This is a genomic window from Bartonella sp. WD12.1 (assembly GCF_002022415.1).
GTDB lineage: Bacteria > Pseudomonadota > Alphaproteobacteria > Rhizobiales > Rhizobiaceae > Bartonella.
Genome location: NZ_MUBG01000001.1, coordinates 1322501 through 1437843 on the forward strand (window position 1 = coordinate 1322501; position 115343 = coordinate 1437843).

108 protein-coding genes, 2 tRNA genes, 1 other RNA gene and 7 pseudogenes (2 of these 118 running past the window's edge) are annotated in these 115343 nt (G+C 41.7%); 45 read left to right on the forward strand and 73 right to left on the reverse strand.

The window, feature by feature from the left end:
- Positions 1–1491, forward strand: partial view of a M23 family metallopeptidase gene (locus tag BWD121_RS05950; RefSeq protein WP_078663753.1) — the 3' portion only. It extends 528 nt beyond the left edge of the window; only the last 1491 of its 2019 coding nucleotides appear in the window; its start codon lies off the left edge, out of view; its stop codon occupies positions 1489–1491.
- 281 nt (positions 1492–1772) lie between these two features.
- Here the strand turns inward: BWD121_RS05950 and BWD121_RS05955 are convergent, their stop codons facing one another.
- From BWD121_RS05955 to BWD121_RS05970, 3 genes are all read right to left on the reverse strand, one after another.
- Positions 1773–3203, reverse strand: coding sequence for a sensor histidine kinase (locus tag BWD121_RS05955; RefSeq protein WP_078664083.1), 1431 nt, complete (start codon positions 3201–3203; stop codon positions 1773–1775).
- Positions 3204–3429: 226 nt separating this feature from the next.
- Positions 3430–3984, reverse strand: a complete 555-nt coding sequence (locus BWD121_RS05965) for an RNA polymerase sigma factor (protein WP_078663755.1) — start codon at positions 3982–3984, stop codon at positions 3430–3432.
- Positions 3985–3990: 6 nt separating this feature from the next.
- Entirely contained in the window at positions 3991–4194 is a 204-nt protein-coding gene (locus BWD121_RS05970) for a NepR family anti-sigma factor (RefSeq protein ID WP_078663756.1), read from the reverse strand.
- A 163-nt stretch (positions 4195–4357) separates the two neighbouring features.
- Here BWD121_RS05970 and BWD121_RS05975 point away from each other — a divergent pair, with 163 nt between their 5' ends.
- The 3 genes from BWD121_RS05975 (at position 4358) to BWD121_RS05990 (ending at position 7375) form a co-directional block, all read left to right on the forward strand.
- On the forward strand, positions 4358–5152 hold the full coding sequence (locus tag BWD121_RS05975) for a response regulator (RefSeq protein ID WP_010704274.1): 795 nt from the start codon (positions 4358–4360) through the stop codon (positions 5150–5152).
- Between the two features lie 20 nt (positions 5153–5172).
- Positions 5173–6192, forward strand: a complete 1020-nt coding sequence (locus BWD121_RS05980) for a sensor histidine kinase (RefSeq protein WP_078664084.1) — start codon at positions 5173–5175, stop codon at positions 6190–6192.
- Between the two features lie 730 nt (positions 6193–6922).
- Positions 6923–7375, forward strand: coding sequence for a hypothetical protein (locus tag BWD121_RS05990; protein ID WP_078663758.1), 453 nt, complete (start codon positions 6923–6925; stop codon positions 7373–7375).
- An 11-nt stretch (positions 7376–7386) separates the two neighbouring features.
- Here BWD121_RS05990 and BWD121_RS05995 read toward each other — a convergent pair whose 3' ends face one another.
- From BWD121_RS05995 to BWD121_RS08255, 3 genes are all read right to left on the reverse strand, one after another.
- A complete protein-coding gene (locus tag BWD121_RS05995; RefSeq protein WP_078663759.1) occupies positions 7387–8091 on the reverse strand; it encodes a DUF4167 domain-containing protein in 705 nt (234 codons plus the stop codon).
- A gap of 858 nt (positions 8092–8949) precedes the next feature.
- On the reverse strand, positions 8950–9276 hold the full coding sequence (locus BWD121_RS06000; RefSeq protein ID WP_078663760.1) for a hypothetical protein: 327 nt from the start codon (positions 9274–9276) through the stop codon (positions 8950–8952).
- Positions 9277–9705: 429 nt separating this feature from the next.
- Entirely contained in the window at positions 9706–9939 is a 234-nt protein-coding gene (locus tag BWD121_RS08255; RefSeq protein ID WP_143245259.1) for a hypothetical protein, read from the reverse strand.
- 385 nt (positions 9940–10324) lie between these two features.
- Between BWD121_RS08255 and fdhE the strand changes: the two genes are divergently transcribed.
- Entirely contained in the window at positions 10325–11230 is a 906-nt protein-coding gene (gene fdhE / locus BWD121_RS06010) for a formate dehydrogenase accessory protein FdhE (protein WP_078663762.1), read from the forward strand.
- A gap of 488 nt (positions 11231–11718) precedes the next feature.
- On the opposite strand, the gene BWD121_RS06020 is transcribed toward fdhE, so the two are convergent.
- The 24 genes from BWD121_RS06020 to BWD121_RS06130 form a co-directional block, all read right to left on the reverse strand.
- Positions 11719–12165, reverse strand: a complete 447-nt coding sequence (locus tag BWD121_RS06020) for a hypothetical protein (protein ID WP_078663764.1) — start codon at positions 12163–12165, stop codon at positions 11719–11721.
- Positions 12166–12644: 479 nt separating this feature from the next.
- The gene (locus BWD121_RS06025; protein ID WP_078664085.1) at positions 12645–13307 is read right to left on the reverse strand and encodes a lysozyme; all 663 of its coding nucleotides are present in this window, start codon (positions 13305–13307) and stop codon (positions 12645–12647) included.
- Positions 13308–13379: 72 nt separating this feature from the next.
- A complete protein-coding gene (locus tag BWD121_RS06030) occupies positions 13380–13634 on the reverse strand; it encodes a hypothetical protein (RefSeq protein ID WP_078663765.1) in 255 nt (84 codons plus the stop codon).
- A gap of 325 nt (positions 13635–13959) precedes the next feature.
- Positions 13960–14943, reverse strand: coding sequence for a phage tail protein (locus BWD121_RS06035; protein WP_078663766.1), 984 nt, complete (start codon positions 14941–14943; stop codon positions 13960–13962).
- Positions 14940–16064, reverse strand: a complete 1125-nt coding sequence (locus tag BWD121_RS06040; protein WP_078663767.1) for a tail fiber domain-containing protein — start codon at positions 16062–16064, stop codon at positions 14940–14942. Before BWD121_RS06040 ends, BWD121_RS06035 begins: the two co-directional genes overlap by 4 nt.
- Positions 16061–16519, reverse strand: a complete 459-nt coding sequence (locus BWD121_RS06045; RefSeq protein ID WP_078664086.1) for a hypothetical protein — start codon at positions 16517–16519, stop codon at positions 16061–16063. Before BWD121_RS06045 ends, BWD121_RS06040 begins: the two co-directional genes overlap by 4 nt.
- A 267-nt stretch (positions 16520–16786) precedes the next feature.
- A complete protein-coding gene (locus BWD121_RS06050; RefSeq protein ID WP_078663768.1) occupies positions 16787–18250 on the reverse strand; it encodes a hypothetical protein in 1464 nt (487 codons plus the stop codon).
- A gap of 102 nt (positions 18251–18352) precedes the next feature.
- Positions 18353–19066: a hypothetical protein gene (locus BWD121_RS06055; protein ID WP_078664087.1), complete on the reverse strand. Its 714-nt coding sequence runs from the start codon at positions 19064–19066 to the stop codon at positions 18353–18355.
- Positions 19067–19308: 242 nt separating this feature from the next.
- Positions 19309–20427: a N4-gp56 family major capsid protein gene (locus tag BWD121_RS06060; RefSeq protein WP_078663769.1), complete on the reverse strand. Its 1119-nt coding sequence runs from the start codon at positions 20425–20427 to the stop codon at positions 19309–19311.
- Positions 20428–20577: 150 nt separating this feature from the next.
- Positions 20578–21441, reverse strand: coding sequence for a hypothetical protein (locus BWD121_RS06065; RefSeq protein ID WP_078663770.1), 864 nt, complete (start codon positions 21439–21441; stop codon positions 20578–20580).
- A gap of 503 nt (positions 21442–21944) precedes the next feature.
- Complete coding sequence (locus BWD121_RS06070) at positions 21945–23783, reverse strand: portal protein (RefSeq protein ID WP_078664088.1); 1839 nt, start codon at positions 23781–23783, stop codon at positions 21945–21947.
- 92 nt (positions 23784–23875) lie between these two features.
- The gene (locus tag BWD121_RS08620; RefSeq protein WP_276290775.1) at positions 23876–24001 is read right to left on the reverse strand and encodes a hypothetical protein; all 126 of its coding nucleotides are present in this window, start codon (positions 23999–24001) and stop codon (positions 23876–23878) included.
- A 443-nt stretch (positions 24002–24444) separates the two neighbouring features.
- On the reverse strand, positions 24445–25770 hold the full coding sequence (locus BWD121_RS06080) for a phage terminase large subunit (protein WP_078663772.1): 1326 nt from the start codon (positions 25768–25770) through the stop codon (positions 24445–24447).
- Between the two features lie 308 nt (positions 25771–26078).
- Positions 26079–26303: a hypothetical protein gene (locus BWD121_RS06085; RefSeq protein WP_078663773.1), complete on the reverse strand. Its 225-nt coding sequence runs from the start codon at positions 26301–26303 to the stop codon at positions 26079–26081.
- Positions 26304–26413: 110 nt separating this feature from the next.
- Entirely contained in the window at positions 26414–26743 is a 330-nt protein-coding gene (locus tag BWD121_RS06090; protein ID WP_078663774.1) for a hypothetical protein, read from the reverse strand.
- Between the two features lie 843 nt (positions 26744–27586).
- Entirely contained in the window at positions 27587–27724 is a 138-nt protein-coding gene (locus BWD121_RS08290) for a hypothetical protein (RefSeq protein ID WP_158078249.1), read from the reverse strand.
- A gap of 195 nt (positions 27725–27919) precedes the next feature.
- Positions 27920–30517: an ATP-dependent chaperone ClpB gene (clpB, locus tag BWD121_RS06100; RefSeq protein ID WP_078663776.1), complete on the reverse strand. Its 2598-nt coding sequence runs from the start codon at positions 30515–30517 to the stop codon at positions 27920–27922.
- A gap of 533 nt (positions 30518–31050) precedes the next feature.
- Complete coding sequence (gene yacG, locus BWD121_RS06105; protein ID WP_078663777.1) at positions 31051–31230, reverse strand: DNA gyrase inhibitor YacG; 180 nt, start codon at positions 31228–31230, stop codon at positions 31051–31053.
- Between the two features lie 199 nt (positions 31231–31429).
- Positions 31430–31582 carry a hypothetical protein gene (locus tag BWD121_RS08295; protein ID WP_158078250.1) on the reverse strand — a complete coding sequence of 51 codons (153 nt, stop codon included), beginning with the start codon at positions 31580–31582 and terminating at the stop codon, positions 31430–31432.
- A gap of 160 nt (positions 31583–31742) precedes the next feature.
- Entirely contained in the window at positions 31743–31865 is a 123-nt protein-coding gene (locus tag BWD121_RS08625) for a hypothetical protein (RefSeq protein ID WP_276290779.1), read from the reverse strand.
- A 727-nt stretch (positions 31866–32592) separates the two neighbouring features.
- Entirely contained in the window at positions 32593–33222 is a 630-nt protein-coding gene (locus tag BWD121_RS06115; protein ID WP_078663779.1) for a Maf family protein, read from the reverse strand.
- 305 nt (positions 33223–33527) lie between these two features.
- Positions 33528–33746 (reverse strand): translation initiation factor IF-1, encoded by a 219-nt coding sequence (infA, locus tag BWD121_RS06120; RefSeq protein WP_004857577.1) that lies wholly within the window; start codon positions 33744–33746, stop codon positions 33528–33530.
- Positions 33747–34088: 342 nt separating this feature from the next.
- Complete coding sequence (locus tag BWD121_RS08300) at positions 34089–34247, reverse strand: hypothetical protein (RefSeq protein ID WP_158078251.1); 159 nt, start codon at positions 34245–34247, stop codon at positions 34089–34091.
- Positions 34248–34607: 360 nt separating this feature from the next.
- Positions 34608–34964, reverse strand: coding sequence for a hypothetical protein (locus BWD121_RS06130; protein WP_078663781.1), 357 nt, complete (start codon positions 34962–34964; stop codon positions 34608–34610).
- Between the two features lie 419 nt (positions 34965–35383).
- On the opposite strand from BWD121_RS06130, the gene purE reads away from it, so the two are divergent.
- Both purE and BWD121_RS06140 read left to right on the forward strand, forming a co-directional pair.
- Positions 35384–35899, forward strand: a complete 516-nt coding sequence (purE, locus tag BWD121_RS06135; RefSeq protein WP_078663782.1) for a 5-(carboxyamino)imidazole ribonucleotide mutase — start codon at positions 35384–35386, stop codon at positions 35897–35899.
- Positions 35883–36995 (forward strand): 5-(carboxyamino)imidazole ribonucleotide synthase, encoded by a 1113-nt coding sequence (locus BWD121_RS06140; protein WP_078663783.1) that lies wholly within the window; start codon positions 35883–35885, stop codon positions 36993–36995. The genes purE and BWD121_RS06140 overlap by 17 nt, the downstream gene beginning before the upstream one ends.
- 93 nt (positions 36996–37088) lie before the next feature.
- Here the strand turns inward: BWD121_RS06140 and BWD121_RS06145 are convergent, their stop codons facing one another.
- The 4 genes from BWD121_RS06145 to BWD121_RS08310 form a co-directional block, all read right to left on the reverse strand.
- A complete protein-coding gene (locus BWD121_RS06145) occupies positions 37089–37379 on the reverse strand; it encodes a hypothetical protein (protein ID WP_158078252.1) in 291 nt (96 codons plus the stop codon).
- Positions 37354–37479 (reverse strand): hypothetical protein, encoded by a 126-nt coding sequence (locus tag BWD121_RS08630; protein ID WP_276290784.1) that lies wholly within the window; start codon positions 37477–37479, stop codon positions 37354–37356. The genes BWD121_RS06145 and BWD121_RS08630 overlap by 26 nt, the downstream gene beginning before the upstream one ends.
- A gap of 7 nt (positions 37480–37486) precedes the next feature.
- Positions 37487–37729 carry a hypothetical protein gene (locus BWD121_RS06150; protein WP_078663785.1) on the reverse strand — a complete coding sequence of 81 codons (243 nt, stop codon included), beginning with the start codon at positions 37727–37729 and terminating at the stop codon, positions 37487–37489.
- A 70-nt stretch (positions 37730–37799) separates the two neighbouring features.
- Positions 37800–37967 (reverse strand): hypothetical protein, encoded by a 168-nt coding sequence (locus BWD121_RS08310; RefSeq protein WP_158078254.1) that lies wholly within the window; start codon positions 37965–37967, stop codon positions 37800–37802.
- Positions 37968–38381: 414 nt separating this feature from the next.
- Here BWD121_RS08310 and ykgO point away from each other — a divergent pair, with 414 nt between their 5' ends.
- The gene (ykgO, locus tag BWD121_RS06155; RefSeq protein WP_034990194.1) at positions 38382–38507 is read left to right on the forward strand and encodes a type B 50S ribosomal protein L36; all 126 of its coding nucleotides are present in this window, start codon (positions 38382–38384) and stop codon (positions 38505–38507) included.
- Positions 38508–38568: 61 nt separating this feature from the next.
- Here ykgO and BWD121_RS08525 read toward each other — a convergent pair whose 3' ends face one another.
- The gene (locus tag BWD121_RS08525; RefSeq protein ID WP_240536715.1) at positions 38569–39000 is read right to left on the reverse strand and encodes a hypothetical protein; all 432 of its coding nucleotides are present in this window, start codon (positions 38998–39000) and stop codon (positions 38569–38571) included.
- Here BWD121_RS08525 and BWD121_RS06165 point away from each other — a divergent pair.
- The 4 genes and pseudogenes from BWD121_RS06165 to BWD121_RS06180 all read left to right on the forward strand — a co-directional run.
- Positions 38936–39589, forward strand: a pseudogene (locus tag BWD121_RS06165) (tetratricopeptide repeat protein); the annotation flags it as partial. The gene BWD121_RS08525 and the pseudogene BWD121_RS06165 sit on opposite strands and share 65 nt — an antisense overlap.
- A gap of 77 nt (positions 39590–39666) precedes the next feature.
- Positions 39667–39827, forward strand: a non-coding RNA gene (gene ssrS, locus BWD121_RS06170) — 6S RNA.
- 543 nt (positions 39828–40370) lie between these two features.
- Positions 40371–40979, forward strand: coding sequence for a 5-formyltetrahydrofolate cyclo-ligase (locus BWD121_RS06175; protein WP_078663787.1), 609 nt, complete (start codon positions 40371–40373; stop codon positions 40977–40979).
- A 3-nt stretch (positions 40980–40982) separates the two neighbouring features.
- Positions 40983–41846 (forward strand): TIGR00282 family metallophosphoesterase, encoded by an 864-nt coding sequence (locus BWD121_RS06180; protein WP_078663788.1) that lies wholly within the window; start codon positions 40983–40985, stop codon positions 41844–41846.
- On the opposite strand, the gene BWD121_RS08315 is transcribed toward BWD121_RS06180, so the two are convergent.
- The 4 genes from BWD121_RS08315 to BWD121_RS06190 all read right to left on the reverse strand — a co-directional run bounded on the left by BWD121_RS08315 (position 41837) and on the right by BWD121_RS06190 (position 44156).
- Positions 41837–42043 (reverse strand): hypothetical protein, encoded by a 207-nt coding sequence (locus BWD121_RS08315; RefSeq protein ID WP_158078255.1) that lies wholly within the window; start codon positions 42041–42043, stop codon positions 41837–41839. The two genes, BWD121_RS06180 and BWD121_RS08315, sit on opposite strands and share 10 nt — an antisense overlap.
- Complete coding sequence (locus tag BWD121_RS08320) at positions 42024–42188, reverse strand: hypothetical protein (RefSeq protein WP_158078256.1); 165 nt, start codon at positions 42186–42188, stop codon at positions 42024–42026. The genes BWD121_RS08315 and BWD121_RS08320 overlap by 20 nt, the downstream gene beginning before the upstream one ends.
- Positions 42189–42466: 278 nt before the next feature.
- Entirely contained in the window at positions 42467–43762 is a 1296-nt protein-coding gene (gene murA, locus BWD121_RS06185) for a UDP-N-acetylglucosamine 1-carboxyvinyltransferase (RefSeq protein ID WP_078663789.1), read from the reverse strand.
- Between the two features lie 196 nt (positions 43763–43958).
- Positions 43959–44156, reverse strand: coding sequence for a hypothetical protein (locus BWD121_RS06190; protein ID WP_078663790.1), 198 nt, complete (start codon positions 44154–44156; stop codon positions 43959–43961).
- A 223-nt stretch (positions 44157–44379) separates the two neighbouring features.
- Between BWD121_RS06190 and BWD121_RS06195 the strand changes: the two genes are divergently transcribed.
- Positions 44380–44454, forward strand: a tRNA-Thr gene (locus BWD121_RS06195).
- 980 nt (positions 44455–45434) lie between these two features.
- On the opposite strand, the gene BWD121_RS06200 is transcribed toward BWD121_RS06195, so the two are convergent.
- The 4 genes from BWD121_RS06200 to BWD121_RS06215 all read right to left on the reverse strand — a co-directional run bounded on the left by BWD121_RS06200 (position 45435) and on the right by BWD121_RS06215 (position 48569).
- The gene (locus tag BWD121_RS06200; RefSeq protein WP_078663791.1) at positions 45435–46097 is read right to left on the reverse strand and encodes a lambda exonuclease family protein; all 663 of its coding nucleotides are present in this window, start codon (positions 46095–46097) and stop codon (positions 45435–45437) included.
- 1217 nt (positions 46098–47314) lie between these two features.
- A complete protein-coding gene (locus BWD121_RS06205; protein WP_078664089.1) occupies positions 47315–47503 on the reverse strand; it encodes a hypothetical protein in 189 nt (62 codons plus the stop codon).
- Between the two features lie 6 nt (positions 47504–47509).
- Positions 47510–47899, reverse strand: coding sequence for a hypothetical protein (locus tag BWD121_RS06210; protein ID WP_078663792.1), 390 nt, complete (start codon positions 47897–47899; stop codon positions 47510–47512).
- A gap of 352 nt (positions 47900–48251) precedes the next feature.
- Positions 48252–48569 (reverse strand): transcriptional regulator, encoded by a 318-nt coding sequence (locus BWD121_RS06215; RefSeq protein ID WP_078663793.1) that lies wholly within the window; start codon positions 48567–48569, stop codon positions 48252–48254.
- 514 nt (positions 48570–49083) lie between these two features.
- On the opposite strand from BWD121_RS06215, the gene BWD121_RS06220 reads away from it, so the two are divergent.
- The 3 genes from BWD121_RS06220 (at position 49084) to BWD121_RS06230 (ending at position 53486) form a co-directional block, all read left to right on the forward strand.
- A complete protein-coding gene (locus BWD121_RS06220) occupies positions 49084–50286 on the forward strand; it encodes a DUF1376 domain-containing protein (protein WP_078663794.1) in 1203 nt (400 codons plus the stop codon).
- Positions 50287–50451: 165 nt separating this feature from the next.
- The gene (locus BWD121_RS06225; protein WP_078663795.1) at positions 50452–52299 is read left to right on the forward strand and encodes a toprim domain-containing protein; all 1848 of its coding nucleotides are present in this window, start codon (positions 50452–50454) and stop codon (positions 52297–52299) included.
- Between the two features lie 611 nt (positions 52300–52910).
- Positions 52911–53486, forward strand: coding sequence for a hypothetical protein (locus BWD121_RS06230; RefSeq protein WP_078663796.1), 576 nt, complete (start codon positions 52911–52913; stop codon positions 53484–53486).
- Between the two features lie 190 nt (positions 53487–53676).
- Here BWD121_RS06230 and BWD121_RS06235 read toward each other — a convergent pair.
- Positions 53677–53761, reverse strand: a tRNA-Leu gene (locus BWD121_RS06235).
- Positions 53762–53992: 231 nt separating this feature from the next.
- On the opposite strand from BWD121_RS06235, the gene BWD121_RS06240 reads away from it, so the two are divergent.
- The 4 genes from BWD121_RS06240 (at position 53993) to dut (ending at position 57971) form a co-directional block, all read left to right on the forward strand.
- A complete protein-coding gene (locus tag BWD121_RS06240; protein WP_078663797.1) occupies positions 53993–54595 on the forward strand; it encodes a YqaA family protein in 603 nt (200 codons plus the stop codon).
- 34 nt (positions 54596–54629) lie between these two features.
- Complete coding sequence (locus BWD121_RS06245) at positions 54630–55229, forward strand: disulfide bond formation protein B (RefSeq protein ID WP_078663798.1); 600 nt, start codon at positions 54630–54632, stop codon at positions 55227–55229.
- A gap of 417 nt (positions 55230–55646) precedes the next feature.
- A complete protein-coding gene (locus BWD121_RS06250; RefSeq protein ID WP_276290793.1) occupies positions 55647–56396 on the forward strand; it encodes a hypothetical protein in 750 nt (249 codons plus the stop codon).
- 984 nt (positions 56397–57380) lie between these two features.
- Complete coding sequence (gene dut, locus BWD121_RS06255) at positions 57381–57971, forward strand: dUTP diphosphatase (protein ID WP_078663800.1); 591 nt, start codon at positions 57381–57383, stop codon at positions 57969–57971.
- Between the two features lie 318 nt (positions 57972–58289).
- On the opposite strand, the gene BWD121_RS06260 is transcribed toward dut, so the two are convergent.
- Positions 58290–58904, reverse strand: a complete 615-nt coding sequence (locus BWD121_RS06260; protein ID WP_078663801.1) for a biopolymer transporter ExbD — start codon at positions 58902–58904, stop codon at positions 58290–58292.
- Positions 58901–59713, reverse strand: coding sequence for a tonB-system energizer ExbB (gene exbB / locus BWD121_RS06265; protein WP_078663802.1), 813 nt, complete (start codon positions 59711–59713; stop codon positions 58901–58903). Before exbB ends, BWD121_RS06260 begins: the two co-directional genes overlap by 4 nt.
- A gap of 742 nt (positions 59714–60455) precedes the next feature.
- On the opposite strand from exbB, the gene BWD121_RS06270 reads away from it, so the two are divergent.
- Both BWD121_RS06270 and BWD121_RS06275 read left to right on the forward strand, forming a co-directional pair.
- On the forward strand, positions 60456–60782 hold the full coding sequence (locus BWD121_RS06270; RefSeq protein WP_078663803.1) for a DUF883 family protein: 327 nt from the start codon (positions 60456–60458) through the stop codon (positions 60780–60782).
- A gap of 3 nt (positions 60783–60785) precedes the next feature.
- Positions 60786–61223: a phage holin family protein gene (locus BWD121_RS06275; RefSeq protein WP_078663804.1), complete on the forward strand. Its 438-nt coding sequence runs from the start codon at positions 60786–60788 to the stop codon at positions 61221–61223.
- Between the two features lie 614 nt (positions 61224–61837).
- On the opposite strand, the gene glmM is transcribed toward BWD121_RS06275, so the two are convergent.
- On the reverse strand, positions 61838–63187 hold the full coding sequence (gene glmM, locus BWD121_RS06285; protein WP_078663806.1) for a phosphoglucosamine mutase: 1350 nt from the start codon (positions 63185–63187) through the stop codon (positions 61838–61840).
- A gap of 424 nt (positions 63188–63611) precedes the next feature.
- On the opposite strand from glmM, the gene BWD121_RS08260 reads away from it, so the two are divergent.
- Positions 63612–64160: a hypothetical protein gene (locus BWD121_RS08260; protein WP_143245262.1), complete on the forward strand. Its 549-nt coding sequence runs from the start codon at positions 63612–63614 to the stop codon at positions 64158–64160.
- Positions 64161–64543: 383 nt separating this feature from the next.
- Here BWD121_RS08260 and ftsH read toward each other — a convergent pair whose 3' ends face one another.
- The 6 genes and pseudogenes from ftsH to BWD121_RS06320 all read right to left on the reverse strand — a co-directional run bounded on the left by ftsH (position 64544) and on the right by BWD121_RS06320 (position 72092).
- On the reverse strand, positions 64544–66598 hold the full coding sequence (gene ftsH, locus BWD121_RS06290; protein ID WP_078663807.1) for an ATP-dependent zinc metalloprotease FtsH: 2055 nt from the start codon (positions 66596–66598) through the stop codon (positions 64544–64546).
- A 137-nt stretch (positions 66599–66735) separates the two neighbouring features.
- Positions 66736–67704 (reverse strand): annotated as a pseudogene (locus tag BWD121_RS06295) (ATP-binding protein); the annotation flags it as partial.
- Positions 67705–68174: 470 nt separating this feature from the next.
- Positions 68175–68603, reverse strand: a pseudogene (tilS, locus tag BWD121_RS08530) (tRNA lysidine(34) synthetase TilS); the annotation flags it as partial.
- Positions 68588–69424, reverse strand: coding sequence for a hypothetical protein (locus tag BWD121_RS06305; RefSeq protein ID WP_143245263.1), 837 nt, complete (start codon positions 69422–69424; stop codon positions 68588–68590). The gene BWD121_RS06305 and the pseudogene tilS, both read right to left, overlap by 16 nt.
- A gap of 759 nt (positions 69425–70183) precedes the next feature.
- Positions 70184–70744, reverse strand: coding sequence for a peptidoglycan-associated lipoprotein Pal (pal, locus tag BWD121_RS06315; protein WP_078663812.1), 561 nt, complete (start codon positions 70742–70744; stop codon positions 70184–70186).
- A gap of 628 nt (positions 70745–71372) precedes the next feature.
- Entirely contained in the window at positions 71373–72092 is a 720-nt protein-coding gene (locus tag BWD121_RS06320) for a cell cycle transcriptional regulator TrcR (protein WP_078663813.1), read from the reverse strand.
- A gap of 421 nt (positions 72093–72513) precedes the next feature.
- On the opposite strand from BWD121_RS06320, the gene BWD121_RS06325 reads away from it, so the two are divergent.
- Complete coding sequence (locus tag BWD121_RS06325; RefSeq protein WP_078663814.1) at positions 72514–73260, forward strand: YebC/PmpR family DNA-binding transcriptional regulator; 747 nt, start codon at positions 72514–72516, stop codon at positions 73258–73260.
- Positions 73261–73711: 451 nt separating this feature from the next.
- Here the strand turns inward: BWD121_RS06325 and rpmE are convergent, their stop codons facing one another.
- On the reverse strand, positions 73712–73933 hold the full coding sequence (gene rpmE / locus BWD121_RS06330; protein WP_078664090.1) for a 50S ribosomal protein L31: 222 nt from the start codon (positions 73931–73933) through the stop codon (positions 73712–73714).
- A 205-nt stretch (positions 73934–74138) separates the two neighbouring features.
- Between rpmE and BWD121_RS06335 the strand changes: the two genes are divergently transcribed.
- Positions 74139–75956 carry an ABC transporter transmembrane domain-containing protein gene (locus tag BWD121_RS06335; RefSeq protein ID WP_078663815.1) on the forward strand — a complete coding sequence of 606 codons (1818 nt, stop codon included), beginning with the start codon at positions 74139–74141 and terminating at the stop codon, positions 75954–75956.
- A 378-nt stretch (positions 75957–76334) separates the two neighbouring features.
- Here BWD121_RS06335 and BWD121_RS06340 read toward each other — a convergent pair whose 3' ends face one another.
- From BWD121_RS06340 to BWD121_RS06355, 4 genes are all read right to left on the reverse strand, one after another.
- Complete coding sequence (locus tag BWD121_RS06340) at positions 76335–77126, reverse strand: inositol monophosphatase family protein (RefSeq protein ID WP_078663816.1); 792 nt, start codon at positions 77124–77126, stop codon at positions 76335–76337.
- A gap of 3 nt (positions 77127–77129) precedes the next feature.
- Positions 77130–77702, reverse strand: coding sequence for an elongation factor P (gene efp, locus BWD121_RS06345; protein WP_078663817.1), 573 nt, complete (start codon positions 77700–77702; stop codon positions 77130–77132).
- A gap of 374 nt (positions 77703–78076) precedes the next feature.
- Positions 78077–79162, reverse strand: a complete 1086-nt coding sequence (locus BWD121_RS06350) for an SEL1-like repeat protein (protein WP_078663818.1) — start codon at positions 79160–79162, stop codon at positions 78077–78079.
- A gap of 43 nt (positions 79163–79205) precedes the next feature.
- Positions 79206–79868 carry a thiamine phosphate synthase gene (locus BWD121_RS06355; RefSeq protein ID WP_078663819.1) on the reverse strand — a complete coding sequence of 221 codons (663 nt, stop codon included), beginning with the start codon at positions 79866–79868 and terminating at the stop codon, positions 79206–79208.
- A gap of 98 nt (positions 79869–79966) precedes the next feature.
- On the opposite strand from BWD121_RS06355, the gene opgC reads away from it, so the two are divergent.
- From opgC to ruvB, 5 genes are all read left to right on the forward strand, one after another.
- Complete coding sequence (gene opgC, locus BWD121_RS06360; RefSeq protein ID WP_240536701.1) at positions 79967–81139, forward strand: OpgC domain-containing protein; 1173 nt, start codon at positions 79967–79969, stop codon at positions 81137–81139.
- 160 nt (positions 81140–81299) lie between these two features.
- Positions 81300–81818, forward strand: a complete 519-nt coding sequence (locus tag BWD121_RS06365) for a DUF1465 family protein (RefSeq protein WP_078663820.1) — start codon at positions 81300–81302, stop codon at positions 81816–81818.
- Positions 81819–82601: 783 nt separating this feature from the next.
- Positions 82602–83105 (forward strand): crossover junction endodeoxyribonuclease RuvC, encoded by a 504-nt coding sequence (gene ruvC, locus BWD121_RS06370; RefSeq protein WP_010704334.1) that lies wholly within the window; start codon positions 82602–82604, stop codon positions 83103–83105.
- Positions 83106–83108: 3 nt separating this feature from the next.
- Positions 83109–83744, forward strand: coding sequence for a Holliday junction branch migration protein RuvA (gene ruvA / locus BWD121_RS06375; RefSeq protein ID WP_078663821.1), 636 nt, complete (start codon positions 83109–83111; stop codon positions 83742–83744).
- Positions 83745–83817: 73 nt separating this feature from the next.
- Complete coding sequence (ruvB, locus tag BWD121_RS06380) at positions 83818–84906, forward strand: Holliday junction branch migration DNA helicase RuvB (protein WP_078663822.1); 1089 nt, start codon at positions 83818–83820, stop codon at positions 84904–84906.
- On the opposite strand, the gene BWD121_RS08535 is transcribed toward ruvB, so the two are convergent.
- Positions 84839–85252, reverse strand: coding sequence for a hypothetical protein (locus BWD121_RS08535; protein WP_240536716.1), 414 nt, complete (start codon positions 85250–85252; stop codon positions 84839–84841). The genes ruvB and BWD121_RS08535 overlap by 68 nt on opposite strands.
- An 87-nt stretch (positions 85253–85339) precedes the next feature.
- Between BWD121_RS08535 and BWD121_RS08540 the strand changes: the two are divergent.
- From BWD121_RS08540 to tolB, 6 genes and pseudogenes are all read left to right on the forward strand, one after another.
- Positions 85340–85743: pseudogene (locus BWD121_RS08540) on the forward strand (YbgC/FadM family acyl-CoA thioesterase); the annotation flags it as partial.
- Between the two features lie 175 nt (positions 85744–85918).
- A complete protein-coding gene (gene tolQ / locus BWD121_RS06390; RefSeq protein ID WP_078663823.1) occupies positions 85919–86632 on the forward strand; it encodes a protein TolQ in 714 nt (237 codons plus the stop codon).
- 11 nt (positions 86633–86643) lie between these two features.
- Positions 86644–87096, forward strand: a complete 453-nt coding sequence (gene tolR, locus BWD121_RS06395) for a protein TolR (RefSeq protein WP_078663824.1) — start codon at positions 86644–86646, stop codon at positions 87094–87096.
- 106 nt (positions 87097–87202) lie between these two features.
- Positions 87203–87874 (forward strand): hypothetical protein, encoded by a 672-nt coding sequence (locus BWD121_RS08690; RefSeq protein ID WP_346418143.1) that lies wholly within the window; start codon positions 87203–87205, stop codon positions 87872–87874.
- A 14-nt stretch (positions 87875–87888) separates the two neighbouring features.
- Positions 87889–88314 (forward strand): hypothetical protein, encoded by a 426-nt coding sequence (locus BWD121_RS08695; protein ID WP_346418144.1) that lies wholly within the window; start codon positions 87889–87891, stop codon positions 88312–88314.
- Positions 88315–88377: 63 nt separating this feature from the next.
- Positions 88378–89712 (forward strand): Tol-Pal system beta propeller repeat protein TolB, encoded by a 1335-nt coding sequence (gene tolB, locus BWD121_RS06405; RefSeq protein WP_078663825.1) that lies wholly within the window; start codon positions 88378–88380, stop codon positions 89710–89712.
- A gap of 866 nt (positions 89713–90578) precedes the next feature.
- Here tolB and BWD121_RS06410 read toward each other — a convergent pair.
- The 4 genes and pseudogenes from BWD121_RS06410 to tkt form a co-directional block, all read right to left on the reverse strand.
- The gene (locus tag BWD121_RS06410; RefSeq protein WP_078663826.1) at positions 90579–91610 is read right to left on the reverse strand and encodes a class I fructose-bisphosphate aldolase; all 1032 of its coding nucleotides are present in this window, start codon (positions 91608–91610) and stop codon (positions 90579–90581) included.
- A gap of 104 nt (positions 91611–91714) precedes the next feature.
- Entirely contained in the window at positions 91715–92908 is a 1194-nt protein-coding gene (locus BWD121_RS06415) for a phosphoglycerate kinase (RefSeq protein WP_078663827.1), read from the reverse strand.
- 276 nt (positions 92909–93184) lie between these two features.
- Positions 93185–94192: a type I glyceraldehyde-3-phosphate dehydrogenase gene (gene gap, locus BWD121_RS06420; protein WP_078663828.1), complete on the reverse strand. Its 1008-nt coding sequence runs from the start codon at positions 94190–94192 to the stop codon at positions 93185–93187.
- Positions 94189–96194, reverse strand: a pseudogene (gene tkt, locus BWD121_RS06425) (transketolase). The gene gap and the pseudogene tkt overlap by 4 nt, the downstream one beginning before the upstream one ends.
- 350 nt (positions 96195–96544) lie before the next feature.
- Here tkt and BWD121_RS06430 point away from each other — a divergent pair.
- Both BWD121_RS06430 and BWD121_RS06435 read left to right on the forward strand, forming a co-directional pair.
- On the forward strand, positions 96545–96820 hold the full coding sequence (locus BWD121_RS06430) for a DUF4164 domain-containing protein (protein ID WP_078663829.1): 276 nt from the start codon (positions 96545–96547) through the stop codon (positions 96818–96820).
- Positions 96821–96831: 11 nt separating this feature from the next.
- Positions 96832–97197 (forward strand): cell division protein ZapA, encoded by a 366-nt coding sequence (locus BWD121_RS06435; RefSeq protein WP_078663830.1) that lies wholly within the window; start codon positions 96832–96834, stop codon positions 97195–97197.
- 244 nt (positions 97198–97441) lie between these two features.
- Here the strand turns inward: BWD121_RS06435 and pyk are convergent, their stop codons facing one another.
- Positions 97442–98878 (reverse strand): pyruvate kinase, encoded by a 1437-nt coding sequence (pyk, locus tag BWD121_RS06440; RefSeq protein WP_078663831.1) that lies wholly within the window; start codon positions 98876–98878, stop codon positions 97442–97444.
- The gene (locus tag BWD121_RS06445; protein ID WP_078663832.1) at positions 98875–99435 is read right to left on the reverse strand and encodes a DUF1036 domain-containing protein; all 561 of its coding nucleotides are present in this window, start codon (positions 99433–99435) and stop codon (positions 98875–98877) included. The genes pyk and BWD121_RS06445 overlap by 4 nt, the downstream gene beginning before the upstream one ends.
- 272 nt (positions 99436–99707) lie before the next feature.
- Between BWD121_RS06445 and BWD121_RS06450 the strand changes: the two genes are divergently transcribed.
- Complete coding sequence (locus tag BWD121_RS06450; protein WP_078663833.1) at positions 99708–99965, forward strand: DUF2312 domain-containing protein; 258 nt, start codon at positions 99708–99710, stop codon at positions 99963–99965.
- A 13-nt stretch (positions 99966–99978) separates the two neighbouring features.
- On the opposite strand, the pseudogene BWD121_RS06455 reads toward BWD121_RS06450, so the two are convergent.
- From BWD121_RS06455 to BWD121_RS06465, 4 genes and pseudogenes are all read right to left on the reverse strand, one after another.
- Positions 99979–101821 (reverse strand): annotated as a pseudogene (locus BWD121_RS06455) (ABC-F family ATP-binding cassette domain-containing protein).
- Entirely contained in the window at positions 101821–102216 is a 396-nt protein-coding gene (locus BWD121_RS06460) for a glycine zipper domain-containing protein (RefSeq protein ID WP_078663834.1), read from the reverse strand. Before BWD121_RS06460 ends, BWD121_RS06455 begins: the two are co-directional and overlap by 1 nt.
- Before the next feature lie 1022 nt (positions 102217–103238).
- On the reverse strand, positions 103239–103400 hold the full coding sequence (locus BWD121_RS08325; RefSeq protein WP_158078257.1) for a hypothetical protein: 162 nt from the start codon (positions 103398–103400) through the stop codon (positions 103239–103241).
- An 83-nt stretch (positions 103401–103483) separates the two neighbouring features.
- Positions 103484–104140, reverse strand: a complete 657-nt coding sequence (locus tag BWD121_RS06465; protein ID WP_078663835.1) for a thiamine diphosphokinase — start codon at positions 104138–104140, stop codon at positions 103484–103486.
- A gap of 148 nt (positions 104141–104288) precedes the next feature.
- Here BWD121_RS06465 and BWD121_RS06470 point away from each other — a divergent pair.
- Positions 104289–105826, forward strand: a pseudogene (locus BWD121_RS06470) (M48 family metalloprotease).
- Positions 105827–105967: 141 nt separating this feature from the next.
- Here the strand turns inward: BWD121_RS06470 and BWD121_RS06475 are convergent.
- Positions 105968–106879 carry an RNA polymerase factor sigma-32 gene (locus BWD121_RS06475; RefSeq protein WP_078663836.1) on the reverse strand — a complete coding sequence of 304 codons (912 nt, stop codon included), beginning with the start codon at positions 106877–106879 and terminating at the stop codon, positions 105968–105970.
- Between the two features lie 517 nt (positions 106880–107396).
- Between BWD121_RS06475 and BWD121_RS06480 the strand changes: the two genes are divergently transcribed.
- The 4 genes from BWD121_RS06480 to BWD121_RS06490 all read left to right on the forward strand — a co-directional run bounded on the left by BWD121_RS06480 (position 107397) and on the right by BWD121_RS06490 (position 110264).
- A complete protein-coding gene (locus BWD121_RS06480; RefSeq protein WP_346418147.1) occupies positions 107397–108602 on the forward strand; it encodes a hypothetical protein in 1206 nt (401 codons plus the stop codon).
- Complete coding sequence (locus BWD121_RS08700; RefSeq protein ID WP_346418148.1) at positions 108521–109012, forward strand: hypothetical protein; 492 nt, start codon at positions 108521–108523, stop codon at positions 109010–109012. The genes BWD121_RS06480 and BWD121_RS08700 overlap by 82 nt, the downstream gene beginning before the upstream one ends.
- A 21-nt stretch (positions 109013–109033) precedes the next feature.
- Positions 109034–109372, forward strand: coding sequence for a ferredoxin FdxA (fdxA, locus tag BWD121_RS06485; protein WP_078663837.1), 339 nt, complete (start codon positions 109034–109036; stop codon positions 109370–109372).
- Between the two features lie 307 nt (positions 109373–109679).
- Complete coding sequence (locus BWD121_RS06490) at positions 109680–110264, forward strand: CarD family transcriptional regulator (protein ID WP_078663838.1); 585 nt, start codon at positions 109680–109682, stop codon at positions 110262–110264.
- Positions 110265–110653: 389 nt separating this feature from the next.
- On the opposite strand, the gene rpmF is transcribed toward BWD121_RS06490, so the two are convergent.
- Positions 110654–110833, reverse strand: a complete 180-nt coding sequence (rpmF, locus tag BWD121_RS06495; RefSeq protein ID WP_004857790.1) for a 50S ribosomal protein L32 — start codon at positions 110831–110833, stop codon at positions 110654–110656.
- Between the two features lie 680 nt (positions 110834–111513).
- Between rpmF and BWD121_RS06500 the strand changes: the two genes are divergently transcribed.
- Positions 111514–112416: a polyprenyl synthetase family protein gene (locus tag BWD121_RS06500; protein ID WP_078663839.1), complete on the forward strand. Its 903-nt coding sequence runs from the start codon at positions 111514–111516 to the stop codon at positions 112414–112416.
- A 128-nt stretch (positions 112417–112544) separates the two neighbouring features.
- Here BWD121_RS06500 and ispG read toward each other — a convergent pair whose 3' ends face one another.
- Both ispG and BWD121_RS06515 read right to left on the reverse strand, forming a co-directional pair.
- Positions 112545–113786: a flavodoxin-dependent (E)-4-hydroxy-3-methylbut-2-enyl-diphosphate synthase gene (gene ispG / locus BWD121_RS06505; RefSeq protein ID WP_078663840.1), complete on the reverse strand. Its 1242-nt coding sequence runs from the start codon at positions 113784–113786 to the stop codon at positions 112545–112547.
- Between the two features lie 752 nt (positions 113787–114538).
- A protein-coding gene (locus BWD121_RS06515; protein ID WP_078663842.1) for an HlyD family secretion protein crosses the window boundary here: on the reverse strand, positions 114539–115343 show its 3' portion. It continues 176 nt past the right edge of the window; only the last 805 of its 981 coding nucleotides appear in the window; the start codon falls outside the window, past its right edge; its stop codon occupies positions 114539–114541.

Below are 115343 nucleotides of genomic sequence, written 5' to 3' on the forward strand. Positions count from 1 at the left end.
CGTAATTTCATTGTTAATGAGATTAATTTTGATGGTACAGATACGTTTACTGATGATAAAGCGCAACAAGAAATACAAAACGCTGGATTAGTAGTGGACACAAAAAATGAATTTCTTTCAATTCTCACATTGGGGGAGCTTTTAAAGACAGATAACTTATTATCTACCCTTAAATTATCAGATAATCCTGAAGTGCGTATTACTCAAGAAAATCTTACTATTTCGCCTCAAAAAAACCGAATCGACCTTACAAAAAATTATGTTGAAGACATCATCCCCGTTCATAAAAAACAAACAATATTGAAAATACTTCAAGAATTTGAATCTGATTATAACACAGAACAAATTGAACAAGTTGCGCAAGCTTTAGCCACATTAAACCATTCAGATTTCCTTAAAGAAGAAAGTCTCTTACGCCTTGGAATTGTCACGCAACATGGTGAAGAAGATCATATTGTGCGGGCAAGTATTTATCGCAAAAAGTATCATGTTCTTACAGTTGCTTTAAATGATGATAATCAATTTGTTGAAAGCATAGAACCAGAAATGTCTCCTATTCTTCAAACTGCGTTTCAAAATGGTCTGTCTCATTCTGCAATTAACGTTGGGCGATTGCCGACAGTTTATGATGCCATCTATCGTGCTATTCTTAGCCATAATATGTCACCTTCTGTTTCACAGCGCCTTATTCGTCTGCTCGCAACCAATATTGACATGAAAAGCCGCATCACACCAACCGATCAGCTTGAAATATTTTATGCTGTGCCCAAAGAAAACAGCAATGAAAAAGACAAAAAAAGCACACAAAATGCGCAACAGAGCCAAAACACTCAAGCCCCCCCCATTAATCAAGAAGTTCCCATTAATAATGTAGATCCCGAAATTCGCTATATCAGTGCCACTTTCGGTAATGTAACCTATAAATATTATCGTTATCAATCTAAAGACGGCAGCGTTGATTATTATGATTCAGAAGGAAAAAGTTCAAAGCCTTTTCTGCTCCGCAAACCTACTCCAAATGGCACTTTCGGCTCACCTTTTGGGCCACGCAAACACCCTATTTTAGGCTATGTGCGCATGCATACTGGGGTTGATTGGATCGCACCAAAAGGATCACCCATCATTGCCGTTGGTGATGGTGTTGTAACCAAAGTGGGTGTAACCAGTGGTTATGGAAATCATGTAGTTATTCAACATGCCAATGGTTATGCGAGTAGTTATTCCCATCAAAATAATCACGCACCAGGCCTTAAGCAAGGAATGAAAGTACGGCAAGGGCAAGTGATTGGGTACGTTGGATCAACTGGGCTTGCAACAGGGCCTCATTGCCATTTTGAAATTATTGTTAATGGCACAAAAGTTGACCCCATGCGTATCCGCATACCCAACAGTAAAGAATTACTCAATCAAGATCTGCAAATATTCTTGCGAGAAAAACGTAATATTGATTCTTTAATCAACAGCCCCACAAAATCAATCAATGATTCTTAAATCAGACTTCAGATTTTAATAATCAGAAAAATGCTTAAACACATTTTTTCAATTTTTAAAAATAACAAACAGAATAAAAGGCTTATATAAATAGAATGCTTAAAAGGAGCACTTTAAAAGCATATGGAGAAAACCAGCTTATATAAAAAAGCGCTTAAACCGCATAAAGGGAAATACTTTAAAACCCACAAAAAGCAACGCTTGGCTTTCCCTTACACAAGAAACAACCAAATAAAATAAAGTAACATAAAGGAGAGAAGAGAACTCTTTTAATAGCACCTTTAAGAGATAGATGATGAATCATTTGCGCTACGCGTTTTCAGTTTTGGCAAAGGAATGATTACCTTTGTTCCACCTAAATCAGATGTTTCAAACAATGGTTTTTCACCAAACTGCATACAAAGTTGTTCGATAACCAAATGGCCAAGGCCTGCTTTTTCCTCTAAATTTTGGCTATTGATGCCCACCCCATCATCTTCAACGATCAGGATCATTTGATCATTATCCTGAGGGATAAAAGAAACATAAATATTCCCACACCGTTGATCGGGGAAAGCATGTTTTAAAGCATTTGTCAGCAATTCACCAAGAATAATCCCAAGTGTTGTAGCATCTCTTGATGATAATTGACACTCTTTGAAATCTGTATAAATGGTGATATTTTCGCGCAATTCAAGGGGCACTGCCAATTCAACATCATGAACAACTGAACTTAGAAACTCGGCCACTAAAGTTGTTTCCATATCATCGCACAAACGCAAACGTCGGTGTGCAGTGGAGATTGTTTGAATACGATCACGTGCAGCACCAAGAACAGAACGTACTTCTGCATTTTTGCTTCGATTTAATTGCAAAGCAAGCAAAGAAGACACTGTACTGAGCGAATTTCCGATGCGGTGACTTGCATCTTGCAGAAGCATTTCAACACGCTGGCGTTCTTTTTCAGCATGGTTGCGTGCTTTTTCCAATTCTTGTGTTCGCTCTTTCACACGTGCTTCAAGAGCAGCATTTTCGCTATGAAGTAACAATTGATATGTTTTTAAATAACGAACATCACGACGAAACCGATTGATCACAAAGTAAGCTGAAACAAAAGTGCTAACAACAGCAACAATCGCTGCCAATGTTAAGGCAGCACGCATCATAGCTATGTCTTTGCGTTGTTTTTGCCGCGTTGCATTATCCCCATTGATAAAATTTGTCATTAACTGAGCTAAACGTGCAACTTGAAGTTTTGAAATTTCAGGAGAAGATGGTGGTTTAACCAATGGATCACTAAAAGAATCAAGAGAAACCATATGCGCAATCATAATGGCTTTGCGCGCTTCAACTTCTTTTTTAAAAGCGCTAAACCATTCATACCATTGCGGCTTGGAATAGACAATAAGACCAGTATAATCAAGAATATCATCAAGATTACGCGCTGCATTTGTAAAGTGGGTTTTATCTTCTTCCTTGTGGCTACTTTCATAGCGACGGTCCGCTGCCGCCATATCAATCAAATTAATCAATACCAAATCAGCTTGTTCTCGCAATTGTGAACTTGTATTCAACCGTGCAACCTCCCGATCTACTGCATTGGATAACAGCATAATAAAAATTGCTGCTAAAAAAGCCATCAAAAGAGAGATGATAATTGCCACCCAACGCCAACGTGTAATTGTTGAACCAGAAGAAGATATTTGAGGAAGAAAATCCGTCTGTGTTGTCATAGAATTTCCATCAATAAACCTGACAATCGTCATTCTTCAGTGTATAGGAGAAAGGTTTTCTTGATCATTGATATAAAAACCCTGGCAGATACCTGATGCAGGCCTTTTTTATTTTTCCTAAAAATGCAGGCTAAATCGTTTAGAAGATCTTGCAAACGGTGATTTCCTGTAAAAGTTGTAATGGAAAGACAAAAAACAAAGCTTTTAACCATCATGGTGACGCTCTTTAGCTATTAAATGAGCACAATGTACTTCCAGCCGAATAAGCATCGGGGCCATAATCGGATTCACCATCTACCTTGAGAAGTTCTTGCAAACGATTGCGCGCTCTGCTGACACGGCTTTTAATTGTCCCCACAGCACAGTCACAAATAACTGCAGCATCTTCATATGAAAAACCAGACGCACCAATTAAAATAATCGCTTCTTTCTGATCAGCAGAAAGCATGTCTAAGGCCTTTTTAAAATCTTGCAAATCCAACGATCCATATTGAGCAGGGTGAACAGCTACATTTTTAGACAAAAGGCCATCACTGTCTTGAACCTCTCTACCTCTTTTGCGCATCTGACTGTAAAATTCATTACGCAAAATGGTAAAAAGCCAAGCTTTGATATTCGTACCCATTTCAAAACTGTCTTGCTTAGCCCATGCTTTCACAATAGTGTCTTGGACGAGATCTTCTGCCTTATCGTGCTTGCCACTTAAAGAAATAGCAAAAGCGCGCAATGCCGGCAGGATCAAAAGCAATTCTTGTTTAAAATTTTTCGCACCCGTCATCATAAAGGATCAAACCTCTTCTGCGCTGTTTAAAGAGGCGCGTTCTGCTTGATCCAATTTTTCCAAAAGTTCTAGAAAACGAACAGGAATAGCTTCTTCCTGAATCCCCATATAAAATTGGCGCAGTTTCAGAACAATCTCGCTGTTAACGCCAAAAAGATTATCGCCAAGTGCAGAAGGATCGGTGAGATTTTTTTCACCACAGTCGTTCATTTTTCAGTCCCTTAACCCATATATTAACTCAAAGAAGATTTTTCTCTTCATGGTTGTAAATATAGTTGCGCTTAAAAAGTTCCATATGAGGGAAGGAACTTTTTCGTATGTTGGGAATTTTAATTTTCAAAAGCGCTTTTAAAGACAGAAGGAGTTATCAATCATGTCATTATCAATGCGTATTGCCCCACATCTTCCTTATCTTCGACGTTTTGCAAGATCTGTTACAGGCAGCCAATCGTCTGGTGATGCTTATGTAGCAGCGATGTTGGAAGCGCTTATTACCGATATCTCCATTTTTCCAAAAGCATCAAGCGATCGCATTGGAACCTATCGGCTTTTTTGCCACCTTTTTGATCAAACCACACCCAATATCGCTGAGCCATTGCCGCAATTTGGTCTTGAACAAAAAGCAAACGCAAAATTATCATATCTTACACCGCGTGCACGCCAAGCATTTTTGCTAATTGCTGTAGAAGGCTTTAATGAGCGTGAAGCAAGCGAGATTATGAATATTGATGCACAACAATTCCATCAATTTCTCAATCAAGCATCTATCGATATTTCAGCACAAATAGCTACACAAATTATGATTATTGAAGACGAACCTCTCATTGCGATGGACATTGAACAAATGGTGGCAAATCTTGGTCATCAAGTTGTAGGGATTGCACGCACCCGTGATGAAGCTGTTGTCATGTATCACCAAAAGAAACCTCGGATGGTTTTAGCTGATATTCAATTGGCAGATAATAGTTCGGGTATTGATGCGGTTAATGACATCTTGAAAAATGACCACATACCTGTGATCTTTATCACTGCTTTTCCAGAAAGATTACTGACAGGAGAACGCCCTGAACCAACTTTTTTGGTTACTAAACCCTTTAATCCTGATATGGTAAAAGCACTTATTTCGCAGGCTTTATTTTTTCAAGAAAATGCTTCCAAAGCCGCATAATGGAAAGCAATATTTCAATTATGAGCATCAACCCTGTTTCTACTCTGCCTATGGACAGATCTCATCTCAGTGCCCTTATGCAGGCTATCCGCAGCGCTGATATTTGTGTTTTCTATCAGACAACAAATCTGATTCATTTATGGGCTGAAAACTTGCCTCAGCATTTGCACAATAAATGGCGAGTGGGTTGTCGCGATAATGATTTTTTTTCACCTGATCTTGCCGATAATATGGAAACGATCAAATTGCAGGTCTTAGCCACTGGCAAAATGCAAACTATTGAAGTGCAATTTGAAGATATGGCAAAACAAGAAATTTGGTATAAATTCTCGATTGATTGTGACCGCAATGATCGTGGAGAAATTATCGGCGTGATCACAACAGGTGTTGAAATTTCAGGCCTGCGCCGACGCGAACAAGTGCTGAAAATTTTGCTCCGAGAAGTCAGTCATCGCTCTAAAAACCTTTTGGCTATCATTCAAAGCATTGCTAGCCAAACTGCACGCTATACAGAATCGCTTCAAGTTTTTTTACGTAAATTCCAAGGACGTCTGCATTCTCTTTCCCATTCTCAAGACCTTATTACCGATTCCAACTGGCGTGGAGCACAATTTCGTGAATTGGTACAATCACAAGCCTTGGGTTATCTTGTGAAAGAGATAGAGCGATTTTCTATTGAAGGTGCTGATCCTTACCTCTTTCCAAACGCGGCTTTACATATTGGTTTGGCTTTTCATGAATTAATTGTCAATTCACTCTCTTTTGGTGCCCTGTCACAAGAAAGGGGAAGCGTATCTGTGCACTGTGAAATCCACGTAAATACCAATAAACCAGCAAATCTCTTAATCACCTGGCATGAAAATTTTGAACCTGGAACCACTCTTTCTGAGCACAATAAAGCCTGTTTTGGCAGTACAGTTTTAGAAAAAATTGTTCCCATTTGCGTAAATGGATCAGCCTCTTTAAAAGTAACAGAAGAAGGAGTGGTTTATTGTTTATCTGTGCCTGATACTTATTTTGATCTTGATACGTTTTCTTAAAGAACACTTCAAATATAAAGAAATACACAAAGCCCCCTCATCATTCCCGATATAATGAATGACTTGGATGCCCATCAATATCCATTATATCTTTTTTGAAGCAAAAATTTGAAGTTTGCACTACCAGTTTCTTTAAATCAAATCGATATAACCAATCTCTTGGCAATAAATTTATGCCATCAAATTTACGCCATCACTCTTTTCAGAATAAATCTGGCTTCACGCACCTTTTGGAACAAACTAAATACTATAAACGTTTAAACTGCAAATTTCCTTTGTCAAAAGATCACTCAAAGAAGCTATCAACATTTTCTCTGGAAGGTATTTTATGAATCCTATCGTTGCTGTTCTTCTCCTAGTTTCATGTAATGATGATTTGAACAGCTGTTATTCCAATGACTCCATAGTGCAATTCTACCCAACAACACAAACATGTGAACAAGATATCGTACCATCAATCAAAAAACTTACGTTCGGGCAGCAAATTTTTGCCCAATGTACAAACATACCAATAAACTCAGCACAACAAAAAATCTCTCTTGTTTGGTCTGTCACAAGCCAAGGCAATTTCCTGCTTCAAAGTCTCCATAACAACGATAACGAGAAAACAGATCTTAAAACAAACACCTTGTGACTTCTTTCTTGTTTTTTAAAAACACTTATCCATTGTAAAAAAATCATTTAAAGCATAAATCCTTTAAGCTTAAAAAGAACAATGGAAAAATGCACTATGACCTATAATACGCATGCTTTTCAAGAAAACCATAAAAAACCACACACCCTACCCCAAGATAAACCTTTAGATCCTGCAGTAGAACGGGTGAGAAAAAAACTCATGCGTTTAATGATCATATCCATTTCAATTACAATCATTCTTATTCTTTTTGTGTTGGCGGGCGTAATCTATAAAATTATAACACCTGAAACAGCTTCCAAACAAACAAAGCCTCTTGCCTTTCAAAGCGAAAACCTGCCCTTTGCTCATCATACACTCTTACTGCCACCAAAAGCGCAGATTATATCGCAAAGTCTCTCAGACCATCACATCGCACTAAGAGTTTTAATGCCAAACGGGCAAACACATTTTATGATTTATAATTATCGCACAGGTGCTCTCATTTCAAATCTTTCCGTGACAATGACACAAGAAACAACTCTTACAAAGCCTTTTCAAGTGCAATAATCAACACAAACTTAGCCTTTTTCCCCTACTGAACGCGTTGATGTTGTTTTGCGTCGACGTGGCTTTTTTGATGCCTCTTCACCAGATAAAGGAAGGGAAGCAACTTTTTTTGCAGATTCATTCCTTTTTTCAGAAAGTGCTGCCACTTGAGATAATTCATCAGAAGAGGACTCTTGAGTCTGAGTATGCCGACGTGGCAAACGACGCGATTTTTTGGCAACTTCACCCCCCTCTTCAGCAGTTCGTTTTTTTTGCTCAACAGTTTCAGTTAATTCAGAACTCTTGGCTTCTGGAGTATCAGATGAGCGTATATTTCTTTTACTACCTTTTCGTCTTTCATTGTGTTTTTGTTGTTGCGTGTGCGTCACAGGCCTTTCATCATTGCTATCATCTATTTTAATATTTTCAGCACCTGTTTCTTCGCAGCTCTTCTCACCATTTTCATCACACTGAACGAGTTGAGAGCTATGCCCAACTGCTGCAAGGATAATACGCAAATAATGTTCAGCATGTTGCAGATAATTCTCCGACATAACGCGGTCACCAGCACCTTGTGCATCACGTGCAAGACTTATGTATTTATCAGCAATTTGCTGGGCATTACCACGAATTTTAACATCCGGTCCATTACTTTCATAATTACGGGACAATGGATTAGGGCCACGACGATTATTATTATTACGATTGCGTACCCGTCTATTTTGCTGCGACCTCATATGTATCCCTTTTATATGTATTCCTTTTGGATTATATTTGTTAATTGATTTTTCTCATCGCATTATTTCTTTAATAATGCTGATCATGTTTAAAATACGGTTATGAGACTATCCCCGTTTTATTTAACTTAAATGATATTGAATTGATATCATATCAAAAGCACATATTTTTTGAAAATCACCCAACACAGCAGGGAATATCTCAGCATAATTCCCAATTTATCTGCTAATAAGCAGAAACGTAACGATGTTCTTATAAAATTCCAAGTCTTTTTTTTAAAAAAAACCATATTTCTTTAAAAAAGTGATCAATCTTGTGGAAAAAGAGTAAAAACAAGCATAGTTTTTTCTGATATTTTTCTAATTTTTCTATTATCAACACTTCCCTTAAGGGCAAGCAAATGCTGTACTCCTACTCCTTGCAATCTAGCAAATAAGAACAAAAGATGAGAAAACAAAGCCAAAAAACAAGTGGATCGCCCTTAACCACAATGTATCAAGAACCCTTCTGTAACGAATGATATACAGGTTGCGCTTTAAGCATATTAAGACTTGTATCAATTTTCACACATCATATCATGGGTTGTAACACCCTTACAATTACAAGCATAATCAAGAATATCAAAAATTAATCAAATAAAGAAAAAGAACATTTCTCACTTTCTATTTTCACTGCTCATTGGCGTTTTTTAAATTGTTTTTTTGATTTTGATACAAAGTTAAGCAGTGTCTTTCTTCATTCTTCAGTACACGCCGCCCGCTATGAATTCCCTATCTCCACCTAACTGAATAAAAAATGGGAAACCTTCCGCCACTCAAACTCTTTAGAGCACTCTCTCAAATTATAACTTTGTTATATTATTGTAAACTAATGGCTAATACCTGTTGTCCTTTTTCTCCATTATCCCTAAAAACGACTATTATTCGTCTTTCCTGAATGAGTGCTGTCGTAGCAAAATCCAGCATGTTTTTTCCACCTGGTGTATCACACCGCCAATCCCCTGATTGTTGTGTATATGGAGATAATGAGGATGTGAATAATAACCCACAGAACCCTTCATCAGTAGTAGTAACTAATTTTATAAAGCCCGTTTCTGCATATTCTCTATACGATCCAGCGAAAGCTGTTCCTACCATTAAAACAAACATACTCAAAAACAGAAGTATTTTCTGTTTAATTTTCATAATAATTTTCTTTCTATACAATAAAATAAATTTGTTTTTATTATTTATGCAAGAACTATATTGATAATATTTATCTTTAATCAAGAATAGAAACTACTACTCCAAGTATAGAACATTGAACTTTCCACAATAATTCTTCTCAAAATTCTTGCACTGATTTAATAAGAAAACAAAACAACCTCAATATGCAACTAGCAAATTCAATCCATGGGCATTCTTCCAAAACTCAGTGCTCATCAGAAAAACCAGCTCATTGTGGTTGTACACTTGATGATGAAAAACTTGCACATAATCACTCATTGTATCTAGATTGGAAACAAATAAATCAATATTCCCGTTTCTTACTCTTCCCCATCCAATAATTTGATTCCAATGAATATAACACCAATGCAATTACCTCTCGCTCCTTTAGATATGGGAAATATCCCTCTAATGATGCATTAACATCAATAAAATGAGGGGTAGTTTTATAGGATTAATATAACCATTATAATTAAGGTTACCATTAATCCAACTTATCGCGAATTTTTGAGAAGTTGTTGTTGCAACATAACTAAAGCCTGAAAAGCCAGTAGGCATTTTTATGCACATCAGTCCTATAGGTTCACGTACACGGATCCCATAAGTTGATATGTGGTGGCGGTTGATTAGACCATAATCCACCAATACTCTTAAGATAGAAACCACCAGCTTTTTTACATTTTTAGGGTGATCAATAGCTGCTAATTTACTTGTGCGTTAAATCTTCAATAACTTGTTATGTATGAATCAGATAACTAATAACGTTACTTAAGTAATACTTCCCTTACAAATTAAAATTTTTAATGAGACTCTTTAATTGTGTTATAAATGTGATCACTATATAATGCAGTTTCGCCAGTGATTCATAATAAGACCTAGTACCCAATAAAATCATGACGCACACTGAAAATCAGTAGTGGTTTCTTAATATAAATTCTAGAGTATTAAAAAACGCACTTATAAAAACACACTTAAATGATGAAAAAAGAAAAGTATAAGGATTAAATAAACAAGGGGAATAATTATCATGCTACAACGCAATACTCTTTTAGAAAAGAAGAACGAGAGTAATGCTGTTCACCCCTCCCCTTGGGTCAAACTACCTGACAGGGAGACTTTGTTCGAAAAGCGCGCACATCGTTTCATGCATTTAGCCACAACCAGCCCCAATAAAGAAGATCTCTTATTTTGGGCTCATTTTTGCAATGCACAGCAACAATTAACAAACACATTGAAAGATTTTTCCACAGCACTTAGCCGTTTTACGATGGTGTCTACCCCTCCTTTTGATCGATCAAAAATATTGAGCTTAGGATTTTATGATAGCGTTGTGCATAATTTTTTAAATTATATTTCAACCAGCGCACTACCTGTGAAATATCAAGAAGCTTTCAATAAAGCACAACAGCAGCAAGACCAATGGCGTTTGTGGGGGCATAATCTGTTAAATCATCCGCTTTCCCACCAACATTTAGCAGAGCATATTTTCATCACCGGTGCTTTGCAAATTATTTATTGCCTCACCTCTTCACAGCTTGATCCTCAAACATTGACACCACAAAAAAATAATCTTTGCCCAGCCTGTGCAGGTACATACCTAGCCAACATCGTGGGTGATTGGAAAGAGGAAGAAAAACAACGGCTTTGTTCTTGCTTTTATTGTAGCACATTATGGCGCTCTGCACATTTTCAATGCACTGTTTGTAACGCAGCACACAGCACATTTCACCACAATTTTGAAAAAGATTTAAAAAACATTCTACTAGACAACATCCTCATTGAAACATGTGAAGTGTGTAAACATGAACATGACTACAGTCAGTTCAATCAACACGACAATTCATCTCTCAATGTTTGTGCTCATGATAATGAGCAAACTCATCCCAGATTTTTTCTTGAAAATTCACCCTCATTTGAAGCAGAAGAACTCTAACCCTTTCAAAACTAAAGCACAAACGGTTAAGTGTTCCCCTTTTCTCAACCACCTCATTTGCATCAATAGAAAGTGTTCACCTTGAATCACTTCATAGTCGCTGCACTATTACAGCCATCAAAAATTAAAGAAATCAAAATATCTGGCATCTTTTAAAAAGATTTTTGTCCAAAAACAAACGCACTACCTTATAAAGAAATGGTCCACGTACCACTGCACTTCCTAAAACAAAAAGCCCAATAATTATTTTTAAAAAACAAGCAAAAGACAAGCCTATAATTTTATGCTTCAAACCAGCCTTTTTACTGAACCAATATTCTTTTAAATAAGCATTCACTTACAGCATTATTAAAAAACTAACCACTCTCACTCACTATGTTTACCGCTTAAAATTAAGCAGCTTAAAATTAAATTGAACAATATTCCTGTTGGCTTACATATCTGCCTTTCATCGTATTTTATTTGTTCTCAATTCTTCATTAAATAATCTAAAAATGATTGCGCATTTTATTACTATTTTCATCTTGTTCATTGATTAAACAATCCCGTAAGAGAAAATAATTTCCATCCCCCGGTCTGATCATTCTGATACATTTTTCCTTTGAGCTATCAGAAACCTCTTCCCACATTTCGCGAACTGTAAAATAGGCTTCACTCTCTGAGCGCAAGCAGCGTGAATAAACCTCACCCCTCATATCAGGCAGAACCGAAGCAGCAATTTCTTTACAATAAATGTACAAATCAAATTCTGGAATAACGAGCCTAACAGGCACATGTTGTGGAATCTGTTTTGTGAAAAAAAAGTGATCCGCAATTTTTTGAACTACAAAATAAAAAATCAACACACACAAAAAAAACGTAAAGAGAACAACAGTAATCTTACGATATGCTTTTCTACGATAATATCTTAACCTTGTGTGGATTTTTTTGTCCATAAACTGTTTGCCTTTAACCAATTATGGCAATTTTAATCGATCATGGCAATTTTTGAACAGCAAATAGTGCGACGAGCATAACGATCCATACCATGAACAATTAATAGCATTATGAATTGTCTTGCACAAAAAAGCAATCACTCGTTCTATAAAGTCACCACCCTTTTCGTCATCAAGAAGTCATAATCAAAAGAAGATAAAGCTTTAAATTATTCTGTAGCTCTTTTAAGTATTCTCAACCTTGTTTATTCAATCTTTAATAAAACAAGCGTGCACTCCCCATCTTCTTGTAGGCCCTACTTTCTTTTTAAAATGGTAAATATACATAAAGAATATATAAAAACACCACTAAAGATATTGGTGCATATCCTTAAAACCCTATAAAAATCAAAGATAGCCTGTCTTAAACATCATATCACCTCATCCATCTAAACCAAATCTATCGCAAGCAACAGCTAAGCTCTAACGCGATAACAAGATCACAGTTGTTCTTCCTTCATTCGAAAAAGATACACGAAAACACCTACCATCATCGCGATAATCATAATGGCGGCTAAAGCCCATTGCACAGGCCCATACCCAGTAAAAAGCCCCGTTAAACCTGAGAAAGCCCCAATGACTGGCGCTAAAAATTCTGCTGTCAAAATAGAAACACCGCCTGTAACCTCCACCGCTTGATAATTGGAACAAACATAAGCCCCTTTAGCCCACAACCCCGCTTCAGCAGCACGTCGGTGCACAAGACCTTGCAAGCGTTGCCCTTCTGATTTTGTCCATTTTTGCAATTCAGCCGGTACAGCTTCATAATCACCTTTATTGAGTTTCTTTAAAAGTGTAGAGTTACAAAAAGCACTTGTTCCCACATTATAGCAAAAGGACACAAGAGCTGCGAATTGCTCATCAGTTAAAGGTTGAGAAACCACCTGTTCAACCGTTTGTTCAAATTGTGCTAAATCTTTTCGCAAAATGGCTTCTGCTTCATCTTTTGTGATCTTCATACCCTTTTGTACGATGGGCGCACCCGCTTTGGTTGTGTGTCCATAACCAATTGTCCATACATCCACGGCATCTCGGTAGGCTTCCAAACGCAAACCCTCCCACTTTTTAATCAACGCCAACCCTTCTTCTGATATTGTCCGCATTTTTTTAATCCTTAAATTTCCCCCAGGCATCAATGCTCACTACCCTACATTGTTGGCCAAACATACATTGCCTTATGCCTTGCTTTCAGTGCCTCTGCTTCCATTGTCCTGGAGAATTGTTGCCAATTGTTCTTCTAAAGCAGAAACACGCTGCAACAACTGTGTAGTAACTTGAGTATTCCTTTTATCTTCGCGCTTCATTTCTTGCTGCATATTTTTAAAGAGAGCATTTAAAGGAGCATGTCCCATTCTTCCGCTTGCATAAAGAACCAAGCGAATATGTTCAGGATCATCAATATCAGCGATAGAAAATGGAAAAAGTGCCATTTCGTTCTCTCATTCCTTTTAGGGCTAAAAAATAACTCTTTTGCTTTTGGCAAATGCTTAAATGCCTCACAAACTAAAAACCCCTCAACCCAACCGTTCAAACAAACCACACGCTAGTTCAAGCTTAAAACCACACCAAAACACACACCTCTCCCCTTTTGCAAAAAAAGGAAAAGAAGCCTTCAAAACACAAGCCTGTCATTTTATCAATGAGGTATTATCCACCAATTTGCTGTACGGCTTAATATCTTAACGCAAATAGTGTATGGTGAAGAATCTTCACATATTTGCAATATATTTAAGCTCTCATACCTTTATTCAACTCTCATACCTTAATGGCATAAACAACTGCAACATTGACAGGGCGTACTTCTGGACCACCTGTTTTATTGATTGTAAATGTGTGCGTGTGAATACCCGCAGGCTTTGTCAAAACCCGCTTCTCATAACTATGATATCTGGGCAAAGCACTTCCTCTAGCCGCATCCACCGTGAAAATCTGTTCTACAAATTCATGCTTATGCTCACCCGCACTATCGATTGTTCCTGTATGCGTATGAGATTTAATGGCATCATTTTGTCTGCTTCCTAAAACGCGGTTCTTATCAACCCCTCTTTGACTATCAAGCCCACGCAAAAACATTCCACGTAAATCAGGTACATTGAACGTCGTTTGTTCATCACCGCTGCCCCATGTTTCACCAATAGCTGCAAAAAGACTTGCATAATCCTTGCGCGAATAATCTTTACCATCACATAAAAGCCATCCTTCAGGAATTTTTTCCATGGCAAAAGTCGCAATGAAACCTGACGGAAAACTACTGACTGGTTTTGGAGCAGCCGCAGGTGTGGGATTGGTTAAATACCAGCCATCTTTATCTTCTCCATCAATACCACATTGATACACAAGTTCATAAAGACCATTCTTTCGAATCTCTCCACCACTTAAAGGCACCAATCCATTTGGTGTTACCTTATAAACAGGCTGAGCAGGCAATTGATTTAACGCAACACTTGTTGTTTGAGTATTACCCCCTTGCGCCTTAAAGCGAACAATAATATCGTTCTTATAATCCTCAATAGGAGACTTGGTAACCAAATGAATAGATGTTTTGTTTCCATCTTCTTCTGTGGTAAATTTTGCCTCAATTGTCCCGCCATTATCCGTTAAATATTCTCTAATGCGTTGCATCATTGCACGCGCACTATCATTGACTGAGCTTGGTGGTTGTCCTTCTGCCCAGTTAATGGCCTCATCAGCACGTGCATTTTCGTGCGCAACCAGCGACCAATCATAAATCGAACTCATAGCGCCTGTCCTTCTTGCACCAAATCAACACCAGAAAAGAGGGGAGATGAAAAAGAAGAGCATCTATCTTCAGACACTGTAACTTTTTCCATCTTAAAGCCAATTTTATCATAATCGACATACAACAACTGTGTTTTGTCATCCATATGAACAGCATCAGGCTTTAAATGCATCAGATCTTGCGCAATCACCCCGCGATAACGCTGAGGATCTCCTTTATAATTAAATTCATAAAGCGGGTAGCCATTTTTCTCCCCCACAGCCACGATATTGTCTTTAACCCTGGCATCAGAAAGGCCCATAATGCCACCAATTAATCCAAGCACTTGCTGTGCATCACGTAAAGGATCTTTGGTGACTGAAGGTACTATCACACTCTGTCCTGTCTGAGTACCATAATTTCCAGCTGCTGTTGTGCCCACTTTAAGCAACTGCTCTAATCGATTCCACGCTTGATTGTCTTGCTCCATCCATTTTTCACGCTCAACATCCAAAGCATGCTGGTTATTGGCATCTTGCACCATACCACCCTTTAAAGCATTGCTTTGAGCATTACTTTGTCCTTGATAGAAGTTGTTTGCAGCATTAATCTGATTGTGCGTAGCCTTATCAATCATCTGATTGGCATTCATCATATTCAATACATCTTGATTATATTGTTGTGCTGCTGCACTTGTTGCCAATGCCCCTAACTCATCAGTTAACACACCGGTATGCGCCCCAGAGCCATAGCGCCCTGCCCCCGCCATAGACTGATTAACAGCATCAGAAGTTTTAGAAAGTGCATTGTCTAGCGCATCATTAAATTTGCTATTGTTTCCAATCCAACCACCACTTGCCATAGTGCTAAGATTTTGCTGGCTTTGAGTAGGGCTATTCAACAACTGATTAATCATTGGATTATTAAACTGGTTGGCAGCATTTCCCAACCCCTGGATAGCATTGAGCGTTGCATCACTCAAACCAGCATGGCGGTCACCTTCATAAACATTTCCTCCAATACCTTGATTATACAAATCAAGTGCATCAGAGCTTGCTTGTTGCAAAATACCTTGTGACCATACTGGTGGAGCATTTGTTTGTGTTGTTGTCTGAACTTGAGGAGTTTTTCGTCTACTCATGGGGTGAGAACCTTTCTATAGTGAATAAGATTGATAGCATGTCCATGTTGGCCAAGCATTTTAGACCATCCAAACCTTCCCATAGTCAGCATTTCATCAGCGTGAATTATTCGAGCCCATTTTTCAATCTGATCAATCAATTTGACCAACTTCAGCCCGCCCTCTCCAGCCAGGTCTAAAATGACAACGCGTTTTTTCCCAGTGTGCGTTATTTCAATTTTAGTGATCACGAAAGCACTAAATTGAGTTTCATTTTTTAAGATCAACCATAATTGTGCTTGCCCACCAGCAATTTCTTTTGCAATAGTGTCCAAACACACATCATCGGGAAACCGCTTGGCATATGTTTGCATCGCCGCATTAATAGCCTCTTGATAAAGAGCTATTTTTTCCCACGGCCATTGATTTGTAAGATGAATAGAATACAAATTTTGACTGTCTCGTTGCGCAGTTATATTTTGAGCTTCTTCACCCTTTTGGCAGTCAATCTCAGCATCTTTTCGTCCAACTGCCTTCACCATTTGTTGCACTTTCCTCCAACATCTTCTGCCCATCCATCCGCTCCTGCACCTTCTTCTACCCATCCAGCTGGTTACCTTGCCCCCTGTCTAGACTATTCACTAGCCCTTTGGCTTTTTCCCGCTCACTAGCCTCTTAGCCTCTTGCTCTCCTACCCGTCAGCCCCTTACTTGCCTGGCGCACCCACACTCTTGTTTAACAGCTCACCGCAAACCAGCAGATTTTAACGCCACATCAAATCCGGTTATATGTGACCAGTTAGCCCCTTTAGGAATCCGTAGCTTGAAGCGATAAAACCGCGCCCTTACGCGACAACGAACTTGACCTGTATGAGAAGAAGGCTGCCGTTCTGGAAACCAAATAATTTTTTCCTCGATCGACTGGCGCAAACGCATCCCCACAGATACATAAAATTCTGTGCTATTAACCTGGGGCACAATATTGCTGACACGAGTCATTATGCCATTTGTTTGTCCCATTTCTTGCGATGTCACCACACATGCCATTGGTTCACCAGAAAATGACCCAAGTCTCCCCTGTTGATCAAACGCACCAAGGACAGGCGCTTCATTTTGCCAAACTTTACTATCAAGAGAAAATGGCAAATCATCCAAACTACAAGAAACCCGATCAAGCCCTTCCAAACTGTACCCAGCAGAGAAAATAGGCAAAATCATTGCAATATTAACAGTCGCCACAGACCACTTTTGCAGGCCCCAATCATAAATCAGCAAGGTGCGTTCTTGCGTGTTCTCATCAAGATCAATCATCCAATAAACACGCGTATAAACACCATCAATCGCAGACCACAAAATAGGCAGACTACTTTGATTGATTCTTGTAATCATAGTCCGATCGACTTTTTCAAAGCCAATGGGTGTAATGTGTCCATCAATAGTAATTTGGTAAAATCCACCCTCATCAATAAAGAAAGCAAGATCACCCCGACACACAATCGATTCAGAAGTCTTTGCACCTCGTTTATCGTGGATTTTTTGAAAACTAAAGATAATCTTGGATCCAGGAATAAAGGACCCAGCATAAATAGCCGAGCGCATAAAGATTAGTGGATTAGTCGTCTCTGTTGCCCCTTGCACATATCCACCATCAGGAAAATCTTGATAATCGCAACTTTTTTTACCTACAGTCCAAAATTCTGCATCATTTAACCCAGACCAATGCACACGTCGGGGGTGTTCAGTTAATTTCATCAAACAAACAAAATCACCCCAAACACGAACGATCCCAGCTTGTGGCGGGTTACCCCCTAAATCTCTAAAAGTTTCATCATGATCAATATCAATGACCTGTGGTTTATCATTGGCATTAACAGCAATGACATAATCACCAAACAAAGCAAATGACCAAGGCGCATCGACATTAGCAAAATAACTCTTGCCCTTTTGGCTAATATCTTTCCACTGCATGCTTGTATTATCGAGAAGGTAGATTTTTTGTTCCGTCCCAATAATAATAGACACACCATTTTTTGTCCTCACAGCAATAGCGCCTAAAATTGTATCAGGACAAGACTGAGACAAAGGGCTAAAGCTTGGCATAGGAATATAAGACCCATCAGCAGGTAACACATTGATGAGCTCATCAGTAAAAAGACCATTAATATCAGCAATATCAGGTCTATATTCAGCAACTGAAAAAAAAGCCATTTAAAACCCCATAAACCCAATCATCTAAAACCCACAATCCCTAACCCCACAGTCATCAAAACTCTTGCCAAGCACTTAAAACCAAGTACTTAAACCAAGGACCTAAAATCCTGTTGGCACAATTTGTGAGCAACCCTTTCGACGCGATGTTTCATAACGCAAGATCTGAAGCTGTTCTTGAAAATCGCCCAAAGAAACAGCAGCACATTCAGGATCTTTGAGAATATTTTTGTAAAGTTCATATTTTGCCCGCGCTTTAATGAAATCAAAGGCATGAACAAGCCAAGGATGATCTTCCCCCTCCATATCCCCTTCAACAAAACGCAAAGAACTATAGGAAAGACGAACTGTTCCAACAGTTTCAGGCGTCGGGAAGAGACCTATTTTGCGCTGACAATAAGTATAAAAAACAGGTATCCCCTGCGGTGGGTTGGACCCATAATCTTTTTGCAACATCTTAGCAGTTTTATAGATAAGTTGTGTTCGTGTTGCACCACCATGTTCTAAAAACACACCTTCAAGAGCCCCTACTGTCTTAATTAAGCTCTCCACCGTCTTAATCGAAACATCGTCTTTGTGCCCATACCACGTTTGCCCACTTTGTGTTTTGAAAGTCACCTCTTTGTGTTCATTAAAGAAAAAAGGCTCCCGTTCACATATGCGCAAAGCAGCACAAATGGAATCATAAATTTGAACACAATATTCACCCGTTGTATCATCAATCTCATCTTGAATAAGCTCAACCATGCGAGAAAAAGTTGTTGCACAACCTGATTTGAAATCAAAAGGATGAGTATCGACAGCTGGAATAGTCATTGGCATAAACAATCTCTTTATACGTGTTATCTTCTCCCCCAACAAAATGCTCTGCTGGGAAAGAACATGTCAAAAACGCCCTTAAAAGTACCCAAATAGGTGTATAAGCGCGCCCTCACTTCAAAAAGCCTCTCAATAGGTGCGCCTTCACCTTTCAAATAGGTGTAAAACCAGCCCCATAAGGCCACTTTAAAGACGCACCCCAAGCTTTAAGTTAAAGCACTAAGCTAACCTTAAAACCATCAAACAGGTTCTGAATAAGTTGAGATAACAATCGTCCCAAAATCCTGTTTTCCTTGAGAGCTTCCTGGCAACTGAAATACAGGTTTTTTCATCCCAATAATCGTTTTGGCAGCCACACCAAACTCACGTTCATAGTCAAAGAGCTCTTCCACCAATTTATAGCGTGTAGCCCCACGGTCTTTACCAAAAGCGATAACAGCACTTTGTGCCCCAAGCAAAACAGCACGGCGTGTATTCTTAACATAATTATTATTTAAAACTGTCTCCACACCTTCAGTCACATGTGCAGCTTCACGCAAAATAACCCCATTATACATACCAAGTGACCCATTATAGATAGGGTTCTTCATGCGACTTCCACTATAGATCGCTTTGGTAATATCAAGCCACTGACCAGGCTCTGTATTGGTACGCAATTGTGTTACTTGTGTTGGGTGAAGATACATCACATAAACACTTTCTCCATCAACACGCACCGGTCTAATTTTTGGCATAGCAAGCTTAGCACGCTCCACTGCTTGATCGATCAATTTCAGATCAAATACATCCTCTTCTTCCAGATCCTCATCTTTCTCTTTCCCATTAGGACGTATGATGCGTTTACTTGTTGGAGCCGTTGGCTTGTTAAACCCATAATGGACAGGTTTTAGCTTAAACTCTTGTCCTTCAAAGTCTATCTTTTCTGCCGAATACCCACACACCTGAATGAAGAACATCATGCTTAAACGATCAGCATACCAATCAACCAAAGCATTTTTAGCTTCTGCACGCAAATTATATAAAACACGTTGCTGATCGATTGTTCCTTCATTTCTAACACGCACAGCATGAGAAAGTTCATTAATAACCAAGCGATCGTTGGTAAATTTCAAGGCCTCTTCTTTGCCTTCAAGTTCCTCCCCTTCACTAACACCTTCACCACGCAAATGCATACGCAAACCAAAGGTAATGGAATCTCCGTTTGCTTTAGTGGTCTCATCTTTCAACTGTATGATGCTATTGGAATCTCTCCCAATTAATGGAGCGATAGAAGTCGCCTTTGAAATTTCCCCATTAAGTAATTTGGACCATGCTTTTACAGTCAATGCGTTATTGACGTCGATACTAGTTACAGCCATTATTTCCTCTTATATATAGTCTTGATTAAAAATCCGGCTAAAAGCCGGTTGCCGAGTGTTCCCTCCTATCTGATAATCAGATGACTGATAACCAGAACAGCGGTCACTTAATGATGCGTTGTGTTTTTTGGCAGATTTCTACCTCTCTTTTTAAAGATCCACATCGCCCATTAAACGATTAAAAGCAGTTTTATTGTTGGGATCATCGATCCAAGTACTAAACTCTGCCTCAGACATTTTGTCGAGCATTTCCAAAGACATAGGTCCTTTTGGATTCAAACCATTATAAGCAGAAAGTGTACGTGCAGAATTTTGTCTTTCCTGCACATGCTCAACAGTGTTTTGCATAGGAGCAACAATGTTAACAGTGTTGCCTTGTTTGTTTGTATACCCCATATTCTGCGCAATAGAGTAGATCACTTGTGCAGGGTTTTGCTTGTTTTGCGCACAATCACGCAAGATTTGCTTCAACTCATTACCGATTAATGTATCAATAACTTTGGGATTGGCTCTCTCAGGATAGAGAGAAGCGCAAGAAGCCAGCTGTTTTGCGCGCATATCATAAACAAAATCAGCAGCTTGATCAAAATCATGATGCTTGTGCTTAATAGTCGCAACAGATTGATTAAAAAAGGAACGCAGTTTCTCTGCCTCTGAGGGAACAGAGGTGTTTTGGTTGTCTTGCGCCTGCGCCAATTCTTGTTGCGCCAATTCCTGTTGTGCCTGACCTGATTGCGCCTGATCCAATCGTGTTTGACCTGGTTGTGCCTGATCTTGCTGTGTTTGAGTTTTTTTCCCCAGCCATTGTACATAACCCATAAAATCTGCATTGGGGTCTGGCGGCAATTCATCTCCCTGAAGTCCTGGTGCTTCTTGAGAAACTTCACCCTTTTGAGAATTTTCATCAAAAGGTACGCTTTTGTTTTCCCCTATCACTCCACCCTCTCCATTTTCTTGAAGAGAATCTTGTACGAGTTGGTTTTGCTCTTCTGGCGTTAATATTTCTTCATCCATTGTGCTAACCTTCTTTCTTCAATAATGCTTACTTCTCAAACAATGCTCGCTTCTCAAACAACGCTTACTTCTCAGGCAATGCTTACTTCTCAAACATTCTTCTTTTCAGACAATAAGATATGCCTCTGCCTTCCCCTATCGCTTCACTCTCTCCACTTATCTTTCAAGAAAATCCCGCATGCGCTTTTCCTCATCCCCCAGCCGCAATAGCTTCTTCATCCCTCAGCCACAACGCCTCCTCATCCACTGTCCTTAATCCACTGTGCCTAGCTCTCTCCCCACACAGCCTCCTGCAAGCAAAATCCTCTCCCAAGCAATAGCTTCTCCCAGACAATCAGCCTTCCTTCCTCCATTAAAACAACACTTCTTCACCTTTCAGCCACAACACTTCCTCACCCAATGTGCCCCTCCCCTTTAAGGCAACATCTTTCTTCTCAACAAAGCTTCACTCCATCACCCCCAACCAAGAAAATAAGGGGCAATGAAGATATATTCCTTACCCTTTAGGAAGTTTGTTGTGCATTTTGCACCATATGTAAAAGAGCTTGGATCGCTTGCTTTGTCTCTTGTGCACTCCCATTTTGCGCTCCAACTTGTTGATCACTTTGCAATTGCTCCTGCTGCTGCCCAGCTTTTGTAGCAATTTTGTGAATAAGCGATGCCGGCAAAGGTGAATAGCGCAATAAATCGAGCATAATATCTGGTGTTGCAAAATTTTGCATCAAAGGAAGCAATTGTGTAATCACAGCAAAGGTGCGCTCTTTTTCATTAGGGCTTGTTGGGGCATCATCCACCACAATATCATATTCCAAACTCGTAATGACTTCCCGTGTCAGCGGAACATACTGAGCATTTTCTTCCCCAGCAATGCGCACCAATCGCCCATCAGAAAGATAATTTTGAATAAGATAAAGAATAATTTTTCCCTGTCGCTGTCGATAACGTCGCAAACAATCAAAGAAGGATGCCAACAAATTAAGCGATGATTGGCGGCGTTGTTCTTCAAGAACACCCGGCTGGTTTACCGCACGTGTTCCAACAAATTCCGCAGACAATCCTGTAACTTGAGAAATAGCCCCCTTTGCTTCATTAAAAAGCTGGAAAAAGCCATTGGGAAATTGCCCAGCAGGTTTTGGCTGTATTCTTCCACCAGCCAAAGCGCCACTTTTAAGCCACGTAATACTATCCGCCCTTGCCCAGCTTTCCATAGCTTGGCGATCGTCATCAAAAGCATCTCGTTCAGCCATAACCCCACCTTTGGATTGGCTATTGAGCAAATGCATCACTTGACTAAAATACTTATTAGCCCACCGTTGTGGATCTTTTGCAGGCTTTACAATCCCGTAAAAATGTCGACTGAATTTATCAAAATAGCCCGTAATACACTCCCACCCCAATTGATTGGATGGCACCAATGGCTTATCAGGAGCTTCAAGCAATCTTTTACCTAAAAACGTACGTTTAACAACTTTTTTCGTCAATCTTGTTGCTTGGATATGCGGATTATTTTTGCGCAAAAGTTGAAAATCTTCCTCAGAATAATCAATATATTGCCCAGTTTCCAAGTTGAGAACTTTATAATAAACCTCACGTTCAAACCACCGACATTCAGCCAGCGTCACCATTGTGCGCTCATGATAGCTAAATTCATCGTCGATTGCATCTCCATAACTTTGTGCACCACTTCTACCTGAGCGTGTTGAAACAAGGTGGTGTGCCCAATCGGCATGCAGATCACTCCAATGAACATCGGGAAACATTTCTTGCGCAATCTCTAAAGGCTTTTCATCGATATACCATAGGCGCTGCGCATCAATAAGATTAGGCTTAACAGCACTTGCATCCCATACCATTTTCATAGGATCCAAGCGCGCAATGACAGGTTTTCCATTAGGGTCATCTTCATAATCAAGCCGCGTATCAGTCCAACCCATTCCACAAATAATGGCATCTTGAAAAGCGTCAGAATCTTCATATTCTCCATCCGCCTCATCACGAAACCATTCAGCCGCTCCCGTTAAAATCTGATTGGCCAGAGCTGCTCCTGGTTGCCGAGGAATAAATTGAACCTGTCGTTTATTGTTGCGCTCAGCCCCAATCACAGCATTTACCAAAGGAGCAATGCGGTTAAAAGTCATCACAGGTCTATTGTGTTCTCGCAATACAGCAAGATCTTGCTCATTCCATTGGCGCCCATTGTAAAAATCATAATCTTCTTGAGCGTTTTTTCTCCACTGTTCGACATGCGCAATATCTTCCTGATACCAGGTAACAAGCTTTTTAAACAGTGCCTGATGTTGGATCGTCTCGATCGGATCGATTAAAGATGTCTGTTGGTCCATTAAAAAATCACCCATAATGTTAAAAACCATCCACGATGGTAAATTCATCTACAATGTGCAAAACCCCGCACAAACCTTAACCCCTCACAAATTCAATCCTCGTCTTCACGGTTTTTCCCCTTCGTGGTCTTCACCCCCCTCATATCATTCAAAACACCCATGTGCTTCAAAACACCTATAAGCTTAAAAAGCCACCCAATACATCCACGAACCCTCATATCTTCAATTCCTCTCTCATAACCTCAACTCTTCTCCCGGCCTCAATTTCCCACGAACCCAAATCCCGCCTTCACAGTTATCTCCCCTCACAAACCCAAATCTCACCTTCACGGTTACTCCCCTCGCAGCATCCTCATCCCTCTTACAAACCTTCAACCCTTCATACACCTCAAAACACCCATGAAGCCCCCCCAAGAGCCCCCATAAGCCACACAATACATCCATAAAACCCCTCAGAACCTCAACTCTTCTCCCGGCCTCAATTTCCCACGAGCCCAAATCATGCCTTCACAGTTATCCCCCTCACAAACTCAAATCTCACCTTCACGGTTACTCCCCTCGCGGCGTTCTCATCCCTCTTACAAACCTTCAACCCTTCATACGCCTCAAAACACCCATGAAGCCCCTCAAATCACCCATGCGTTTCAAAGAATCCATGCGCTCAAAAAGCCATCCACGAAGTTGAAGAACTCTGAGAAGAACGATAAACATTTTTTCGCGGTCGAATATTGGGCTGTTCATAAGCAACACACATCAACCCAAAACTATCAGCCCCATGGCTTGCCCAATCATGTTCAGCACCCAAACCAATATTACGCTGTTCGTCGCGTTTTTCATGGTACCACGCAAGCGCTTTTCGTCCTGCTGTTGTTGTATCACGATTAAACCATATAGCTGGAAATAAACGCCTTACAGCCTCGATACGCATTTTGACAGCACCCACGCCTTGGTTTGGAATAATTTTGGTCTGAAAACCAGCGTGTTGGAGAGCACTTTCAAAACTAACATTACAAACGCGATCTTTTGTCGCCCCATCATGGGGCAAAACCATTAAAGCCTTGTCATATCCCCTTTGGCACATCCATCCAATATGCTCGGATAAAGGCTGCCCTTGTGCTTCATAATAATCGAGAACACGGATCTCGCGCCCAATAAATTGCGCAACCCATAAAGCTGTCGCATCAGCCTTTGCTCCCGTTCCACCAATATCCCAAAAGATCTTGATCTGAATGAGCGGGTCACGCGGCACATGAGTAATGCGTCCTTCCTGCTCAGCCTCAAGCAATAATTTTTGATAATATGCCCCTTGCACAGCCTGTAAATATTCTCCTTCCCAAATATGATTGTACTGCTCAGGCCTTTGCGTAAAATCAGCTTTCCTGGCACGATTGAGCCTCTCAGGAAATTGAGGATTATCCTTCCAATTGATTTCAGCTCCCTTGATATGAGGGTCTTTCACAGTACGAAATCGCTTTTCAACAGGGGCATTCTCGCGTAAAGGGTTCCACGTAACCCATAATTCACAATGCCAATTTTCCCCTTCTTCTCGCAAAGTTGGAATCAATGTTTGCCAAGCAGCCTCAGTAACAGGCTCAGCCTCATCAACCCAGCAAAGCAGAATGCGCCCCATTGATTTAATGCTTGCAATATTGCGATCTAAACCAGCAAATGCATAAACAATACGTCCATCTTTTGATCTAACGTATTTATCACCGATCTCATAATAGTCTCTCAAAAAACTGTAGGATTCGATAGCACGTTTAATTTCTTCTAGCGAACTTTCATTCAGCGAATTTTGGAACTGTCTTGCACATAAAATAATGCCTCTCTCCCCTGCCTTCCCATGCCGATATCCAACCACAGCCGACATTAGGGCAAAAGAACGTGTTTTACCAGATCCACGTCCTCCCCAAGCAGCACGCACATCAGCCTGACCAGAAAAAACAGGAATCAATTTCGGAATAAGAGCAATTTGAACAGTTGTCATTACGAGATATCACTGTAACATCATAAGAATAAGCCAACCCCACAGCAGATCAAGCACAGTACCATTCCATCCCCCCATGAGGGCCTCATGAGGGCACAGCCCTCCTCACCACATGGCCTTCCTCACTATGCCACGCTGCCCCTCTCAACCGCACACAGGTTTCCTCCACCACGCACAAACCCTCACCAACTACACAAAACTTCCCCCGTCATGGTGAGCGTCCTCACCACACAAGGTTCTCTCCTCACCACACAAAACTTTTCACCGCACAGACCTTCACCAGTCACACAAGACCCTCACCAACCACATCAGAGCCTTTTCGCTACTACACGGTTTTTCCTCACCACATGGCCTTCCTCACTATGCCACGCTACCCCTCTTAACCGCACACAGGTTTCCTCCACCACGCACAAACCCTCACCAACTACACAAAACTTCCCCCCGCCACGCGAGCTCTCTTCACTAAACCCACTCTCCACTGCAAGCCAATCAAACTGGCTGCACCGAAAAATCACTGCCCCACCATCAACCAAGAGCTCCACATAAAAAAACAGAACTTAGTGTTAAAATGCACAAGAAACTGAACACAAACCCACGACCAACAAAAACACCCACAACCAACAGAGAAAAAATTTTTAGAATGTCATACATCGAAAACAGATGTCTTACGATCATCCGTTATTTCAGCCTTAGGAGCTACCGGCACAATTTCAACACGCGACACTGTTTTAACATCACTCCCTCCTTCTCCACTTACTTGCAAAGGCAAAACCTTTGCCAAAAGCGAGAAAAAAGACACCGGATTATTAATCGCATGATATTCAAGATAAGACACCAAGCCATCATGACCATAGTGATCTCCTGCTTGCGTAGCAGCCGCCAAAAGAGCATCTTTGAGTAATTTTGTGTTTTTATTCAATGAGCCTTTAGGCCGCCCTCTTCCACGCACAGGCACACACTGTTGGTTTGTCACGTTAACATTCCTTTATTGACTATAAACAAATCTATTGCAGTCCCTATAAATCTTAACACAAGCCACTCACTCATTTATTTATGTAAAAAGCTCGAAGCCCAACACCAATCAAAAATCAGTAAGCGTTCTAATATTCCAAAAAGAAGGACTCTATCACAGCTAACAATAATGACTTCCCACAATAAAGAATGGCCACCATTCAACCACAAAGAAAAGCCCATTTTATTTCATGTTCTCAACAACATATCGTATCAATAACACGCCCCACCAATAATATCACAAAGAAATGACCATATAAAAATGCCCTCTCAGGGCACCTTACACCCAAAGATCTGAAAAACCACTTCAGTCATTTCTCCTCATTAATCTCGCCACTACCAATAATCTCCCCCATCAATCCACATGAGATACACTCAAATGACAAGTAAACAACACTCTCATCAGGGGCAAAACTATCAGCGCATCACAGAAAAATTTAAGAAAAACACAAGCTCAATTACACGCAAAGCCATAAAAAATATCCCACTCAAACAACAAGAAAAGTGCAAAACCTAATCAAAAATGACACGCAAACTACAAAACACGATGAATTCAAAATGACGAGAAAAGCTCTCAACACACCACGCACAAAACACAAGGAACAAACCCCAGACATAAGCCACTAAAACCTCTCTGCCCCGTCTGTTCCAAACACCTTCAAAAAGCTCTTAACTTATTCAAAAAAGCTCTTACTTTAAAAAAACTCTCACCCAAATAACAAGCCGATGACCAAGCAACTCACCTTTTGCAACTTCCCCCTCATGATCACCTCTTAAGCCTCTTCTCACAAGAAAGGCACAAAACCTACCGGGCACCTTCAACATCGTCAAACACCCCCGCACAGACAATATCCCTCCTACACCGCCGACAGTCCCCACACTCTTGATAGCTCCATATTACCGACATTCCATCGACATTTGTCATAAAATCACCATGTCTCATGAAATCTCGCTTATATTATCGCCACCACAATCACACCACGCAACACCCCTGCGCGGTAGATAACACGGCAGATACCATCACCACGAAAACCTATTTTCAAACATTTATGGATGAGAGATACAATTGTGATTATGCTATAATAGTATCAGTTTACGTTCACCTTGTCAACTCTTATTAACTTTTTCTCTTTTGGTTCTAAGCACTTGTGGGCTGCCCCGTAATGGGAGAAAAAGTCAAACGATCACCAGTTTTTGTAATAGCAACTGTTGTTTCATCACCAATAGCCCCAAGCAAAATATCTTCAGCCAAAGGATCCTGAATTTCCTTTTGAATAATGCGCTTTAAAGGCCGCGCTCCATAAAGCGGATCATAACCCTTATTGGCTAAAAATTCTTTCGCTTCCTGTTCGATCTGCACTGTAATTTTGCGCTCACCAAGTAAATTTTGTAAATGTTTGATCTGAATATCAACAATCGCTTCCATATCTTTGCGCTGCAATCTCTCAAAGAGAATAATCTCATCAACTCGGTTTAAAAATTCGGGCTGGAATGCCGCTTTAACAATACGCATAACATCATCTCTAGCCGCATCGGTTGTTTGTCCTTCCGGTAGAGCCGTTAAAATATCAGCACCAAGGTTAGAAGTCATAATAAGTAAGGTATTGCGAAAATCAACTGTGCGCCCTTGGCTATCGGTCAAACGCCCCTCATCAAGCACCTGCAATAAGAGATTAAAAATATCAGGATGTGCTTTTTCAATTTCGTCAAAAAGAATAACCTGATAGGGTCTGCGTCTTACAGCTTCTGTCAGCACCCCGCCTTCTTCATATCCAACATATCCAGGGGGCGCACCAATCAGCCGTGCACCGGCGTGTTTTTCCATATATTCAGACATATCAATGCGCAACATTGCGTTAGAATCTTGGAATAAAAAAGCCGCAAGCGCCTTTGTTAATTCGGTTTTTCCAACACCCGTTGGTCCCAAAAACATGAAAGACCCAATAGGCCGGTTGGGATCTTGCAATCCAGCACGGGCACGGCGCACAGCACGGGCCACAGCCTGAACAGCATCTTTTTGTCCCACAACACGTTGGCTGATCTCATCTTCCATACGTAACAACCGCTCACGTTCTGCCTCGAGCATCCGATCAACAGGAACCCCTGTCCAGCGTGAAACGATCTGTGCCACATGTTCAGCCATCACAATTTCTTCGATCAAATTGTTGCGTTGTTCATCATTTTCAGCGGCACTTAGTTGTTTTTCAAGATCAGGGATCACACTATAGGCTAATTCCCCAGCCTGTTGAAACTGCCCATTGCGCTGTGCAATAGCCAAAGCATTTCGTGCCTCTTCGAGCCTTTTTTTCAAATCAGCAGCATGCCCCAATTTTTGTTTTTCAGCCTGCCAAGCTTGCGTCATTTCAGAAGATTGTTTTTCCAATGTATCAAGTTCAGCTTGCACCGTTTGCAAACGCTCTTTTGCTGTAGGATCAACTTCCGTTTTCAAAGCTTCTCGCTCAATCTTTAACTGCAAAATTCGCCGGTCAATATGGTCAAGCTCTTCGGGCTTGGAATCAACCTGCATACGCAACCGCGCCGCCGCCTCATCAATAAGGTCAATCGCCTTATCGGGCAAAAAGCGATCAGTAATATACCGATTTGAAAGACGTGCAGCAGCAATCAAAGCACTATCAGCCAAGCGCACTTTGTGGTGCTGTTCATATTTTTCTTTAATCCCACGTAAAATAGAAATCGTATCATCAAGTGTCGGCTCAGGCACAAAAACAGGCTGGAAACGGCGTGCTAAAGCAGCATCCTTTTCTACGTATTTGCGATATTCCTCAAGCGTAGTTGCCCCAATACAATGGAGCTCCCCCCGTGCTAAAGCAGGTTTAAGCAAATTGGAAGCATCCATAGGTCCGTCAGATTTCCCAGCACCAACAAGATTATGCAATTCATCAATAAACAAAATGATCTGCCCGTTTTCAGCTTGCACATCTGATAAAACAGCCTTTAAACGTTCTTCAAATTCACCACGATATTTTGCCCCCGCAATAAGCGCTCCCATATCAAGTGCATAAAGATGCTTATCACGCAATGTTTCAGGAACATCCCCATTAACAATACGCAGTGCCAAACCTTCAACAATTGCAGTTTTTCCAACACCAGGTTCCCCAATAAGAACAGGATTATTTTTAGTCCGGCGTGATAAAACCTGAATAGCCCGACGAATTTCTTCTTCCCGACCAATAACAGGGTCCAGTTTCCCTTCCCGTGCATCTTTTGTCAAATCGCGCGCATATTTTTCCAAAGCATCATATTGACTTTCAGCATGCGGGCTTGTTGCCGTTTTTCCCTTTCGCATTGCATTAATCGCGTGATTGAGAACCTGTGGTGTCACCCCTGCATTTGATAAAATATCGGCAGTTTTAGCCGTTTTCTCCATAACAAGCGCTTGCAACACACGCTCCACAGTCACAAACTGATCACCAGCTTTTTGTGCCAGATCCTCAGCCATTTTTAAAACTTTCGCCAAAGGTTGCGACATATAGAGCTGGCCATTTCCGCCCTGCACTTTAGGCAAAGCCTCAAGCGCCGCTTTAAGCGCTTCTTTAAGTGCAGGCAAATCACCTCCAGCTTTTTGGATCAAAGAAATAGCCAAACCTTGACTATCCTCTAATAGCGCTTTCAACAAGTGCTCAGGCATAAATTGCTGATGATCAGAAGCAAGAGCACTACCTTGTGCTGTTTGTAGAAACATTTGTAGCTGTTCGCTATATTTATCCACGTTCATTGTTTTCCCTTCTCTTGCGCTCTTACATGCCCATCCTTGAAGACATCACCTCAAAAGATCTCTCTTAGAACCACACTCTAATTGCTCATATAACACAATGAACAATCACCCACTGTAACAAATGAATACACTGTAACCAAATTATCACACATTTAAATATGGGTTCTCACAATAATCATGGCAAGAGGGAAACACGTTAATCATGGCAAAAAGCGGGCAAATAATAAGTATAACAAAAAGAAAGTAAGAAACAGCATTATTTAAAGCATGATAACACACATAAGAAGTGCAATTTTCTCAAGTTTTCTTACACTTTTTACATTTCTTTTATTCCGCTATGCTTCTTTATGTCACCACGCTTCTTTATTTTACAACGTTTCTTTTAAGCTATTCTATTTTTAGTTCATTCAATTTTTACTCTATTCCACTTTTACGCTATTTTATTTTATCCTAATCCTTATCCTAATCCATCACTTACTTCCATTATAGTGATGTAACTACTCCATTAACGGCGTAACTTTTTTGCCCACCTTTTATTCTTTTTCATCTGTATTGTGTGGTGGTGGCGGTAAAATATAAGCACCTGAAAGCCACCGATTTAAATCAATTGCCCGACATCGTGACGAACAGAAAGGATAAGAATCGCGCTGTGACATTTTTCCACATTCTGGACAAGGGCGTGATGGGCGCCGTGGTGTTGATTGCTCCTGCATCGTCTCTCCTTTTTATACGTTTCCCTTCCCCTTATAAATCATCCCCCTTCTTTTCACCCTCTCAAATTCATCCTCTCTCTTTCATCTACAAACCTTTCCCACAACTTTGCCTTCAATACCATTTCCACTCGCACCACCCTCACATACCCATCTCCCTCCTCACCACACAACACCTCCTCCTCACACCCCAACTCAACGCCTATCCTTTCAACACTCCCTTAACACGCACATCATTTCCCCTCCAAATCCACCCTCTCAAACCAAAGCCCCCAGCATCTCCTCCCCAGCATTCACCCACAGCAATACCAATGCCAATCGACTTGCTCCCAACCAACTCTCGCTTGCTTCCCACGCACCTCCTAAATTCACAAAAAGCACCTCCACCTCTTTACACCCTCCACCAACGTACCTAACCTTGTCCCCGTCATTTCACACCCTAGCCTCTCCTCTTATACCGTGCCTAAACCTACTCCACAGAGCATACCCTTCTCAGCTCTGTCCTACCTCTTCCCCTAAAGCCCCCTCACCCGTGCATCATTTCCCCTCCAGATCCACCTTCGTAAACCAAAGCCCCCAGCATCTCCTCCCCAGCATTCCATCACACTAGTGCAACCACCTCCTATCCCACAAAGCACGCTCTACCCCTTCCAAACATACTCCCAGCCCTCTCTTGCCTTTTCCTGCAAAGCTCCTAACACATCATACATCTCTAGTGCTCCCCCTCTTATCTATAGCCCTCTCCAGCCTTCACCACCTTCAACACCTTCCCACAACCTTTACCCCCAGCATTCTCTTGGTAGCACTACTCACTAACCCACACAGAACTCACACTCAACACCATACTCTTCTCAATACCCCCTTACCCGCACATCATTTCCCCTCCAAATCTGCCCTCTCAAACCAAAGTCCCCAGCATCTTCTCTCCAGCATTCCACCACACCGGTAGCAACCACCTCCTGTTCCACAGAGAACACTCTACCCCTTCCAAACACACTCCCAGCTCTCTCTTGCCTTTTCCTACAAAGCTCCTAACACATCATACATCTCTAGTGCTCCCCCTCTCATCTACAGCCCTCTCCAGCCTTCACCACCTTCAACACCTTCCCACAACTTTGCCTTCAATACCATCATTTTCACTCGCACTAACCTCACATACCCCATCCCCCTCTTCACCACACAACACCTCTTCCTCACACCCCAACTCAACGCCTCTCCTTCACTCACATACCTCCCTTCTCCCTTTATTCCCATACATCATCTCCCTTTCACATGCACCACTCTTCACCGCACAACACCTTCTTGCCCCATACTACTTTACGCTATCTAAGCAGCACCTTAGCCTCCTCATTTTCAAGGTATATTTTAAGCCCACTTGGAGAAAACAGGGTAATCATAAGATATTAAAAGATCCATTGTTTGCGCCAATGGTAAACCAACCACATTGGAATAAGAACCAGAAATATTAGTAACAAAAGCCCCAGCCTTACCTTGAATAGCATAACCACCAGCTTTTCCCTCCCATTCCTGGCAAGCTAAATAAGCCTCAATTATTGAAGGGGTCAAACATCGAAAACGAACACAGCTTTTGACCAATTGAACAGTTTTTTTCCCACATTCATTCACAACACAAACAGCACTATATACGTTATGAGAACGCCCAGATAAAAAGCTCAAATATTTACAAGCTTCCTCTTTTCCACTCGGTTTAGGAAGAATAACACGTCCAACAGCAACAACAGTATCGGCAGCCAAAATCAGACATTTTTTCGACAACAGAGCATGTTCGCTAACATGATCAGAACATAACAGGCTTTCATAAACTTTGAGTGCTTTTTCACATGCCAAGCGCTTAGCCAGATGAGCAGGATGCTCTTTTGGTTTTGGCGTTTCATCGATCGCAGCCGCATAAACTCGGCTTGGATTAACACCAATTTGCGCTAAAAGTTCTAAACGACGCGGAGAAGCAGAAGCAAGTACCAAATCGATTTCCATAGCGAAAACCCCTTTGAGATTGCGTTAAAACGCATCACCTGACTTTACTTTGACACTCTTTCCCTTACAAAAGGAGCCTTTTAGAGCTAAGACTTTTTGGAACCACCAAACTTTCAAACTTTATTGTGTGACACCGTATGTCGCACTCTCACCTTGCTTATAAGCTCGCTTTGTTCCCATCAACAACTTGGAAATTTTTTAAACGTATGCATCAAATTGTTCTGAAATTTCTGTATTTTTGAACAACTTTACGAACTTTTATTGAAGCAATAGGAAAGTTTTAAAAAAGTGGCCCCCGTATCCCTTTATTTATAGCGATACGTAATACGCCCTTTTGTCAAATCATAAGGGGTCATTTCAACCATAATCTTATCACCAGCCAACACACGAATACGGTTTTTACGCATTCTTCCAGCGGTATGAGCAATAATTTCGTGATCATTTTCTAGTTTTACGCGAAACATTGCATTAGGCAAGAGCTCGGTTACAATACCAGAAAATTCCAAAACTTCTTCTTTGGACATAAATAAAAAGCTTTCTTTATATAATGAATTGATTGGATTTTATTTTACTGACTTTATTTTTATTTTACTGACTTTATAATGCAAATTTAATGTAAATTTATTGATTACTTATACATCGCAAATTATTGGAGGGTACTCATATCGTATTTTTACGGTTTTGTGAACAGGGATTTAACAAAGAATGAGATTTTCCTTTGCATTTATTAACAATCATATATTAACAATCATATTTGATTTAAGGTTTTCTCGCCTATTTTGATTAAGAGCTTAGGTTTTTAAAATCACACTTTTCTCCCTTTCCTGCCTCATTTTGCAAATCCCATTTTCTAACTGCTTCTCACCCTACAACCTCAATCCCCAATCTCCCCTCTTTTCAACACCCCCCTTAACTTGCACATCACTCTGCCTCCAGAACCATCCTCGCAACCCCATCCCCTCCAACAAAAGTCCCTGGCATCCTCCCCAGCATTCCTCAATACCAATGCAACCAATCTCCTCCACACACTCTCTCCACCCTCCCAGACATATTCCAGTTCTCTCACGCTTCTTCCTCTAACACCCTTCCACAACAACAAACTTAGCCCATCACCCAACATTCACCACACACCTCTAGTTTCCACTTTTCTCACCCACAAACCTTCCCCTTGCAGCTTTTCCTTCTCATCCTCCTCTTCTCCCACCTGTACTGCCCTATACAACAGCCCAACACTTGCCTCCTAAACATCCCTACCCCCAATATCCACCCTCTCTCTTCCTATCCATATGCCCTCTCCACAACCTTGCTCTCACCTTATCCCTCTCCTACTCGCACTGCCCACACAGGCACCCAACGCTTCTCTCCCAAACACTCACCCTACAACCTCAATCCCCAATCTCCCCTCTTTCCAACATTCCCCTTAACTTGCACATCACTCTGCCTCCAGAACCATTTTCGCAAACCCATCCCCTCCAACAAAAGTCCCCGGCATCCGCCCCAACATACATACCTCCACACACTCTCTCAACCCTCCCAACAGTTTCACTTTTTTCACCACACACGCCCCATACCCTCTCCCTCCCCAGCATTCCCCCAATATCCTTCCCACTCCTTAACCCCACATCACATCGCACACTCAACGCTTCTTCCACTCCCCATCCACAGATCCCTTCCCTCACAGCTTTCCCTTCACACCAGCATACACCCGTCTTCAAGCTCTCCTTCACCACTACACACATCATTTCCCAACCCCATCCCCTTCAACAAAAGTCCCCAGCATCCACCCCAGCATACATATCTCAACACCAGCGCAACCAACCTGCTCCCACCAACGCTTGCTTCCTACACTCCTCCTAAACCTACCAAAAACATCCCCAAACTCCTATCGCACACCGCATACACTCCCATCACCCGATAAAACCTTAACTCCCTGCCCCATTACCTTACCTTTATTTCTTTCTCACAAAGTACAACCCGAAATGAGTCAATTGAAGAAAAACCGTCGACTCTTACTATTCAACTTTACAAAAAATTACTCTGACTGTGTAAAAATTAATTTTGCAAAAAAAATGGAAAACTTTTAAAATGGCAAACTTTTAAAAAGTTAAGAAAGTGAATTTCTTTGACAATACATAAAGTCTGGCAACAAAAAGGATGTGGAATGGCCAAACACGCATTTGACGTCGCGATTGTAATGGGCAGCCAATCAGATTGGCAAACAATGCGCCATAGCGCGGATATTTTAACACAGCTTGGCATTTCTCATGTCTCACAGATTATTTCCGCCCATCGCACCCCTGACCGGCTCTATCACTTTGCGAAAGGGGCAAAAGCAGCAGGCTTTAAAGTTTTGATAGCAGGTGCTGGGGGTGCAGCACATCTTCCCGGCATGCTTGCAGCCTTAACTCCATTGCCTGTTTTTGGCGTTCCCGTGCAATCACGTATCTTATCAGGTCAAGATTCTTTACTTTCCATAGTGCAAATGCCTGCAGGCATACCAGTTGGCACACTGGCAATAGGCAAAGCAGGTGCTATTAATGCAGCTCTTTTATCAGCAGCAGTAATGGCTGTTTATGATGAAAACCTTGCTAAACGTCTTGAAGAATGGCGAAAGCAACAAACAGAAAATATTGCTGAATACCCTATGAATGAGGTTTTAGATGCCCCATCCTCCTGAAAGTTTACAACCGGGAAGTATGATTGGTCTGATTGGTGGGGGGCAATTAGCCCGCATGTTAGCGATGGCAGCAGCAGAACTTGGTTATCGCACAGTTGTTCTTTGTCCTGAAGCACACTGCCCAGCAGCGCAAACAGCCAATCATCATATCGTTGCGCCTTATGATGATGAGATAGCATTAGATCGTCTGATTGAAATGTGTGATGTTGTCACATATGAATTTGAAAATCTGCCTCTCCAAACAGCTCATTATATTGAGAAAGAAAAGCGCCTTTATCCCTCATCTAAAGCTTTGGAAATTGCGCAAGACCGAGTTCTTGAAAAAACTTTTTTAAATGAAAAAGGTATTCTCACAGCTTCATGGTATGCAGTCCATAATCGCGCTTCTTTAGTTTCAGGGCTGTCTGCATTGGGTGGACATGGCATTTTGAAAACAAGGCGCTTTGGCTATGATGGCAAAAACCAAGTTGTTCTTCATCACCCTAATGAACAGGCCATTGATGCCGCTTTAAGCGCCCTTCACTATCAGCCCTCGATTTTAGAAGAAATTGTGCCCTTTTCATCGGAAATTTCAGTCCTCTCATCCCGCTCACCCCAGGGAGCTTCTGCCGCTTATGACTGCCCTGAAAATCAGCACAAAAATGGTATTCTTCATAAAACATTTGTTCCATCAAAAGTTTCATATGCCATACAAGAAGCCGCGCAAGAGGTAAGCTCTACGGTTATGCGCACTCTTGATTATGTTGGTGTCTTGTGCATTGAATTTTTTATTTTAGCAGATGGCCGTTTTCTTGTGAATGAATTTGCCCCTCGTGTACACAACTCTGGTCATTGGACACAAAAAGCATGCATAACCTCACAGTTTGAACAGCATATCCGTGCCATTTGTGGCCTTCCTTTAGGTAGCACATACCGCCACAGTAATTGTGAAATGACCAACCTTCTCGGCCATAATTTGGATGACTTTAAACACTTTCTCACGCAAGAGCGCACATCAGTCCATCTATATGGTAAAAACTCTGTACAACCAGAACGCAAGATGGGTCATGTCATCCAATTAACAGGTCCAGCTACCCCCTCTCCTCATTTCCCATAAATCCTGTCACCCTGCTCCTCCACAAACCCTACTTGCCTTCACCCACGTACACTCCCCTCTCCTCTCCATCCTCGTCTTTAATATCCCTCCCACTCACACTAACCCACACAACCCCCACTCCTTAGCTCCACACCACATTGCGCACTCAACGCTTCTTCCACTCCCCATCCACAGATCCATTCCCTCACAGCTTTTCCTTCCCACCAGCATACCCCACCCATCACCTGCCCTCAATTTCTCTCCACCACTCGTATACCATTCCCCCTCCAAATCCACCTTCTCAAACAACAACCCCCAGCATCTTCTCTCCCTACCATTCCCCCACACCGATACAACCAACCTACTCCCACCAACACACTCAAGCTCTCCTCTCCACCCCCACACTTCCCCTCTCTTCTCCATCCTCGCCTTTAATATCCCTCCCACTCACACTAACCCACATAACCCCCACAACTTGCCCCCCACACCACACCGCAGCCCGCACCCTTCTGTCAACCCAGCACAAACTCCCCATCAGCACACCCCAATTTTCCCCCAAGTCCTCTTCTTCCAACACCCTTACCCGCATCATTCCCCCTCCAAATCCGCTTTCTCAAACAACAATCCCCAGCATCTTCCTTCCCTACCATTCCCCCGCACCGATGCAACCAACCTGTTCCCATCAACGCTCGTTTACTTTCCCCATTTCTCCTAAACTCCCCCTCTCCACCCACACACTCAACCCTCCCAAGCATTCCCCTTTACTCAAGCCCATTCCTCTTACCTTCTAACCTATCTCCTCCCATTACCCAGCACACCGTGCACTCAACGCTTCTCCCACTTCCCATCCATAAACCCTCTCGCCTCTTGACCACCTTTAACAGCCCCTCCCCACACACCATTCTTCCGCACCAACGCACTCAAACACTCCTCTCCACCCCCACACCACTTCCCCCTCTTTTCCCCACCCTCTTCCCTAAATATCCCTCCCACTCACACTAACCCACATAACCCCCACAACCTGCCCCCATACCACACCGCAGCCCACACCCTCTTTACTACCCCAGCACAAATTCCCCTACCAGCACACCCCACCTGTCACCCACACTCAAGCTCTCCTCCCTCACTTGTCCCCAAGCTCTCCTTGCCTTCACACCCCACACCAGCCTCCCCTGCTCAACAATACACTCAACATCCTCCCCTTTTTCCTTAATTCCACAGCAAATGCTTAGTTGACAAAACTAAGACACCCTGCTAAAAATTTACCTTTCTTCTTATTCATTAGCGATGAATAGTGTTATCTCTTTGAGAGAAGCGCAGTGTTTTTTAAAGCGGTGATGAAAGAAACTATGTGATGATACCAAAAGGGTATCATATTATGAGTATGCGTTATAAACGGTGATTATTATGAAAATTAAAAATTCGCTCAAAGCACTCAAAACACGTCACCGCCACAATCGGTTGGTGCGCCGCAAAGGTCGTATTTACATCCTTAATAAAACCAACCCACGGTTTAGAGCGCGTCAAGGTTAATGATGGTGTAGCCTGCTGTTTTTGCAGGCACTTTGCTTTTTGAGGCTCTCAAAGCTTTTTCTTACAACATATCTTTTTTGATGACACATTTTTTTCCCCTGTATTTCAGGACTTTGAAAAAACAGATATTTATTTTAGTCTGTGTCAGCGTTTTTTTTGTGCTTTCCCACGGTAATGGATATATCCTTCCATTCGTATTCGCCTCATCCATTCCTGCTTTACCTACTCCTGCCTCATCTTCACCCACAACCTCACCCTTCTTGCCACTTATAACTTCACTCCCATCTTCTTCTCTCACTGCGTCCCCTCTCTTATCATCTTCACCCACTCCACCTCTACCCACACTATCTTTACTCACTGTGTTTTCACCACCACCGTCTTCACTATCGCCTTCTTCATTTTCACCTATTCCACTTGTTTCTGCTGCATCTTCCCCATCTTCACCATTTGAAGAACCTTCCCCACAATCGCTCCTACCATTGGATGATCTCATCCCAAATCAACCTTCAACAACACCTCATGAACCAGATGCAGCCGCAACTCTTTTAGAAGATCAAGAATCGCCATACCACGGCCACGCTCATCAAACTAAACAGCGTAAAGAAAAAGAGCTTGTGCGCTTACTGAAAGAATTAAAATACTGCGCCAATGCAAAGGAAGCAAAAACTATAAGTCAGCAAATCCAACGGTTATGGTCGCAATCTGGCAGTGAAACCATTGATCTTTTGATGACATGGGCTGAACAAGGCATTAACGCAGAAAATTATGGCCTTGCTTTGGATTATCTTGACACAGCAATTGCACTTTCCCCCACCTATGCTGAAGCCTGGAACAGGCGTGCGTGGATACACATTCAATTGAGCGACTTTAAACTAGCAATGCTAGACCTTCATCATGCCCTTCAACTTGAACCTCGCAATTATATTGCGTTTTTTGAGCTTGGAATCGTCATGGAAGCAACAGAAAGACCAGAGCTTGCCATCAAAGCCTATGAAACAGCTTTGACATTTTATCCACAAATGCAACAAGTCCAGAACCGCATCGACACACTTTTAAGCAAAAATTTCGATCAAAATATTTGAATTTTTGTCATTTGAAAAAATCATAAAGTAATTTTTTTGTCTAGTAGAAATCATTAAACTACCCTATAATGGAAGATGGTGTTCTGCGCTTCTCGATAGGAAATAACATATTCCTGAGACCTTATTGATTCCCAAGGGAGCTGTCCCTGAGAAAGCTCGTGGGCTTTTTCACACGGCACCCACCTAGTAGCCTAGGTCCTCGGAATCAAACTTTTCCATCGGTCGTTGCGGTTCACCATTTTCCCTCCCCCCATCCCCAACCCTCTCCCGCCTCTCCCCAACACTCTTCCACAAAACAACAACTCCAGCCCTCATCACCCAGCATTCACTGTACACTTCTATTTCTACTCCTCATCCATAGGCCCTTCCCCACAGCCTTACCCTCAACCCTCCACCAACGTAGCCTATTTTCCTCCCAAAACACTCCCCCAAGCTCTCTTTTCCAAAACCTCCCCACCCTCGCTCGCATCAGCCTTACTCCACAACCCTTCACCCCTTTTTGCTCGCACCAGCCTCGCCCGCACCCACAACACTTCCCACACACCTAACGTTTAAGCCAACATCCCCTCAAACAAGCACACTACACCCCCCTCAACAAGCACACTCAAGTCTACCCTTAAGAACCCACACCCGCTCTTCTTTTTATACATCTCGTCTTCGTAACACCTTCCTTTTACTCACCCTTTCTTTTATACTGATTGAAATAATCAGCTCGTCCCCACCCAAAACATTTTTCAAATGTGATTGCTTTCTATTGATTGAAGAGATAACAAACTAAACAATGTCCACAACCTCCCAATATTCGCAATCCATTTCGTCTGACCGATCACGTTTGCGTGCTCTTGGCATATCAAACCGTAATGCCCTTTGTGCACATGAACATACCACCTTTTCACATCGTGCCTGTTCCCACATCACGCATTATCTTGAACAAATGATTGAGGATTTTTCACATACAATTCTTGCCGGCTATTGGCCAATCCACTCAGAAATAGACCCACGCCCTTTGTTCGATTTTGTTTCATCGCGTGGGGGGCATATAGCACTGCCCGCTATTATTGATGAAACAACAATGGTTTTTCGAACATTTGCATCAACAACACAGCTAGAGCTAATGCGGTTTAACACATTTGGTCCCAGCGCAAACAATGCAGTCGTCGCCCCCACCATAATCATTGTGCCACTTTGCGCGTTTGACAACCAGTGCCACCGCCTCGGTTATGGTGCAGGCTACTACGATCGCGCCATTGAGCATCTTCAAAAACATGGGCACCGTGCACATTTATGGGGCTTAAGCTTCTCGTGTCAGGAAGTAGAGTCTATCCCTGAAAGAAAGCATGACCTTGTTTTACAGAAAATTTTCACAGAAAAGGGTTTTATAGAACGCTAAATTATGCTTAAAACGCTTATGCGATTTTTATTTTTAGGAGACATTGTGGGGGAAATAAGCTGCTCCACTGTTTGTCACGCACTTCCCAAACTCATTAAACATTGGCAGCTTGACTGTGTTGTTGTGAATGGTGAAAACGCTTCTCATGGCTTTGGCATCACGCAAAATGTGTATCAAGACCTCTTAGCAGCAGGTGTTGATGTTGTCACCACAGGAAATCACGCTTTTCATCACAAAGAAACTTTGAAATTTGCCACTTATAGTGAACGTTTTTTACGTCCTGCCAATTTTGTTGAAGGCACCCCTGGTAGAGGTTCTTGTTTCATAACAGCAAAAAACGGAGCACAAGTTCTTGTCGCCAATGTTTTGGGAAGCGTCTTTATGCCGTGTACTGCTGATGATCCATTTGAAGCAGCTGAAAAGATTGTTTCCGCCTGCCCTTTGCGTGAACAGGCAGACGCTATTATCTTCGACTTTCATGCAGAAGCCACAAGTGAAAAGCAATGTTTTGGCCATTTTCTTGACGGTCGTGTGAGCGTTATCGTAGGAACCCATACACATATCCCCACAGCGGATGCACAGATTTTAGAAGGAGGCAGCGCTTATTTATCAGACGCAGGAATGTGCGGAAATTACAACTCCTCTCTTGGTATGGATAAGGAAGAACCTTTATACCGTTTCCTTTATAAGAAAAAACGGGGTCGTTATGAACCCGCACAAGGCCCAGTAACACTTTGTGGATTTGCCGTTGAACTCTCAGATCGCACAGGCCTTGCCCAACATGTTTCAGCCATACGTTTAGGCCCCCGTTTAAAGAATGAAGTTCCAGACTTTTGGGAAGCTCTTCCCGATGATTTTCAGCTGTAAAACCACACTTCCCCCAACTCACCCCTTTCAATCCCCCCACCTATTTTCTCCCCCCAACGCCCGCACACACCAGCAAACCAACTTTGCCCCACGTGCCCCTTACTCTCTCCTCTCACCACCCCCCTGGTGACCTTCTCCCAAACACACCTCACTCCCCCACCAGTATATCCACCCTCTTCACCCCTGACACAGCTCAACCTTGCCCTTATCTTCTCTTCCTTCCATCAATAAACCTGATGCCCCTTCGCTTTTCCTAAATCCCCACCAGTAATCCAAACTTCCCCTCAAACGCCATCCCACCCTTTCAATCTCCCCCCCACCACCTATCTTCTCCCCCAGCATCGCACACACCAGAAAACCAACTTTGCCCCCACATGCCCCTCACTCTCTCCAACACAACTCTTCACCCCTTATCTCCCAAACTCATGCAATCTCCAGAACTCATGCCCCTCCTCAGATTCATCCTCAAAAAACACTCTCCCATATCCCGCACTTCTTCCCACTCGCACGAGCCCCGCGCCTTACCCTTCTTACCCTTTACGCTCTTTAAAAAACATCCCTCGAAGAGGGGCCCCCACCAAAGAAAACCCCCTCGGAAGAAAAGCCCCAGAAGATATATTTCAAACTGTTATGCGTTGAATATTGGCCCCACAATTGGACAATTTCTCTTCCAACCGCTCAAACCCACGATCAAGATGATAAACGCGACCTACAATTGTCTCTCCTTGTGCAGCCAGTGCAGCAATAACAAGAGAAACAGAAGCACGTAGATCTGTAGCCATCACTTGTGCTCCTTGCAAATAATCGGTTCCATGAATAATGGCCGTATTTCCATCAAGCGTAATCTGCGCACCCAACCGCACCAATTCTTGCACATGCATGAACCGATTTTCGAAAACGGTTTCAGTAATCCTTGCACAGCCTTGAGCACACACCATCAAAGCCATAAATTGTGCTTGAAGATCGGTTGGGAAAGCAGGAAAAGGACCGGTTGTAATATCAACCGGCGTAATTTTTGTTTGTTTATGATCGCGGGTAACTTCAAGACCATCTGTTTTGTGTTCAATAGTGAGCCCCGCCTTTTGCAAAACTTCAAGCACTTCAATGAGATGATCAGGATTGGCATGTTTCAACAACACCTGTCCACCGGTCATTGCCACAGCCATTGCATAGGTTCCTGTCTCAATCCGATCAGCAACCACACCAACCCGTGCACCGTGCAATTTTTCAACCCCATGGATTGTAAGGGTTGAGGTACCTTCCCCGGTGATATTAGCCCCCATCACTTTGAGTGCTTGAATAAGGTTTGTCACTTCAGGTTCACAAGCCGCATTTTTAAGAACAGTTGTGCCCTGTGCCAGGGTAGCAGCCATCAGCATAATATGCGTTCCCCCAACAGTGATTTTAGGGAATTGATACTGCGCCCCTTTTAACCCTTGGGGTGCTGTGGCATGAACATATCCCTTTTCAATGGTGATCTGTGCGCCTAAACATTTGAGCCCATCGAGGATAAAATCAACCGGCCTTGTTCCAATAGCACATCCCCCAGGCAATGAAACACTTGCTTCCCAACACCGTGCAAGTAAAGGCCCGATAACCCAAAAGCTTGCACGCATTTTTGTCACAAGTTCATAAGGAGCATGCGTTGATGTGATTGTTTTTGCAGTAAAATGGATTGTCCTTGAATCGGCGCAATCTTTATGAACTTTGCGTCCTTCAACAGCATAACCAACGCCATGATTATTCAAAATTCGGATCAAAAGCTCAACATCACTCAAATGAGGAATATTATCTAAAATCAATGTTTCCTCAGTAAGCAATGCCGCAATCATCAAAGGCAAAGCAGCATTTTTAGCGCCTGAAATAGGAATAACCCCCTGGAGTGTATTTCCTCCAATAATTTTAATCGAATCCATCGTATTTGTACTCTATCCTATTGTTATCTTACTCTACCTTATTATCTACTCTACTTTATTATACCTTATTCTATATTCTATCTTTTGAGATCTCTTTTCACAATAATGTCATTTTTGGGGCAGTGATTCTTTGCCATGGTTTAACACTCACTCATTAAAACCACACGGGTATAAAGAATGACGTCACATTTTTAAATCACGCGTTCTTTTTCGCAAACTGAAAATTCTTTTGTGCACTCTTCTTGCGAATTTGTAAGTCTTGTGAGCGTTTTCGACTTTGTTCTTTTCGCCGTTTCAGATTTTCGCGCAATTGCTTTGTCAGCCTTTGCTCACGTTGTTTTTTCTTATCATTTTGGGCATCTTTTGTTTGTGTATTCTGGTTTTGATGTGTCATAGCAATAACTTTTATAACCCTTGCAATAACTCTTATAGCCCTTTGCTTTCACAAGCTTTTTGCTTTTATAACCTTTTGGAAAAATAACATATTTTAAGTCAAGAATTTCTTTTAAAAAACGTCTACGTCATGCCATAAGAAGCGTTTTCTTGCAAGAAGAGATAAATGCTCTCTTGCCTATTTTATAACAATATGGCACAAGGCACCGCAAAGAGTGAGACGTGCTGCGGTAGCTCAGTGGTAGAGCACTCCCTTGGTAAGGGAGAGGTCGAGAGTTCAATCCTCTCTCGCAGCACCATTCCAACGGTCTTTTCTCCTCAAATACCCCCTCCCAATCCCACAACCCAACCTCTCACACTAAATCCCCAACCATCTCCCACAGCCACCATCAAACCTCACCTCCCCAATCCTCTCCTCCTCAGCACACCTTCAAGAAACCGTCTCACCTCACCATCGGCACAACCCAATCTTCCACCCCTTCAGCCTCTTCTCCCCCTCACACCAAACCTTGCACCCTCTTTCCTCATTCTTTTAAACATCCCCCCAGTACACCCAATCATCACCCTCAAACGCGCCATCCAACACTCATCCTCTCACCCCCCCCCGGCTTCTTCTCCTCAAACACCCCCTCCCAATCCCACAACCCAACCTCTCATACTAAATCCCCAACCATCTCCCACAGCCACCATCAAACCTCACCTCCCCAATCCTCTCCTCCTCGGCACACCTTCAAGAAACCGTCTCACCTCACCATCGGCACAACCCAATCTTCCACCCCTTCAGCCTCTTCTCCCCCTCACACCAAACCTTGCACCCTCTTTCCTCATTCTTTTAAACATCCCCCCAGTACACCCAATCATCACCCTCAAACGCGCCATCCAACACTCATCCTCTCACCCCCCCCCGGCTTCTTCTCCTCAAACCCCCCCTCCCAATCCCACAACCCAACCTCTCATACTAAATCCCCAACCATCTCCCACAGCCACCATCAAACCTCACCTCCCCAATCCTCTCCTCCTCGGCACACCTTCAAGAAACCGCCTCACCTCACCACCGGCACAGCCCAATCTTTCACCCTCTCAGCCTCTTCTCCCCCTCACACCAAGCCTCGCACCCCTCCTTTCCATATCTTGTCAGACATAACCCTTCTCAAGCGCACCCTAAATCCCCCACAAGAAAGCCCCTTTCCAAAGAAAATCCCCCCCTCTCGAAAAGGAGCCAATCTTCCCACTCACCCCCCCCACTACCCACACAGCTAAACCTTTCCAAATCCATCTTTTAACGCATCTCTCCAGATCCGTTTCCTCGCCGTATTGTGAATAATCCTCTGTCAGCTTGTTGAATTTTATGCACCATATTTTCCAAAGCATCATTAAAACGGTTAATTTCAGCTTCAAGCCTACGAATATAAGGTTCATCGCGATAAGCACGTTTAATTAAAGGTGGCATATCGGGCCAATAAAGCATTAAATCCACCCATTCACGTTGAGCAATCCATAACCCTCCCTGGCATTGTGCCTTATGCTCAACAGGAAACGTATTTTGATAAAAATGAGGGATCAAAATTTCAGGTTTTTTCGTTTTAATTTCCAACAGACCACTTGCCCCAATAAAAGCATCGGGCGAAAAACCTTTTTTGCGATCATCAGCTAAAACAAAACCAATACATTCAGGCTCTGTCTGCGTAAACACCCCATATAGCTGGCGCGCATTTGGCTCCAACTGTGTACCACGTCGCATAGATAGTGTTGTCCCCTCTTCTACAGATTTCCCTGTGATTCTTTCTCCAGCAAGTTTCATCATCACACAATGATATTTCTGTGTCTTTTGCCCATCTTTTTTGCGCGCCATAACCATCTCAAACAAAGAAGCTGTAATCAAACCATTACGTGCTTGACGCCATTCATCCGTTCCTTGAACACAATCAATAATAATTGGCATTGTCTCTTCATCTCCTCTTCTTTATTTCCTCTACCAACGCGCACAGGGCCCTCACCCTCAAACACTATCCTTCTCTCACCAACACAATCTGTCTCTCCCTCTACACTCTTGCCAGGCACAACCCCCTCTCAAGCAGCACCCTCAAGCCCCCGGCTTTTCTCTCTGGCAACCTCTCCATCTCTTAAACCCTCTCCTCACATTAATTCCTAGCCATTTCCCACAGCCACTATCAACCCTCACCCATCCTCTCCCACCGGCATACCTCAAACAACCTCATCCTCTTCCGACACAGCTCGATCTGCGCTTCCCCAACCTCTCCTCCATCAATACAAGCAATCTACTTCTCCACGCTCTTGCCAGACATCACCTCTTACACTAAATCTCCTAAACCTGCCTTCCACCAACGCCCCCGCAAGCGCCCAATCTCTTTTCCCAAACAACCCTAATTTCCCAAACTCTCTCCCACCACCACCATTAAAACTCATTCCCACCGGCACAGTTCAACCTACACCCTCCACACTCCATCACAAACACAGCCTCTCACACTCTCTTACGCACCTCTTACTGCACCTCTTATGCGACTTTCTCAAACTCATGCAGACTCCTGAAATCAATCCCCTCCCTCTCCAACCAACGCTCCTCACAAACTTCACCCCCAAACGCCACCCTCCTCTATCAACATAATCTGAAATCTGCATGTCTCTTCCCACGCGCACCAACCTCATCCCCCACCACATGCTCTTTAAAAACCCCCTCGAAGAGAGGCCATCTCAAGCGCACCCACAAAGTCCCTCACCCCCTTCTTTCAAAATCATGCAACCTCCCAATCTCTTAAACCCTCTTCTCACATTAACACTCCGGCTATCTCCTCACAGCCACCATCAAACCTTGCCATCCCTCCCACCAGTACACCGCAAATAACTGCCCCACCACCAACACCGACCGATCTGGCTCTCATCTTCTTCCAGCCTATCCTCCTCTCCAACCAACGCTCCTCACAAACTTCACCCTCAAACGCCACCCTCCTCTATCAACATAATCTGAAATCTGCATGTCTCTTCCCATTCACACCAGCCTTATCCCCCGCACCACACGCTCTTTAAAAACCCCCTCGAAGAGGGCACACCCCTCATCCCCCACACAAGGAAAAACCCCTACAAGAAAAGGTCCCCTCTCCAAGACAAAATCTCTCTTAAAGAGGGGGCAAAGCAATCAACCTATGGCACTACATAAAAATCATTCTCGGGTGACCTGCAGCTCAAATTATAAGCAACACGCTGAGCAACCTTTCGTGAAATAAAAGGAACTGCCTTGTGTTTTTGTGGTTCAAGCCTAATCGTGTTGCGAAGAGTTCCAGCATAATAAAGGGGAACCCCGTGATAAATTGTTTGAAGATAATTTGCCATAATCATTTACCTCCAATAACGATCCAAAACATCACACGGGCGCAAACGATGCTGTTTTTCATAAGACCCATAAACATTATCTTGATACACACGAGTAGCCTTGTCCTCTAAATACTCATGATACACATCACTCTCGAGAATAAAGGGGTGAAAATAACCCTCTTGTTCATCAAAATCATGGCATTTCATATATATCTCAGCAACTTGTTCACTCACATCATCAGCATGGAGAGTCCTTAAATCAAGCCGTAAAAGCCTTTGAACAGCATCGCATTGCTCCATAAGATCCAAAATGTCCTCAAGACAATCAATAGGCCCAATGTAAACATCATCATCTGAATCCTCACCAAGAATGATGAGGATTTCATCCTCTTTAACGAATGGAATGTCTTTCATAAATTTCTCCCTCAGGACAGTTGATAAAGCTAAACTCTATCTTGACATAGTCAAATATAGCGTTAGTCTTATCTCCTCTATGGGAGAGATGTCAATTGTTTTATCCTTAACAAAAGATATATTTTTAACTTTTACGAACATTCTAACAGCACGTAAAAATTGACTAATTTTCTATCGCATTTTTATGTTGTTCTCTATTTGTTCTAAATTGACACAAAAATAAACAAAAGGGCACAAATAAATAGGTACAACAGATGGGGCAATAGACACAAACAGATTGGGAGAGCTGAAATGAGTGATTTAAAATTGATACAGTATTGGGGAAATCTTGAGCCTGAAAGTCAAAGAGCTGTTATGGTTTTACTTCGTCAGTTGGCCTGCGCAAGAGAGTTAAAATTGCCTGTCGTTCTTCAGGAGAAATCTTTGCCAGAAGATCAATAAATTCCCGATCTTCAGGAGCAGGATTTTCTCCATAGAGAATATAACTCATACTCACATTAATTGTCTGACACACATCCGAAAGCGATTCAATCGTGGGGTCTTTGCCTTCAGAAAGAATAGAATGAAGATAACCAGCTCCTTTGCCTGCCGCAAGGGAAATAGAGCGCTTTGACCGTCCACTTTTTATAAGCGCTTCATTTAATCTGTGACGCCAACCATCAATACTCATAAGTCTCACCCTTAGCTGTCTTCAATAAAATACATAGTCTTTCATAAAATTGACTTGCAATATCCTTTAAAGAGGATATAAAATTATAAATAAATTTTATTTTAGGGAGTGAATTCTACATTTTATCAAAAAACAATGAAACACCCCAAAAGATACAAACAGACCACCTCCACAGCCTGTGTGTCTTTTGTATGTATTATTTATCCTTTACAGTTTATGCAACCTCAAATTGCAAACTCCACCCCTTCTAGTAAATACGACTGACTTTCAGATGATTTAAGAGAAATACAAAAACAAATACAATACTCTAACAAATAATAGAACAAAATGAAACAAAACCAAAACAAATCAGAAACATTTTACGAAATCGTAAATTTTGATTGCACGCATTAAGGAGGAAGTAAAAGGCTATTTTTAGTTTTTTTCTGTCACAAAAAGCCGCATCAATCAAAACCTTAAGAAAGCTTATCCCCCATTAAGAAAGCTGATACATTCAAAGAAAGCTGACACTCCTATGAAACAAGCTGAACAATCTGAATTTCCTAATTATGAATCGTCAACACTTCCCTATGTTTGCTGGTATCAAAATGACTTTTTAGGTGGGGTACGTGGAATGCGTGCGCACGAAATTGGAATTTATACAATTCTTCTTAATGAAATTTATGCAAGGGGCCGTCCTTTAGATTTATCAGAAGAACGTTTAGCACGCCTTTGTGGTTGTGATAAGCGAACTTTTATCAGTGTTTTAGAAATGTTGATTACAGAAGGAAAGATTTTAAATTTAACCTGTGGATTATGGAATAAGCGATGCGAAAATGTGTTTCGTGAGCGTACACAATTGCTTGAACAAAAATCCTCTGCGGGTCGTTCTTCGGCACAAAAACGTAAAAAAATCAATGCAAAAATTCAACATCTGCTCAACACATGCCCTACAGATGATGAACTTAACTCAAAAGCTCAGAAGGAAGAAAAAGAAACACCTAACGGTGTTTCGCAAAAGAAGGATGTCTGTTCTGATACCAACCCCCACTCCAACAAACATCTTCCCACACACCCCCCCTCCAACGCGCATTCTTTCACCACCCATTCATCATCCACCTCATCATCATTTACTAAGCACCACACTGAGCACCCCACCGAGCAGATCGCTTCATGCCCACCCACCCACCTATCTACCGAATACTCATCCACCGAGCACTCACCCACCGAGCTCCTCGCACCAGACCTTGCCACCACATATCCTGAAACAACCCCCCACTCCAGCGCACATCCTTCCACCACCCATTCATCATCTACCACCCACCTATCTACCGAATACTCATCCACCGAGCTCCTCGCACCAGACCTTGCCACCACATACCCTGAAACAACCTCCCACTCCAGCGCGCATCCTTCCATCACAAAAAGCCTGAAAGGCCACCGCCTTCCTGCCAACTGGGTGGGTGACATTCACGCAGCAATCTTAGAAGGTTTGAGCGAAGAACAAGCCCGCTGGCAAGAAAAGAAATTTCGCGACTATTGGCATGCTAAAAGCGGCAAACACGCCCTAAAGGTCGACTGGTCAGCCACATGGCGCAATTGGTATCGGCGTGAAATCGAGCGATTAAGAGAAAACCAAGAAAAGCTTTTCGCTTTATCATCTGGTTCACACACAGTGCCCCACAGCACTCAAGAAGATGCCCTTTATCGCAACCTTATCAATTATCAAGCAAAGTAACAAAAAACCAAATCAATACAACCAGCAACACCAGCAAACCACTGCAAATATAACTTCAAGCGCAATTTAAACCAATATAAGCGCCATACAAATACGACACAGGCGCACTTTAAGCACAAAAAACCACAACATAAACACGATATAGACTACTACAAGCAGGGGAACATGAGCACGATTTTTGAAATCAAACAAAAGCTTGCATCTCAAGCAGAATCAGTCGCACAAATGCTTCTTCCACAAGGAAAAAAACGCGGTAATGACTGGAGCGTGGGCAGCACACAAGGTGAACCAGGTCAAAGCTTATCGCTTTGTTTAAAGGGCAGCAAAGCAGGTTTGTGGTATGATTTTGCAGAAGGAAGCGGCGGCGACCTTTTAGACCTGTGGTGTGCAGTTAAAGGGATCAGCCTTTCTCAAGCATTGGATGAAGCCCGTTCTTACTTAAATCTTTCGCGCCCAAAACCCTTTATGGCCCCGCGTCATCCCTATCGCCTTCCCCCTGTTCCAAAAGGGAGTAAACCCCGCCATGAGGTGAAAAATTATTTACACACAAAACGGCATATCCCCTTAGATATCCTAGAACGTTATCGCATCCAAGAAGATGGAAACCAGATCATTTTTCCATTTTATAAACCCGATGGTACGCTTGCATTGGTAAAAACACGTCCTACACAAGAAGGTGCAAAAGCAAAACCCACAGCTTCTCATTGTGAACCAATTTTATTTGGATGGCAGGCCATCTCCCCAACGCAACGCACCCTTGTTATCACCGAAGGAGAAATTGATGCGCTTTCGTTAGCAGCCTATGGGTACCCAGCCTTATCAGTCCCCTTTGGAGGGGGCAAGGGGGGCAAACAAGCTTGGATTGAAAATGAATTTGATCATTTAGAAATTTTTGAGAAAATCTTCTTAGCAACAGACATGGACAAACCAGGCGAAGAAGCTGCCCTTGAAATTGCTCACAGACTTGGTCGACACCGGTGTTATCGTGTCCACTTGCCCTGTAAAGATGCCAATGACTGTTTAAAAGCAGGCATTGAGACTTCAACTATAAAAGCCGCTTTTTCAAAAGCCCAAAGCTTTGCACCAAAGGGGTTAAAGCGTGCATCTGATTATCGCAACCAAGTGATAGAGCTGTTTTGGCCCACTCCCAAACAGCACCTTGGTTATACGGTTCCTTATCCAAAATTAAATGGAAAATTGTATTTTCGCCCAGCAGAATTAACCCTCTGGAGTGGTGCAAGCGGTGCCGGTAAAAGCCAATTGTTATCAGACTGTATTGTCCATTGGATTGCACAAAAAAGCCGTCTTTGTCTAGCCTCACTCGAAATGAAGGGGGAACAATCGCTTCGCCGTCTAATCAGACAAACAGGGGGAGATAACCAACCAACAAAAACCATGATCGAACAGATTCTGCATTTTCTAGACGACGGTCTCATTTTGTACGAGCACGTAGGCAAATCAGATATTCAAACCCTGCTTGATGTCTTTGACTATTGCCGTGCAAAATATGGCTGTGATCAATTTATTATCGACAGCTTAATGCGGCTTGGCATCGCTGCAGATGACTATACAGGGCAAGAACAAGCAGTCTATAAAATTGTTGACTGGGCAATTTTAAATGCCGTGCACGTTCACCTTGTCGCCCATACACGCAAAAGTGGTATAGAGAAAGATATTCCTGGCACTGAAGATATAAAAGGAGCCTCAGAAATTGGAGCCAATGCATTTAATATCATCACAATCTGGCGCAATCGCTCTTTAGAGGATAAAATTCTTGCAGCCCAACGTGCAACAGAAAAAGCTGAATTAGCAGCCCGCCCCGGGGTAATTATGAACATCGCCAAACAACGTTCCGGCGATTTTGAAGGAAAAATTGGCCTTTGGTTTGACCCCAAAACCTATCGCTACCGTTGTTCTTCAACACCCCACCAAGAACCACGCCGTTATTTTGAATTCACCACCTCATCCCCCTCACAGCCCCACTCCCCCTCGCAACTTCATCCCCCCTCATAACCTCATCCCCAAGAGCACACAAACACACAACCCTCACAATCCCAAAAGGAACATACAACCTCTTCTCTCTTACAAACCTGCCCAACAATGCAACCTTGCCTCACCCCTTAAAGTAACCCTACCCAACACACGCCACACCTTTAAAATAGATCACCTCTTAAAAACAAAACCATACACAAACAAAACCATACCCTAAAGAATACTCTCCCGTCCTTAAAAACACTCCACAACGTAAAAAACACTCACACGGTAAAATCTATGTTGATACACATTGCTTTAGTAATTCTTTCTCACTTAAATCCTGTTTTCATTCATCCTCCATCATTCTTTACTCATTTTCCCTCAGTCTTATTCATTTCCCCCGTTTTCACCCATCTTCATCATTCTCCTTTAACCCCCTCATTTTCATTTAACCCTTATTATTTTTACTGACCACCCTCTTATGTTCACTCATCCCTTCCCATTTTCTTAAAACCCCCATTCTTATTTAAAGACCCCTCCCACTTTAAAGACCCTCTCCACTTTAAAAGCCCTCCCACCCATTCTCATTTAACCCCTTTCATTTTCATTTGAAAATCTTCTGACACATTTTTCATTAAAGGAGGAAAGTAATGAAATATCATCACGATAAAAATACCGATGCACTTAAAAAGAACACTGTAAATTACGCACACCCATATACAAAACATCAGCGCATTGGCCACTTAAAAACAGAAGAAATGCTTATCGAAACAAGCAATCCTTATTTTCAACCCACCCATAAAGAAAACCCCAGCAACCCACGCACTATCATTGCAGTTGCTGATGCTCACAGCCGCCCCATTGCTCTTTTATATGCAAAAGGACATATCAGCAAAGCACAATATAAAGCAGCAGAACGTTTTTATTATTATTGGCACATACAACAAGGTAACACACACATGGGCATCGATTACACCCGTCAAAAAGTCGATGGCGGCCATTATTATACAGATACCCTTGAACGCCAAATGGAAGCAACAGATCAATTACAAACGATTAAGATTCAACTGGGTATTCTTGGCTATCAACTTGTTGAGCAAGTAATCGGCTATAACCAATCAATCAAAGATTTAAGCCCTTTAAAACGCAGGCAAAATTCTCTTGCTGATCATTTACGCGATTGCCTAGACCTGATGGCAACCCACTGGGGTTATGCAAAAACTTAAAATAACGCATAAAAACTCCCCCACCACTTCAAAAAACAGTACCCCCACTTAACCAAGGGGGTAAAATCCCAACCAACCAACCTCACTTCACCTAAATTGAAAAAACAGTACACGCCATCAATGCTTCCAAGCAAACTCACGCCCTTGGATCTTTCCTAATAAACATCCACATCTGGAAGAAATTTGTCTATGGTGCGGGTGGTCGGACTCGAACCGACACTCCTCTCGGAACCAGATTTTGAGTCTGGCGCGTCTACCAGTTCCACCACACCCGCACACTGCAGCTTTTATCACACTGTAGCTTTATCAAGACATAAGGGAAGCTTGTGCCCTTTTTTCTTGCACTATATGAAGAAGTAGAGATTCGTCAACACTGGACTTGCATTTTTTAACTGGACTTTTGTTTTTTTAACTCTATGCATCATTTTTAACCCATTGAATTAATCTGGTTTATTTGAAAGTATGTATATGAAAACTATAGGGGAAATTATTGGGGCTTTAAAACTATGATGTTAAACAAATTAAAAGCATGGGTCGTATCATTAGCACAGCGTCGCACTGCACCACATTGGCTTGGGATAATTGCTTTTTTTGAAAGTTCCTTTTTTCCGATTCCAGCTGATGTCTTGTGCATTCCAATGACACTTGTTCGCCCACAAAAAGCCTATCGCTATGCGTTAATTGGCACACTGTGCTCTACCTTAGGGGGGGCTTTTGGCTGGGTTATAGGTTTTTATGCTTATGATACCATCGCCAAACCAATCTTAGAATTCTATGGTAAATATGAGAGTTTTCAGACATTTCAAAATGGTGCAACATTAAAATTTCTCATAATTTTACTGATCACATCAGGGCTTTTCCATTTTCCACCCATCAAGCTTGTCACACTTCTATCAGGGGCTATGGGTGTACCCCTCCCACTTTTTATTGTTATCTGCCTCTTAGCACGTGGGGCTCGTTTTTATCTTTTTGCCTGGTTTATTCGACGCTTTGGTCAAAAAGCAATCGATTTATTCTCTCGTCACTTTACATGGTTTTTGCCCATTGGTTTGATTCTTCTCTTGTTAGCCTATAACCTATTAGTCTATAAACTATACTCTGCTTTTTAAAATCATTCCTCGTTCACTTGAGAGAATATGTTAAATGAGTACCTCTTTATCTTGCCAATGCTTTATAAAGAAACATCTTTACCGCAAACAAAGCAATAAAGAGCAAAGTTTGTGGGCCTTTTTTCTAACCCTTTGCCTTGCCGCCACACTGGCCATCGCACTAGGCTTTGAAATTATCGGTGGTTATCTTCCATGCCACTTATGTTTGCTTGAGCGCCTTCCCTATTACAGTGCCCTCCCGCTTTTAGTCTTAGCAGGCCTTTTGGCATGGGTTTCTTGCTTGTCCCCTTTGGTACGGTTTTTATTTATATGCGTTTTTGTGCTCATGGCAACAAGTCTTGGGCTTGCAATTTATCATGCCGGTGTTGAATATCACTTTTGGCCAGCACCAGCCCAATGCAGCCTAAACACAACAACACTCACAACAGATGTAAACCAACTTTTTACGTCACTTGAAAAGCCCCCAGCATCCCCCTCTTGTGCTCAAGCACCAGTGCGCTTTCTTTTTCTATCATTTGCCGGGTGGAATGCCCTTGCCAGTTTGTTGTACATGCTCATCAGTCTGTATGTAGCATCCAAAGGGCTCCTCTCAGATGATGATGAAAATAAATACCTCAGAGCAAAAAAAACGTAAAGCCACACCTCTACCCGACAACATAAGCCACATACCCCCTCCAACACAGCGCCATCATATACCACCCGCACCCCTTTAAGCGCATCCCTCATCCTACAACATTCCTCCAACACAAATCACACCACCCACAACCCAAGCTACATTCTTACAACACAACCCGCCCCTTACGCACCCCCTACAGCGCAGCTAAACTTTAAAGCACCCTACACCAAATTGACCCTACATTCAAAATTGACTTTACATCCAAGCTTAACTGTATACTCAAGATTGAATTTTAATATTCAACGATATCCAAAATTGACTTTCGTTTGATGCCCTCTACATTTTAGAATTATTCTAATAATGAGAGCAACAATGTCAAAGTCCTCCTCCCCCTCTTCACATCATAACACTTTTAAGCCCCCTTTATGCCAAGAGATGGTCACTTATGCTCTCCAATTACAAGAAGAACAAGCAGCTCTTTATTTAAAATATGCCAAAGCTTTACAAGAGCATTGTCCAGAGCAAACGGCAATCTTTGCTAAAATGGGCACCAAAGAGCTTGAGCATTTTCAAGAATCTCTACGCACAGCTTGCAATATTCCTGCACCAACCTCAGCCCCCTCATCCAACGAGCCTGCTCTTTCAGACATTTCCCGCAATGAAACAAATTTTCAAACAGCACAAGAAGAAAATCAACCCACCCCATCACAAACGCAAGCATATAAACAAACACTTTTAACGTGGATTCAACCCGGCCTTGCAGGCTTAATGGATGGATCTGTCTCAACTCTTGCCCCCACTTTTGCAGCAGCCTTTGCAACAGGTGATACCTATCAAACTTTTTTGATAGGTTTTTCTGCTGCAATTGGTGCAGGTCTTTCAATGGGCTTTACCGAAGCAGCCCATGATGATGGAAAATTATCGGGGCGTGGCTCTCCACTTAAAAGAGGCATTGCCAACGGCGTCATGACAATGCTTGGGGGGCTAGGCCATGCTCTTCCTTATCTCATTGACAACTTTTATCTTGCAACAGCCCTTGCTTGCCTTATCGTATTCTTTGAACTCTGGGCTATTGTCTGGATTCAAAATAAATTTATGGCCACACCTTTCTGGCGCGCTTCTTTCCAAGTCATCGTGGGTGGAGCCTTAGTCCTTGCAACAGGCATTTTGATTGGCAGTATATAAACAAAAACGCTTGATCCCTCTTCTCACCCCATCCAACCATCTCATCCCCCTTCACCTTCTTCAACCTCCCTCTCGACCTCACCACCTCATTTCACACTTCTCCCACCTCACACTTCTTCACCCCATTTCTCACCTCATCCCTCTTCCCCCACCTCCCTCTCGACCTCACCGCCTCATTTCACACTTCTCCCACCTTATCCCGTGCTTCTCCTAATACTCCTCAAACAACCAAAAGGAGCACCTCTTTTTGTGATTTTTTCATCCCCCTTATGCCCCTTGTGCCTCACCGACAACCTCCCTCAATAAGCCCTTCAGAAACCCCTCACCTCGCCTCACACTTCTCCCATCTCATCCCCCTCTACCTCACCACCTCATTCTCCTCACCGCCTCATTTCACACTTCTCCCACCTTATCCCGCGCTTCTCCCAATACTCCTCAAACAGCCAAAAGAGTACCACTCCTTGTGACTTTTTTCCCCTCTCTCATGTCATGCTCCTTATATCCCACCGACAAACCTCCCTCAGTAACCCTTCATCGACAACCCCTCACCTCCTCCATCTCCTTCCCCTCTCTCTTATTCTCTCCCACCTCGCCTCACACTTCTCCCATCTCATCCCCTTCTACCTCCCTCTCCACCTCGCCGCCTCATCCCCCTCTCTCACCTTATCCCGTGCTTCTCCTAATACTCCTCAAACAACCAAAAGGAGCACCTAATTCCATCCAAAACGCACCTCTTCTTACGGTTTTTCACCCCCTTATAATCCTTATATCCCACCGACAAACCTCCCTCAATAAGCCCTTATCAGTAACCCCTCATCAGCTGCCTTCATCAGTAAGCCATTATCAGCACCCCCACCGCCGACAACCATCCAGACAAACCTCCATCAATAAGCCTCTTCTCGGGCAAATCTTTACCGGCTTGTTTTGCTTGAAAGCTTTTGTTAAAGTGAGTTGCTATCGTTTATATTTTGGAAACTTCACGTTATGTCTCATCCCTCCTCTACTTCGTCTGACCCTTCCTCCAATGCTCATGCACACAGCCAAAAGAGCGCCTCTTCTTGTGATTTTTCCTCCACCCCTTCACAAAAACTTACCCTTTCGGTAGAACGCCTTGCCCACGGGCAAAATTTAGATCTTCCTCAATATGCCACAGCCGGTTCTGCTGGTCTTGATTTGCGTGCAGCATTGGCAGAAAATGAAACAATCGTTTTAGCCCCCGGACAACGTGCTCTCATCCCTACAGGTTTAATTTTTCACCTCTCACCTGGCTATGAAGCACAAATACGTCCACGTTCTGGCTTGGCTTTAAAACATGGCATCACATGCTTAAATACCCCCGGAACGATTGATAGTGACTACCGCGGTGAAGTGAAAGTGCTTCTCATCAATTTAGGGCAAGAAGATTTCCCCATTCAACGTGGAATGCGCATTGCACAAACAGTCATCGCACCTGTCACTCAAGTTGATATTCGTGTTATCGAGCCAAATCAAAAAAACACCTCATGTAAAGCGCATGAAACAAACCACACTCAAGAGCGTGGAACAGGCGGCTTTGGCTCAACAGGGCACAATTAATCCTTCTGCCCTAATATCCACTCTCTTCCCCCGCACCTCTATAAGGCGCGCCGGGGCTTCTGGCGCTTTAAAAAACCTATTTCCCTGCATTAAACGCAAGCTTTTAGCGCTTTTTATAAGAGAATGCTTCCTCTCCCATCACCACGCAAGAGCAACACAAACTAACCCCTCTCCACTTCTGGAAAACTGAAGCTCTTTTATCTGAAAAAGCACCTTGCCCATTATTTTCAAGAGAAAAGCTCTTCTCTTTTCAGACTCATAAAAAAATCTTACTCGTGAGAAAATGTGATATCAGCTGTGGGCTCTTTGTTCCCCCTGTTATCTCCACTCACTGTTACCATCCCCCTTGCCATTATTGTTCCCATTTCCTCCATTTCCCTCTTCACGATTGCTTCTCCCATTACCATCCCCCTTACCATTATTATCTCCCTCACCCTTATCTCTGCCATCACCATTGTTTTCCTTGTCACCCCTGTTTCCCCCTTTACCATTTCCCCTCTCACTATGGTTTAAAGTTTTGTGCATTCCCACAAGACCAATTTTGGTATATCCAGCTGCTTGCAACTGATCCAGCACATTAACAACACGGCCATAGTCCATTTCTTCATCTGCTTTAATCAAAATCTTTGTTTCCAAATTTTCTCGAGTTTCTTCAGACAAGACCTCAATAAATTCTCCCTCCTCCACAAGAGTGTCACCAATATAAAAAGAATGATCCTTTTGTAAGGTAATATAAAGAGGCTTATCGGGCTGAGAAACAGGCGTTGTTGTTACAGAAGGCAACTGAACAGAAATAACAGATGTTGCCAAAGGTGCAGCCACCATAAACACAATAAGAAGCACCAAAACAACATCGATAAAAGGCGTTACATTGATCTCACTTTGGACCTGAAAATCATCGCCCTCATATTCATTATGGTAGTCTGTTTTCATTGTTTGCGGCTTTTTTGCTGTCTTTGTTGGTCGAGTTCACGGCTTAAAAGCCTTTCAATAGCAGCAGCAATATCTCCTAAATCATTTCGATATCCATTAAGAGCACGCGTTAAACCATTATACATAACAACAGCAGGAATAGCGACAAAAAGCCCCACAGCCGTTGCAAGCAAAGCTTCAGCAATTCCGGGCGCCACAACATCCAAGCGTGTTGTCTGAGTTTGAGCAATTCCAATAAAAGCATTCATAATCCCCCACACGGTTGCAAAAAGCCCAACAAAAGGCGCAACAGCACCAATGGTTGCAAGAATGGCACTCCCACAAGCCATGCGCCTTGTAGCAGCCAAAACACACCGTGCTAAAAGCAAATGTACCCGCTCTTTTACCCCCGCATTGAAAGCACACAAAGCACTATCGTCATCTTTACGCTCTCTGGTACCTTGAAACTTGATGAAGACCACCTGCTGAGTAGAAAGATCCACCTCTTTGAGCGTTTCTTCCAAAAAGACTGCACCTGCCCCCGGAAAGACTAAATTCGCTTCTTGCTGATTTTTGAAATCAGAGGTCAAATGCGTGAAAGTTTGAGCATTTAGAACAAACTGCAATGCACGATGTGCTTTGCGCTTTGCCCACGTTATTTCAACAATTTTAGCCAGAGCAATTGTCCAAGATACAAGAGAAGCAAGTATCAATATAATGATCACAGCTTGCACAACCCTATCGGCAGCCATAAACATCGAAAAAGGAGAAAAATTACCTACCGAAAATAAAGTAAAACTCTTACCTAAAGCCCCTGTTTCAGATCCCATTGTTTCTCATAAATCTCCAAAATAACCCCACCCCTCCTTTAGAAAACAAGTTATAAAAAATAAAAGAAGACAAATCAAGTCTAGTTATAATAAAAAGTGCCGTCACTTTTTCTCACAAAACCTAATCATTCACCCACACAACACCGCGAACCTCCTCGCTCTCACCCCCCCTTTCCCAAACACCTCTCTCCCCCACATATCACTCCTCTTCCCAAGTCTGCCCTCCTATCCCCACCCTCTCAAACCAAAACCCCACCCATACACTCATATACCTCATGCACATCCCCCTCACGCATACCCTCACGCCTTAACATCCCCTATACTTCACACACACATATCCATCTCATACATACTTCCCCCTCACGCACTCATGCATCTCTCTTAAAGAGAGCCCATACCCTCCTCAGATTCGCATGCACAACCATAGGTTTATTTATAAAATCTAACAGTTCAATCGCAAAAGGGAGCATAGACTATTGCAAAACCTCATGAAAAAAAGAACCATAAAAAGATTTTGTCCATGCAATGGCCTATTTTAAAGTTTTTTGCGTAACCTGCCCTATACCGCTAAGACTTCTTGAAGAAAAATAACATTTACAAAAAATACACTTATAAATTGTATTAAGCATGGAACCAATATGATTTGGGGGCGTTAAACACTAACGAATGTTCAAATCTTTGACTCAGGTGATAGCCTTCACCATGAATCAAAAATAACCCAAGAAAAGAAGGAAGAATCATTATGGCAAACAACAAAGCAGCAGATGAGAGAGCAACATCAACAGAAAAAGATCTGCATGCTCAACTGAAGCAATTACGCAGTGAAATGGAAAATATAACCTCAGCACTAAGTGATCTTGGTTCAAACACATTAAGTGAAGCCAAAAACAAAGCAACAAAACTCTACTCCTCAGTAAAAGACAATGGCGAAAACATCGCCTCACAAGCTAAAGACGTATTAAGCGATTTTGAACATAATTTGAGCAGATGTGTACGCAAAAATCCTAGCAAGAGCGTTTTGGTTGCAGCCGGCATTGGCTTTGTTCTATCTTACTTAATCCGTCGTTAATTTATGCAAATGTCTATTATACCCTTACTGTACCAATTGACTGGTGGAAATCTCAAAAATACGATCAAGCAGATCCGCATTCAAGCAATTTGCTATGGGATTATTGGATTTTCATTATTAATGGCTTTAGTGTTTTTAAATGTCTTAAGCTTTTTTGCTTTGCGTTTAGTAATGCCCCCAGTTGGAGCAGCTACAACAATGGTATTTATTTGGTTTTTTATTGCAGGATTAAGTGTTTTGCTAAGTCGGTTTTTCAAAGCATATCAACAACGCAATTATCAAAGATACTATGAGGAACAACACCGTAAATTTATGACAGAGTCGACCCTTTCCAGCATCGCAATGCTGAGCAAATATTTGCCTCTTGTTAAATTAGGATTGCCAGCCTTGGGACTTGCAACTTATCTCTTATGGCGAAAAGATAAAAAAGATCACTTTTAAAACATATAGCTATTGTGATTCACCCCCCAAAAGGCACATTCTCTCGGCATAGAAAGAATGTGCCTTTTCCTTTGCAAAAAGCACAACCTACCCCACACAGAACACATTTGCCCCCTTCAAACACACTCCCAACCTCCTCCTCATATTTAACCACCTTCAATCCTTTTCCCACGTGCACTGATCCCACAACAACACCCACAGCTTGTACCATTCCTCAAACGCACTCAACCTCATCCCCCTTCCAACAAGCATACACCACACAACAACGTCCAGCACCTCTCGCCAACCAAAGCCCACACACCTATCTTCTTCCCCACAACATTCACCTCTGTAAAAAGGCACACACACCTTTAAACTCAACTTGCTCATGAAATATTGAGAAAAGCTCTGCACACAAAGAATACGAATCGAGTAAACCCCATTACCATCGTCAGAATAATAAACCGATGAGATTGATTTAATTCAGTTTACAACCGCGATTTGTTTTCCCAGCCTTTAATGAGAAGAATAATCCTCAATCACCAAAAACACCCCACAAGATAAAGGCACTCTAGATTGCTCTTAAAATCTACCCTCCCCCAGAAAGAGTATTCTACAACCACGCTTGGAACATTCTAAACACGATCATTGCGCACAATAACATCCGCAATATCTGCTGCAATAGCTTTAATGGCTTTGGTATCATTACCTTCAACCATCACACGAATCAATGGCTCAGTTCCAGAAGCACGAATAACCAACCGTGTTTCTTTTCCCAAACTCTCTGTTACTTGATCAATTGCAGTTTTGACCGGAGATTTGTTCAATACATTTTTGTCTTTAATTGTTATATTTTTCAAAATCTGAGGCACAGGCTCAAAACGCTTACATAGCTCGCTCATCGAAAGTTGGCTTTCTTTCATACACGCCAAAATCTGCAAAGCAACAACCAACCCATCACCCGTTGTCCCAAAATCACTTAAGACAATGTGCCCACAATTTTCCCCACCAACGTTATACCCCTTCTCACGCATCGCCTCGACAACATAGCGATCCCCAACTTGAGTACGCACCAAATCTAATCCTTTAGCGTTTAAAAAACGCTCCAACCCAAGATTTGCCATAATGGTTGTTACAACACCATTGCACTGCAACCGACCAATTTTGTGCCAATGTTCAGCAAGCACCGCAATCAATTGATCACCATCCACGGTTTGGGCTTTTTCATCAACCATTAAAACACGATCACCATCCCCATCAAGAGCAATCCCCACATCGGCACGCACTTCATGAACCTTTTCTTTTAAAGAGGTCAGATCAGTGGATCCACATTCTTGATTAATATTAAAACCATTAGGCTCATGATTGATCGCAATAACCTCTGCACCCAATTCCCATAAAGCAAGTGGTGCAGCCTTATATGCAGCACCATTCGCACAATCGACCACAATGCGCAAAGAATCCAAACGCACATCACGCGGCAGCGTGCGTTTTGCATATTCGATATAACGGTAAATATCCCCTTCAACCCGTTTTGCACGTCCAATTTCTGCACAATCTGCTAAAGAATGTGAAAGATCTTTCTCAAGTAATTGTTCAATTTTCGCTTCAATTTTATCTGAAAGCTTAAAACCATCAGGACCAAAAAGCTTAATTCCATTGTCGTAATAAGGGTTATGAGAAGCAGAAATCATCACTCCAATATCCGCCCGCAGAGAACGACAAAGCATAGCAACAGCAGGGGTTGGCACAGGCCCAAGCAAAAAAGCCTCCATTCCAGCAGCGGTAAATCCTGAAACCAAAGCATTTTCAAGCATATAACCAGACAATCGGGTATCTTTACCAATTACCACACGGCACGGTTGTCCTTGTGAGCGAAACAAAACACCCACAGCCATCCCCACTTTCATGGCAAAATCTGGTGTCATAGGAAAACAATTGGCTTTCCCCCGAATACCATCTGTTCCGAAATATTTTTGCGCCATCTTTTTTCCCTTTCCACCCAGAAGACCCTTCGGGTCATGGACCTCTCAAATGAATCACCAACCACTCAAACCACAGCCCCTTCGGGGATCATCGATCACCTTAAACCATCACCCTTTAAACTACAATCACCCAACTCACCAACCTGCCTCATCAATCTACCAAGTTGCTAACCGCTCTTACAAACTTTTCTACCCAGAGCCTTTTCAACTTATCAACCCCCCAAATTACCAACCACTCAAACCACAGCCCCTTCGGGGATCATCGCCTCTCTCAAACCATTACCCTTTAAACTACAGACCACCCAACTCACCAACCTGCCTCATCAATCTACCAAGTTGCTAACCGCTCTTACAAACTTTTCTACCCAGAGCCTTTTCAACTTATCAACCCCCCAAATTACCAACCACTCAAACCACAGCCCCTTTGGGGGTCATCACCCCCTCAAACCATTACCCTCTAAACTACAATCACCCAACTCACCAACCTGCCTCATCAATCTACCAAATCGCCAACTGCTCTTACAAACTTTTCTACCCAGAGCCTTTTCAACTCATCACCCCCCAAATTACCAACCATTCAAACCACAGCCCCTTCGGGGGTCATCGCCCCCCTCAAACCATCATCGCTTTAAACTACAATCACCCAACTCACCAACCTGCCTCATCAATCTACCAAATCGCCAACTGCTCTTACAAACTTTTCTACCCAGAGCCTTTTCAACTCATCACCCCCCAAATTACCAACCATTCAAACCACAGCCCCTTCGGGGGTCATCGCCCCCCTCAAACCATCATCGCTTTAAACTACAATCACCCAACTCACCAACCTGCCTCATCAATCTACCAAATCGCCAACTGCTCTTACAAACTTTTCTACCCAGAGCCTTTTCAACTCATCACCCCCCAAATTACCAACCATTCAAACCACAGCCCCTTCGGGGTCATCGCCCCCCTCAAACCATCATCGCTTTAAACTACAATCACCCAACTCACCAACTTGCCCCCACCAATCTACCAAGTCACCAACTGCTTTTACAAACCTCGCTTCTCAAGACCATTCCTCACAAAGCTACCAATCTTCAGAAAAGACTAGTCTTTCGTATAAAGGCCTATTGATAAACAATTTTACCTCCACGCACAAAAATCCTGATCCCTATAGACAACTCATAAAGCAATACCCCAAACACCCTTCCATCTTTTCAAAACTTGTCTGCACACAAAAAAACCTACGCAATTAGCCAAAGACCTCTCACTTATTGTTAAAAAATCTCCGACTTAATTAGTAAAATCTCCTGCTTACCACTTTACTCAAATTTTAGAGGGAAGTTTTTTGCATCGAGTACTATTTACCCATTTCTAAGCATCTGGATTGTTCTTAGAATCACTCTTTGCTTTCACCTTCTTGTCATCACCTGCTTTTAGCGTACTTTTAGAAGTACCTTTAGAACTACGCGCTTTCTTTTCAGCAGCATCAGTTTTCTTCTCAGTAACATCAATTTTCTTTTCTGCAACATGAGATTTGGGTTTTTCTTTTCCACCCTTACCACCTGTCTTAGGCACAGATGAAGTACGGGCAGGCACATGATCATTGCCTTGGGTGCGTGAAGGTGGTTTGCCCGCAATCACTTCGTTAATTTCTGCACCAGTTAATGTCTCATATTCTAACAAGCCTTGGGCCAACGCGAACCACTGTTTCTTTTTTGTTGTAAGTATTTTTTTTGCACTTTTATAAGCATCATCAATGAGTCTGCGCACTTCCGTGTCGATCATACGTGCCGTTTCTTCAGAGATATTCTGCGTTCTTGCAACCGAATGACCTAAAAAAACTTCATCCTGATTATCACCATAAGCAACATTGCCAAGCATATCAGAAAATCCCCACCTTGTGATCATAGCACGCGCCAATTTTGTAGCTTGTTCAATATCAGAAGCCGCACCAGATGTGATATTTTCCTTTCCAAATTTTAATTCTTCGGCCACTCTTCCACCCATCATAATAGCCAAGCGTGAAATCATCCACCGATAGCTCATGGAATAACGATCGCCTTCAGGCAATTGCATAACCATCCCCAAAGCTCTTCCTCTTGGCACAATTGTTGCTTTGTGAACAGGATCGGCAACAGGCACATTTAAAGCCACAATAGCATGCCCCGCTTCGTGATAGGCGGTTAATTCTTTTTCCTCTTGTGTCATAGCGGTTGAACGGCGTTCAGCCCCCATCATGACTTTATCTTTTGCATCCTCAAACTCTTGCATTGTCACCACTCTTTTGTTGCGGCTTGCAGCCATTAAAGCAGCTTCATTAACAAGGTTCATCAGATCAGCACCGGAAAATCCCGGCGTTCCTCTTGCCAATACTTTCAAATCAACATTGGGCGCTAAAGGCACATTGCGCACATGAACTTTCAAGATCTGCTCACGCCCAGCAACATCAGGGTTTGGTACAACAACTTGTCGATCAAACCGCCCTGGTCTTAACAAAGCAGGGTCAAGCACATCTGGCCGGTTTGTTGCAGCAATTAAAATAATGCTTTCATTAGGTTCAAACCCATCCATTTCAACAAGCAACTGGTTTAATGTCTGCTCACGCTCGTCGTTTCCACCGCCAAGTCCTGCACCACGATGACGCCCAACCGCATCAATTTCATCAATAAAGATAATGCAAGGAGCATTTTTTTTAGCTTGTTCAAACATATCACGAACACGGCTTGCCCCAACCCCCACAAACATTTCCACAAAATCTGACCCTGAAATGGTAAAAAACGGAACATTAGCTTCCCCAGCAACAGAGCGTGCAAGCAAGGTCTTTCCAGTTCCTGGTGGCCCAACGAGTAAAACCCCACGGGGAATACGCCCGCCTAAACGTTGAAATTTTTGTGGATCACGTAGAAAATCGACAATTTCTTGCAAATCCTGCTTTGCTTCTTCAACACCAGCAACATCTTGAAAGGTGACCCGCCCATGCGCCTCACTTAGCAATTTTGCTTTTGATTTCCCAAACCCCATTGCACCACGTGATCCATTTTGCATTTGTCGCATAAAAAAGATCCACGCCCCAACGATAATAATAACAGGAAGAAGAGAGAATAATAAATTCAGAAAAATACTATTCCCAGAACTTTCAGGCACAGCCTTCACATTAACCTTCTTATTTTCCAATTTTTGTACCAAAGAGGGATCTCTTGGTGCATAAGTTGAAATGATTCGACGATCAGCCGTATGTCCTGTTAACTTTTGACCCTGGATGGTCACAGTTGTAAATTCGTTATTCTCGACTTTTTTTAAAAAATCAGAATAGGAAAGCTCACCATTCCCAGTCCGCTGGGTGCTTCCATTAAAAAAAGAAAATAACGCAATGAGTACTAAGGCAATGAGCCCCCAAATCATGAGGGAGCGGTAATTGGAATTCATATTCAGTCCATTTATCAGATATAAATTTTTATAGAATTATGAGTAACATATAATCTTGTCCACGCCTTGCCAAGATATGAATGAGATGTTTATCATTTTTTAAAACGATTTTTCTTCATCTTTTTCACATAATGTTTTCACGTAATGTTAAAAAAAGGTTCTACAGCATTAATAAGAGCAGCATCTTCGCACAATGATAGCCAATTAAAAGGTGCAAGAATGCGCTGCACAGTCACTTTATGGCAACAAGAGCGATGAGAAAGCTCTGGAATATCAATGCCTTTGGCACCTAAAACCAATGGAAGAGATTGCAACGAAGGAAAATGAGGTCGTTTACGATCAACCATAGCTTCAAAATCAACCATATCCCCAATCACCTCACCCTTCTTAATTATATGAGTATTGGAAAAATATTTTCCATACCTAAAAAACTGTTTTAAATGAACAAGATCAGCTGCACGCACTTTAAGGGCATCTCTCTCATGATTGGTGATCTGATAGCGCCCATCCCATAAAAGGGTTTGCCCAGGAAGGATGATTGCTTCTTGAATGTTTCGTGCTTCACGCCAAAAAGCAATTCCCTTTTGACTATATTCAATAAGAGACCCAGCCAAAGTAAAGCGCTTTTTTTCTAAAGAGTGGAGACACAATTTTTGATTAAGAGCATTCAATTTTTGAGATGCAAGCAAATAAGAACGGCCTCCCATTAACACAGCAAATAGCCCCACCACAAATGGAAAACCGGGATGACAGCGTAAAAAGGGCGCAGGCCTTTCAATAAAACATCGCCCATACTCAACAACAATATCTAAGGCTAGAATCAAATCAGCAATCATCTGTGCGTATTGACGTCGTTTTAACGCAGCTTCATTGACTTTTTGAGCAACTTCGAAAAAGCTTTTAAAGCGTATAGAATGGCGCACACGTACGCGTTCAAAACGCAAATCATCATTTGTCGGATCATCAATCCACGCTATTCCTCGCAAACGCAAATAAGCGTGCAATGTGTCGCGCTTAATGCCAAGAAGTGGGCGAATCAAACGCACTTTTCGGCGCAACAATGCTTCACGCGCAATACAAGACAAACCACGTTCAATCAATTCACCATTATCTTTTAAGACACCAACGTCTTTTAATGGGCTTGTTACACCCATCTCTTCCCATGTATTATTATAATCACCCCACCCCTCCTGTTGTGAAATACCCGCAACCTCAACCCCACACTGTGCATCAACAGCCCCATCATCACCCTGCTCTACACCAACACCCCCCCATCCTTTGATCTTAAAGCAAAAACCTCATCTCCCCACCCCTCCTGTTGTGAAATACCCGCAACCTCAACCCCACACTGTGCATCAACAGCCTCATCACCCTGCTCTACACGAACACCCCACCCATCCTTTGATCTTAAAGCAAAAGCCTCATCTCCCCGCCCCCCCTGTTGTGAAACACCCGCGACCTTAACCCCACACTGCGCATCAACAGCCTCATCACCCTGCTCTATACGAACAAAAACCCCACCCTTTGATCTTAAAGCAAAAGCCCCATCACCCCGCCCCTCCTGTTGTGAAACCGCTTTATCCTTTAAGACACGTTGGCAGCGCATATAATAGGTTTCGACCTGATCATTGAGGGTGTGCCCTGTCATAATGAGCTTTGCACCCTGTCTTTCAGCTTCTTGGAACAATAAATCATACCGTGCAACACGTGCTTTTTGAGAAATATCCGTCTTTGGCTTCGTGCCTTCCCACCGCACAATGACATGCTTAATCTGATAAGCGCGACAAATCTCTGCCACCTTCTGAGCCTCACATGCTGATTCTTCACGCAATTGATGATCAACCGTAACAACAATAATCTCAGGGGGAGAAAGCAGTGTCTTAAAATAATCTTTAAGCAAAAACAACAAAGCCAGCGAATCACCCCCACCAGAAGCTGCCACAATCAACTTCTGACAATGGGTAAAATCTGACTTCTTAAAAATTTTTGCTAATTGAATGAGCACTGAGAACGACTCTGTTCTTGTTTAAGACGTTTACAAAAAACGCACTCTAACGTTTGGTAGTGTTTTGGAATGTCAGCAAAAACATCACAAGCCGCTTTATTTTGACCAAGAGCAGCTACACTCATTGCTAATTTTAGCAAAATTTCAGAACCATATAAGGTATCTTTATACGTATACCATACATACAAATAAACCTGCGCGGCTTCATGATAGCGTTCTTGCCCAAGTAAAGATTCTGCCAACCAAAAAACAGCATCACCAACTAAAGGATCTTGCTTATAACGCTTTTGAAAAGCACAAAAAACTTTTTCAGCTTCAGCATAATCGGCAGAAAGAATAAAATCATAGCCCTTTTTATACAGTTTTTTAGGCAATAAGCGCTGATCTTCATCCCCATCCACCTGCTTGGCAGCACCATTCTTTTCACCCTCCTCCCCACGCAGTACATGCTCACCATGCCTTGCTTTTATGCCATTTTTACGCTCATCACCCATACCATCAACAGCACCACTCTTACCCCCTTTTTTACTGTGCTTTTTTTCCTGACTGTGCTCCTTATTGTGCTTGCCACCTTGAATCGCTTCATCTTGGCTTCCACCTTGCCCCTTAATCACCTGAGCTGTCTCCTCTAAATAAGGATTATTCGAAGGGCAATAATAACGAAAAGAGCCCTCTTGATTAAAAAGATCAAGCAAATGTTGTCGAAACAAACGCTCTTCTCTCTCTCCTCGTTTATCCCGCTCTAGCACCCCCTGTATCGCACGCAAAAGAAGATCCAAATCTTTGTCTTGAAGAAAAGTATCCTGCCGATCCACAGCCACCTTTTGCGCCGCATCTACACTGTAAACAAAAAGTGGGCCCATACTCGGGGGAAGAGATGGACCCACGTTTTGGGCAACCAATGTGCCCAAACTCTGATCAGAAGATGGACCCCTGCTCGGGGGGAGAGGCGGGTCCATACTATGGGCGGACGATATGCCCAGACTCTGACCAGAAAACGGGCCCACACTCGGGGGAAGAGTTGGACCCACGCTTTGGGCAACCAATGTGCCCAAACTCTGGTCAGAAGATGGACCCCTGCTCGGGGGGAGAGGCGGGTCCATACTGTGGGCGGACGATATGCCCAGACTCTGACCAGAAGACGGGTCCACACTCGGGGGAAGAGATGGACCCATACTTTGGGCACTCAATATGCCCAAATTGAGATCAGAAAATGGATCCATACTCGAAGGGGGGGAGATGGACCCACACTTTGGGCACCCAATGTACCCAAACTCTGATCAAAAGCCGAATCCATACTCTGGGGGAGAGATGGATCCATGCTGTGGGCAACCCATGCGCCCAAACTGTGACCATAATATGAATTTAAATCGCGATCAGAAAATTGAATAACATTTTGAGGTGTACTTTGAACAGGCCAAAAGAGACAAACCACCACAATTAATGTAAAAACGCAAGCATGCCAGAATGATAATTGATACAAAAAACTAGCTTTCCAGCTCTTTTTGCGCCCAGCATGCAAAATTTTTTCTCCCCTAAATAATTGTTAATGATCTCTAACAGACTGTTGATTTCACTTTTTAACTACCATCCACCCCGGCTTTAATCCACCGGTTACGGACATAACCCCTATTTGCGGAATCGATTGTCAAAACAACACGCCGATTTTGATTCCAACATGAAATATCATCACATACAGCAACAGGTCTTTCTTTTCCATAAGAAATTGTTTTCATCCGCTGTGAAGAAACACCAAGAGAAACGAGATAATCGCGAACAGCAATAGAACGGCGCTGCCCAAGGGCTAAGTTATATTCACGTGTTCCACGGTCATCAGCATGCCCTTCAACAGTAACAAAATAATGAGGATAACGCAATAACCACTCAGCTTGACGCTTCAAAACATGCTCAGCATCAGGCTCAATAGAAGAAGAATTAAGACTAAAGAAAACACGGTCTCCCACATTCACCGTAAAATCTTGTGTTGAACCACTTACAGCACTACTAAAATTTGCATTCCTCATAGAAGAATGCATACCACCAGTTTCATCCAAATTCTTTTTGGCACAACCAACAACACTCAACAAAACAAAAAAGACCACAATCAGTGGACGACAAAGTATGTTCTCAATAAACCCCATACGCTGATTCTCCTTAATAAAAAGCACCAAAGTTAAGGAATTTTAACACATTATCCCCTAAAAATTTTTATTACAAAAAAGTAAATATTTGACTTAAAACAACACTTTCTTTGTCATTTACATATCTTTTTCTTTTTTGCATTCTCTTCCTTTTCGCGGCCCTTTTCAAGTCTTCTCGCTCTGTTCTTTATTATTTTTGCGCAACCTTAGTGCTTTACCCCCTTAAAGTCCAAAGTCCTTTCAAGCTGTAAATATTCTACACGCTCACTTTAGCTATCTGAATGGCTTCTTAAAAGCATATTGAGCTTGGCAAAAATATTACAAGTTTTCGCCCACAATTGATTCACCCTTGATTCCCTTAAACATTGGCAATTAATTTCAACCTCACCAACATTTAAATCACCCTCGTTTGAGATACGCTATCATTTGAAATATGCTAATATGCTTTTATTTGAAATGCACGATCATGTGATAACCACCTCACTTGCAATTCACAATCACTTGAGATTTGCCAATTATTTGAGATGCAATTTTTTATCAAAATTTTCTTCTTAAACAAGAGAGATGCGAAATCCTAAAGCCCCTTTGCATAAGAATAAACCACTACCATTTTTAACGCTAAATAATACTAATGTTCATTATCAGAATGGTCCTTTTTAAGCGCATTTAGTTTGGCAAAAACCTTATCAGCATCAAAATTGTTGTCCACAATTGGTTCATCTTCAACATGAGCAGCCGATTGAGACTCACCATCACTAAGAACAAAATTTTCTGTCACCGATGCAGGAAGCAAAGTTTCACTTTTCTGTCGTGTAGGAAGAGGACGATTTTTTGCAGCCCGTTGGAGTTCAATATCCAAATCAATTTGCAAACACAAACCAAGCCCCACAGGGTCCAAAGGAACTAAATTAGCACTGTTCCAATGTGTCCGATTACGAATTTGCTCAATGGTTGTTTTTGTTGTTCCAATCAATCGTGAAATTTGCGCATCTTTTAACTCAGGGTGATTAAGTACTAACCATAAGATCCCATTGGGGCGATCTTGGCGTCGAGACAAAGGGATGTAGTGAGCACGCTTGCGTTTTGGTGTTGGAATACGCACTCTTGATTTGCAAACCTTTAAACGTGCTTTTGGATCAGCCTCCACACGAGCAATCTCATTGCGTGTCAATTGCCCAGAACTAATGGGATCAAGACCTCTAACCCCATGAGCAGATTCACCATCAGCAATGGCTTTTACTTCCAAAACATGCAACTGACAAAATTCTGCAATCTGATCAAAAGAAAGTGCCGTGTTATCAACCAACCACACAGCTGTCGCTTTGGGCATCAAAAGTTTTGTTGCCATCTTTATACTATCCTTTTGTTTGCTTTTTTTAAGACTAAAAGCAAGTTACTGCCCACTTTAGGAACTCTGGGCGTTTATCTCTGAAATGCATAATGGCTTATCACGGCTTCCAATGAAGAACCATAGAGTAAACCATTTTTCCACGAAATCTCCTCCTTTTTCATGAAACTACCCGTCTTTATAGCGTGATTTTTCTACCACGACAAGACACATGTCTTTGGATGATCATGGCAAGAGTGTATTTACCTTTTTCATGAATCTTCTTATAAGGTTTTTTTCAATTTGCGCACCCTAGTTGCAATACATATATTTTTGTTAGACAACATATATTATTTTGCTAAACAATATATTTTGCCAGACAACCTATAAGCGTATACTTTGCCAGACAAGGTGTGTGATCGTCCAAACTGAAAGGGAAGCCATGGCAGGCCACTCACAATTTAAAAATATTATGCACCGTAAAGGGCGTCAAGATGCGATACGCTCAAAAATGTTCTCTAAGCTTGCACGTGAAATTACAGTTGCAGCCAAACAAGGTGCTCCTGATCCGGCAATGAATCCGCGTTTAAGACTAGCTATCCAAAACGCTAAATCACAATCTATGCCCAAAGATAACATTGAACGCGCCATTAAAAAAGCCTCAGGCGGTGATGTCGAAAATTATGATGAAGTGCGCTATGAAGGCTATGGTCCAGGCGGTGTTGCAATCATTGTTGAAGCTTTAACCGATAACCGCAACCGCACCGCCTCTAACGTGCGTGCTGCCTTTACCAAATCCGGCGGTGCTTTAGGGGAAACAGGGTCTGTCAGTTTCATGTTCAACCGAATCGGTGAAATTATCTATAATCTTGAAGCAGGCACACCAGACACTATCATGGAAGCAGCCATTGAAGCTGGTGCTGAAGATGTTCAAACAGAAGAGACTGGCCACCACATTCTATGTGCCTTTGAAAATATTGGTGAAGTTTCAAAAATATTAGAAGCAACACTTGGTGAAGCGCAGTCCATTAAAACCGTTTGGAAAGCAACCACCCTTGCACCCGTGGATGAAGAAAAAGCTTTATCTATCTTACGCCTTCTCACCACATTAGAAGACGATGATGATGTGCAAAATGTTTATGCCAATTTTGATGTCAGTGATGAAATTTTAGCCAAGCTATCTCCATAAAACTGGCTCTAAATCATCACCTGCTCTACTACCACGAAGTTTGATTGAATGCGTCAAAGAGTATCTCTTTGAAAGCAGCAAGGGGCTTTTTTAATTTTTTTAGTTTTTTGTAATTTACACGCTTGAGCATTTTTAATTAAGCATTTCCAACGCATGCGTTGAGCATTCGGTACGCAAAACTCTTTCACCACACGCATATTCACCACATGCATAAAATGTTAATTGTCCATTCCCCCTTCAAACATCCACTCACCCCACGTGATTTCAATGCTCACAAATCGCCTCAAGCCTCATACGCCTGTGTTTTTGAAAGCTGAACTTTACGTCTGAAAGTTTGAATGCCCCCTCCTACAACATCACGCGCCAAATCCATTGCGCTCACATGAGCTCAATTCTCACATTGCAAACTTCAAAATACTATCTTTAATATTATCTTTAGAGATTGAATATTTTAGACACCGAGATTACCGAAGCGATTTTTAAATTTAGAAACACGACCACCACGATCGACCAATGTTTGAGAACCACCAGTCCACGCTGGGTGGGTTGTAGGGTCAATATCCAGAGAAAGGGTATCTCCCTCTTTTCCCCATGTTGAGCGCGTCTCATATTTAGTTCCATCAGTCATAACAACATAAATCATATGATAATCAGGATGAATATTCGGTTTCATACGGCATACTTTCGCTTTTACACAACGAAAAAGCGCTGTTTTGCTTTTTTTAAGTGCGCTCGCTTCGTCTTTTTGATACATTAATTGAATTAAGATTTTTATAACTGAGCGTACATAAAAAAACAAGTGTGCAAAGCTCATCAATCCATAAAGTCTTATAAGAATCTATAAAACTTTATAAGAAATCAAGATAAAAAGGAATAAGATGAACGAGCACCCCCCCACAACGTCATTAAATCACTCTGCCAAATCTACACAACCTCCTAAAAAAAGAGTTTCTTTTGCTTTACTTGCAACTTTTGCTCCTTATATTAAACGCAATCACTGGCTTGTTCTTTATTCCTTTGTAGCTTTATTTATTGCCGCTTCTGTCACATTGGCCTTGCCTCTTGCTATTCGTCAGATGCTTGACCACGGTTTTTCCGCTTCAAGTCACGGTAATATTAATTTTTATTTTGGCATTTTATTTGTATTAGCCTTACTTTTAGCACTTGCTTCAGCATGCCGTTATTATTGTGTCATCACATTGGGCGAGCGTATTGTTGCTGATTTACGCCGTGATCTTTTTGTCCATATCACACAGCTTTCACCTGCTTTTTTTGACCATTCTCGCTCTGGTGAGATTATGTCTAGGCTTTCCACAGACACAATACAAATTAAAACAGCTGTTGGGTCAACAACTTCAACAGCTTTGCGTCATCTCATTGTGGTAATTGGCGCAATTGTGATGATGGTCATCACCAATCTTAAACTATCTCTTCTTGTTGTGCTTGCCATTCCCCTTGTTGCCATTCCATTGATTATCTTAGGGCGTAAAGTTCGCCAACGCACACGCACTGCACAAGATTGTTTAGCAGATGCAAATGCTCTTGCCTCTGAACAGATAAACGCCATTCGAACTGTACAAGCCTTTACGTCTGAGAATTTTATTTCTGCTCGTTTCACATCTCTTATTGAACGCGCTTTTCAAACAGCGCAATTTTCTGTCGTTTTGCGCTCCTTTTTCACCGGCTGTGCAATTTTTCTTGTTTTTGGGAGCATTGTTGCCGTCTTATGGATTGGATCACGTGATGTTTTAAATGGCACCATGTCTGGCGGTACACTTGGTCAATTTGTACTCTATGCAATTTTTGGCGCCATGACCTTTGCACAATTATCCGAACTTGGAGCAGAATTAGTACAAGCAGCAGGTGCAACAGAACGAATTGCCGAATTGTTGCAAGAAAAACCAACCATCACAACACCAGATTCCCCTTTACCCTTAGCTCACCCCGTTCAAGGAGCTATTGTCTTTGATCAGATTGATTTCAACTACCCCTCCAGGCCCCAAGAAAAGGTCTTGCAAAATTTATTCTTTTCTATCAAACCCGGTGAAACTGTTGCTTTTGTAGGTTCCTCAGGGGCAGGAAAAAGTACTCTTTTTTCTCTCATTTTGCGTTTTTACGATCCCCTAAAAGGGAAAATCCAATTTGATGGCGTTGATCTTAACCGACTTTCTCTTTATGATCTACGCTCATCAATCGCTTATGTCCCGCAAGAGGTTGTTATTTTCGAAGGCACACTGCGCGAAAACATCATCTTTGGTACAAAAGATGCTGATGAAGCACAGGTCATTGCTGCAGCAAAAGCAGCAAATGCACTTGAATTTATCGAATCTCTTCCAGAAGGCTTTAACAGCCAGGTTGGAGAACGTGGAATCATGCTCTCCGGTGGGCAAAAACAACGTATCGGCATCGCACGGGCAATTTTAAGAAATGCCCCGCTATTGCTTCTTGATGAAGCCACATCAGCTTTAGATGCACATAACGAAAGGCTTGTGCAAGAAGCCTTGGAAGGGCTCATGCATAACCGAACAACATTGGTGATCGCACACCGTTTGGCAACAGTTTTAAAAGCAGACCGCATCCTCGTTCTCGACAAAGGAACTATCATTGAAGAAGGAACCCATTCCCAATTGATTGAGCAAAATGGGGTTTATGCACATTGGGCTCAACTGCAATTTTCACCAGACCAACAATCATAAAAGATTTGTAAAATATCCAGAACCTTAAAACACATCAAAACATAGCACTCAAATAATCTTAAAACATTTAGAGTGCTATCAACCATATCCCCCTCACCAGCCTATCAACATATCCATCACGAACTCTAAACATACCCCTCACAAACTCTCACTCACGCTGAAAACATATACCTCCTACCCTTACTCCTCACAAGCAAGTAGGCAAATCTCCTTCCTCATCACCAACTAACAACCACCCCCTCCACCAGCTTCAACCAGCGCTCATAACAGACAACCCCTGCCCTTGCTCCTCACAGGCCAGCGGGCAAGCCCCTTCCCCTTTCACCTTACCACTCACAGGCTTGATGTGCGTCTGATTACCAGTTATCGCCTAACTTTTCACACACCTTTTTTAAGGGTTTGACTTAATTGAGCGTGAATAAATTCATTACCAGCGATGATGTTTTTTATGCCAAACATAGCGTTCCCACCATTTTTATCACTGACAAAACCCCCTGCTTCACGAACGATGATGATTCCAGCAGCCATATCCCAAATTTGAAGATTATCTTCCCAGTATCCATCTGTTCTTCCAGCAGCCACATAAGCTAAATCAAGAGAAGCCGCACCAAAACGACGAACACCAGAAACTTCACTCATAACATTGCGCAATTCAACAAGGTAGTGTCCATGATTGCGACCTCCAAAATGGGGCATTCCTGTTGCAATCACGCATTCTCCCAATTTACGCCGTGCTGCCACACGGCAGCGCCGATCGTTTAAAAAAGCTCCACACCCGCGTTCAGCTGTAAAAAGCTCATCTAAAATAGGGTTATAAATTACGCCAGCAACGATCTGCCCTTGACGTTCCAAAGCAATAGAAACAGCAAAAAAAGGAATACCATGTAAGAAATTTGTTGTACCATCTAGAGGATCAACAATAAAACGATGCTGAGAATCTTCCCCAATAATTTCTTCTGACTCTTCCATCAGAAAACTAAATTTAGGCCGTGCCTTTATCAATTCAGTAAAAATAATTTTTTCAGCTTTGCGATCTGCCTGGCTCACATAATCAGCCGGCCCTTTTAAAGAAACCTGTAAGTTTTGAACCTCACCATAATCACGCACCAGAGAGCGGCCAGCCTTAAGGGCAGCTTGAACCATGATATTCATGATTGCAGAACGTGCCATATTTTATCCCTTTTCATTCGTGCGGCGCACATAAATTAATTCATTGGTGTCAACAACAACACGTTCACCAACCTGAATAAAAGGTGGTACAAGAATACGAATACCATTTTCTAAAATTGCGGGCTTATAAGATGAGGTGACAGTTTGCCCTTTAATTGCAGGTTCAGTCTCAGCAATTGTCACAACAACTTGATCAGGCAGCGATATGCCAATTGGTTTTTCTTGATAAAGCTCAACAGTGACAACCATTCCATCTTGTAAAAAAGCAGCACGATCACCGACAAAATCCTTATGCAATTCAAGCTGTTCATAAGAACTTGAATCCATAAAAACCAACATATCACCTTGCTCATAAAGGAATGTGAAATCCTTTTGTTCAAGCCGTACTCTTTCAACAGTCTCAGCAGCACGAAACCGCTCATTGAGCTTTGTTCCATCAATCAGATTTTTCATCTCAACCTGGTTAAAGGCACCCCCCTTTCCTGGCTTGACAGCATTGCATTTAACAGCAACCCACAAACCTCCTTGATGCTCGATAACATTTCCAGGGCGAATTTCATTACCATTAATTTTCATCGTTTATATTCCATCTGGTCCCTTTAAAAACCCATTAATTTTTCCAGGTCTTACCTGACTTTTTCAAACCATTGCATCTTTTAAAACTTATTTTATTCTTTCAAACTATTATATTTTCTTAAACCATTATGGTTTTTAAAACCTCATTTGGTTTTTTTTAATAAGAGTTGTTGTGTACCTTAGTCTTTCAGCTTTTTGCAAGACTATAAAACACCCTGGAAGAAAACCTTAAACAATTTTGCAAAAAACCACCCTTATATGAACAACCACCCTATAGGATTTGCCTAAAAACTACCTCTTTATGAGAAGAGCCCAAAAATGATTTGGTGAAAATGATTTCCTAAAACCACTAATTAATTTTACCCAAAATACATTTAAAGAACAGGTATAAATGCAATTGCTTTTCGTTCTGCTTCCTTCAATTGCTCTTTGTTCATTCCCTGGAGCATCACTTCAAGATCAGAAGCTTGCACTTTCGCCTGCTTTGCTACCATATACCATGCAGCAGCAGTAACAATATCGCCTTCTACCCCTATTGCATCGCGATAAAGTCTTGCCAGATTAACTTGTGCCACCGCAACCATTTTAACGGCATTGTCAAAGAGCAAATAAAAAGCCCGTTTAAAATCGGTTTCTCCACCACGACCTTCAATTAACCATTGTGCCAACAGCATTTGAGCCATAAGGTGCTTATTTTGAGCTGCAATCTCAATCAATCTTCGTGCATTATAATCATCTTTTGGTTTTGTTAAAGTTCCCTCAGACAAAATTTTTGCAGCAGCAAAAGCGGCTTCAGGATCACCAAGAGCAGCACCTTTTAAAAACAACCTCAAAGCTTGTTCTTTTGCTTCATCTTGCTGGTTTTGTACAGTCACACCTTCAAGATGTTTTTTTTCATCGAAAGCTTTATGAAGAAGAATTTGCCCATAATAGAAATAGGCTTCCCTCACACCAGCGTGCAGTGCCTTTTGAACAAATTCTATGCCACGCTCTTTGTCTTTTGTAACAAAGGCCCCACTAAATAACATAAGACCATAGCGCAGTTGTGCTTGTGGGTCACCGTGCCTTGCAGCACTCCCAAACCATAAAGCAGCGCGCTCACCATCAAGGGGAACAGCATATCCTTCCATATACATTTGACCAATCAAAGTTTGCGCAGCTGGATCATTGTATTTAGCACGTTTGAGCGCTTCATGAAAAGCTTTTAAATAATCGCCTTGCATATAATAATTATAGGCTTCATCATATTGCCCTGCTTTTAATATTTGAGCAGAACTCTCACGATCTTGCATTTTTGTCGTGCTTTGAGATACCTTTAAAGTGGATTTATCTTGTGATTCTTCTGTCTTACCAGATTCAGCTTCAACATTTGATGCTGCTTCTTCTCCAACAGGGCCTGCAACAGCAGAGCAAGACAAAAAAGTTGTAAAAATCAACACATACGTAAACAATTTGATCATGGATGCCCTCTACCCGCTCATTATGGATATCCTTATCCCTTCCCTATAAAGGGTGATTTTTGCATTTTTCTTTAACCTTATCAAGCACAATAAAAGGGTGATCATGAGCAAAAATCATCTCTTCAATGGCAATAAATTCGCATGCTGTTTCTAAGGCTTCATCAACAGTTGCAAGATCACTACCTGCTTGGATAATAGCAGGCACTTCCATAATCTCAGCCCACCATTTTGCTAACGCAATATTTCGAGGATGGGAAGATGGTTTTTTATCAGCACCCAGTTTTCCAAAAAACACATAATCAACCCCAGCTTCAGCAACACTCATAGCACAATGGCGTGTTCGTAAATTCCCAAAACCGACTATTTTTTGGTTTTTTTTCTGATTCTCCAACACGTCAAAAGCATCAAGACCACCCTCCAGATGCATCCCATCAGCTTTAATTCTGCCAGCAATACGGCTATCTTCAGCAATAATAAGGGCAGCCCCATTGTATTGAATATCATCAGCATACATTTCAGCACTATTTTGTAAAAAAGCACCATCGCCCTGATCAACAAATGAATCATATAAAATAACGCAAGCAAAGGACTTTGTTTGCAAAAGTTGACGTAAAAATGCAGGCTCAATAATACGTCGAACGTCCAATGTTAGAACCAACTGAGGAAAAGAATAATGTTCAATTGGTTTATTTTTCTGATGGACCATAAAGCCTCCCTTCAAGATTAAATTAAATAAAGATTTATTTTATCGTCACGCTTTGTTAAAGGCAGATTTACCCATTTGATCATGAAGAAGGATTTTTGATGGCACATCATAGCACTTCCCCTCACAGTACACTTCCTTCAAATTATAATAGCCATATCCCTCCTTTATCTCATCGTGATACCCGTATTGATGTGTTGCGTTCTTTAGCGCTGTTGATGATTTTCATCAACCATATTCCCGGAACATTTTATGAACATCTCACACACAAAAACTTCGGCTTTTCTGATTCGGCAGAAATATTTGTTTTGCTTTCAGGTGTTTCTCTTGGGTTAAGCTTTCATACTCAGACCCTCAAAAACTGTTTTACTTCATATTTGCAAAAACTTTGGAAGAGAGCTTTTGTACTTTATAAAGCACATCTTTTTACCACCTTTACCACATTAGCCCTCTTTTTGGGAGCCTCTGTCTTATGGCATTCAGAACAACTTTCATCTCAGAATAATGTAGGTATATTTCTAACACAACCTTTCATCACATTTTTGAGCATTTTAAGCCTTGGCCATCAACTAGGTTATAATAATATTCTTTCTCTTTATATTGTTTGTATGTTGCTGGCACCTTTTGCCCTTTATCTTACAGGCAAACATAAAAGTCTTCTTCTTTTCATATCATTGATGATATACCTTATATGTGGCTTTTATAGCATTGCACCACCTTCTTATCCACTCCAAGGGCAGTGGTTTCTTAATCCTTTATCGTGGCAATTTCTTTTCATTATCGGGTTAACAAGCGCTGTATATCTCAAACAAGGAGGAAAAATCGTCTTTCGTCCTTTAATTGTGATTTTCTCAGTAAGTTATCTTGTGTTTGCACTGCTATGGGTGCGCTTAGAATGGTGGGGAAGTTTTGGATCGTCTGGCTGGTCTTCACCCCTTATGAACTTTAATAAAACGTTCTTAAGTCTTCCCCGCTTGGTACATATTCTGGCCTTAGCATCTTTGATCCTTTGTATCCCCTGCTTGCATGAGCGATTTCACGTCTCCCCAAAGCACCCCTTAGCGATTTTAGGCAAACAAAGCTTACCAGTTTTTGTCACTGGCACTATTTTTGCAATGTGCGGACAAATTTTCAAAACACTAACAACAAGCACATTTTTTTCTGACACCCTCTTGATGATAACCGGTATCGCAATACAATTTACTGTAGCCTACTATTATGAAAGAAAAAAAACTCATCGTTTTGCACTTTCAAGAAACAAAACAAATTTATAAATATTTATAAATATTGCCATCTTGCTCATTAACCTTAGCACAAGAAGTGTATTGCGTAATTGTCTTTAAAAAGGCATTTTCTATAACAATGAGAAAATAAATCTTTAAATAGATCTTTAGTGTCATTATTTTTTCATATTGGAGTATGGAGTATAAAGACGTGAATGCACACGGACCTTCACAAGATAAAACCATTATCATGATGGAACACGATGCTTTTGAAAGCGTTTTTAACCGCCTCTATGAAGAGACGATGGACCTTATTGAAGAAACAGCAGATTATATCGATAAAGAAGGTAAATGTGCTGCTCGTCACCTTCCAGTCGAAACTTCTGCACTCTATGCAAAAGAAGCCATGTATTTAAGTACACGGCTAATGCAAATCGCCTCTCGACTTTTGCTGTTTCGCGCAGGGCGTGAAGGGGAAATGTCTCCCGAACAAATACAAAAAGAAATTGCAAAAATTTCTCTTCATACACCATCACTAGGACCTCAGACCGCTCATTGGGCAGAATTGCCAGAAATTTTCCGCCACTTTGTAGCACGTTCTTTACGTTTAGAAGAACGTATGCGCCATGTCAGTCATGATATCGATCAAGCCTCTTGCAAAACCTTAAAAAAGAACAATCCTGTAAGCAAACAAATTCAATTACTCAAACGTGCTTTTCGACGCCCTTAAAACCCTCGCCACCACTTTAAAACCAGCTTCTCACTACCACCAGCGCTTTCAGCTCTGTCTCCCCCTCCCTCACCCCTTTAATGCCTATCCTCCACCAACGCTCCCCCAAACTCCTGCCCCTCTTCTCCCAAGCCATCTCCCCAATCTTCCCAACCCCCATCCTCTCACATTATAATACCCCACCTTCTACCAACACAGCTCAATCTTGCTTTTAAATCTCGCTTCCATCAATGCAAGCTTCATGTTCCTCCATACTCTTGCAAAAACGCCTCCACCAACGTTTCCCCCAAACTCCTGCTCCTCTTCTTCCAAGCCATCTCCCCAATCTTCCAAGCCCCCACCCTTTCACATCATAATGCCTCCCCTCCACTAACACAGCCCAATCTTGCTCTTAAATCTCGCTTCCATCAATGCAAGCTTCCTACTCCTCCACACTCTTGCCAGACACACCCTCCACCAACGCTCCCATCCCTCGCCACGTTAAAGCCTTTCATTCTTTCCATCCATCCTCAACTTCCTGCCCTTTCCCATCATTTTCAAACCTGTTAAAACCCTCGCCACCACTTTAAAAACCAGCTCCTCACCATCAGCGCTTTCAACTCTGTGCCTTTCCCCGCACAAAAAGCTCAACTCTTTTTACAATCATTTTATTACACTCTTTTAGTATTTCATTGTATTCTTTTAGCGTTTTTACTGTATTCTTTTGGATTGTATTAATGTTTCTATGCTCTTTTTGTGTATTGCATCTATTCAAGAACAAAGAAATAACATAGGCTTAATCATATGGTAAAAGCGATTCGTATTATAGGCATCGATCCTGGGCTACAGCGAACAGGGTGGGGCGTTGTTGATCTATTAGGTAATCACCTACACTTTATCGCATCAGGCACACTACGCTCTGATGCAAAAAGCCACCTTGCTTCCAGGTTGTATCAACTTCATCAAGGGCTTTCTGATGTTGTGCACCGTTTTATGCCCCATGAAGCAGCTGTTGAGAATGTTTTTGTCAACAAAGATGCTACTGCCACTTTAAAACTTGGTCAAGCACGTGCCATTGCACTTCTCGTACCAGCCCAAGCAGGTCTCCCAGTTTCTGAATATGCCCCAAACACCATCAAAAAATCTGTTATTGGTGTAGGCCATGGCGCAAAAGAACAAATCCATATGATGGTCAAAACTCTTCTCCCACGTGCTGAATTTGACAGCAGCGACGCAGCTGATGCACTAGCACTGGCACTTTGCCACAGTACCCACCGTACTAACTTATCATACAGTTCACAAGGTTAATACATGATCGGCAAATTAAAAGGCATACTTGACAGCATCTGTGACGATCATATCATTCTTGATGTGCAAGGTGTGGGGTATAGCGTTTTTGTGTCAAACAGGCTTTTATCTTCTTTACCAACCCTTGGTGAACATTTAAATCTATTTATTGAAACGCATGTTCGTGCAGAAGCCATTCGTCTTTTTGGTTTTACTACAAAAGCTGAACGAGATTGGTTTTGCCTTTTACAAAATGTACCAGGGGTAGGTGCAAAAGTTGCTTTAGCCATTTTAGGAACTTTATCTCCTGGTGAACTTGCCCAAGCAATTGCATTAAACGATGTAGCAATGATCAAACGTACCCCTGGCATCGGTCAAAAAGTTAGTGAAAGAATTATAAGCGAATTCAAAAACAAAACACTGCCCTTTAATGAAGGGAGTAAAAACACCGCACATCTTGCTTCCAATCTCCAGACACAAGAAACCAATCAACCCGTCAATGATGCACTATCGGCTTTAATCAAACTTGGTTTTGATCGTGATCAAGCAGCACAAGCTCTCTCTTGCGCACTCTCTAACCTTGAAGAAGAAACTGTTTCCTCAGCACTTCTCATTCGCCATAGTCTTAAATTGCTTTCCAATTCATCCAACACAAGGTAATTTTTTAAAATACAAACTTTTGTGCCCAGACAATATTCAGACAAATACAAGGTAACATATATACAAGGTAACAATGCGTAAAGATGAAAGCCAACGCCTTCTTGGTGCCATACCCCTTCCCAATGACCCAGACCGTTCCTTAAGGCCACAAACCCTTGATGATTTTATTGGTCAAGAAGCAGCGCGTGCAAATTTAAAAATATTTATTGAAGCAGCAAAAGCGCGTAAAGAAGCTTTAGATCATGTTTTATTTGTAGGGCCGCCAGGTCTAGGAAAAACAACACTTTCGCAAATTATGGCTAAGGAATTAGGCGTTAATTTTCGTTCAACATCAGGGCCAGTCATCGCCAAAGCAGGTGATTTAGCAGCTCTTTTAACCAACCTAGAAGAACGTGATGTTTTGTTTATTGATGAAATTCACCGTTTAAATCCAGCCATTGAAGAAATTCTTTACCCAGCAATGGAAGATTATCAACTTGATCTCATCATTGGTGAGGGACCAGCAGCACGTTCAGTCAAAATTGAGCTTGCTAAATTCACCTTAGTGGCCGCAACCACACGTTTAGGATTATTGACCACTCCTTTACGGGATCGTTTTGGCATTCCCATCCGGTTAAGTTTTTATACCATAGAAGAATTGGAATATATCGTTAAGCGTAATGCCCGCCTTTTTTCAGTCCAGATAAGTGATGATGGTGCTCATGAGATTGCATGTCGTGCACGTGGAACTCCGCGGATTGCAGGAAGATTGTTGCGCCGGGTTTGTGACTTTACCCTGGTTAAAGGCGCAGAAAAAATTGACCGCTTCATTGCAGATGAAGCCCTTTCGCGCCTTGAGGTTGACCACCTTGGTCTTGACCCTCTAGACCGGCGCTACCTAATCCTCATTGCAGAAACTTTCCTAGGTGGCCCCGTTGGCATTGAAACAATTGCAGCTGCTCTCTCAGAACCACGTGATGCCATTGAAGATATTATTGAACCTTATTTGCTGCAACAAGGTTTTATTCAGCGTACAGCTCGCGGACGAATTATTACAGAAAAAGCTTGGGCGCATTTAGGGCTTTGTGCCCCTGAACCAGCAGCCTCACAAAAATCTACGCCATCAGCTGACACAGATCATTCCTCAATACAACCCACTCTATGGGAAAAAGAAGATGACTAAAACCACCACCAATAACACACACACAACCAACTCTTGCACCAACAATCATCCCAACAACCATCCCACTTATAACACGCACATCGATATCCCCCATACCAATAACACACTCCCCAACACCTCTCTTACCCATAATACTCACACCCACGATATACACCCCAACAATACTCGCGCTAACAACCACCCCAACAATACTTACACCGATAACACGCACACTCATAATACGCCCCTCAACGCCCCCCACCATACCAACGATACTCCCAATACTCACACCAACGACACTTGCGCCAACAATCACCCCAACAACTCCCATACCAATAACACACCCCCCAACACCCCTCTTGTCCATAATACTCGCACCAACAACACTCACACCAACGATACCTCAACCGATCATAGTGGTGGTAGTTTAACTTATGTTCATGATCTTCCAACAAGAGTTTATGTTGCAGATACTGATTTTTCTGGTGTTGTGTATCACGCACGTTATTTGGAATTTTTGAGCGTGGACGCTCAGAATTCTTGCGAAAAATAGGGTGTAATAACATAGAGTTAGCATCAGGCACACGATCACCGTCAGACATACAAGGAGAAAAACTATTTTTTGTCGTGCACCGCATAGACATTACTTATTCCCGCCCTGCACACATGGATGATCTTTTAACGATTAAAACACGACTAGAGCGTGTTCAAGGGGCACGCTTTTTGATGAATCAGCAAATCATGCGTGATAACACCTTGTTGGTCGAAGCAAAAGTAACGCTTGCTATCATGAATCAATCAGGAAAACCTCGCCGTTTACCCAAAGATCTTTTTTCTTCCACACTTGTTTCAAAATGAAACTGACTTATTTTTAAAATAAAGAGGCAAAACAAGCCGGTTTTGAGCGTTTTTTCTGCTTGAATCTCTTTTTGTTTAGAAACTTAAAACTTTGTTTTGTCAAATTTAGAAACTATAAAACAATATGCTTTAATGAGATTTTATAAATAAATCTTTCATTTAAAGGAACGATACCATGGCGCACATAGAACTTGCCTCTCCAAATACCCTTGGAATGTGGAGCTTGTTTATGCAAGCCAATTGGGTTGTTAAAGCTGTCATGATTGGGCTTATTCTTGCATCAATATGGAGCTGGGCGATCATTATCGATAAAATATCCACTTACCGAAAAATACGCTATGACATCAAACAGTTTGAGCAAATTTTTTGGTCAGGCAAATCTTTAGAAGAGCTTTATGTCACCTATCAAAACCAGCATACCAACAGCATCTGCGTTGTTTTTATAGCAGCAATGACGGAGTGGAAAAAATCCCTCACCAAAAGGGTGCAACCATCGTTGAATTTACAAAGCAGAATCGAAAAAGCCATGGACTTAGCCTTAGGGCGTGAAAGTGCAAAAATAGAATCAAAATTAGGCTTTCTAGCTACACTTGGATCAGCTGCCCCCTTTATCGGTTTATTTGGAACAGTTGTCGGAATTATGAATTCATTTCTTTCAATTTCAGCTTCTCAAAATACATCCCTTGCAGTGGTAGCACCAGGCATTGCAGAAGCTCTTTTAGCAACAGCAATTGGCCTGCTGGCCGCCATCCCCGCTGTGATTGCTTACAACAAACTCATGCATGAAAGTACTCAAATCATAACGCATATAGAAGGCTTTGCTGATGAATTTTCAGCGATTATGTCACGGCAAATTGATGAAAAAATAACCTCAAATTCATTGCAATAGGAGGTTTTCCAATGGCACTTTCTCTTGCTTCTCCTTCTCAGAAAAACGCACGAAAACGCCGTCGCTTGCAAAATCATTTAATCAGTGAAATTAACATAACACCTTTTGTAGATGTCATGCTTGTTTTACTCATTATTTTTATGGTTTCGGCTCCCCTTTTGGTTAATGGTGTTCCTCTTGATTTGCCTCAAAGCCAAGCAGGACCAGTGCAAACAGACCGCCCCCCCTTAACGGTTTCGCTTGATGCACAAGGGCGTTTTGCAATCAATCAAGACTATTACTCTACATCACAAGCATTGATTACAAAATTAAAAAAGCAGCTATCAACCGATCAAACATTGCAAAACCAACGCATTTTTGTGCGCGCTGCCAAAACTGTTGAATATGAAAAAGTCTTACAACTTCTTGCTGATATTCAAAAGGCCGGTTTTTCACAAGTTGCTTTAGCCAGTTTAGCGCAATAATAAAATCATAAAGAACTAGATGATCGGCAAAAGGCGCACACAAAACCATACAAATAGTACCATACAACAGTCGATCAACAGTAAAAAAGGCTAAGGCTTAAAGAAGATGAATACCAGTTCTCATCATAACATGAAAAAAAGCTTAGCTTTCTCACTTGCAGCCCATATAGCCATTCTCACCTTAGGTGGGATGCACCTGACACATTCAACCTCTTTTCCTCAACACCAATTCGAGGCCATTCCCATTACCTTAAGCCCTCTTGATCAAGAGCTTGCAAGTGCAAAAGGCTCAGAAAATGCGCCATTTAACGAACGCCCAGCACCAAAACCAACCACGTGGCCACAAGAAAAAGAAGATGCACGCCACATAGGCGATGGAACACTCGACAGTCAAACCCCCTTAAAGCCAAAAGAAAAACTACAAAATAAAAATGTTGAGACAACACCTCTCTCCTTTGGTGAAAAAGATGCCTCTGAAACACAAGCACAATCCCTTACAACACCAGAAATACAAGAGACAAAAACACAGTCCTCTCCACAAACAACGCCAGAAATCACCTCAAAAACCACCGAAAAGATACAAAAAAATGAAAATATAACACTGCCAGAAGAACCACCAACACCAGAAATACCCGCTCCTGCAGAACCTGAAAAAAAACCACAGCAAATTGTTGAGCTGCCAGCAAGCGCTCCTCTTCCAACTATAAAAATGAAGCCAAAACCCACCAAACACGTTTCATCCCAAAAATCTCCTCAAAAAAAGGTGAACAAACAATAGAGGATATCTTAGCAATGGAGGAAAGTAATCTGATCAATCGTGCACGCACGCAAGGAGGTGGCGCAAAACGCTCTAAAGAACAAGAATCTCAAGGAGCACGAAAAGATATTGGCGATACCACAAAAATGGCACAAACCCTTGTCAATCTTGCAGGCGCATGTATTCAAAAAAAGCTTAAACTTGTTGCTATTGGTGGAAATTTAAATAACCGTCCAGTTGTGCGTTTGCAGTTTCAATTAAACCGTAATGGAATGATTATAGGTACGCCAATCATTGAGCCTCTCAAAGGTGATGAAAGCCAACAAGCTGTCATGATTCAACAAGTATATGCAGCCGTTTTTGCATGCCAACCCTACCCAGATCTCCCGCGTGATCAATATAACTTATGGGGGCAAGGTTTTGATTTTAATGTTGATCCCCTTCAAGAGAAAGTTCTATAATCCAAGACAAAACTCATATAATATGAAGATATTGTTTTTCTTAAAAGAAAGGATAAACCCAAGATGACAGGAATGAGATACACTCTTTTTTCTTGGTTAATTGTTACCATAAGTGTATGGCTTTCCAGTTTTTCATCAGCACACGCACAGCTGAAGGGGACCATCGCCAGTGCTGATTTTAACCCTGTCTCAATCGCAATTACAGATTTCATATCCAATGATTCAATAGGGCTGAAGATTGCTGCTGTCGTTGCAGCAGATCTTGAGCGGTCTGGACTTTTCTTACCCCTAAACAGAGCATCCTTTCCTGAAACAATCATCAATCCCGACAGTCAACCACGTTTTCTTGAATGGCAGCATACGAATATTCAGGGGTTGGTCACCGGGCATGTCAATAGAGAAGCAAGTGGACGACTGAGAATTGACTTTCGTTTATGGGATGTCTTTGGCAACCGCCAAATCAAAGGGCGGCGATTTTATACAACTCCAGAACACTGGCGACGCGTTGCACATATGGTTGCAGATGAAATCTACTCTAAAATGACAGGCGAACGCGGCTATTTTGATACACGCATTGTTTTTGTTGATGAAACAGGCCCGCGCGATACACGGGTTAAACGCTTAGCCATTATGGATCAAGATGGCGCAAATCTAACCTATCTTTCCGATGGAAGCGAATTAGTCCTCACACCTCGTTTCTCACCCAATAGGCAAGAAATTACCTATATGGCATATGATAAGAATAAAACGCCTCATGTGTATCTTCAGCAAATTGAAATGGGGCAAAGAGAATTAATTGGAACTTTTGACAATATGACAATTGCCCCTCGCTTTTCGCCAGATGGGCAAAAAGTAATTATGAGTTTATTACAAAATAATGGCAGTGCAAACCTTTACACGATGGATCTACGCACACGCACCATGACGCGCCTGACCACAACTAAAGCCATTGATACCTCAGCCTCTTATTCACCTGATGGAAAACAGATCGTCTTTTCATCCGACCGCGATGGCACACCACAAATTTACGTCATGAATGCCGATGGCACTAACCCTCACCGTATTTCTTTTAATGAGGGCAACTATTCCACCCCCGTTTGGTCACCGCGCGGTGACTATATCGCTTTTACAAAACAATTTCAGGGACAATTCTCCATTGGCGTTATGCACCCTGATGGGCAAGGCGAACGACTTTTAACCACAGGTTTTCATAATGAAGGGCCCACTTGGGCACCCAATGGTCGTGTGCTCATGTTCTTTCGTCAAAATGCGGGTGTAGGAACAAAAATTTACACAATCGATATTACTGGACGCAATGAACGCCAATTACCAACCCCCCATGATGCCTCTGACCCAGCATGGTCAGCCTTGCTCACTGTGCATTCATATAGCAAATAAATAAAACCAACTCACACATATCTTTCAACGGCGCTTCATTAATCTTCTACAATTACAATGAAGCCATACCCACTCTAAATACTGCCACTCTTATAATCACCGCCCCCACTCTCATTCTATATACTGCACCTCATACCTTATGCACCACACTTATAACCACACCCATTCTACGCACACTTTCACACCCAACACATCTACTCTATCATCACCCCCACCCAATACATCGCGACCACTCTCCATATCGCATCTCTCATACGCCATCTATCACACGTTTTCACACCATGGCCATGGCTTCTACCCTACATAGACTTCCACACCCCATACATCCACCCGATGCACACATCCCCACCCATGGGTATATGCTTGAAAAACCTTCACTTGAATACCATCAACCACAGCTTCTATTACATGACACAAACAGACACACGCTTTAAGGGCAAAACACAGCCCCAATCATGATGATGCACATGAGTCAACGCATCAACAATGACTGGCCACTCTCACAATCACCGCATCTACCTATCACCATACCTACTCTATACACTACACCCCCACTCAATACACCACACCCACTCTACATATCGCATCTCTTATACGCCATCCATCACACGTTTTCACACCATGGCCATGGCTTCCACCCTACATAGACTTCCACACCCCACGCATCCACCCTATGCACACATCCATACCCGTGGGTATACTTGAAAAGCCTTCACTTGCATCATCAACCACAGCTTCTATTACATGACACAAACAAATGCACTTTAAGGGCAAAACACAACCCCAACCATGATGATGCACATGAGTCAACACGTCAACAACAACTGGCCACTCTCACGATAATCGTATTTTGCTCATATAAATAGTCAAGTACAAGAATGTTCGTGCTCTTTTGTCCATTGTCCTAAAGCTGCCAGATGGTTCATCCGTGCACGGTGATAAAAAACCTTTTGTGCAGCTGCAACATTGTCCTGTTTTCCACCCCATGCTTTCAAAGCAGCAGATTGCAACGCACGACCATAAGAAAAAGTCAATGCCCAAGGCCATGGACCTGAAGCATTCATAGCTGATAAATGCGCCGTGGCTTCTTCATCTGACTGGCCCCCTGAAAGAAAAGCAATTCCTGGAACAGCAGAAGGAACAGTCTGTTTGAGAACACAAAGAGTTTTTTCAGCCACTTCTTCAACACAAGCTTTGCGCGCATCTTTCCCATCAATCACCATATTGGGTTTTAAAATCATACCCTCAAGGACAACCCGTGCCTCGAATAATTCTGTAAATACTGTCTTTAAAACCGCTTGTGTCACCTCAAAGCAGCGCGCAATTGAATGCTGGCGCGACTGGCCATCCATCAGTACTTCTGGCTCCACAATCGGCACAAGACCTGCTTCCTGACATAAAGCAGCATAACGCGCCAAAGCTTGTGCATTTTGACGTATCGCTCCTCTTGTTGGTAAAGAACGTTCATCAATAGCAATCACCGCACGCCATTTGGCAAAACGTGCTCCCAAAGTAAAATAGTCCTTTAAACGTTCCCGAAGACCATCTAACCCTTCTGTAATCGTCTCATAAGGAAAAGCTGCCAAAGGCTTAGCGCCCGTGTCAACTTTAATCCCTGGCAGGGCACCAACATCTTGAATAAGGTCGGTCAACATTTGACCAGAGGATGCTTTTTGACGAATGGTTTCATCAAATAAAATCACACCAGAAATAGCGCACTTCATAGCATCCTTTGCAGTAAAAAGCATTTCACGGTAAGCCCGGCGATGATCCTCATTTGCTTCTAAACCAATTGATTCAAACCGTTTGCCAATTGTCGCATTGCTTTCATCTGCCGCTAAAATACCTTTTCCTGCACTCACCAAAGAAAGCGCTATATCTTCAAGACGTTCTTTCATAAAAAAGCTCCTCTTTTTTCCCAATTTTTCTCAACAACAATGGCTTATCAAAAAACTTCCCACAAGCCGTTATAATACCATAACTTATTTAAGCCTGAACTTATTTAAGCCTGCATTAAAGCCAAAATACCAGGAAGGCTCTTGCCTTCCATCCATTCCAAAAAAGCCCCTCCAGCGGTCGAAAGATAAGTAAAATCATCTGCAACACCCGCATGATTGAGCGCAAAAACTGTATCACCACCTCCAGCAATCGACACTAACTTACCTTGTTGCGTACGTTTTGCAACGTGGCGCGCAACTGCAATCGTCCCCTGATCAAAGGGAGGAACCTCAAAAACACCAAGCGGCCCATTCCACACAACAGTTGCAGCAGTATCAATCATCTCATTAATCTGAGCAATAGAACGGGGACCAACATCCAAAATCATCTCATCTTTAGAGATATCTTCAAGATCACACTGACGATGCGGGGTATTTTTTTCACAACGCAATCCAACCACCACATCCACCGGTAAAATAAGCTCACAGTTATATTCGTGCGCTTTCTCAATAATCTCTTCAACCGTTTCCATTAAAGTATGCTCATAGAGCGATTTACCAATAGCATAGCCTTGTGCTGCTAAAAAACTATTAGCCATACCGCCACCAATCACCAAAGCATTAACTTTTTGAACCAAATGATTGAGTACAAAAAGCTTACTTGAAACCTTAGCACCACCCACAACAGCTGCCAATGGATACGTCGGGTCACCAAGCCCTTGTTCTAAAGCATGCAATTCGCGTTGCAAAGAACGCCCCGCATAAGAAGGCAAAAAATGCGTAATTCCCTCTGTTGATGCATGAGCACGGTGAGAAACAGAAAAAGCATCATTCACATAAATGTCAGCACTGCATGCTAAAGCTTCAGCAAAAGCATCATCATTGTCCTCTTCATCTTGATGAAAACGCAGATTTTCAAGAAGCAGAATCTCACCCTCTTTCAAAGCCTGAACAGCAGAACGCACCTCAAGACCAAAACATTTGTCCAAAAAAGAAACTTCCTGCCCCATGATTTTAGAAAGAGCCTGCGCAACAGGACGAAGCGAAAGTTCTGGAACCTTCTGCCCTTTAGGGCGACCACAATGGGAAATCAGTATAATCTTAGCACCGCGCTTTTGCAGCTCAATTAACGTCTCTTTATGTCGCTTAAGACGCGTCTCATCACATACTTTTCCCTCTAACATCGGGACATTAAAGTCCACCCGTACCAGCACACATTTTCCTGCAACATCAGCCTCATCAATTGTCTGAAATCCCATTATTGCTCTCTCTTTTTGATTCTTCTTATCAATTGTTTTAGCTTAACTCTTTTACCCAAAAAATTCTCACAATCCACATACCTCTTCTTAAAACCTCTCAATTACACAGCAATACTTCTCTCAAGTCCAAGAGTAAAAAACAGCGCTCATCTCCATTCTTTTGAAAAAAGACTCCTCTCTTCAAAAGAAATTTCATGAAGCTTGCTGCACAAAGAAAACTCTCGCTAGCATGCCCATCAAAAAAGAAACCAAAGCGTCTCTTTTAGTCCTCTTTCTTTACAAGGTTTTGGCAAAAGCCACAGCAGTATCAGCCATGCGGTTTGAAAAGCCCCATTCATTATCGTACCAAACAAGAACGCGGCAAAGCTTACCATCAACAACTTTGGTTTGCTCAGCTTGAACAATGGCCGAATGCGGATTATAATTAAAATCACTGCTGACAAGTTTTTCTTCTGTATAATCTAAAATTCCCTTAAGCTGGCCTTGCGCAGCATCACAAATGGCAGCATTAATCTCTTCAACAGTTGTGAAGCGCTGAGCCATAAAGGTCAAATCAACAACAGAAACATTAGGCGTTGGAACACGAATAGCCACCCCATCTAACAAACCTTTTAATTCTGGCAAAACCAATCCCACTGCCTTGGCAGCCCCTGTTGATGTAGGGATCATAGAAAGAGCAGCAGCACGAGAACGGTAAAGATCACGGTGCATTGTATCCAAAACAGGCTGATCCCCCGTATAGGAATGGATTGTCGTCATAAAGCCCTTTTCAATGCCAACAGCTTTGTGGAGCACTTGCGCAACAGGTGCCAAACAATTGGTTGTGCAAGAAGCATTCGACACCACCTGATGTTCTTTACTTAAAGTCTGGTGGTTAACCCCATACACCACAGTCAAATCAGCATCATTAGAAGGTGCAGAAATAAGAACACGCTTTGCACCCGCCACCAAATGAGCACTGGCTTTATCACGCTCGGTAAAAAAACCTGTACATTCCAGAGCAACATCAATACCCAAATCCCTCCAAGGTAAATGCGCCGGGTCACGCTGTGCTGTTACCTGAATCAAACCATACCCAACATCAAGTGCATCACCCACCACCTTAACAGGCGCACCAAAACGCCCGTGCACTGAATCATAGCGTAATAAATGGGCATTGGTTTCTACAGGACCTAAATCATTGATCGCAACAACCTCAATATCTTTGCGTCCACTTTCAACAATAGCACGTAAGATAGAACGCCCAATACGACCAAATCCATTAATTGCAACGCGAGTACTCATTTGATTTTTCCCTCATTGATTTTTTTCAATCTTTCTTCAACAACAGCAACTACATTTTCACATGTAATTCCAAAATGCATATAAAGGTCATCCATCGGTGCACTTGCACCAAATCCTTCCATACCAATAAACACACCATCACTGCCAATAAAATAATCCCACCCTTGCCGGACAGCCGCCTCAACGGCAATTTTAAGGGGCGCATCACCAATTAAAGCATTTTGATAGGAAGCAGATTGTTCAAAAAACAGCTCAAAACAAGGCACAGAAACCACACGCGTTGGAATACCCTTCTCTTCTAAAATAGCATGAGCTTTTACAACAATTTCCACTTCTGAACCTGAAGCAAAAAGGGTAACTTGAGCCGTATCACTTGCCATCAATAATTCATAAGCACCAAGCATACACAAATTGTCTTCTTTATAATCCCGGCGCAAAAGCGGTAAATTTTGCCTACTTAAAGCCAAAGTAGAAGGCGTCTTGCGTGCTTTCAAAGCCAATTGCCAACATTCCACCGTTTCCATAGCATCAGCAGGCCTGAAAACAAAATGATTAGGAAGCGCGCGCAAAGCAGCCAAATGCTCTACTGGCTGATGAGTTGGCCCATCCTCACCAAGACCAATGGAATCATGGGTCATTACATAAATTACCCGCAACCCCATTAAGGAAGACAAACGCATGGCAGGACGCACATAGTCAGAAAAACATAAAAAGTCCCACCATAAGGAATGAACCCTCCATAAAGAGCAAGGCCATTCATCACTGCACCCATTGCGTGCTCGCGAATACCATAGTGCAAATAACGGCCTGAAAAATCCTCAGCAGTAATGCTTTTCATCTGGCTTGTTTTTGTACAGTTGGAACCGGTTAAATCAGCAGAACCACCAATGGTTTCAACAACCACCCCGTTAATAACTTCAAGAGCCATTTCAGAAGCTTTACGCGTTGCAACACGCGGACAATCTAGAACCAATTGTTTTTTATATTCATCAAGCACACTCTCAAAGTTACTTACAAGATCGCCACGCATCAACCGTTCAAATTCAGCCCGCTTTGACACAGGTAAAGCAGAAAGCTGTGCTTCCCATTTTTTGCGCTTTTTTGCAGCACTAAGACCTGCCAAACGCCAACTATCAAGAATATCAGCAGGAACAACAAAAGGCTCTGGTGCCCAACCTAAAGCTTTACGGGTTGCAGCAATTTCTTCTGCCCCCAAAGGTGACCCATGAACCTTATTGGTGCCCCCCTTATGAGGTGCCCCAAAACCAATAATTGTTTTACACGCAATGAGAGTAGGTTTATCAGAAGTTTTTGCCGTCTCAATGGCTCGTGCCAATGCACTTTGATTATGCCCATTGACCTTAATGGTATTCCAACCACACGCTTTAAAACGCGCCACTTGGTCTGTACTATCTGTAAGAGAGATAGCCCCATCGATCGATATATCATTATCATCCCAAAATACAATCAGCTTATTTAGTTTTAAATGACCAGCAAGCGAAATTGCTTCTTGGGCTATGCCTTCCATTAAACATCCATCGCCGACTAAAACATAAGTATAATGGTTGATCAAATCACCAAAACGTGCGTTTAACAAACGCTCACCCAATGCCATTCCCACAGCATTGGCAAGCCCCTGCCCAAGCGGCCCGGTGGTTGTCTCAACTCCTGCACCATGACCATATTCTGGATGCCCAGCAATTTTAGAACCCATTTGGCGAAAATTGCGGATATCATCAAGAGAGATATCTTCATAGCCTGAAAGATACATTAAAGCATAAAGCAACATTGACCCATGCCCAGCCGATAAAATAAAGCGATCGCGGTTGGGCCAACGAGGTTTTTTGGGGTCATGAACTAAAAATTTTGTGTAAAGAACTGTAGCAATATCAGCTGCCCCCATTGGCAAGCCAGGGTGACCAGACTGTGCTTTTTCAATCGCATCAATAGCAAGAAAGCGAATAGCATTGGCCATTTGATTTTGTTGTTCAGTATTTGTCATGAATAATCGACCATTTTTTTAATTTGTTATTTTTCCACAACTTGAAGACATTTTATAATACGTATATACTTTAGTGTGTATGTCTTGTAATTACGTCTTTCTACTTTCTTTCTTATACTTTTATGCCTCTAATTTTACGTTTTACACCCTTAAATTATGCCCCTAACATGATGCCAATTATACTTATAATATTTATGCCAACAGTGTTTAAAAATCCAGTTTTTAATTAATATCAACATCCTGTTTTTCTTGCCAAAATATTCTTTATCTTTCACAATAAAATCTAGGCAATAAAAGAGAATGAGTGATTCGTCTTTATAAAAAGGCTTAAGTTAAAGGATATAATCACTATGAACCAAGAGACTGATATTCTGCCACAAGCTTTAAAGCAACTAGAAAAAGCACTCAGAAATTTAGAAGCTGCCATTACCAATCAGCATACTATTATCGACAAACACAATGAATGGGAAGCAGAAATTCAACAAATCAACGCTGATCGTAGCCGTCTTGCTCAAGAACTTGATAAATCAGAAGCCCATGCAGAGCGGCTAGAGATAACCAATAAAGAGGTTTCCAAACGTCTGATTCGTGCTATGGAAACAATTCGTATTGTACTTGACAGATAAAGGTTTAAACCATGGAAACTGTTTCTGTCACTATTGATGGTAAAATTTATCGTATGGCTTGCGATAAAGGGCAAGAAAGCCACCTTCAGCAGCTTGCTGCCCAATTAGATCAATATATCACACACCTGAAAAATGATTTTGGGGAAATCGGTGATCATCGTTTATCCGTTATGGCTGGCATTATGATTATCGATGAAATGGAAGAAATAAAACGAGAAAATAAAAAATTGCAAGAAAGCTACGCAACTCTCTTACAACAAAACTCTAAACGAGACCAAACCTTCAGCCAAATTGTGCAAGAAACAACTGAGCGTATTGAAAAACTGACCAACCAATTACTCCTGCAAGACGATGAGGCTAATCTCACACCCTCTTAAAATAACAGAAAAAAGCATAAAGCATAAGGTTCTCATGCGTCCAAATAATCACTCGAATCCAAAGAGTTACTCACGAATCCAAAGCGTTACTCACAATTGAGTATTGTAGCTTGCAAATACTCAAAAGCACAAACCACACATTTTCTAAGCCTTATACCTTTCAAGCTTCTTGCTAAAAGTTAAGGGTATGCATCTGTTCAACAGGTTTCTTTGAGCACCTTTTTTAAAATACCCTTTAAAAGGGTCAAACACTTTTTGAATTGTTTGAACAACAAGAAGCAATACGCAATAAATTTGTTGCACCAGGCGTTCCAAAGGGAACCCCAGCAATCACAATAAACCGATCACCCTCCTGACAAAAACCTTCCTGAAAGGCAATTGCAGCTGCACGATGAACCATATCATCTAAATCATGCGCATCCTCACTAACCACACAATGAAGCCCCCAAACCAAAGCTAGCCGTCGTGCTGTTTTAATAATCGGCGATAAAGCAATGATGGGTCTGTTTGGGCGTTCACGTGATGTACGCACACCCGTTGCACCTGAAGCAGTATAGGCAACAATAGCTTCTAACTGCAGCGTTTCAGCTATTTGACGGGCTGCAAAAGAAATAGCATCTGGCCCTGTTGCCTCTGGTTTGGGGCGCTGTGCATTAACCATTGTAGCATAGATGTGATCACTCTCAACCTGCTTTGCAATACGATCCATCATGCCCACAGCCTCTTCAGGATAAAGACCAGAAGCTGATTCTGCCGATAACATCACCGCATCAACACCAGCATAAACAGCCGTAGCCACATCAGAAACTTCTGCCCGTGTTGGTACAGGCGCTGTAATCATCGATTCAAGCATTTGCGTTGCAACAACCACAGGTTTTCCTGCCAAACGACACGCTTTGATAATCTCCATCTGAAGAGATGGCACTTGTTCTAAAGGTACTTCCACCCCAAGGTCTCCCCGTGCAATCATCAGACCATCAGAAACATTAATAATGTCTTCTATATGCTCTAAAGCCTGAGGTTTTTCGATCTTCGCCATCAAGGATACTTTGCCTTGTGTCAGCTTGCGAACCGACAAAATATCTTGTGGATGTTGGATAAAAGAAAGCGCCACCCAATCAACTGACTGTTCTAAAACAGCCATAAGATCAGCATGATCTTTTGATGTCATCGTCCCACAAGGCAAAACCGTATCAGGAAGATTAATCCCCTTGCGATCAGAAATATGTGTTCCAGCAATCACACGGCACTCAATAGAAGCACCATTACAGACTTCAGCCAAAAGTTCAAGCTTCCCATCATCCAGCAATAAACGATCACCTGGTTTAACAGCCGCTAAAACTTCCTTATGGGGTAAAAAAACACGCCGCGCATCACCAAGCACATCTTTATTATCTAATGTAAAACTCTGCCCAATAATCAAATTCTCTTTGCCATTTTCAAAACGTCCGATCCGTAATTTTGGCCCTTGCAGATCTGCTAAAATGCCAATAGGCCGACAAACCGCCTTTTCAACAGCCCGTATACGCTCAACCACATCACGCATTGTCGCATGATCTGTGTGGCTCATATTAATCCGAAAAACATCCGCTCCAGCTTTAAAAAGCTTTTCAATCATTGATACTGAAAAAGAAGAGGGACCAAGTGTGGCAATAATTTTAATGTTACGTGCGCGTTTCATGGCGAACCCTCCCCTGAAGAACCCCCTGAAGAAGTATTAGGAGCCTTTGAAGTTGAATTATTCAAAAAAGGCTTATCAGTTAACTGGACCATCCAACTGGTTTGATCACCTGTATCAATTTCTTCAAATGTAGCCTTTTGAAACCCCCTAGCAAAACAATCATGAACGCCCTCAATGACAAATTTGCTATCCTTTACACACATTGTTATAGAACCAACCCAACTTCCTTTTTTCTGCGCATCTTCTGCATATAAATAATAAAACCGTGATGAAAGAGGCCCATCAATCAGGGATTTACACACTGCAGGTGGAATAACCCACCAACCTTCACTCACCCAGTCTGAAAGTGTACGATAACCAAGAGCAATACCCACTGTTTTTTGAGTCATATTACAAACCCGAAAATCAGCTTTTACATATCCGGTAAATAAGAACAAAATAAGAACGTTCAACAGAAAAACCTTCAACTTTTTATGCCTTCCCTGTTCAAATATACTTTTGTGCTTTTTAACATTTCCAAGCCCAATCTTATAAAAGCAGTCCTTACAATAAAACATTCATCCCTTCTTTTCTTTTTTCTTCAAAATATTGCAGCTTTAAAGTGTGATTTATCATATTTTTATTTTATTTCTTTTTTATCTTTTCTTTATTTTCTCTTTATTCACGCATATATTTTTTCATTCACATTACTTAGAGCGAATTTGTAAAAAAGTGAAACGATTGACTTTTTTCCCACTCCTCAGGCATTTCTAATGTATCAGGCATCCTTAATGTAAGAGTTTATTATTCAAAGAACCAATTTATAACACATACCTTGGAGAAAAATATAATGAGCACTCTAACCGATGAAACACAAACCGTATCTGCCAACCAATTGCGCGCTTTTATCGAACGTATTGAACGATTAGAAGAAGAAAAAAAAGCAATTTCCGACGATATTAAAGACGTTTATACGGAACTTAAAGGATCTGGTTTTAACAGTAAAGCCGTGCGACACATTATACGACTGCGCAAAAAAGAAGACCATGAACGCAGCGAAGAAGAAGCTATCATCCAACTTTATAAAAATGCACTCGGCATGGATTAATTTAAGCAATGCGTTAACTTAAGCAATTGTCTTTTTCAATAGCTTCACGTAAAAGTTCAAGATCCAACCACTCTTCTTCTTTTTGTGTGCACAAATTCTTTTTCTCTTCCAATGCCGCAGATAAATACTCAAAACGAACCTGATCACAGTTATAAAGTGCAGGATCAGACAATTCTTTTTCAAGGTTTCTGATCTCATTTTGCAAAAGCGTTATGTCTTCAGGCAAGTGCTCCAGCGCATAAACTTGCTTATAAGACAATTTGCGCGTCGTCACTTTTGAGGAAGAAGCTGTTTGTTTTTTCCGATCACGTGCAATAGGCTTTTGCAATTCTTGACGCTGCGAAAGCTCAGCGTGCTTTTTTGTGCCATCATATCACTATAACCACCAGCATAGAGGGTCCAGTGCCCATTACCTTCAGGTGCCAAAACATGAGACACGGTTCGATCTAAAAAATCCCTATCATGGCTAACCACGATCACTGTCCCTGCAAAATCAGCAATAAGTTCTTGGAGCAAATCCAATGTTTCCATATCAAGATCATTGGTTGGTTCATCTAAAATCAAACAATTTGCAGGCTGTAATAAAAGCCGCGCTAACATTAAACGGGCTCTTTCCCCCCCTGATAATTCCTTAATAGGGGTATAAGCTTGCTCGGGTAAAAACAAACAATCTTTAAGATAAGAAACAACATGGCGCTGTTGCCCATTAATGAGCACACTATCACCCCTGCCACCTATTAAATAATGTGCTAAAGTTTCTTCCTCATTTAAAATCCGCTGTTGATCAAGCAAAGCCATGGCCACATTAACCCCATGCTTAATCACCCCACTGTCTGCCAACTCGCGACCAATCAAAACAGAAAGCAGCGTCGTTTTTCCAACACCATTGGAGCCTACAATACCAATCTTGTCACCACGCTGCAGACGCAATGAAAATCTTTAACAATAACGCGCTCACCATAAGACTTAAAAATCCGCTTTGCTTCAAGCACCAATTGACCACAATCTTGTCGTTCAGAAACCGCAAAAAGCGCGTGCTCTGCAGGCCCTTTATAGCCTCGATGAAGCTTTCGCATCTCCTTTAACGCACCCAAACGCCGTTCATTACGCTTGCGCCGTGCGCTTACTCCATAGCGTACCCATTGCTCTTCACGAACAATCTGACGCTCCAATTTATGATGATCACGAGCCTCTTTTTCCAGCTCTTTATCACGCCAACTTTCAAATGCAGAAAAACGCTTTTCAACCCTTTTAGTCACACCCCGATCAAGCCATACTGTCGAATGTGCCACCGTTTCTAAAAATCGCCGATCATGCGAAATGACAACAATAGCTGAACGTAAAGAACACAAAATACCTTCAAGCCACTCAATGGTTGATACATCAAGATGATTCGTCGGCTCATCTAATAAAAGAATATCTGGCTTTGCTGCAATCGCCTGCAGCAAGGATACACACCGCTTTTCTCCACCAGAAAGCGTTGCTAATTTCTCAGTCCCTACAAAACCAAGATCTCTAAGAAGGGTCTGCACCCATTGAACATCATACCCATCGTTTAAACCAGCCTCTACACAAGTATAAACATCATCACCCCCTGAAAAATCAGAATCAACTCCTGAAAAATCAGAGCTTTGTGATACATAACGCATACAAGCACGGGGGTGGTGAAAAATTTCACCCTCACTGGGCTCTAACAGACCAGCTGCAATTTTTAAGAGCGTTGACTTTCCACACCCATTGCGGCCAACAAGTGCAATACGCTCCCCCTGCCCAACCGATAAGCAAGCCTGATTGAGCAAAGGGGTTGTTCCGAAAGTTAAAACAATACGATCAAGTCGTAAAAGCGGTACACCCATTAATAAGGTTGTACAGGTTGTGGGCAAGGAGCCTGATAAAGCTGACCTCTCACATCACGATAGGTGCATAATTGTGGTACAGGTTGCGGACAAGGAGCTTGATAGAGTTGACCTCTCACATCACGATAGGTGCACAATGGTACCTGCTGCTGAGACATTTGCTTTTGCTGTTTTTTCTGAACAGCAGCAGCACCTGTTACTGTACCTGCAATAGCACCAATTGCTGCACCTGGAACCGCTCCAGAACTGCTTCCACTAATCGCTGTGCCGGCCAAAGCACCTAATGCAGCACCACCAACACCATATCCTGCAACTGTTTGTTCGTTCGTTGTACAAGCTACCGAACTTACCCCAACGATTGCAACAACCGTCATTGTTAAAATTGATTTTAACATATCAAAAACCCTTTCTTTGTTAAAAACAAAATAAAGTTACATGCATCTATCAACCCTTACCCTTTTTGCTCTCACTATTTTATTCTTATACATTGAAAAGAGCTTCGTAGAATAAGTATAGATATTCATAATATAACTTTGCTATACCATAAATGGCAATAAAAAGTTCTACAAATACAATTAGCTTACAATGCTATAAATCATAATAATATGAATATTGCACCAGGAGCCACTTTTAAAAAAACTCTTGAAATTTCTGTATCTGCTTAAAGCACCCTCAACCAAAACATTCATAGGGCACCATGAACACTATAATCTGCAATTTATATTTAGTTGTTGTATAAATCACTCAATTCAACGATTGAAACAACTACCATTTGTTAAAACTGATTTTAACATATCAAAACGCCCTCCTTGTAAAAATAAAACCATACGCTTTATTAGCGCTTATCTTTAGGCCCCCACTATTTTATTTTATGGATAAGAGAAAGCTTGGTGGAATTAAATATAGATGCTCACTCTATTAATTTTGCCACACTATAACATGGCAAAAAAGCTCACAAATACAGTTAATTCGCAACAGCACCAATTGCTGCACCAAAAGCCGCTCTAAGAGAAGTTTTGCAGGAATCTGCAACCCCTGTAAAACTATTTATTTTAACATTCTAGAGCTATATGCTTCAATCTGTTCTTCAGTAGGATGATTACAAGCCACTACACTCAAACCAACGATTGAAACAGCTGTTAATGCAAAAATTGATTTTAACATATTAAAACCCCTTCTTGTTACAAATAAAACAAAATTACACCCCATCAGCACATATCTTTCTGCCCCCGCTATTTTATTTTATGCATTAAGAAGAGCTTTATGGAATTAAGTATAAATGCTTATAATATAAGTAATATACTATAGATTTCGGTAATATAGTCTCCACATTATAAATAGCAATAAAGAGCTGCATAAATATTTAGCATTCAGCCCAAATTGCGCTGCACTCACAGCTATCGCAAATTTTTCTAAGTTATCTCCAAGAATTATCTGTCCTATTACAAATGCCTGACCCCTGACTAACTGACAAATCACTAAAAAGAGCCTCTAACAATTCTGGATCAACGCGCCTACAAGCCATCGAACCTAAACAAACAACTAAAACAATGACCATTGTTAAAATTGGTTTTAACATATCAAAGCCCTTTCTTGTTAAATACAAAATGAATTCATATGTTTTATCAGTCCTTATACCCTTGTATTTTCGCTATTTTATTCCTATACACATTCAGAAGAACTTTGCGAAGCAGGTATAGATGCTAATATTATAGCTCTGCCATAGTATAAATGACAATAAAAAGTTCCACACACACGGTTAGAAAGTGTCAAAGAAGACCCAAAAGACACATTTTGGTTCAAAATGGGCCATTGAACACCTGACATCGTTAAACCTTGCAAATCAGAAAATCCGATAACACTTAGCAGACAACCGTCAGGTAAATCACATGAAAAAGGCTTTGACACAATCGGCCATCCTTCTTCGCGACCACTGGTCAACAAAACTGAAATACCTTGCTCTTCCATGGCTATTGCTTGTGTCATATGAGAAAGACTATGATCACTGCGCTCACCTCCAAAAGCACCGCATAAAATAAGCCGTTGAGCTCCCTCGTGTAGAGCTCTCTGACATGCTAATGCACCATCTGTTGCATCTTTATCGGCAGGAAAAGCTTCACAGGGAACATCACCATATGTGTGCAGTAAAGCCTGATCACAAGAATCAAAATCTCCTAACCAAAGTTCAGGTACCACATTTAATGCCGCAGCATGGCGCATTCCCCCATCGGCAGCAATGACTCGACTTTTGTGAATTTGGTTGAGCAAACGATTAGTGACAAAAATATCTCCATTTAACAATATTGTAAATGTTGTCATGACATATTATGCCTTTCATAAAGCTTCTTTTATTATCATTTCTATAAGCTATCATCATAAAGAAGCCAAAAGGATCCTCGATTGTAACAAAACAAATACAATACACATGAAATTTTTAAAGAAAAATATTCAACAAACAAGGTGTGCAATGATCCAAGGCGTCAGATTTCTGATCCAAAGCATCAGATTTTTTCAGCAAATAGGCGTTTTTAGCAAAATCTGGTCAATAGCGATCATAAGCTTCTTGTTTTTATTGTCTGCATGTCACACTGCTTTCCAAGTGAACAATAAGCTTCATTCCTCCCGCTCTTCTGTTACAGAAGAGCATACTGGTGAAATAGTCGACCAAACCAACAACAAAAATGATCTCTATACAACATTGGGCGCTACATATCATTCACGTATTTTGCAAACATATGGTGGTCAATATTACAATCCAAAACTTGAACACATGTTAGCAAAAATCGTAAATAGACTGACAGCTGCTTCACAAAATCCTGACCAAACCTATCATGTCACTATTTTAGACACAGAAAATATCAACGCATTTGCCCTTCCAGGTAGCTATATTTACGTCACCCGTGGCATGTTGGCATTAGCCAATGACACTTCAGAAGTTGCAGCAATCTTAGCCCATGAAATAGCACACATTACAGCCAATCATGGCATCTTGCGTCTTCAAAAAGAAATTGAGCTAAAACTTGCAGATCATGCTGCTACAAACATACTAGAGCATTCTAGCACCAAATTGCACAATATTTTGAAAGATAAGAAACAACTAGCGCAATTTACGCGTAGTCAAGAACTCCAAGCCGATTCAATTGGGATCGAAATGCTTAACCAAGCTGGCTATGATCCATTTGCATTTCCACGCTTTCTAAAATCAATGGAAGCTTATAGTGATTTTCGCAATAGCGCATCATCCACAAATGTTTCACTTGATTTTTTGGCAACCCATCCAACCACTCCACAACGAATCCAACTTGCTATAAAAAAGCTCATGAAATCAGTACACCTAACATTGGAGAAACCGATCGTGATAGTTTTTTAAAATATATTGATGGTATGATTTTTGGTGGAAACCTTCACGAAGGATATATCCGAGGAAACCAATTTATTCATCCACAATTGCATATAGCTTTTTCTATCCCCAATAATTTTACTATAAACACGTCAGGGTATGCTGTTGTCGCCAGTGGCCCAGACAAAACCGCCATGCGTTTTGATGCAGTACCTCTGCCTGAAAACATGTCTGCTAGTGATTATCTAAAAAGTGGATGGGTCGCAGGGCTTGACCAAGCCTCTGTTAAGCCCATCACTATTCAAGGTTTAGCCGCAGCTTACGCCCACGCATCCAATGAACATTGGCAATTTGATGTTGTTGTCATTCCCATTAAAGACCAGGTCTTGCGTTTTCTCACTGCCGCCCCTCATCACCCTCAAAACTTTAATCACATTACCAAAAGCACAATCAAAAGTTTTCATTTACTTTCATCGCGAACGTTAAGTAAACTCAAACCTCTAAGGCTTCGTGTTATACGCGTAAAAAAAGGAGAAAGCGTCGCAGACCTTGCTGAAAAAATGCAAGATACAGTCCATAAAGAAAAACTGTTTCGCATTATAAATGCACTTTCTCCAACCCAAACTTTACATGAGGGAGAACGTGTCAAAATCATTGCTGAGTAGGTGCAAACATCTCAATTCTTAAAGCAAACTTTTAAGGCTGGTTTGAGCACTTCAAATACCTTACACTAAATACCTTACACTGTAAGCTTAATACCTTACATTTCAAGCGCTTACACTCGAGATTCATTACATTTAAAATGCTTACACTTCATAAGCATCAGCAGGATTAACATTAAGCAAAGCGCAACGCAGCTTTTGTAAAGCACGCGCTTCAATCTGGCGCACCCGCTCTTTTGAAATTCCTAATTTCTCACCTAAAAATTCTAAAGTAGCACTTTCTTCATTTAAGCGGCGGAAACGAATAATTTCAAGTTCTCGCTCATTCAAAATTTGTAAAGCATCATAAAGCCACTGTGTGCGTCTTTGACCATCAATCTCTTTTTCAATTAAAGAATCAGGAAGAGGCTGTTCATCCACTAAAGTATCAATTTTAGTAACTGAATTGTCATCATTTTCAGAAATAGATGTACTCAATGAATTATCAGCACCAGAAAAGCGGAAGTCCATCGTTTCAACATCACTTACTGAAACACCAAGCTTTTCAGAAATGATACGAAAAATATCTTGTTTACTCATGGTGCTATCATCTTGCACCAATTGAGCCCGCAAACGACGAAGATTAAAGAAAAGAGCTTTTTGAGAAGAACTCGTTCCCCCTCGAACAATCGACCAATTGCGCAAAATATAATCTTGAATAGAAGCACGAATCCACCATGTCGCATAGGTTGAAAAACGCACATCCCGGTCCGGTTCAAAACGTGCAGCCGCCTCTAAGAGGCCCACATATCCTTCTTGAACCAAGTCACTTAACGGCATTTTAAAGCGTTTAAAACGACTAGCAATTGAAATAACCAAACGCATATGAGCTGCTGCAATTTGGTGCATAGCATTATCATCACGCTTGTCCTTCCAGCGTAAAGCTAAATCATGCTCCTTCTTTTTCTCAAGATAAGGCGCCTGCATTGCAGAACGCATCATATTGCGCCCCAGACTTTTGTCAGCATCGCTATAATTTTTGCTACTTTTGTAAACTGCATTGGAAAGATTACGCATTACAACCCCTGCGATTTAAATTATCAAATTTGGTTTGATAACGGCCCACTTGCTCTCTCATATAAAAGAACGTAAAAATTGTTTATTGCGTATATACTACTTTAACGTGTAGTTTGCAACTTATAATTGTTTTTATTGTGAGAACCCAATTTATATGATGAAAACTTAAAGGGTGAAGTGCAATAAAAAATAGAGAAAACCTCGCCCTCAACAGTAAAGCAAAGCGCTCTCTCCTCACATCTTTATCGCTACAAAAACAAGGCTATGAAGAATGTAAAAAACACAGATTTTTTTTGTTGAAGGATTCATAAATTGTTGTTTATGTTGGAAGATCCATCTTTATGCTGGCGCTCTTTTAACACAACCTATACTTGTGAATATATACATGCAAAGGGTCTAGCTGAATAAAGCAAAGAAGAAATTTTCAAGCAAAAATGATGCAAAGACACATTAAAAACTACAAGAATGATTGAAGAAAGCGCAACAAATGTGCTAGAGAAACGGCACAGATATTAAAGTGCCCAAAACACATCTTCTTGCCCATAAAAAGCCGAGAAAGAAAACAATGATGGATAGCGAAACTGTTCACAAGAATGATCTTCGTGTCGAAAACCCTGAAAATAGCAGATTTGAGGGATTGCGTTTTTATGCCCATAAAAGCGACACAGATACAAAAACTGAAACACACAATACAATAGATAATGAAGATTTAGCCACCGCCTTTGCTCAACGTGTTACACGTTTTTGCGCTTCAGCTAATGGCGATTTTACCCTTAGCTCTAATGGAATTGTACGCTGGATCGGCCAAGCAGTGGCACAATTAGCCTCAACTGATAATATTTTAAAGCCCAAGCTCATTCTCTTAGCAGATGCACAATTAACTGGAGAAGCCCGCGATAAAGTGGTCGCACGATTGGAGCGTTTTGTAACTTTCCATTTTGAAACAGCCTTAAAACCACTTTTCGATTTACGTAATGCTGATACTTTGAGTGGACCAACACAGACTCTTGCTCTACAACTTGTAGACAATTTGGGCATTTTACCGCGTCGAAAAGTAGCTGAAACTGTCAAGAATCTTGATCAAGAATCACGTGCCGTTCTACGACAACTAGGAGTTCGTTTTGGCGCTTTTCATATCTACGTCATAGGAGTGCTCAAACCTACTGCAGCCCAAGCGATCACACTTCTTTGGAGCCTTCAGAAAGAAGAGCATGATCAAGTTGGTTTAAGTGAAATTTTAGCCGCTTTAACTGCTGGGCGAACTTCACTGATTATTGACCCAACATATAATCCTCAAATTTATCATCTCGTTGGCTATCAAATTTTAGGGCAGCGTGCTGTACGCATCGATATTTTAGAACGTCTTGCCAACCTTATTCGCCCTGCACTTCATTGGAAGCCAGGTATAGAGCCCAAGCCTGAAGGTGCCTATGATGGCAAAAGTTTTTTTGTCACACCAACGATGATGTCCATTCTTGGTGCCAATAATACAGACATGAAAGAAATTCTCAAAGGTCTTGGTTATCAATCACAACCCAAAAGTAGCGCTGAACTTCAAAAAGAGCTTACACACAAAGAATCCCGTGAAAATGATTTGATAACAAAAGAGAACTATCCTGCAGCAGAATTTGTGGGCAATCAATGGCAAGACATCCTAGCATCAGACACAACACAGGAAGAAAAAAGACTGCATCTATTTGTATTGAAGAACCATCTTGCATAAAAGATCATTTACCAGCTGCTGAACCTGATTTACCAGCTGCTGAACCCGTTGGTGCTTTTGCACACCAAAACTGTGTAGCAGCAGAAGATAAAATTGTTTTATTATGGCGTTATAATTATCAGCACAATCGCCATAGCAATCGCGGTAAATCCGATCAAAAACGGCAAAACAAGCATAGAAAAACTTTCAAAAAAGAAGCAAGTACAAGCAAAGTCCCCTTCAAAAAAGAGGCATCACAAGCCACTTCTGCCCATAAATATACTAAAACACCCACTCAATACACAAAGAACAAACCATCTCAGACGCGAAAAACCCCTGATCCTGATTCACCTTTTGCAAAATTAGCAGCGCTTCGTGACCAACTTCAAAGTGATAAGGATGTACATATCATTCCCTTTAAAGATCATTAAAATGGGAAATGGAGTTTAATCTTGGCCTACGTTGTAACCGACAATTGTATCCAGTGTAAGTACACTGATTGTGTTGAAGTTTGCCCCGTTGATTGTTTTTATGAAGGTGAAAATATGCTTGTTATTCACCCTGATGAATGCATCGACTGTGGTGTATGCGAACCAGAATGCCCTGCTGAAGCCATTAAGCCTGATACAGAACCAGGACTAGAAAAATGGTTAGAACTCAATCGTGAGTATGCAACTAAATGGCCCAATTTAACCACCCAAAAAAATCCTCTTCCTCAAGCAAAAGAAATGGATGGTGTTCCCAATAAATTAGAAAAGTATTTTTCAGAAAATCCAGGAAGTGGTGAATAATAACTCCATAATGTATTGTTCTCTTTTAAAAAAAACTTAGATTATTTCATGTAATAACAAAAATCTTGAGTGAAATGATTGATTTTTTTCATTTTAAATGTTAAAAATGTCTTAATAAAGCCATTTTGCTAAGTATTTTGTTTTGCTTTTTTATAAAGTGAAGTGTTTTTTTATTTGTAACTGGAAACACTCAACTTTTATGCTATATCAGCGAGCATAATATGCATAAGTTGCAGAAGACTCTAGTTTTCAGGCGTTTTAACTTGTTCTCCGACATCATTGTTGGTTACAAAGGGAGTAAATTAATATGGCGTCCCAGCAAAAGAAAACCTCTAGTGTTAAAGGGTTTTCAACCTCTGAATATATCGTCTATCCCACACATGGCGTGGGGCAAATTATAGCAATTGAAGAGCAGGAGGTTGCAGGGCATAAATTAAAGCTTTTTGTCATCCACTTTGCTAAAGATAAAATGGACGTAAAAGTGCCAGTTGCAAAAGCGCTTTCCATTGGAATGCGTAAATTATCTGAATCTGATTCTGTTGAGCGTGCATTAAAAACCCTACAAGGGAAAGCACGTATTAAACGGGCTATGTGGTCACGCCGTGCTCAAGAATATGACACAAAAATCAATTCGGGAAATCTTGTCTTCATCGCTGAAGTAGTGCGTGATCTTTTTCGTTCAGAATTACAATCTGAGCAATCTTATTCCGAGCGCCAACTCTACGCTGCTGCACTTGATCGAATGGCCCGTGAAATTGCTATCATCAATAACCTTTCTGAAACAGAAGCCATCAATTTGATAGAGACGCACCTTACCAAAGAATCCAAGCGTAAATTTAAAGCTGGAATCGATAAAGAAAAAAATGATAGCAGTGCTGTCTATGCCGCGTGATAAACTATAAGCACTGTATAACAAAAAGCATCACAAGAATATACTAAAACCCGTGCACTCTTTATTTTATGAGCACGGGTATGTCTTTTTTTGCTTAACACAAAGCCTGCTAGAAAATAAAAACACTCGTAAAAAAGTACTTCTAAAGCGCTCTTTATTGAGCGCACAAATAGCTTTCTTCAAGCGCCTTTCCACACACAAAGAGCTCAACATACACGCGCACGCGTTGCTGCAAAAGCCCTTGCTTTATAGTAATCTAATTTATCGGTAATTTTATACCCCACTTAAAAGCCTTACGCCTCAACAATGAGACTTGTTTACAAGAAACATTAAAAAACTCCCCGTTATTCATCCACTCTATTGGATTATCGGGAGTGAAATTTTAGCACTTAATCTTTAGGGGGTAAAACTGAACGCCCGCGATACATACCTGTTTTTAAATCAATATGATGAGGGCGACGCAATTCACCAGAATTCTTATCTTCAATATAAGTTGGTGCTTTCAAGGCATCAGCCGAACGGCGCATACCCCGCTTCGATGGAGAAGTTTTTCGTTTAGGTACAGCCATAAAGAGATACTCCAAATAGACTCGAAAAAGAACAAATAATACTTAAACAATAACACTTGTTGTCATTTTTATGCCATTTTTGACAACAGTAATGTCACTTTTGACAATAATGTTATAGCTTCCTATACACTGATTAAAATCTTTTGACCAGACTTTCGTTTAATTTTTTATCTGATTTTACAAGTGTACCTAAACATTTTTAATAAAAACAATATCGGTTAAGCATTAAAAAGAGAAAATCATTTTTCAACAAGCCGGGTTAAAAGCAAAAAATGATCTGTAGATTTGTAGATTAATGCGAATAATCCCAATAAAGTTCTTTTAAACTGGTTGCAAGAATTGTGACTTCCCTTAAACAAAACAGATCAACCCTACTCCCTAAAAAACTAAACATATATTATAAATAAGCACAATCTTTTTCCCGCTTATAGCTACCTATCTTTATCAAATCACGCATCATCAAACTGCAAATCACGCATTATCATGTAAAAACATCCAAATAAAAAAGACAAAAACAAAGATCATACTAAACTTGAAGCATCCTCAAAGGCTAGGTACTCAAAACCATCTGACATTATTTTTGTCTGATAGAACTTAAAGATCATTAAAAAACCGTTTCATTCTTCGTTTTCCTATCCTAAAAAGAGCTCACTCATTTTGCAAAAACAAAGGAAGAAACGATGCATGAATTCACGGCCCTTCTTACAAAACATACCCACAATATTGAAAAAAGGCTTGATACGCTTTTAAACTATAAAGCTCAAAACAATGAAATTGTCCGTCCTGAAATCTTAATCAAAGCCATGCGTCACGGCACGCTCAATGGCGGCAAACGCTTGCGTCCTTTTTTAGTTATCCAAAGTGCTGCACTTTTTGACATCCCCCTTGAACAATCTCTTGATATTGGCGTTGCATTGGAATGTGTTCATTGTTATTCGCTTATTCACGACGATCTTCCTGCCATGGATAACGACATACTACGGCGTGGAAAACCCACCGTTCATAAAGAATTCAATGAAGCTACAGCCATCCTAGCAGGCAATGCCCTTTTAACCCTTGCTTTTGAAATTATTGCCCACAAAGCTTGTGACTTGAGCTCCAAAATAAGAATTGACCTTATCACAGCTCTTGCGCAAGCAGCAGGACTTGGTGGTATGCTTGGCGGACAAATGCTTGACCTTGAAGCAGAAAATAAACCACAAGATCATCATGCAATCATCATGCTACAGCGCATGAAAACAGCCGCTCTTATTAGTTTTGCATGCCAAGCGGGCGCTATAATCGGCAATGCTTCTAAAACTCAGATTGAGCAACTTTCCACCTTTGGTACACATCTTGGGCTGGCTTTTCAATTAACAGATGACCTTCTTGATGTCACCATGAGTACCAAAACTCTTGGCAAAACTGCTGGAAAAGATAAAGAAGCAAATAAAGCCACTTTAGTCAGTCTTCACGGGATTGAAGAAACACAAAAAAAACGAGATACACTCATTACTCAAGCAGAAGAACTTCTTCACCCCTTTGGTGATAAAGCTAAACCACTCAAACAAGCAGCACACTTTATTGCCACCCGTAATAATTAAATGCCTCTCCCTCTCTTAAAATTATCGCTTACTCTAAAACGCGTTACACTACTTCAACAACCAAACCACTTCAACAACAAAAGAAAAGCAGAACAAACCACTTGTTTTCCTAGCTCTGCCCAATTTGTCTAGCTCTGTCCAAAACGCGTGTGAATATAATCACCTAATATACCTTCGAACTCTTCAGCAATATGGGGCCCACGTAAAACCTTCACCTTTTTGCCTTCAATAAAAACCGGTGCTGCTGGTTGTTCACCCGTTCCAGGTAGAGAAATACCGATATCAGCATGTTTTGATTCCCCCGGTCCATTGACAATACATCCCATAACAGCCACCTTTAAACCTTCAACGCCAGGATATTTTTGACGCCAAACTGGCATATTCTTGCATAAATCGGCCTCGATTTTTTGTGCCAATGTCTGAAAAACCGTTGAAGTCGTACGCCCACACCCAGGACACGCAGTAACCACAGGCATAAATTGTCGAAATCCCATAACCTGCAAAAGCTCTTGGCACACCTTCACCTCTTGAGTCCTGTCACCTCCTGGCTCAGGTGTAAGTGAAATGCGAATCGTATCACCAATTCCTTGCTGTAACAAAACTCCCAAAGCCACTGAAGAAGCAACAATCCCCTTTGTTCCCATTCCCGCTTCTGTTAAACCCAAATGAAGTGCATGATCACAACGCTTCGCTAAAAGGCCATATACAGTAATTAAATCTTGTACATCACTCACTTTAGCCGAAAGAATAATTTGATCACGCCCCAATCCTAACTCTTCAGCAAAAAAAGCTGACTGCAGCGCCGACTGAACCACAGCTTCCCGCATGACTTCAACAGTCGATAAAGGCTTTTCTTGCTTTGCATTTTCATCCATAAGCCGGGTTAATAACCCCTCATCCAGTGACCCCCAATTTACTCCAATGCGTATAGGTTTATGATAACGGCAAGCCATCTCAATAATTTCACTAAACTGTTGATCCTTTTTTGAACCAAAACCAACATTTCCAGGATTAATCCGATATTTTGACAAAGCCTCAGCACATGCAGGGTGTGCTGCTAAAAGTTTGTGTCCAATATAATGAAAATCTCCCACCAACGGCACAAAAATGCCTAATTGTTCCAATCGTTCGCGTATCTTAGGCACAGCCGCTGCCGCTTCATCCCGATCAACAGTTACCCGTACCAATTGTGAACCTGCACGCCAAAGAGCACTAATTTGCATAACTGTCGCATCAATATCGGCAGTATCTGTATTTGTCATAGACTGGACAACAATCGGGTTATCACCACCAACAATCACATCACCAACTTTGACTCCAACAGATCGGCGACGCTCTAAAGGCTTAGATAAATAATATGGCGTGCTCATCAACTCCCCAATTTTTAAAAATTCACTTTATTTTTTCATCACACAAGTCATCATTATACGACCACAATACTATCCGTATCATAGAATAATTTGAACAAACAAATGAGTCAAAAATTGACTTAAAACAATCCAACACTCGCGCAATAATCAATATAAACCAACAAGTAGCGTTTTTCTCATGCAACTTTTCAATTTTCAAGTCGTTTAACACGTCAGTCTTTCAATAAAATTCTAATTTAGAAGACGCTAACAACACGAAGGAGTCAATCTTATGTGCACATTTCAGTCCCCCTGTTGCAGAGATACTAAAATTAAAAAACATATCGCACAATTAAAAGATGAACTGGTAACAATCAGCCGTTGGCGTCATGATAACAATACTTCAAATACCATTTTTGACCTCTTTGATACATGGAAACAAAAAAGTCGTCACGTTCTTCATCACATTAACAATCACACTGAAGATCTGAAAAAAAGTAAAAGAAAATCCTAAACAACAATCGCACTTATCACCGGTGTTGTTCTAGCAAGCTGCCTGTTGACGCGTAAAATCAAATAATCAGCTCCTCTAAAGCCCGCCCAAAAAGCGGGCATCCCCCTTCTCCAAATCCTAAAAATAACTTACACCCCATATACCATAACGCAAATACTATAAACCCGACGACATCCTCTAATATCAGCAACCCTTTGCTATAAACAAGCAGTATAAAAATCAAACCCAAAATAAATATCCTTTAGCCTTTTTAAATACGTTACGAAGTATCCACATATGTAACCACTGACATACCAGGAATAAGCCGCTCAGCCCCTATTTGCCCTGGATCTAAAGCAATACGAACTGAAATACGTTGTGCAATTTTAGTAAAATTTCCAATTGCAGTGTTTGTCTTCAACAATGAAAACTCCGAACCTGTCGCAGGGGCAAAACGTACTACACGACCTGTTAACTTTTGATTATTTAGTGCATCAACAAAAAAAACAACAGGCTGTCCAACGCGCATATGAGCAAGCTGTGTTTCTTTATAATTAGCAACAATCCAAATATCATCAGAAATAACAGCCACCAATTGCGTTCCAGGTAAAACATATTGCCCAACCCGCGCTCCAACAAGCCCAACTTGCCCAGCGCAAGGAGAAACAATTTTGGTATGCGCCAAATTAAGCTTTGCCAATTCAACTCCTACTTTTGCCCCAGCAACATCTGACTGTAAGCTTTGTCGTTCAAGATCCAATTGTTTTTGCAATCGTCTCTTTACTTCAAGTGCTGCTAATAATTGTGAAAGAGAAGAAGGTACACGCGCTTCATCAGCTCTTGAATTCTTCTCTCCAGAAGTAACATTTGATAGCTTTTGCAAATGCGCCAATTCTGACTCTGCTGCATCAATTTCTTCTTGCAAAAGCTGAGTTTGTAATAAAACACTTGCAAGCTTTGCATTTTTTGAATCAAAAATTGCTTGCGCTTGAGAAAGTTGTTGTCGAAAAAGAGTATCATCCAATTCAAATAAAACGGTGCCCTTTTCAACTCTTTGATAATCTTGAACATAAATCTGTGTAACC

Bases quoted from the DNA above. Each gene is read 5' to 3' on its own strand.
- BWD121_RS05955 (WP_078664083.1), bottom strand. From the start codon at position 3,203: ATGACAACACAGACGGATTTTCTTCCTCAAATATCTTCTTCTGGTTCA.
- BWD121_RS05965 (WP_078663755.1), bottom strand. From the start codon at position 3,984: ATGATGACGGGTGCGAAAAATTTTAAACAAGAATTGCTTTTGATCCTG.
- BWD121_RS05970 (WP_078663756.1), bottom strand. From the start codon at position 4,194: ATGAACGACTGTGGTGAAAAAAATCTCACCGATCCTTCTGCACTTGGC.
- BWD121_RS05975 (WP_010704274.1), top strand. From the start codon at position 4,358: ATGTCATTATCAATGCGTATTGCCCCACATCTTCCTTATCTTCGACGT.
- BWD121_RS05980 (WP_078664084.1), top strand. From the start codon at position 5,173: ATGAGCATCAACCCTGTTTCTACTCTGCCTATGGACAGATCTCATCTC.
- BWD121_RS05990 (WP_078663758.1), top strand. From the start codon at position 6,923: ATGACCTATAATACGCATGCTTTTCAAGAAAACCATAAAAAACCACAC.
- BWD121_RS05995 (WP_078663759.1), bottom strand. From the start codon at position 8,091: ATGAGGTCGCAGCAAAATAGACGGGTACGCAATCGTAATAATAATAAT.
- BWD121_RS06000 (WP_078663760.1), bottom strand. From the start codon at position 9,276: ATGAAAATTAAACAGAAAATACTTCTGTTTTTGAGTATGTTTGTTTTA.
- fdhE (WP_078663762.1), top strand. From the start codon at position 10,325: ATGCTACAACGCAATACTCTTTTAGAAAAGAAGAACGAGAGTAATGCT.
- BWD121_RS06020 (WP_078663764.1), bottom strand. From the start codon at position 12,165: ATGGACAAAAAAATCCACACAAGGTTAAGATATTATCGTAGAAAAGCA.
- BWD121_RS06025 (WP_078664085.1), bottom strand. From the start codon at position 13,307: ATGCGGACAATATCAGAAGAAGGGTTGGCGTTGATTAAAAAGTGGGAG.
- BWD121_RS06030 (WP_078663765.1), bottom strand. From the start codon at position 13,634: ATGGCACTTTTTCCATTTTCTATCGCTGATATTGATGATCCTGAACAT.
- BWD121_RS06035 (WP_078663766.1), bottom strand. From the start codon at position 14,943: ATGAGTTCGATTTATGATTGGTCGCTGGTTGCGCACGAAAATGCACGT.
- BWD121_RS06040 (WP_078663767.1), bottom strand. From the start codon at position 16,064: ATGAGTAGACGAAAAACTCCTCAAGTTCAGACAACAACACAAACAAAT.
- BWD121_RS06050 (WP_078663768.1), bottom strand. From the start codon at position 18,250: ATGGCTTTTTTTTCAGTTGCTGAATATAGACCTGATATTGCTGATATT.
- BWD121_RS06055 (WP_078664087.1), bottom strand. From the start codon at position 19,066: ATGACTATTCCAGCTGTCGATACTCATCCTTTTGATTTCAAATCAGGT.
- BWD121_RS06060 (WP_078663769.1), bottom strand. From the start codon at position 20,427: ATGGCTGTAACTAGTATCGACGTCAATAACGCATTGACTGTAAAAGCA.
- BWD121_RS06065 (WP_078663770.1), bottom strand. From the start codon at position 21,441: ATGGATGAAGAAATATTAACGCCAGAAGAGCAAAACCAACTCGTACAA.
- BWD121_RS06070 (WP_078664088.1), bottom strand. From the start codon at position 23,783: ATGGACCAACAGACATCTTTAATCGATCCGATCGAGACGATCCAACAT.
- BWD121_RS08620 (WP_276290775.1), bottom strand. From the start codon at position 24,001: ATGAGGGTTCGTGGATGTATTGGGTGGCTTTTTAAGCTTATAGGTGTT.
- BWD121_RS06080 (WP_078663772.1), bottom strand. From the start codon at position 25,770: ATGACAACTGTTCAAATTGCTCTTATTCCGAAATTGATTCCTGTTTTT.
- BWD121_RS08290 (WP_158078249.1), bottom strand. From the start codon at position 27,724: ATGAGACATGGTGATTTTATGACAAATGTCGATGGAATGTCGGTAATA.
- clpB (WP_078663776.1), bottom strand. From the start codon at position 30,517: ATGAACGTGGATAAATATAGCGAACAGCTACAAATGTTTCTACAAACA.
- yacG (WP_078663777.1), bottom strand. From the start codon at position 31,230: ATGCAGGAGCAATCAACACCACGGCGCCCATCACGCCCTTGTCCAGAA.
- BWD121_RS06115 (WP_078663779.1), bottom strand. From the start codon at position 33,222: ATGGAAATCGATTTGGTACTTGCTTCTGCTTCTCCGCGTCGTTTAGAA.
- infA (WP_004857577.1), bottom strand. From the start codon at position 33,746: ATGTCCAAAGAAGAAGTTTTGGAATTTTCTGGTATTGTAACCGAGCTC.
- BWD121_RS06130 (WP_078663781.1), bottom strand. From the start codon at position 34,964: ATGATGTGTGTAGTGGTGAAGGAGAGCTTGAAGACGGGTGTATGCTGG.
- purE (WP_078663782.1), top strand. From the start codon at position 35,384: ATGGCCAAACACGCATTTGACGTCGCGATTGTAATGGGCAGCCAATCA.
- BWD121_RS06140 (WP_078663783.1), top strand. From the start codon at position 35,883: ATGCCCCATCCTCCTGAAAGTTTACAACCGGGAAGTATGATTGGTCTG.
- BWD121_RS06150 (WP_078663785.1), bottom strand. From the start codon at position 37,729: ATGCTTGGGAGGGTTGAGTGTGTGGGTGGAGAGGGGGAGTTTAGGAGA.
- ykgO (WP_034990194.1), top strand. From the start codon at position 38,382: ATGAAAATTAAAAATTCGCTCAAAGCACTCAAAACACGTCACCGCCAC.
- BWD121_RS08525 (WP_240536715.1), bottom strand. From the start codon at position 39,000: ATGAGATCATCCAATGGTAGGAGCGATTGTGGGGAAGGTTCTTCAAAT.
- BWD121_RS06175 (WP_078663787.1), top strand. From the start codon at position 40,371: ATGTCCACAACCTCCCAATATTCGCAATCCATTTCGTCTGACCGATCA.
- BWD121_RS06180 (WP_078663788.1), top strand. From the start codon at position 40,983: ATGCTTAAAACGCTTATGCGATTTTTATTTTTAGGAGACATTGTGGGG.
- BWD121_RS08320 (WP_158078256.1), bottom strand. From the start codon at position 42,188: ATGCTGGGGGAGAAGATAGGTGGTGGGGGGGAGATTGAAAGGGTGGGA.
- murA (WP_078663789.1), bottom strand. From the start codon at position 43,762: ATGGATTCGATTAAAATTATTGGAGGAAATACACTCCAGGGGGTTATT.
- BWD121_RS06190 (WP_078663790.1), bottom strand. From the start codon at position 44,156: ATGACACATCAAAACCAGAATACACAAACAAAAGATGCCCAAAATGAT.
- BWD121_RS06200 (WP_078663791.1), bottom strand. From the start codon at position 46,097: ATGCCAATTATTATTGATTGTGTTCAAGGAACGGATGAATGGCGTCAA.
- BWD121_RS06205 (WP_078664089.1), bottom strand. From the start codon at position 47,503: ATGGCAAATTATCTTCAAACAATTTATCACGGGGTTCCCCTTTATTAT.
- BWD121_RS06210 (WP_078663792.1), bottom strand. From the start codon at position 47,899: ATGAAAGACATTCCATTCGTTAAAGAGGATGAAATCCTCATCATTCTT.
- BWD121_RS06215 (WP_078663793.1), bottom strand. From the start codon at position 48,569: ATGAGTATTGATGGTTGGCGTCACAGATTAAATGAAGCGCTTATAAAA.
- BWD121_RS06220 (WP_078663794.1), top strand. From the start codon at position 49,084: ATGAAACAAGCTGAACAATCTGAATTTCCTAATTATGAATCGTCAACA.
- BWD121_RS06225 (WP_078663795.1), top strand. From the start codon at position 50,452: ATGAGCACGATTTTTGAAATCAAACAAAAGCTTGCATCTCAAGCAGAA.
- BWD121_RS06230 (WP_078663796.1), top strand. From the start codon at position 52,911: ATGAAATATCATCACGATAAAAATACCGATGCACTTAAAAAGAACACT.
- BWD121_RS06240 (WP_078663797.1), top strand. From the start codon at position 53,993: ATGATGTTAAACAAATTAAAAGCATGGGTCGTATCATTAGCACAGCGT.
- BWD121_RS06245 (WP_078663798.1), top strand. From the start codon at position 54,630: ATGAGTACCTCTTTATCTTGCCAATGCTTTATAAAGAAACATCTTTAC.
- BWD121_RS06250 (WP_276290793.1), top strand. From the start codon at position 55,647: ATGGTCACTTATGCTCTCCAATTACAAGAAGAACAAGCAGCTCTTTAT.
- dut (WP_078663800.1), top strand. From the start codon at position 57,381: ATGTCTCATCCCTCCTCTACTTCGTCTGACCCTTCCTCCAATGCTCAT.
- BWD121_RS06260 (WP_078663801.1), bottom strand. From the start codon at position 58,904: ATGAAAACAGACTACCATAATGAATATGAGGGCGATGATTTTCAGGTC.
- exbB (WP_078663802.1), bottom strand. From the start codon at position 59,713: ATGGGATCTGAAACAGGGGCTTTAGGTAAGAGTTTTACTTTATTTTCG.
- BWD121_RS06270 (WP_078663803.1), top strand. From the start codon at position 60,456: ATGGCAAACAACAAAGCAGCAGATGAGAGAGCAACATCAACAGAAAAA.
- BWD121_RS06275 (WP_078663804.1), top strand. From the start codon at position 60,786: ATGCAAATGTCTATTATACCCTTACTGTACCAATTGACTGGTGGAAAT.
- glmM (WP_078663806.1), bottom strand. From the start codon at position 63,187: ATGGCGCAAAAATATTTCGGAACAGATGGTATTCGGGGGAAAGCCAAT.
- ftsH (WP_078663807.1), bottom strand. From the start codon at position 66,598: ATGAATTCCAATTACCGCTCCCTCATGATTTGGGGGCTCATTGCCTTA.
- pal (WP_078663812.1), bottom strand. From the start codon at position 70,744: ATGGGGTTTATTGAGAACATACTTTGTCGTCCACTGATTGTGGTCTTT.
- BWD121_RS06320 (WP_078663813.1), bottom strand. From the start codon at position 72,092: ATGGCAACAAAACTTTTGATGCCCAAAGCGACAGCTGTGTGGTTGGTT.
- BWD121_RS06325 (WP_078663814.1), top strand. From the start codon at position 72,514: ATGGCAGGCCACTCACAATTTAAAAATATTATGCACCGTAAAGGGCGT.
- rpmE (WP_078664090.1), bottom strand. From the start codon at position 73,933: ATGAAACCGAATATTCATCCTGATTATCATATGATTTATGTTGTTATG.
- BWD121_RS06335 (WP_078663815.1), top strand. From the start codon at position 74,139: ATGAACGAGCACCCCCCCACAACGTCATTAAATCACTCTGCCAAATCT.
- BWD121_RS06340 (WP_078663816.1), bottom strand. From the start codon at position 77,126: ATGGCACGTTCTGCAATCATGAATATCATGGTTCAAGCTGCCCTTAAG.
- efp (WP_078663817.1), bottom strand. From the start codon at position 77,702: ATGAAAATTAATGGTAATGAAATTCGCCCTGGAAATGTTATCGAGCAT.
- BWD121_RS06350 (WP_078663818.1), bottom strand. From the start codon at position 79,162: ATGATCAAATTGTTTACGTATGTGTTGATTTTTACAACTTTTTTGTCT.
- BWD121_RS06355 (WP_078663819.1), bottom strand. From the start codon at position 79,868: ATGGTCCATCAGAAAAATAAACCAATTGAACATTATTCTTTTCCTCAG.
- opgC (WP_240536701.1), top strand. From the start codon at position 79,967: ATGGCACATCATAGCACTTCCCCTCACAGTACACTTCCTTCAAATTAT.
- ruvC (WP_010704334.1), top strand. From the start codon at position 82,602: ATGGTAAAAGCGATTCGTATTATAGGCATCGATCCTGGGCTACAGCGA.
- ruvA (WP_078663821.1), top strand. From the start codon at position 83,109: ATGATCGGCAAATTAAAAGGCATACTTGACAGCATCTGTGACGATCAT.
- ruvB (WP_078663822.1), top strand. From the start codon at position 83,818: ATGCGTAAAGATGAAAGCCAACGCCTTCTTGGTGCCATACCCCTTCCC.
- BWD121_RS08535 (WP_240536716.1), bottom strand. From the start codon at position 85,252: ATGGACAAGAGGGGTGTTGGGGGGTGTGTTATTGGTATGGGAGTTGTT.
- tolQ (WP_078663823.1), top strand. From the start codon at position 85,919: ATGGCGCACATAGAACTTGCCTCTCCAAATACCCTTGGAATGTGGAGC.
- tolR (WP_078663824.1), top strand. From the start codon at position 86,644: ATGGCACTTTCTCTTGCTTCTCCTTCTCAGAAAAACGCACGAAAACGC.
- BWD121_RS08690 (WP_346418143.1), top strand. From the start codon at position 87,203: ATGAATACCAGTTCTCATCATAACATGAAAAAAAGCTTAGCTTTCTCA.
- BWD121_RS08695 (WP_346418144.1), top strand. From the start codon at position 87,889: ATGGAGGAAAGTAATCTGATCAATCGTGCACGCACGCAAGGAGGTGGC.
- tolB (WP_078663825.1), top strand. From the start codon at position 88,378: ATGACAGGAATGAGATACACTCTTTTTTCTTGGTTAATTGTTACCATA.
- BWD121_RS06410 (WP_078663826.1), bottom strand. From the start codon at position 91,610: ATGAAAGAACGTCTTGAAGATATAGCGCTTTCTTTGGTGAGTGCAGGA.
- BWD121_RS06415 (WP_078663827.1), bottom strand. From the start codon at position 92,908: ATGGGATTTCAGACAATTGATGAGGCTGATGTTGCAGGAAAATGTGTG.
- gap (WP_078663828.1), bottom strand. From the start codon at position 94,192: ATGAGTACTCGCGTTGCAATTAATGGATTTGGTCGTATTGGGCGTTCT.
- BWD121_RS06430 (WP_078663829.1), top strand. From the start codon at position 96,545: ATGAACCAAGAGACTGATATTCTGCCACAAGCTTTAAAGCAACTAGAA.
- BWD121_RS06435 (WP_078663830.1), top strand. From the start codon at position 96,832: ATGGAAACTGTTTCTGTCACTATTGATGGTAAAATTTATCGTATGGCT.
- pyk (WP_078663831.1), bottom strand. From the start codon at position 98,878: ATGAAACGCGCACGTAACATTAAAATTATTGCCACACTTGGTCCCTCT.
- BWD121_RS06445 (WP_078663832.1), bottom strand. From the start codon at position 99,435: ATGTTTTATTGTAAGGACTGCTTTTATAAGATTGGGCTTGGAAATGTT.
- BWD121_RS06450 (WP_078663833.1), top strand. From the start codon at position 99,708: ATGAGCACTCTAACCGATGAAACACAAACCGTATCTGCCAACCAATTG.
- BWD121_RS06460 (WP_078663834.1), bottom strand. From the start codon at position 102,216: ATGTTAAAATCAATTTTAACAATGACGGTTGTTGCAATCGTTGGGGTA.
- BWD121_RS08325 (WP_158078257.1), bottom strand. From the start codon at position 103,400: ATGTTAAAACCAATTTTAACAATGGTCATTGTTTTAGTTGTTTGTTTA.
- BWD121_RS06465 (WP_078663835.1), bottom strand. From the start codon at position 104,140: ATGACAACATTTACAATATTGTTAAATGGAGATATTTTTGTCACTAAT.
- BWD121_RS06475 (WP_078663836.1), bottom strand. From the start codon at position 106,879: ATGCGTAATCTTTCCAATGCAGTTTACAAAAGTAGCAAAAATTATAGC.
- BWD121_RS08700 (WP_346418148.1), top strand. From the start codon at position 108,521: ATGGCAAGACATCCTAGCATCAGACACAACACAGGAAGAAAAAAGACT.
- BWD121_RS06490 (WP_078663838.1), top strand. From the start codon at position 109,680: ATGGCGTCCCAGCAAAAGAAAACCTCTAGTGTTAAAGGGTTTTCAACC.
- rpmF (WP_004857790.1), bottom strand. From the start codon at position 110,833: ATGGCTGTACCTAAACGAAAAACTTCTCCATCGAAGCGGGGTATGCGC.
- BWD121_RS06500 (WP_078663839.1), top strand. From the start codon at position 111,514: ATGCATGAATTCACGGCCCTTCTTACAAAACATACCCACAATATTGAA.
- ispG (WP_078663840.1), bottom strand. From the start codon at position 113,786: ATGAGCACGCCATATTATTTATCTAAGCCTTTAGAGCGTCGCCGATCT.